Origin of the sequence: Halalkalibacter lacteus (assembly GCF_036663595.1) — a bacterium.
Classification (GTDB): Bacteria; Bacillota; Bacilli; order Bacillales; family Bacillaceae_D; genus Halalkalibacter; species Halalkalibacter lacteus.
In genome coordinates this window covers 1-115,343 of record NZ_JAWRVL010000013.1, presented here as the reverse complement: position 1 = coordinate 115,343, position 115,343 = coordinate 1, and the positions used below count along the sequence as shown (strand labels likewise).

At 38.2% G+C, this 115,343-nt stretch carries 103 protein-coding genes, 5 pseudogenes and 2 riboswitches (1 of these 110 running past the window's edge); of the genes and pseudogenes, 35 read left to right on the top strand and 73 right to left on the bottom strand.

Annotated elements, in window-relative coordinates; all coding sequences use genetic code 11:
• Positions 1 to 321: pseudogene (locus SAZ04_RS11635) on the top strand (transposase) (it extends 156 nt beyond the left edge of the window).
• A 727-nt stretch (positions 322 to 1,048) separates the two neighbouring features.
• A complete protein-coding gene (locus SAZ04_RS11630; protein WP_332695250.1) occupies positions 1,049 to 1,285 on the top strand; it encodes a YczF family membrane protein in 237 nt (78 codons plus the stop codon).
• On the opposite strand, the gene SAZ04_RS11625 is transcribed toward SAZ04_RS11630, so the two are convergent.
• From SAZ04_RS11625 to SAZ04_RS11615, 3 genes are read right to left on the bottom strand one after another with little or no spacing between them, the layout of a single operon-like run.
• Positions 1,278 to 2,381, bottom strand: coding sequence for a GerAB/ArcD/ProY family transporter (locus SAZ04_RS11625; RefSeq protein ID WP_332695248.1), 1,104 nt, complete (start codon positions 2,379 to 2,381; stop codon positions 1,278 to 1,280). The two genes, SAZ04_RS11630 and SAZ04_RS11625, sit on opposite strands and share 8 nt — an antisense overlap.
• Positions 2,382 to 2,411: 30 nt before the next feature.
• Positions 2,412 to 3,620: a Ger(x)C family spore germination protein gene (locus SAZ04_RS11620; protein ID WP_332695246.1), complete on the bottom strand. Its 1,209-nt coding sequence runs from the start codon at positions 3,618 to 3,620 to the stop codon at positions 2,412 to 2,414.
• A 32-nt stretch (positions 3,621 to 3,652) separates the two neighbouring features.
• Positions 3,653 to 5,257: a spore germination protein gene (locus SAZ04_RS11615; protein ID WP_332695244.1), complete on the bottom strand. Its 1,605-nt coding sequence runs from the start codon at positions 5,255 to 5,257 to the stop codon at positions 3,653 to 3,655.
• A gap of 475 nt (positions 5,258 to 5,732) precedes the next feature.
• Here SAZ04_RS11615 and SAZ04_RS11610 point away from each other — a divergent pair, with 475 nt between their 5' ends.
• Positions 5,733 to 6,854 carry a GerAB/ArcD/ProY family transporter gene (locus SAZ04_RS11610; protein WP_332695242.1) on the top strand — a complete coding sequence of 374 codons (1,122 nt, stop codon included), beginning with the start codon at positions 5,733 to 5,735 and terminating at the stop codon, positions 6,852 to 6,854.
• A gap of 152 nt (positions 6,855 to 7,006) precedes the next feature.
• Here the strand turns inward: SAZ04_RS11610 and SAZ04_RS11605 are convergent, their stop codons facing one another.
• The gene (locus SAZ04_RS11605; RefSeq protein ID WP_332695240.1) at positions 7,007 to 7,429 is read right to left on the bottom strand and encodes a VOC family protein; all 423 of its coding nucleotides are present in this window, start codon (positions 7,427 to 7,429) and stop codon (positions 7,007 to 7,009) included.
• 372 nt (positions 7,430 to 7,801) lie between these two features.
• A pseudogene (locus SAZ04_RS23460) lies at positions 7,802 to 8,025 on the bottom strand (IS3 family transposase); the annotation flags it as partial.
• Positions 8,026 to 8,145: 120 nt separating this feature from the next.
• Here SAZ04_RS23460 and SAZ04_RS11595 point away from each other — a divergent pair.
• From SAZ04_RS11595 to SAZ04_RS11585, 3 genes are read left to right on the top strand one after another with little or no spacing between them, the layout of a single operon-like run.
• Positions 8,146 to 9,720, top strand: coding sequence for a spore germination protein (locus SAZ04_RS11595; RefSeq protein ID WP_332695238.1), 1,575 nt, complete (start codon positions 8,146 to 8,148; stop codon positions 9,718 to 9,720).
• Positions 9,721 to 9,742: 22 nt separating this feature from the next.
• A complete protein-coding gene (locus tag SAZ04_RS11590) occupies positions 9,743 to 10,945 on the top strand; it encodes a Ger(x)C family spore germination protein (RefSeq protein WP_332695236.1) in 1,203 nt (400 codons plus the stop codon).
• A gap of 60 nt (positions 10,946 to 11,005) precedes the next feature.
• Complete coding sequence (locus tag SAZ04_RS11585; RefSeq protein ID WP_332695234.1) at positions 11,006 to 12,106, top strand: GerAB/ArcD/ProY family transporter; 1,101 nt, start codon at positions 11,006 to 11,008, stop codon at positions 12,104 to 12,106.
• Here SAZ04_RS11585 and SAZ04_RS23705 read toward each other — a convergent pair.
• Positions 12,103 to 12,321, bottom strand: coding sequence for a YczF family membrane protein (locus SAZ04_RS23705; RefSeq protein ID WP_488803340.1), 219 nt, complete (start codon positions 12,319 to 12,321; stop codon positions 12,103 to 12,105). The genes SAZ04_RS11585 and SAZ04_RS23705 overlap by 4 nt on opposite strands.
• 169 nt (positions 12,322 to 12,490) lie before the next feature.
• A complete protein-coding gene (locus tag SAZ04_RS11580; protein ID WP_332695232.1) occupies positions 12,491 to 14,527 on the bottom strand; it encodes a catalase in 2,037 nt (678 codons plus the stop codon).
• A gap of 267 nt (positions 14,528 to 14,794) precedes the next feature.
• On the opposite strand from SAZ04_RS11580, the pseudogene SAZ04_RS11575 reads away from it, so the two are divergent.
• Positions 14,795 to 15,933, top strand: a pseudogene (locus SAZ04_RS11575) (IS3 family transposase).
• A 324-nt stretch (positions 15,934 to 16,257) separates the two neighbouring features.
• On the opposite strand, the gene SAZ04_RS11570 reads toward SAZ04_RS11575, so the two are convergent.
• From SAZ04_RS11570 to SAZ04_RS11560, 3 genes are all read right to left on the bottom strand, one after another.
• Entirely contained in the window at positions 16,258 to 16,692 is a 435-nt protein-coding gene (locus tag SAZ04_RS11570; protein ID WP_332695230.1) for a VOC family protein, read from the bottom strand.
• Positions 16,693 to 16,934: 242 nt separating this feature from the next.
• Positions 16,935 to 17,165, bottom strand: a complete 231-nt coding sequence (locus SAZ04_RS11565; RefSeq protein WP_332695228.1) for a twin-arginine translocase TatA/TatE family subunit — start codon at positions 17,163 to 17,165, stop codon at positions 16,935 to 16,937.
• 60 nt (positions 17,166 to 17,225) lie between these two features.
• On the bottom strand, positions 17,226 to 18,677 hold the full coding sequence (locus SAZ04_RS11560) for an alkaline phosphatase PhoX (RefSeq protein WP_332695226.1): 1,452 nt from the start codon (positions 18,675 to 18,677) through the stop codon (positions 17,226 to 17,228).
• Between the two features lie 1,287 nt (positions 18,678 to 19,964).
• Between SAZ04_RS11560 and SAZ04_RS11555 the strand changes: the two genes are divergently transcribed.
• Positions 19,965 to 20,168 (top strand): hypothetical protein, encoded by a 204-nt coding sequence (locus tag SAZ04_RS11555; RefSeq protein ID WP_332695224.1) that lies wholly within the window; start codon positions 19,965 to 19,967, stop codon positions 20,166 to 20,168.
• A 298-nt stretch (positions 20,169 to 20,466) separates the two neighbouring features.
• On the opposite strand, the gene SAZ04_RS11550 is transcribed toward SAZ04_RS11555, so the two are convergent.
• The 6 genes from SAZ04_RS11550 to SAZ04_RS11525 form a co-directional block, all read right to left on the bottom strand.
• Positions 20,467 to 21,429, bottom strand: a complete 963-nt coding sequence (locus SAZ04_RS11550; RefSeq protein WP_332695222.1) for a polysaccharide deacetylase family protein — start codon at positions 21,427 to 21,429, stop codon at positions 20,467 to 20,469.
• Positions 21,430 to 21,525: 96 nt separating this feature from the next.
• A complete protein-coding gene (locus tag SAZ04_RS11545; RefSeq protein ID WP_332695220.1) occupies positions 21,526 to 21,681 on the bottom strand; it encodes a YwzD family small protein in 156 nt (51 codons plus the stop codon).
• 621 nt (positions 21,682 to 22,302) lie between these two features.
• The gene (rpiB, locus tag SAZ04_RS11540; RefSeq protein WP_332695218.1) at positions 22,303 to 22,752 is read right to left on the bottom strand and encodes a ribose 5-phosphate isomerase B; all 450 of its coding nucleotides are present in this window, start codon (positions 22,750 to 22,752) and stop codon (positions 22,303 to 22,305) included.
• A 17-nt stretch (positions 22,753 to 22,769) separates the two neighbouring features.
• Complete coding sequence (locus SAZ04_RS11535; RefSeq protein ID WP_332695216.1) at positions 22,770 to 24,047, bottom strand: TRAP transporter large permease; 1,278 nt, start codon at positions 24,045 to 24,047, stop codon at positions 22,770 to 22,772.
• A gap of 30 nt (positions 24,048 to 24,077) precedes the next feature.
• On the bottom strand, positions 24,078 to 24,575 hold the full coding sequence (locus SAZ04_RS11530; protein ID WP_332695214.1) for a TRAP transporter small permease: 498 nt from the start codon (positions 24,573 to 24,575) through the stop codon (positions 24,078 to 24,080).
• Positions 24,576 to 24,613: 38 nt separating this feature from the next.
• Positions 24,614 to 25,474, bottom strand: coding sequence for a TRAP transporter substrate-binding protein (locus tag SAZ04_RS11525; RefSeq protein ID WP_332695212.1), 861 nt, complete (start codon positions 25,472 to 25,474; stop codon positions 24,614 to 24,616).
• A 33-nt stretch (positions 25,475 to 25,507) separates the two neighbouring features.
• On the opposite strand from SAZ04_RS11525, the gene SAZ04_RS11520 reads away from it, so the two are divergent.
• Positions 25,508 to 25,684, top strand: coding sequence for a YvrJ family protein (locus SAZ04_RS11520; protein WP_332695210.1), 177 nt, complete (start codon positions 25,508 to 25,510; stop codon positions 25,682 to 25,684).
• A gap of 213 nt (positions 25,685 to 25,897) precedes the next feature.
• Positions 25,898 to 27,001 (top strand): Fic family protein, encoded by a 1,104-nt coding sequence (locus SAZ04_RS11515; RefSeq protein ID WP_332695208.1) that lies wholly within the window; start codon positions 25,898 to 25,900, stop codon positions 26,999 to 27,001.
• 391 nt (positions 27,002 to 27,392) lie between these two features.
• Here SAZ04_RS11515 and SAZ04_RS11510 read toward each other — a convergent pair whose 3' ends face one another.
• Complete coding sequence (locus SAZ04_RS11510; RefSeq protein WP_332695206.1) at positions 27,393 to 27,785, bottom strand: retropepsin-like aspartic protease; 393 nt, start codon at positions 27,783 to 27,785, stop codon at positions 27,393 to 27,395.
• 543 nt (positions 27,786 to 28,328) lie between these two features.
• Positions 28,329 to 28,436 (bottom strand): putative holin-like toxin, encoded by a 108-nt coding sequence (locus tag SAZ04_RS11505; protein ID WP_332695205.1) that lies wholly within the window; start codon positions 28,434 to 28,436, stop codon positions 28,329 to 28,331.
• Positions 28,437 to 28,729: 293 nt separating this feature from the next.
• A riboswitch (cyclic di-GMP riboswitch) is annotated at positions 28,730 to 28,825 on the top strand.
• Between the two features lie 241 nt (positions 28,826 to 29,066).
• On the opposite strand from SAZ04_RS11505, the gene SAZ04_RS11500 reads away from it, so the two are divergent.
• From SAZ04_RS11500 to SAZ04_RS11470, 7 genes are all read left to right on the top strand, one after another.
• On the top strand, positions 29,067 to 29,909 hold the full coding sequence (locus SAZ04_RS11500) for a hypothetical protein (protein WP_332695203.1): 843 nt from the start codon (positions 29,067 to 29,069) through the stop codon (positions 29,907 to 29,909).
• A 221-nt stretch (positions 29,910 to 30,130) separates the two neighbouring features.
• Positions 30,131 to 30,637, top strand: a complete 507-nt coding sequence (locus tag SAZ04_RS11495; RefSeq protein ID WP_332695201.1) for a sigma-70 family RNA polymerase sigma factor — start codon at positions 30,131 to 30,133, stop codon at positions 30,635 to 30,637.
• Between the two features lie 551 nt (positions 30,638 to 31,188).
• On the top strand, positions 31,189 to 31,680 hold the full coding sequence (locus tag SAZ04_RS11490; protein ID WP_332695199.1) for a competence protein ComK: 492 nt from the start codon (positions 31,189 to 31,191) through the stop codon (positions 31,678 to 31,680).
• 207 nt (positions 31,681 to 31,887) lie between these two features.
• Complete coding sequence (locus SAZ04_RS11485; RefSeq protein ID WP_332695197.1) at positions 31,888 to 32,091, top strand: DUF1659 domain-containing protein; 204 nt, start codon at positions 31,888 to 31,890, stop codon at positions 32,089 to 32,091.
• Positions 32,092 to 32,363: 272 nt separating this feature from the next.
• Positions 32,364 to 32,579: a DUF2922 domain-containing protein gene (locus tag SAZ04_RS11480; RefSeq protein ID WP_332695195.1), complete on the top strand. Its 216-nt coding sequence runs from the start codon at positions 32,364 to 32,366 to the stop codon at positions 32,577 to 32,579.
• Between the two features lie 55 nt (positions 32,580 to 32,634).
• Complete coding sequence (locus SAZ04_RS11475; RefSeq protein WP_332695193.1) at positions 32,635 to 32,811, top strand: YvrJ family protein; 177 nt, start codon at positions 32,635 to 32,637, stop codon at positions 32,809 to 32,811.
• A gap of 621 nt (positions 32,812 to 33,432) precedes the next feature.
• Positions 33,433 to 34,632, top strand: coding sequence for an L-lactate MFS transporter (locus tag SAZ04_RS11470; protein ID WP_332695191.1), 1,200 nt, complete (start codon positions 33,433 to 33,435; stop codon positions 34,630 to 34,632).
• Positions 34,633 to 34,673: 41 nt separating this feature from the next.
• On the opposite strand, the gene SAZ04_RS11465 is transcribed toward SAZ04_RS11470, so the two are convergent.
• The 4 genes from SAZ04_RS11465 to SAZ04_RS11450 form a co-directional block, all read right to left on the bottom strand.
• The gene (locus tag SAZ04_RS11465) at positions 34,674 to 35,090 is read right to left on the bottom strand and encodes a hypothetical protein (RefSeq protein ID WP_332695189.1); all 417 of its coding nucleotides are present in this window, start codon (positions 35,088 to 35,090) and stop codon (positions 34,674 to 34,676) included.
• A 90-nt stretch (positions 35,091 to 35,180) separates the two neighbouring features.
• Positions 35,181 to 35,318 carry a hypothetical protein gene (locus tag SAZ04_RS11460; protein ID WP_332695278.1) on the bottom strand — a complete coding sequence of 46 codons (138 nt, stop codon included), beginning with the start codon at positions 35,316 to 35,318 and terminating at the stop codon, positions 35,181 to 35,183.
• A 789-nt stretch (positions 35,319 to 36,107) separates the two neighbouring features.
• Complete coding sequence (locus SAZ04_RS11455; protein WP_332695187.1) at positions 36,108 to 36,242, bottom strand: hypothetical protein; 135 nt, start codon at positions 36,240 to 36,242, stop codon at positions 36,108 to 36,110.
• 186 nt (positions 36,243 to 36,428) lie between these two features.
• Positions 36,429 to 37,193, bottom strand: a complete 765-nt coding sequence (locus SAZ04_RS11450) for a carbon-nitrogen hydrolase family protein (protein WP_332695185.1) — start codon at positions 37,191 to 37,193, stop codon at positions 36,429 to 36,431.
• Positions 37,194 to 37,733: 540 nt separating this feature from the next.
• On the opposite strand from SAZ04_RS11450, the gene SAZ04_RS11445 reads away from it, so the two are divergent.
• A complete protein-coding gene (locus SAZ04_RS11445; protein WP_332695183.1) occupies positions 37,734 to 39,041 on the top strand; it encodes an ATP-binding protein in 1,308 nt (435 codons plus the stop codon).
• Positions 39,042 to 39,156: 115 nt separating this feature from the next.
• Here the strand turns inward: SAZ04_RS11445 and SAZ04_RS11440 are convergent, their stop codons facing one another.
• The 3 genes from SAZ04_RS11440 to SAZ04_RS11430 all read right to left on the bottom strand — a co-directional run bounded on the left by SAZ04_RS11440 (position 39,157) and on the right by SAZ04_RS11430 (position 42,725).
• Positions 39,157 to 40,266 (bottom strand): plasmid pRiA4b ORF-3 family protein, encoded by a 1,110-nt coding sequence (locus SAZ04_RS11440; RefSeq protein ID WP_332695181.1) that lies wholly within the window; start codon positions 40,264 to 40,266, stop codon positions 39,157 to 39,159.
• 631 nt (positions 40,267 to 40,897) lie between these two features.
• Positions 40,898 to 41,008 (bottom strand): putative holin-like toxin, encoded by a 111-nt coding sequence (locus SAZ04_RS11435; RefSeq protein WP_332695179.1) that lies wholly within the window; start codon positions 41,006 to 41,008, stop codon positions 40,898 to 40,900.
• Between the two features lie 184 nt (positions 41,009 to 41,192).
• Entirely contained in the window at positions 41,193 to 42,725 is a 1,533-nt protein-coding gene (locus tag SAZ04_RS11430) for a YifB family Mg chelatase-like AAA ATPase (RefSeq protein WP_332695177.1), read from the bottom strand.
• Between the two features lie 514 nt (positions 42,726 to 43,239).
• On the opposite strand from SAZ04_RS11430, the gene SAZ04_RS11425 reads away from it, so the two are divergent.
• Entirely contained in the window at positions 43,240 to 43,677 is a 438-nt protein-coding gene (locus tag SAZ04_RS11425; protein ID WP_332695175.1) for a GNAT family N-acetyltransferase, read from the top strand.
• A 588-nt stretch (positions 43,678 to 44,265) separates the two neighbouring features.
• Positions 44,266 to 44,360, top strand: a riboswitch (cyclic di-GMP riboswitch).
• Between the two features lie 400 nt (positions 44,361 to 44,760).
• Here SAZ04_RS11425 and glmM read toward each other — a convergent pair.
• Positions 44,761 to 46,119, bottom strand: a complete 1,359-nt coding sequence (gene glmM, locus SAZ04_RS11420) for a phosphoglucosamine mutase (RefSeq protein ID WP_332695173.1) — start codon at positions 46,117 to 46,119, stop codon at positions 44,761 to 44,763.
• A 398-nt stretch (positions 46,120 to 46,517) separates the two neighbouring features.
• Between glmM and SAZ04_RS11415 the strand changes: the two genes are divergently transcribed.
• Both SAZ04_RS11415 and SAZ04_RS23455 read left to right on the top strand, forming a co-directional pair.
• Complete coding sequence (locus SAZ04_RS11415) at positions 46,518 to 46,778, top strand: helix-turn-helix domain-containing protein (protein WP_332695171.1); 261 nt, start codon at positions 46,518 to 46,520, stop codon at positions 46,776 to 46,778.
• Between the two features lie 78 nt (positions 46,779 to 46,856).
• A pseudogene (locus SAZ04_RS23455) lies at positions 46,857 to 47,404 on the top strand (competence protein ComK).
• Positions 47,405 to 47,713: 309 nt separating this feature from the next.
• Here SAZ04_RS23455 and SAZ04_RS11410 read toward each other — a convergent pair.
• The 3 genes from SAZ04_RS11410 to SAZ04_RS11400 form a co-directional block, all read right to left on the bottom strand.
• Positions 47,714 to 48,775 (bottom strand): Fic family protein, encoded by a 1,062-nt coding sequence (locus SAZ04_RS11410; RefSeq protein ID WP_332695169.1) that lies wholly within the window; start codon positions 48,773 to 48,775, stop codon positions 47,714 to 47,716.
• 469 nt (positions 48,776 to 49,244) lie between these two features.
• Complete coding sequence (locus SAZ04_RS11405) at positions 49,245 to 50,777, bottom strand: YifB family Mg chelatase-like AAA ATPase (RefSeq protein WP_332695167.1); 1,533 nt, start codon at positions 50,775 to 50,777, stop codon at positions 49,245 to 49,247.
• The gene (locus SAZ04_RS11400; protein WP_332695165.1) at positions 50,758 to 51,342 is read right to left on the bottom strand and encodes a transposase; all 585 of its coding nucleotides are present in this window, start codon (positions 51,340 to 51,342) and stop codon (positions 50,758 to 50,760) included. The genes SAZ04_RS11405 and SAZ04_RS11400 overlap by 20 nt, the downstream gene beginning before the upstream one ends.
• A gap of 347 nt (positions 51,343 to 51,689) precedes the next feature.
• Here SAZ04_RS11400 and SAZ04_RS11395 point away from each other — a divergent pair, with 347 nt between their 5' ends.
• On the top strand, positions 51,690 to 52,214 hold the full coding sequence (locus SAZ04_RS11395) for a competence protein ComK (RefSeq protein WP_332695163.1): 525 nt from the start codon (positions 51,690 to 51,692) through the stop codon (positions 52,212 to 52,214).
• A 203-nt stretch (positions 52,215 to 52,417) separates the two neighbouring features.
• Here the strand turns inward: SAZ04_RS11395 and SAZ04_RS11390 are convergent, their stop codons facing one another.
• The 17 genes and pseudogenes from SAZ04_RS11390 to SAZ04_RS11310 form a co-directional block, all read right to left on the bottom strand.
• Complete coding sequence (locus tag SAZ04_RS11390; RefSeq protein WP_332695161.1) at positions 52,418 to 53,443, bottom strand: SDR family NAD(P)-dependent oxidoreductase; 1,026 nt, start codon at positions 53,441 to 53,443, stop codon at positions 52,418 to 52,420.
• On the bottom strand, positions 53,418 to 54,794 hold the full coding sequence (locus SAZ04_RS11385; protein ID WP_332695159.1) for a UDP-glucose dehydrogenase family protein: 1,377 nt from the start codon (positions 54,792 to 54,794) through the stop codon (positions 53,418 to 53,420). The genes SAZ04_RS11390 and SAZ04_RS11385 overlap by 26 nt, the downstream gene beginning before the upstream one ends.
• A gap of 254 nt (positions 54,795 to 55,048) precedes the next feature.
• Positions 55,049 to 55,210, bottom strand: a pseudogene (locus tag SAZ04_RS11380) (hypothetical protein); the annotation flags it as partial.
• 258 nt (positions 55,211 to 55,468) lie between these two features.
• The gene (locus SAZ04_RS11375) at positions 55,469 to 56,941 is read right to left on the bottom strand and encodes a lipopolysaccharide biosynthesis protein (protein WP_332695157.1); all 1,473 of its coding nucleotides are present in this window, start codon (positions 56,939 to 56,941) and stop codon (positions 55,469 to 55,471) included.
• Between the two features lie 99 nt (positions 56,942 to 57,040).
• The gene (locus tag SAZ04_RS11370) at positions 57,041 to 57,955 is read right to left on the bottom strand and encodes an ATP-grasp fold amidoligase family protein (RefSeq protein WP_332695155.1); all 915 of its coding nucleotides are present in this window, start codon (positions 57,953 to 57,955) and stop codon (positions 57,041 to 57,043) included.
• Between the two features lie 49 nt (positions 57,956 to 58,004).
• Complete coding sequence (locus SAZ04_RS11365) at positions 58,005 to 59,183, bottom strand: glycosyltransferase (RefSeq protein WP_332695153.1); 1,179 nt, start codon at positions 59,181 to 59,183, stop codon at positions 58,005 to 58,007.
• Positions 59,184 to 59,260: 77 nt separating this feature from the next.
• A complete protein-coding gene (gene wzy / locus SAZ04_RS11360; protein ID WP_332695151.1) occupies positions 59,261 to 60,745 on the bottom strand; it encodes an O-antigen polysaccharide polymerase Wzy in 1,485 nt (494 codons plus the stop codon).
• Positions 60,746 to 60,905: 160 nt separating this feature from the next.
• Positions 60,906 to 62,060, bottom strand: a complete 1,155-nt coding sequence (locus SAZ04_RS11355) for a glycosyltransferase family 4 protein (RefSeq protein WP_332695150.1) — start codon at positions 62,058 to 62,060, stop codon at positions 60,906 to 60,908.
• Between the two features lie 9 nt (positions 62,061 to 62,069).
• Entirely contained in the window at positions 62,070 to 63,170 is a 1,101-nt protein-coding gene (locus tag SAZ04_RS11350) for a glycosyltransferase family 4 protein (RefSeq protein ID WP_332695149.1), read from the bottom strand.
• A 1-nt stretch (position 63,171) separates the two neighbouring features.
• Entirely contained in the window at positions 63,172 to 64,020 is an 849-nt protein-coding gene (locus SAZ04_RS11345; RefSeq protein ID WP_332695147.1) for an NAD-dependent epimerase/dehydratase family protein, read from the bottom strand.
• A 2-nt stretch (positions 64,021 to 64,022) separates the two neighbouring features.
• Complete coding sequence (locus SAZ04_RS11340; RefSeq protein ID WP_332695144.1) at positions 64,023 to 64,652, bottom strand: sugar transferase; 630 nt, start codon at positions 64,650 to 64,652, stop codon at positions 64,023 to 64,025.
• A 237-nt stretch (positions 64,653 to 64,889) separates the two neighbouring features.
• A complete protein-coding gene (locus SAZ04_RS11335) occupies positions 64,890 to 66,710 on the bottom strand; it encodes a polysaccharide biosynthesis protein (protein ID WP_332695142.1) in 1,821 nt (606 codons plus the stop codon).
• A gap of 150 nt (positions 66,711 to 66,860) precedes the next feature.
• Complete coding sequence (gene galU / locus SAZ04_RS11330; RefSeq protein ID WP_332695276.1) at positions 66,861 to 67,745, bottom strand: UTP--glucose-1-phosphate uridylyltransferase GalU; 885 nt, start codon at positions 67,743 to 67,745, stop codon at positions 66,861 to 66,863.
• A gap of 248 nt (positions 67,746 to 67,993) precedes the next feature.
• Positions 67,994 to 68,137 carry a hypothetical protein gene (locus SAZ04_RS11325; protein WP_332695140.1) on the bottom strand — a complete coding sequence of 48 codons (144 nt, stop codon included), beginning with the start codon at positions 68,135 to 68,137 and terminating at the stop codon, positions 67,994 to 67,996.
• A 435-nt stretch (positions 68,138 to 68,572) separates the two neighbouring features.
• The gene (locus SAZ04_RS11320) at positions 68,573 to 69,340 is read right to left on the bottom strand and encodes a tyrosine-protein phosphatase (protein WP_332695138.1); all 768 of its coding nucleotides are present in this window, start codon (positions 69,338 to 69,340) and stop codon (positions 68,573 to 68,575) included.
• A 35-nt stretch (positions 69,341 to 69,375) separates the two neighbouring features.
• Positions 69,376 to 70,071 carry a CpsD/CapB family tyrosine-protein kinase gene (locus tag SAZ04_RS11315; RefSeq protein ID WP_332695136.1) on the bottom strand — a complete coding sequence of 232 codons (696 nt, stop codon included), beginning with the start codon at positions 70,069 to 70,071 and terminating at the stop codon, positions 69,376 to 69,378.
• A gap of 8 nt (positions 70,072 to 70,079) precedes the next feature.
• The gene (locus tag SAZ04_RS11310; protein WP_332695134.1) at positions 70,080 to 70,781 is read right to left on the bottom strand and encodes a YveK family protein; all 702 of its coding nucleotides are present in this window, start codon (positions 70,779 to 70,781) and stop codon (positions 70,080 to 70,082) included.
• A 176-nt stretch (positions 70,782 to 70,957) separates the two neighbouring features.
• On the opposite strand from SAZ04_RS11310, the gene SAZ04_RS11305 reads away from it, so the two are divergent.
• The gene (locus SAZ04_RS11305; RefSeq protein WP_332695132.1) at positions 70,958 to 71,866 is read left to right on the top strand and encodes an LCP family glycopolymer transferase; all 909 of its coding nucleotides are present in this window, start codon (positions 70,958 to 70,960) and stop codon (positions 71,864 to 71,866) included.
• Positions 71,867 to 72,097: 231 nt separating this feature from the next.
• On the opposite strand, the gene cmk is transcribed toward SAZ04_RS11305, so the two are convergent.
• Positions 72,098 to 72,772, bottom strand: a complete 675-nt coding sequence (cmk, locus tag SAZ04_RS11300; RefSeq protein ID WP_332695130.1) for a (d)CMP kinase — start codon at positions 72,770 to 72,772, stop codon at positions 72,098 to 72,100.
• Positions 72,773 to 73,034: 262 nt separating this feature from the next.
• Here cmk and SAZ04_RS11295 point away from each other — a divergent pair, with 262 nt between their 5' ends.
• From SAZ04_RS11295 to SAZ04_RS11285, 3 genes are all read left to right on the top strand, one after another.
• Positions 73,035 to 75,248 carry a tail fiber domain-containing protein gene (locus SAZ04_RS11295; RefSeq protein WP_332695128.1) on the top strand — a complete coding sequence of 738 codons (2,214 nt, stop codon included), beginning with the start codon at positions 73,035 to 73,037 and terminating at the stop codon, positions 75,246 to 75,248.
• Positions 75,249 to 75,573: 325 nt separating this feature from the next.
• Positions 75,574 to 77,220: an InlB B-repeat-containing protein gene (locus tag SAZ04_RS11290; protein WP_332695126.1), complete on the top strand. Its 1,647-nt coding sequence runs from the start codon at positions 75,574 to 75,576 to the stop codon at positions 77,218 to 77,220.
• A 274-nt stretch (positions 77,221 to 77,494) separates the two neighbouring features.
• Positions 77,495 to 78,280, top strand: a complete 786-nt coding sequence (locus SAZ04_RS11285) for a CatB-related O-acetyltransferase (protein ID WP_332695124.1) — start codon at positions 77,495 to 77,497, stop codon at positions 78,278 to 78,280.
• An 86-nt stretch (positions 78,281 to 78,366) separates the two neighbouring features.
• Here SAZ04_RS11285 and SAZ04_RS11280 read toward each other — a convergent pair whose 3' ends face one another.
• From SAZ04_RS11280 to SAZ04_RS11235, 10 genes are all read right to left on the bottom strand, one after another.
• Positions 78,367 to 79,449, bottom strand: coding sequence for a capsular polysaccharide export protein, LipB/KpsS family (locus tag SAZ04_RS11280; protein WP_332695122.1), 1,083 nt, complete (start codon positions 79,447 to 79,449; stop codon positions 78,367 to 78,369).
• 43 nt (positions 79,450 to 79,492) lie between these two features.
• Positions 79,493 to 85,183 (bottom strand): glycosyltransferase family 29 protein, encoded by a 5,691-nt coding sequence (locus tag SAZ04_RS11275; protein WP_332695120.1) that lies wholly within the window; start codon positions 85,181 to 85,183, stop codon positions 79,493 to 79,495.
• Positions 85,184 to 85,203: 20 nt separating this feature from the next.
• Positions 85,204 to 85,938 carry an ABC transporter ATP-binding protein gene (locus tag SAZ04_RS11270; protein ID WP_332695118.1) on the bottom strand — a complete coding sequence of 245 codons (735 nt, stop codon included), beginning with the start codon at positions 85,936 to 85,938 and terminating at the stop codon, positions 85,204 to 85,206.
• Positions 85,939 to 85,953: 15 nt separating this feature from the next.
• Entirely contained in the window at positions 85,954 to 86,733 is a 780-nt protein-coding gene (locus SAZ04_RS11265) for an ABC transporter permease (RefSeq protein WP_332695116.1), read from the bottom strand.
• 151 nt (positions 86,734 to 86,884) lie between these two features.
• Complete coding sequence (locus SAZ04_RS11260; protein ID WP_332695114.1) at positions 86,885 to 87,313, bottom strand: HIT family protein; 429 nt, start codon at positions 87,311 to 87,313, stop codon at positions 86,885 to 86,887.
• A 22-nt stretch (positions 87,314 to 87,335) separates the two neighbouring features.
• The gene (locus tag SAZ04_RS11255) at positions 87,336 to 87,860 is read right to left on the bottom strand and encodes a KdsC family phosphatase (RefSeq protein ID WP_332695112.1); all 525 of its coding nucleotides are present in this window, start codon (positions 87,858 to 87,860) and stop codon (positions 87,336 to 87,338) included.
• Between the two features lie 8 nt (positions 87,861 to 87,868).
• Positions 87,869 to 88,864 carry a KpsF/GutQ family sugar-phosphate isomerase gene (locus SAZ04_RS11250; protein ID WP_332695110.1) on the bottom strand — a complete coding sequence of 332 codons (996 nt, stop codon included), beginning with the start codon at positions 88,862 to 88,864 and terminating at the stop codon, positions 87,869 to 87,871.
• 19 nt (positions 88,865 to 88,883) lie between these two features.
• Entirely contained in the window at positions 88,884 to 89,711 is an 828-nt protein-coding gene (gene kdsA / locus SAZ04_RS11245; protein WP_332695108.1) for a 3-deoxy-8-phosphooctulonate synthase, read from the bottom strand.
• Positions 89,704 to 90,435, bottom strand: coding sequence for a 3-deoxy-manno-octulosonate cytidylyltransferase (gene kdsB / locus SAZ04_RS11240; RefSeq protein WP_332695106.1), 732 nt, complete (start codon positions 90,433 to 90,435; stop codon positions 89,704 to 89,706). The genes kdsA and kdsB overlap by 8 nt, the downstream gene beginning before the upstream one ends.
• Positions 90,436 to 90,532: 97 nt before the next feature.
• Positions 90,533 to 91,858, bottom strand: coding sequence for a capsular polysaccharide export protein, LipB/KpsS family (locus SAZ04_RS11235; RefSeq protein ID WP_332695104.1), 1,326 nt, complete (start codon positions 91,856 to 91,858; stop codon positions 90,533 to 90,535).
• Positions 91,859 to 92,179: 321 nt separating this feature from the next.
• Here SAZ04_RS11235 and SAZ04_RS11230 point away from each other — a divergent pair, with 321 nt between their 5' ends.
• Positions 92,180 to 93,097 (top strand): LCP family glycopolymer transferase, encoded by a 918-nt coding sequence (locus tag SAZ04_RS11230; protein ID WP_332695102.1) that lies wholly within the window; start codon positions 92,180 to 92,182, stop codon positions 93,095 to 93,097.
• A gap of 60 nt (positions 93,098 to 93,157) precedes the next feature.
• Here SAZ04_RS11230 and SAZ04_RS11225 read toward each other — a convergent pair whose 3' ends face one another.
• On the bottom strand, positions 93,158 to 93,424 hold the full coding sequence (locus SAZ04_RS11225) for a hypothetical protein (RefSeq protein WP_332695100.1): 267 nt from the start codon (positions 93,422 to 93,424) through the stop codon (positions 93,158 to 93,160).
• A 251-nt stretch (positions 93,425 to 93,675) separates the two neighbouring features.
• Between SAZ04_RS11225 and SAZ04_RS11220 the strand changes: the two genes are divergently transcribed.
• Positions 93,676 to 94,260, top strand: coding sequence for a hypothetical protein (locus SAZ04_RS11220; RefSeq protein WP_332695098.1), 585 nt, complete (start codon positions 93,676 to 93,678; stop codon positions 94,258 to 94,260).
• Between the two features lie 147 nt (positions 94,261 to 94,407).
• On the opposite strand, the gene galU (SAZ04_RS11215) is transcribed toward SAZ04_RS11220, so the two are convergent.
• Entirely contained in the window at positions 94,408 to 95,286 is an 879-nt protein-coding gene (gene galU, locus SAZ04_RS11215; RefSeq protein ID WP_332695096.1) for a UTP--glucose-1-phosphate uridylyltransferase GalU, read from the bottom strand.
• 63 nt (positions 95,287 to 95,349) lie between these two features.
• Positions 95,350 to 97,083: a SulP family inorganic anion transporter gene (locus SAZ04_RS11210; RefSeq protein ID WP_332695094.1), complete on the bottom strand. Its 1,734-nt coding sequence runs from the start codon at positions 97,081 to 97,083 to the stop codon at positions 95,350 to 95,352.
• A 305-nt stretch (positions 97,084 to 97,388) separates the two neighbouring features.
• Here SAZ04_RS11210 and SAZ04_RS11205 point away from each other — a divergent pair, with 305 nt between their 5' ends.
• From SAZ04_RS11205 to SAZ04_RS11195, 3 genes are all read left to right on the top strand, one after another.
• On the top strand, positions 97,389 to 97,523 hold the full coding sequence (locus tag SAZ04_RS11205; protein ID WP_332695092.1) for a hypothetical protein: 135 nt from the start codon (positions 97,389 to 97,391) through the stop codon (positions 97,521 to 97,523).
• A gap of 207 nt (positions 97,524 to 97,730) precedes the next feature.
• Positions 97,731 to 97,886, top strand: coding sequence for a hypothetical protein (locus SAZ04_RS11200; RefSeq protein WP_332695090.1), 156 nt, complete (start codon positions 97,731 to 97,733; stop codon positions 97,884 to 97,886).
• Positions 97,887 to 97,974: 88 nt separating this feature from the next.
• Positions 97,975 to 98,490, top strand: coding sequence for a DUF3231 family protein (locus tag SAZ04_RS11195; protein WP_332695088.1), 516 nt, complete (start codon positions 97,975 to 97,977; stop codon positions 98,488 to 98,490).
• Positions 98,491 to 98,565: 75 nt separating this feature from the next.
• Here SAZ04_RS11195 and SAZ04_RS11190 read toward each other — a convergent pair whose 3' ends face one another.
• Both SAZ04_RS11190 and SAZ04_RS11185 read right to left on the bottom strand, forming a co-directional pair.
• The gene (locus tag SAZ04_RS11190) at positions 98,566 to 98,820 is read right to left on the bottom strand and encodes an AEC family transporter (protein WP_332695086.1); all 255 of its coding nucleotides are present in this window, start codon (positions 98,818 to 98,820) and stop codon (positions 98,566 to 98,568) included.
• Between the two features lie 33 nt (positions 98,821 to 98,853).
• Positions 98,854 to 99,594, bottom strand: a complete 741-nt coding sequence (locus tag SAZ04_RS11185; protein ID WP_332695084.1) for a SurA N-terminal domain-containing protein — start codon at positions 99,592 to 99,594, stop codon at positions 98,854 to 98,856.
• Between the two features lie 505 nt (positions 99,595 to 100,099).
• On the opposite strand from SAZ04_RS11185, the gene SAZ04_RS11180 reads away from it, so the two are divergent.
• A complete protein-coding gene (locus SAZ04_RS11180) occupies positions 100,100 to 100,252 on the top strand; it encodes a hypothetical protein (RefSeq protein ID WP_332695082.1) in 153 nt (50 codons plus the stop codon).
• 138 nt (positions 100,253 to 100,390) lie between these two features.
• Here SAZ04_RS11180 and SAZ04_RS11175 read toward each other — a convergent pair whose 3' ends face one another.
• The 10 genes from SAZ04_RS11175 to SAZ04_RS11130 all read right to left on the bottom strand — a co-directional run bounded on the left by SAZ04_RS11175 (position 100,391) and on the right by SAZ04_RS11130 (position 111,496).
• Positions 100,391 to 100,831, bottom strand: coding sequence for a CBO0543 family protein (locus SAZ04_RS11175; protein ID WP_332695080.1), 441 nt, complete (start codon positions 100,829 to 100,831; stop codon positions 100,391 to 100,393).
• A gap of 216 nt (positions 100,832 to 101,047) precedes the next feature.
• The gene (locus SAZ04_RS11170) at positions 101,048 to 101,509 is read right to left on the bottom strand and encodes a hypothetical protein (RefSeq protein WP_332695078.1); all 462 of its coding nucleotides are present in this window, start codon (positions 101,507 to 101,509) and stop codon (positions 101,048 to 101,050) included.
• A gap of 11 nt (positions 101,510 to 101,520) precedes the next feature.
• Positions 101,521 to 102,300: a hypothetical protein gene (locus tag SAZ04_RS11165; protein ID WP_332695076.1), complete on the bottom strand. Its 780-nt coding sequence runs from the start codon at positions 102,298 to 102,300 to the stop codon at positions 101,521 to 101,523.
• A 459-nt stretch (positions 102,301 to 102,759) separates the two neighbouring features.
• Positions 102,760 to 104,511 (bottom strand): alpha-glycosidase, encoded by a 1,752-nt coding sequence (locus SAZ04_RS11160; protein WP_332695074.1) that lies wholly within the window; start codon positions 104,509 to 104,511, stop codon positions 102,760 to 102,762.
• Between the two features lie 149 nt (positions 104,512 to 104,660).
• Complete coding sequence (locus tag SAZ04_RS11155; protein ID WP_332695072.1) at positions 104,661 to 105,698, bottom strand: LacI family DNA-binding transcriptional regulator; 1,038 nt, start codon at positions 105,696 to 105,698, stop codon at positions 104,661 to 104,663.
• Positions 105,699 to 105,805: 107 nt separating this feature from the next.
• Positions 105,806 to 105,985 carry a hypothetical protein gene (locus SAZ04_RS11150; protein WP_431308998.1) on the bottom strand — a complete coding sequence of 60 codons (180 nt, stop codon included), beginning with the start codon at positions 105,983 to 105,985 and terminating at the stop codon, positions 105,806 to 105,808.
• Positions 105,986 to 106,011: 26 nt separating this feature from the next.
• Complete coding sequence (locus SAZ04_RS11145) at positions 106,012 to 106,851, bottom strand: sugar ABC transporter permease (protein WP_332695068.1); 840 nt, start codon at positions 106,849 to 106,851, stop codon at positions 106,012 to 106,014.
• Positions 106,848 to 108,188: a carbohydrate ABC transporter permease gene (locus SAZ04_RS11140; RefSeq protein ID WP_332695274.1), complete on the bottom strand. Its 1,341-nt coding sequence runs from the start codon at positions 108,186 to 108,188 to the stop codon at positions 106,848 to 106,850. Before SAZ04_RS11140 ends, SAZ04_RS11145 begins: the two co-directional genes overlap by 4 nt.
• Before the next feature lie 127 nt (positions 108,189 to 108,315).
• Positions 108,316 to 109,644, bottom strand: coding sequence for a sugar ABC transporter substrate-binding protein (locus tag SAZ04_RS11135; RefSeq protein ID WP_332695066.1), 1,329 nt, complete (start codon positions 109,642 to 109,644; stop codon positions 108,316 to 108,318).
• A 544-nt stretch (positions 109,645 to 110,188) separates the two neighbouring features.
• Positions 110,189 to 111,496 carry a C40 family peptidase gene (locus tag SAZ04_RS11130; RefSeq protein ID WP_332695063.1) on the bottom strand — a complete coding sequence of 436 codons (1,308 nt, stop codon included), beginning with the start codon at positions 111,494 to 111,496 and terminating at the stop codon, positions 110,189 to 110,191.
• Positions 111,497 to 111,821: 325 nt separating this feature from the next.
• On the opposite strand from SAZ04_RS11130, the gene SAZ04_RS11125 reads away from it, so the two are divergent.
• The 3 genes from SAZ04_RS11125 (at position 111,822) to SAZ04_RS11115 (ending at position 114,811) form a co-directional block, all read left to right on the top strand.
• Complete coding sequence (locus SAZ04_RS11125; RefSeq protein ID WP_332695061.1) at positions 111,822 to 112,013, top strand: aspartyl-phosphate phosphatase Spo0E family protein; 192 nt, start codon at positions 111,822 to 111,824, stop codon at positions 112,011 to 112,013.
• A 756-nt stretch (positions 112,014 to 112,769) separates the two neighbouring features.
• Entirely contained in the window at positions 112,770 to 113,927 is a 1,158-nt protein-coding gene (locus tag SAZ04_RS11120; RefSeq protein WP_332695060.1) for a YncE family protein, read from the top strand.
• A gap of 509 nt (positions 113,928 to 114,436) precedes the next feature.
• The gene (locus SAZ04_RS11115; protein ID WP_332695058.1) at positions 114,437 to 114,811 is read left to right on the top strand and encodes a hypothetical protein; all 375 of its coding nucleotides are present in this window, start codon (positions 114,437 to 114,439) and stop codon (positions 114,809 to 114,811) included.
• Between the two features lie 260 nt (positions 114,812 to 115,071).
• On the opposite strand, the gene SAZ04_RS11110 is transcribed toward SAZ04_RS11115, so the two are convergent.
• On the bottom strand, positions 115,072 to 115,343 hold a 272-nt coding region (locus tag SAZ04_RS11110; RefSeq protein ID WP_332695056.1), incomplete at its 5' end, for a hypothetical protein.

Below are 115,343 nucleotides of genomic sequence, written 5' to 3'. Positions count from 1 at the left end.
TCTGTGACTTTTGATAAATTTCATGTGATGAAACTCGTGAATGAAGCGGTTGATGAAACAAGAAGACAGGAACAACGTGATGTCCCAGCCTTAAAAAAGACCCGCTATCTTTGGTTGAAAAACGAAGTCAACTTAACAACGGATCAAAAGAAATAATTGCTTTCCCTCAAGGATCAAGATTTTCAAACAGCCAAAGCCTATCAGTTGAAAGTCGCTTTTCAACGTTTATTTGAGTTGCCGACTGACCAAGCAGAAGAGCACTTGACGGAATGGCTATCATGGGCACGTCGTTCGAAGATTGAGCTGATGATGACACATTGAGATAAAATTCATTTATTTCTTTTTCACTAACGGAGTGCGTTAACTAATATTTTCAATCTGTATTAAAACCCTATCATTTTCCCCTTCTTTTATATAACTTGAAAAATAGATATTATTTACTTCAATTAAATTCCATACCATCGGTTCTTCAACAATAATCTTAAATTCTTCTTTTGTTGATGTATCATTTGGGTTATTAACAATAATCCATGCCTCTGTATAATCTTCTGAATAGCCTTTTTCCTTAACTAATATATCAGATGTCGTCGAAGTTGAAGTTTCCCCAGTTGAACAACCTACTACATAGGCACCTCCAAATTTCTCTTCTGTATAATAATTTTCTTCAATAATCCTGTTCGATTGATCAATACCAATTATTTTAAAATATGTTATCTAATTCAATCATTTATTTCAATAAAATAGACGCTTTCCTTGTTCTTGAAAAGCCCCCGTTACTTGAAGAAGAAAAAGCGTTTCATATATTAGAAACAACATTAGCCAGACACTTAATTTATAATTTCTCCATCCTTACTTTCTACATAAATCTTATAAGAATCAGTCGAGATAAAATCTAACTCCTCTGAATCTAAAACCTCCTCAACACTCTTCTGAATATCCATTGCTATTTGCTTAGTGTTTGAGTCGCCACTATCCATATCGATTTTTTGTTAAAAGTTTGCTTTTTAACAAATACTATATTTACTTCATGATAAAAAAGGAGAAAAAAATGAAAGTGTTAGGAATATTTATTTTCATTCTGTTATTAACTTCTGCACTTAGTGTTTTAATGGACCTGCTTTTAGGTTTTGAACTCTCTTACGCATTGTTACAATTATTAAACCCGTTTTGGGTAATAGAAGCGGGAGAAATTGTGATGTTAGTATTTTTTTTATTGCTTACAATTGGTCACCAAATCGTCATCATCATAAAAAAGAAAGCTAATAAACAAGATGGGTCTAGTTAGCTTTCTTCTTGAAATGATTGCGAGTCATGGCGACGACGAGCATGAACAACGGAATGATAATATGGAAAGGAATGTGGATGAAATAAGATGTGATTTTTTGGCCTTCTTCAATATGTTCTGAAAAATCTGAGGCAATCATTATCGATAAGAAGATGAGAATCAGTCCAATTGGAAAAAGAATGTGTTGATGTTTTTTTACCTTGAACAAATCAGCCATTCCAATGACTGCAGCATAAAAATAAATCGCTATTTTAAAAAACATCGTAATTAGAAAGGTAAAAACAACAATAGCATCCAGTCGTTGGATAAACTCGAAAAGGTTGATTTTCCCGATGGTTGATAACAAAGGAAAAATAGATCTCTCAAGTTCTTCAACACCGAGAACGGCGATATTTAAACACGCTGTATAACTTAGGAAAAGACCGCTTACAATTAAGGCGGACAGCCACACTTTTTTTGCTAATTCCGGCCGATTTAAATAAGGAAGCAGCATGGTAAAGACAAACATTTCTGAAAAAGGAAAATAGGTAGTAAGTGGAAAGGCTGTCGTTATGATCGGTTTCCATCCGTTTTCCAAAAAAGGCTGCAAATTACGGAGGTCGACTTCACCTGATAAATAGACGGAAAGATTTGCTGTAACTCCCAAAAAAATCAAGATAACAATCATTACTTCGGCCGTTCTCCCTACTACTTCAATCCCTAGATAAAGCACATAACAAATGGTGAGCACGAACAAGATATGGATCGCAAGTAACGGTGTTTCTATCATAGTCGATGAAAGCAGCAAATCACCGAAGTCACGCAGATTCCGGGCTGCAGCGTACAAGAAATATACAGTGTATAACAAGCCAATCGACCATCCAAGGTATTTTCCGAATATTTTTCTAGCATATCCGGTAAACGGCAGATTCGGATATTGACGGAATAAAAAGTAGTAAATGAAAAATAAGGCGACTCCACCGCACATTCCGAAAAGAATCGCAAGCCAGGCATCTTTTTTAGCACCAATGCCAAGGCTTACGACAACTGCACTTCCAAGTTCAAATAAAAACATCATAGCAAATAGTTGAATGACACTAATTTTGGCTTTCTCCATCGTCTAAAATCCCCTACCGTAACTTTATGATTATTTTATATATGGCTTTGTTCGCAAGCCTGACCGCCGAATAAACGCCTGTACGTTGACGTTGACTTCTGTTTCGGGAAAGACTTCATCATTCCATTTTTTCTCTATCTCCTTCCATAATGTTGGGTCCTTGCGGTTTACATATTCGCCGAACCGGAAAATATCGCTTTTTTCTTCTTTGGCAGCATCTATTGCCATTATGATTTCCTCTTTTATTTCCTCCTCAATCTGTTTCTCAAGCTGTTTAATGATATCATGTTTACTAAGATCGATCGGACAATGGACTTCTACGATGTGAGATTCTGATCGAACTGAGACATAAAAAACGGGTTTATTGTTTTTTATTTCCGTGTTAATTTTCGTTTTCGAGCGTACCATGTCAACAGCAATCCCCTTTTTTTTCTGTTCACAATCAAGGTTTACAATGGTTTTGGTCAATTCATTATTAATCAACATGGCACCGCGTGCCGCATCTTCAACTAACCATCTTTGGAGTTTTCCCCTTTTAAAAATACCAAGTCCTAATAATTCTAGCTCTGCCGGTGGATCTATTACTTGAACGTTTGTCATACTGTTCCCTTTTTCCGGGGGACCAATAATTTGAACCCCAGTTAAAACTGCCACTTCCCCGCTTAATTGTTTAATGACTTTGTCTGCACGGGTAGATGAAAACACTCCCCACGTCTCTTGGGTGGCTTCTAAGGCACCAACAATTTTAGCAGAAGGAATGGGCTCAAGAGATGTCACAATTTGAAGAACGTTCATTGCTGTACTATTTTTGGCGACTAAAACCGGGAAAAGAGTACGAAATCGGGTATCACGTTCAATCCAGTCAAACAAATCTTCAATCCCTTTTTTTCTCGTCAGTTCTTCCCCAATCACCAATAATTGGACATGAGGATAAAAAAGTTCTTGAGGTAACTTGGGCGCAATTTTTCGGAGTGCCTCCTCAACGTTGCTACCTGTAGCCGAATAGATTGTAACAGGAGCTATGTTTCCGTTTACCCCTTGCCCTTGTACACCGGCTATTTGTCCTTCATTTATCACTTGTACTGTGACGTGATATCTGTTATCCAAATCATCGCTTCCTTCATCAATCCCGATCGCGCTTACGATGTCCAGGTCTTGTAATTCAGCACGATCCCAACAACCCGACAGCAATACAGTAGATAAAAGCATAAAAAGAATGATGAATGGTCTATGTTTCATTTGGAACCCCTCTTTGATTCGTCATCAGGTGTTTAATTTTCTCTCGGTTTCGGCCCGCGGTTCTTGCTATTTCCTGTCCTCGTTATGTTCGTTTGGTTTATTAATCGAGGGCGTGTTGACAAAAACGGTTTTGGCATGCGCATGAAGGCATCTTTCCAATCAGCAAAAATGAGTGGGGCAAAGGGTGCCAAATATGGAATCCCGAAAGAGCGTACACTGCAGGTATGTGCGACTAACACAATGAGTCCTAGTCCAACTCCGTAGAGCCCGAAAGAAGCTGCCAACACCATCATCAAAAATCGAAGCAAACGCACCGCATCCATCATCGGATGATGGGGGATGGTAAAACTGGCGATTGCCGTCCCTGCCACAACAATGACCATCGCGCTTGAAACAATTCCTGCTGCAACAGCTGCTTCTCCCAATACAAGTGCACCAACGATTGAAACCGCCTGACCAATCGGCCGCGGCATCCGAACACCCGCTTCCCGTAAAACCTCAAATGTAAGTTCCATTAATAGAGCCTCAAAAAATATCGGAAATGGAATTCCTTGTCGCTGTGCTGCTAGGCTAATTAATAAAGCTGTTGGAATCAATTCCGAATGAAAGGCAGTAAACGAAATAAATAGAGACGGTCCAAAGAGAGTCATTATGAATGCAACAATTCTTAAAAATCTCAAAAAACTAGCCATACTCCAACGTAAGTAATAATCTTCAGCAGTTTGAAAAAATGAAATCCATGTCGCTGGTAAAATGATAGGATTCGGTGTGCCATCAACAAAAATAGTGACACGTCCTTCTAGTAACTGTCCTGCCACCACATCCGGACGTTCTGTTACAAACATGGTCGGCCAAGGTGTCAATGTGTCATCCGTAATCCATTCTTCGATTGTATTGGAACCTCCAACCTCTTCTACTTCAATTTTACCGATCCTTTCTTTGACTTCGGTTAGAAGCTTGTCATCGACAATCCCTTTTACGTACATAATGGCTACATCTGTTTGTGTGATGTTCCCTAGTTTCATCGTTTCAATCCATAGATTAGGGCTTTTAATGCGATGACGAATCATGGCTGTATTGGTAATAAGCGACTCTACAAAACTTTCTTTAGGTCCCCGGACAGCTGGTTCTATTGTAGGTTCTGTAATCGATCGTAACTCCCCGCCTTCTGCTGCACAGCTAATGACTTGGTTCCAGCCATCTAACAGAAGAATGGTTTTTCCTGATAAGAGGCTCAGCAACATTTTGTCCCAGTCCGTTATGCCCTCAACGGTCCCAACTGCTACGATATTCTCTTTAATGTAGGTGAATAATTGGCTCGGAGACTGAGGATTTACACTTTCAGTATTGTGAACGTTACCCATTAGGCGTTCTATAACAAAATTACTAATGATGTTCTTATCGGCTAACCCATTTATATAAATAATCGCAACTTTATGAAGCGAAGGCTTTCCCATTTTAAATTCACGAATTTCTAAGTCACTGCTGTTTCCTAGAGCATCCTTAATATTTTTTAAGTTTTCGTCTAAATGTTCACTGACTTTTTGTATGTTTGATTTGATTTCTGTTTCCTTATACTGTGGTGCCTGCTTTCTTTTGTTGTGGATTTTTGTTAACCGTTTCCATGCACTATTCATTTTCTTATAACACTCCAAGCTTTAGGGTCATCGAATGAAGTTGTTCGATGTGTTCTATTGTTAATAACATCTCTATTTTCCAATTTTTTATACGTTTAAGAAGGATCTCTGATAACTTAACGATTCAGAGATTGCTGACTTTGTAAAACTTAAATTAAAAGAATCTCGTAAGACCTACCAAAAAACATTAAATAGTCTTGATGAAAGAGGCTATGCTGAATGATGCACATAGATAATAATATAAATAAGCATATATACTAAATCCACCCTTGAGTTGTAAGCTTGACACTCCGAACAGAAATCAAATGGGGAGTGTCCCGCCAAATGAGGTGACTAATTTCTTTTGGGCTAGAGCAGGACCCCTGTTACTGGTCCTATAAGTATAGAAAATAGGAAAGTAGGGGAAAATGAATAACTAGAAAAGATGTACAACGTGCGGATTAAATCAATGGGAAAAAGGGGAAGATCCTAGACAATGGAGAAGGCCAAAATTAGTGCTATTCAACTATTTGCCATGATGTTTATGTTTGAATTGGGGACTGCACTGGTCGTAAGTTATGGAATATCAGCCAAGAAAGACGCTTGGCTCGCGATTCTTTTAGGGATGTGTTGTGGAATTGTTTTATTTTTTATTTATTACTTTTTATTTCGCCAATATCCAAATTTACCACTTACCGGATATGCAAAAAAAATATTTGGTAAATACTTGGGGTGGATGATTGGTTTGTTATACATCTTATACTTTTTGTACATGGCTGCCCGACTTTTGCGCGACTTTGGGGATTTGCTGCTTTCATCAACTATGCCAGAAACACCTTTATTGGCAATCAATATCTTATTCGTTCTTGCCATTTGTTATGTGCTTTCTCTAGGGATTGAAGTATTGGGGAGAACAGCAGAAGTATTTATCGTCATCTTGATCTTTTTGGGATTAATAGGAAATTTCCTTATCCTTGTTTCAGGTGATATTGATCTCCATAATTTGCAGCCGTTTCTTGAACATGGATGGAAACCAATTGTAACGACAGCCTTTCCGTTAATTACTACTTTCCCTTTCGGAGAACTGCTTGTCTTTACCATGCTTCTCCCTTATCTAAATCGGCCGGAATTAGCAAAAAAAGTGTGGCTGTCCGCCTTAATTATAAGCGGTCTCATCTTAAGTTATACAGCATGTTTAAATATCGCCGTTCTCGGTGTTGAAGAAGTGGAGAGATCTACTTTTCCTTTGTTATCAACGATCGGAAAAATCAACCTTTTTGAGTTTATCCAACGACTGGATGCTATTGTTGTCTTTACCTTTATGATTACTGTATTTTTAAAAGTTTCTATTTTTTTCTATGGTGTATTAATCGGAATGGTCGATTTGTTTAAGTTAAAAAACCATCAACAAATTGTATTACCAACTGGAGTTATTATTATCTTTTTATCAATGGTGATGGCCGCGAATTTTTCAGAACATATTGAAGAAGGACTAAATATTACAGTCCATTACCTTCATATTCCTTTCCTGATCATCATTCCATTATTAATGCTGCTTGTTACCATGATTGGTAATCGTTTCAAGAAGAAAGATAGATCGGCATCAAATGAAACATAATAATTATTATGCTATATTCCAAAGCCATCGGGTTTAAACAAATTCCGAGGGCTTTTTGATTACCGATAACGCATGCTGTGCTAACTGAATTTATGAGTTTATATCCAGCTAATTGATCAAACTATCAAATGGTTAACAGCTACAAGGTAAATTTATTCCTTAAATTCCCACTGCGGATTCCAGACTACTTCCCACAGATGCCCATCCGGGTCTTGAAAGTGGCCAGAGTATCCTCCCCAAAATGTATCGTGTGCGGGGTCAGTTATAATAGCATCAGCTTTTTTCGCCTGTTCCATTACGTTATCAACTTCTTCTTTACTTCCTACGTTATGACCTATAGTAAATTCGGTAGGACTGGATGCTGTCAGAGGAACCTTTGCCTCATGAGCTATATCTTTGCGATTCCAAATTGCAAGCTTTAAACCTGCTTGTAAGTCGAAAAAAGCAACGGCACCATGCTCAAATTCTTTGCCAACTATACCTTCTGTAGGAAGCCCCAGTCCGTCTCGATAGAATTCTAACGATCTTCCTAAATCATCTACACCTAATGTAATTACAGTAATTCGTGGTTTCATAAATTGATAATGCCTCCTTATAAATTTAATCCTAATATTTGACGTATCCCAATCTTATCAGAACCAGGACACAAGCTTAAACTATTTAGCGATCTTCACAAAAAGGTGTTGCTTTTAAATAAAGTTTGAGCAAAAATACCTCGCAAACCCTTATTTCACAATAAATAAGAGGAATCAATTTTAAACTATAACGTGCTTCCTGCTTCCAGACAAATCCTATTGTTTTACCAAATAGATTTCAACTTCCAAATCTCCATTAACTTAATATTTACAGAACCATTTTTTGCTAACTCTTCTGGTATCGAAAGTTTCATTTCTTTACAAACTTTGATAACGTCTCTTCCAATTAAAAACATACTATATTTTCCGTTTCAAACTATACTTTGAAACGAGTCCCTGTTCTTCATGATTCGTCCAATACGACGTCTAGAAACCGTCCATCCTTTCTTTTTCAGTTCAATCTTGATCTTTCTTTGGCCGTAATTATCACGACTTTTCTTAAAGATATCGATGATCGCTGATGTTAATTCTTCGTCCTGGTCATCGCGAATTTTAGCTTCATAATAATACGTACTTCGGGCCATTTGTAGGACGTCGTCCAACTAAGTGTAACCTATCCAATCATCATATTTTAAGGAGAGGAGGGACAAACCTGTCCCCTGAATAGTTTTGCAAAATAAGAACAAAATAACAGGAAAGTTGGGAGGGGATATCGTTTGAGTATTTTCAGAAAAAAGTTTTATAAAAAGCTACTTAATGATAAACAAAACGATCATGTTCACACCCCAACTGATTCACATTTGAATAAGGACCCATTAAAAGAGAATTTACAAGAGAATTTGGATAGTATTATGCAGGAATTTGGTCACTCATCTGATTTTGTTAGTCGGAAGTTTATATTGGGTCATCCAAGGTCAATTTATGTAGTGGCCCTATATATAGATGGGTTAGCAAACGAAGATATGGTTAATGAACTCATTACTCATGCCCATTCTTTATCCTTAGAGTCAGCTGAACTATTGGAAATCGAAGAAAATGAGAAATCTTATATTGAAAATACCTTTAATCTCACAAGAGAAATGGTATCAACTGTTGGAAACGTAATTGTCGTTACAGATTATCGGACCGTTATTTCCTCTCTTTTGAATGGAAATACGATTTTGTTATTTCAAGGTATGAATCATGGTTTAATTGTTAGTACATTAGGCAGTAATTACAGAGCCATCACTGAACCTACTTCAGAAACAGTAGTGAAAGGCTCTAAAGAGGGATTTATCGAATCGGTTAGTGAGAACACGGCCATGATGCGTCGACGTCTGAAAACAGGCAAACTAAGAGTAGAAAGAAGAAAAATGGGTGATCTCTCAAATACGGATATAGCCATCATGTATATAGATGGCATTGTAAATGATAAGGTTCTAGATGAAGTAAAAGAACGCTTAAATAACATCAATGCTGAGGCTATTTTAGAATCCAACCATATTGAAGAGTTGATTGAGGAAAAAAGAATCACTTTATTTCCTACTGTGCTTAGCACAGAAAGGCCAGATCGGTTATCGAGAATATTAACGGAAGGAAAGATAGCCATTTTTGTGGAGGGAACACCATTTGCTCTCGTTGTTCCTAATGTATTTCCTGACTTCCTTAAATCAACTGAAGATTACACATCTCGCTATAGCATAAGTAGTTTAATAAGAATTTTGAGATACATCACTTTTCATTTTTCATTATTTAGTTCGCCTATATATATTGCATTAATTACATATCATCAAGAAATTATCCCGACTCATTTCTTGATTAGTCTTATGGCCCAACGTGAAGGGGTTCCTTATCCAGCTTTAATTGAGGCCATGTTATTAGAAATTACATTTGAAATTTTAAGAGAAGCAGGTGTTCGTATCCCTCGGGCTATTGGTCCGACAATATCAATCGCTGGAGCTCTCGTTATTGGTGATGCAGCTGTATCCGCAGGTTTGGTTTCTCCTGCTATGACAATTATCGTTGCTTTGACTGCCATTTCAAATTTTACAATACCTTCCTATACTTTGGCGAATACGACTCGAATTCTACGTTTTTCATTTATGATTGTGGCGTCTATTTCAGGTCTTTTCGGCGTGGCTTTAGGGTATTTTATCATGATGGCACACTTATGCAGCTTACGGTCATTTGGACTTCATTATTTATCACCATTTGCCCCATTTTATTTAGCTGGCAATAAAGATGCCATCCTTCGGTTTCCATTTTCTCTTTTAGAAAAAAAGAAAAAGGCTAATACTTTCAAAAACGAATGATTCATGTAAATGAGTTGATGATATGAAATCTAGTTGGTCAAAGGGAATGTCCATTATATGTATGGCAGTAATCATACTTTCAGGGTGCTGGGATCAAAAAGAATTAAATAACATTGCGTTAGTTACTAGCGTTGGAGTTGATACAGCCCCTGAAGAAGATATGCATCTTTTTACGTTTCAAATTCTCATCCCGGGTCAAGTGACTCCAACCATTGGAGGAGGAGGAGGAGACCAGGCTCCTATTACCATTATTACTCAAAAAGGAAAAACGATGTCTGAAGCAGTGCGCAAAGCCGCACAACAGACACCAGGTCAGCTGTATTTTCCTCATATGCAAATGGTTGTATTCAGTGACGAAGTAGCTAAGGAAGGGGTAAAAGTATTTTTAGACGTTTTTGAAAGAGATCACGAATTACGCCCTCTGACTACTGTATTCATTACCAATGGAATTGCAGCAAAGACTGTTTTAAGCACTCTGACTCCAATTGAAATGAAACCGTCTGAAAGCTTGCTTGAAAAAAGTGAAATGAGTGTAAAAAGAGGGGCTTTTACAGCTAGAGTTGATATTGATGAAATCATTAAGGCTGTTGGGACAGCAGGGAAAGATCCCTTTATCGGAGGAGTGAAAGTGATTGGACAACCCCCTGAGGATAGTACTACTAATATTCAACAAGTCGAGCCCAAAGCTGTTATTATTCCCGATACTATTGCCGTTTTTCAAGGCGATAAGCTGAAGGGTTGGCTACAGGAATATTCTGCAAGGGGGTTATTATGGGTGCTAGGCAAGGTGGAAAGTACGATTGTAAATGTTGAGTGTGAGAAGAAAGAAGAGAGTATTAATGTTGAAATCATACGGTCAAAGTCTCAGGTTATTCCTCTATTAAATAAGGATCAACCAGAATTTACTGTTAAGATATTGGCTGATGCAAACATAGGCGAAACGGAGTGTTTTATTAATTTGGCAGATTCGAATGAAATTGATTTGATTCAAGAAAAGGTTATAAAAGTAGTTAAGAAAGAGGCAGAAGTTGCTATCTCTGAAGTGCAGAAGCACCAAAGTGATGTTTTGGGTTTGGGAGCAGCTATATTTCAGGAGGATCCAGAACAGTGGGGATATTGGGAGAAGGATTGGGACAATCATTTTAGTAACGCAAAAGTCAATGTAGAAGCACAAATATTTATTCGTCAATCTGGTTTACGCAATAAACCACTTGAGATACAGTAATGAGTTTCATTAGACATTAGAGTATCGAACGTTACAGAACGGAAAGGGATGGTAATCCAAGTGAAAAAAGAAAGAATTAACGCATGGCAACTGTTTTGCTTAATTGTTTTATTTGCATTCGGTACAGCTCTTGTCGTTAGTTATGGGTCTGATTCGGGACGAGATGCTTGGCTTGCGATCCTCATAGGTGGCTCAGTGGGAGGAACCCTTATTTTTGTGATTTATGGCTCTCTCTATAAACTATTCCCTACTCTTTCGTTAATTTCATATTCCCAAAAAATAGTCGGGAGATGGATTGGGCGTTTATTCGGGCTCGTTTTCATCCTTTATTTTCTTCATGGGTCTGCAAGGGTTCTCAGGGATTATGGAGATTTAATAAATGCATCGATGTTTACGAGCACACCCTTATTTTTCATACATTTCTTAATGATACTAACAATGATGATAGTATTGAGACATGGCGTTGAAGTTCTAGGAAGAATGGCAGAGCTTTCTTTTTTTATTATTATTGTCTTAGGTTTTTTAGGGGTTATTTCCGTTTTAATGTCGGGTAAGGTAGAGACTGAGAATTTATTTCCCATCTTAGAAAATGGTCTTCGGGGGATGTTTTCCACTTCGTTTCCAAGTTTATTTGTAGTTCCTTGGGGAGAAATGTTGGCCATTACTTTACTTTTACCTTATTTAACTAAACCACGATCAGTAATGAAGGCAGGTTTATCAGCCATCCTTTTTAGTACGGTCGTTCTAAGCTTCACCATTATGTTAAATATACTAGTTCTTGGTGTTGATGTATTTACTCGTTCCAATTTTGCTTTGTTTGACACAATTGGAAGAGTGAGCCTGATGGAATTTATTGACCGCTTAGATCCGATTGTTCTTTTAACCCTTATTATTGGTGATTTATTTAAGATGGGGATTTTCTTTTTAGCAGCTGTTATCGGTACTGCGGATCTTTTTTATGTGAAAGATTACAAATCACTTGTTTTTCCTATTGGGATAGTCATCTTGTTAGCATCCTTAACGGTGGCTGGGAATTTTGCGGAGCATATTGAAATTGGAGGGGGAATGCTTCCTCTTTATGTTCATGTCCCAATTGCAGTTATTATTCCAGGTTTATTATTGTTCATCGCGTTGATTCGAAAGCATATGAAAAGAAGCTAAGCTTTTTTTGTGCGCATTTTTTTATAAACAGGATAAAGAATCGTTTTGAAAAGAAGAAACAATAAACTTATTAAAATTAGGTACTCTACGGTATCCATCATCTTATACTGATGTACAAAAGATTCGATGATAGGATAAGAATTTCGACCAATCAAAATTTGAAAAGAAAAGTCAACTAAATGAATTAGCAAAAGTAAAATTGAAAAAATCAGCACTATTTTCAAACTCAATCAACTCCTCTAGGTTGAATAGACAATGTTGTATAGTTACAGTTCTATTACTATGGTTACAGTTTCCCTATTTAAATATTCTTTAATTTGATTTTTATTTGGATGAGTAGGGACAGGAAGCAACAGGACGGTTCTTCCTCTCCCGTGCTTCCTCTTAAACTAGTTCGCGATCCCAGTGTCGATGGGCCGAGATTGCCTGGATAAACTTCTTAGTAAATTCCTTTTTCTCACCACCGCAAACAACCCCTGGACTGCTATCCATATTGTCTACAAGTAGCGACTTTCCTTCTTCGGTAGCACCTATTGGTTTGTAATGAGAAAATGCTTCTTCGATAAAGTAGGTAGCTTGCTTGTGAAACGTTTTGTTTTCCTTACTACCACCAACAATATAAACAGCATCAAACAACACAGAATCTGCTGTTAGAAACGTATGATCAACTTCCAATTCTGTTCCATCAGTGCTCTTTACCAATCCTAACTTCTCACTTAAAATCCCAGGCTGAATACCTACTGCTTTTAACTCATCTAACACTGGTTTGACTTCTGTTCCATTAAAATCACTGCCAATGATCACTGCGACCTTGCGAGTAGTAGGCTTCTTTTTTGTATGTTCCTGACTTAAAGCAGGAGACGATTTAGTAACCCCACTATCTTCGACTTGTGGATGATTCGCTCCAATCGCATCGGCAAAACTTGTAGCCAACTCTATGCTTACATTGCCGAACATATCAACCACTTGTTGCTTTACAGATGCACTCTTTACTTTCCCGAGTTCAAAACTGAATGCATTAATTATATGTGCTTTTTCTGCTTTACTCATACTGTTCCAGAATAAGGTTGCTTGAGAAAAGTGGTCTTTAAAACTTTCGCTTCTTGCGCGCACTTTATGTCCTTCCATTTTCTCTTGATAATGTTTAAATCCACCCTCTGCCTCACTCGTTGTTTCAGGTGTATTGTTGCCAAGAGAGTTATTATGATAGCTGATTGGACCTTTGTTAATTGTTTGACGGCCGTATCCATCACGCTGGTTATTATGGAATGGACAAACAGGACGATTGATCGGCAACTCGTGAAAATTAGGTCCTCCAAGACGAATTAATTGCGTATCTGTGTAAGAAAACAACCGGCCTTGCAGCAACGGGTCATTGGAAAAGTCGATGCCTGGCACTACATGGCCTGGATGAAAGGCAACCTGTTCCGTTTCTGCAAATACGTTATTAACATTTCGATTCAATGTCATTTTTCCGATAATTTGTACTGGTATATCTTCTTCCGGCCAAAGCTTTGTAGGATCAAGGATGTCAAAATCAAAAGTAAACTCCTCTTCTTCCGAAAGGATTTGTACGCCTAACTCATACTCAGGATAGTCTCCATTTTCAATGGCTTCCCATAGGTCTCGACGGTGGAAATCTGGGTCTTTCCCATTAATTTTTTGTGCCTCGTCCCACACAACCGAATGAGTTCCAAGTACAGGCTTCCAATGGAATTTAATAAAATGAGCCTTCCCTTCCTCATTAATAAAACGAAAGGTATGAACTCCAAATCCTTCCATCATCCGAAAGCTCCTCGGTATCGCCCGATCAGACATCGTCCACATGACCATATGGGCTGATTCCTGATTATTCGCGACAAAATCCCAAAACGTATCATGTGCAGATGCTGCTTGTGGCATTTCGTTATGTGGTTCGGGCTTTACTGCATGAATCAAGTCAGGGAATTTAATAGCATCTTGAATGAAAAATACCGGAATATTATTGCCGACTAGATCATAGTTACCCTCTTCTGTGTAAAATTTCGTAGAGAATCCACGAGCATCCCTTGCCAACTCTCCAGACCCGCGTGAACCAGCAACTGTCGAAAAACGAACAAAAACGGGCGTTTTTTTAGAAGGATCTTGTAGAAAACCTGCTTTTGTATACTTTTTCATGGACTCGTACACCTCAAATTCCCCATGAGCAGCAAAACCACGAGCATGCACAATCCGCTCAGGAATACGTTCATGATCAAAGTGGGTCATTTTTTCACGAAAATGAAAATCTTCCATTAACGTTGGTCCACGTTCACCAGCCTTTAATGAAAATTCATCCTCAGATACTTTTACACCTTGATTCGTAGTTAATTTTTTTCCTTGATCGTCGGTTGTGAACTTTTCCAATTGATCCTTTTTGCTGTTACTACCTTTGTTTTTCATTCACTCTCTTCCTCTCTTTTTGGAATAAATAATATGTAAAACTGATATTATTTTGGTAATTCCCGTCAGAATATGAGAGCAAACCTAATTCGTATAGTTTTTTTCAGCTCTTTTTTAGAAAATGATCATTAAAACCGTGTGTAGCAATTTCAATAGCCTCCTTTCTGTTATCACTTATTTAGTTCATACTGGATAGGCTACACTTAGTTGAACAATAAAAATAAGGGCTAGTAGAATAATACACAACGAGTGAGGAGCGAATCTACTATGTCCAAAAGAAGAACATTTACCACAGAATTTAAGAAGCAAGTGGTTGCTTTATATGAAAGTGGAAAAAGCCGTAAAGATATTGTCCGTGAATATGAATTAACGGCGTCTGCATTAGACAGATGGATTACTCAATTTCAACAGTCGGGTTCGTTCAAAGAGAAAGACAATCGAAGTCCTGAAGAACAAGAATTGATGGAGTTAAGAAAAAGAAATAAACAGCTAGAAATGGAAGTCGATATGTTAAAGCAAGCCGCGCTGATCATGGGACGAAAATCGAAGTGATTGAGAAAAATCGTCACCTCTATTCGGTATCAGCAATGTGCGAAGTCCTACAAATAGCTCGAAGTACCTTTTATTATGAAACAGAAATTGCAGCTCAAAAAGAAAAAGAAAAGGCTAAAAAAGAACAAGAATTAAAAGAAAAAATACGAAAGATCTTTAATGAAAACCGTAAAGTATATGGAACTCGCAAAATAAAAGGAGACCTTTTAAAAGCTGGTCACAAGGTTTCCAAACGTCGCATAGGTAGATTAATGGAGGAACTAGGAATTCAATCGAAGTATGCACAACCGTCCTACAAACCAATGAGCTCCCGACCAAATGAAGAATCTGTTGGAAACGTGTTAGATCGGGAATTTGAAGTAGATGAAGAGATGTCTGTATTGGTGAGTGACTTAACGTATGTCAAAGTAGGCCAGCACTGGAACTACGTCTGTTTTTAAATTGACCTATATAATAGAGAAATAGTTGGTTATAGTGTTGGAAAACGCAAAGACGCAGCTTTAGTTCAACGTGCCTTCGCAACGGTTAATCGGCCATTAGAGAATGTGAAACTATTCCATACAGATCGCGGATCTGAGTTTAAGAACGTTGGCATTGATGAATTATTAAGTGAATTTGAGATTGAACGCTCATTGAGTCATAAAGGAAACCCTTATGATAATGCAGTTGCAGAAGCGACATTTAAGATTCTAAAAACTGAATTAATCCATGGAGCTCATTTCCACACCCTTCCCCACCTGAATCTTGAACTTTTTGATTATGTCAATTGGTACAATAATATCCGTTCGCACAGTACCCTTGGCTATTTAAGTCCAGTAGGATATCGAAACTTAGCCCTTAAAAAGATTGTTTGATTTAGTGTTGACATACCATATTCGAATTCACGGATCATTAGATTACTTAACACCAACTGAATACAAGTTAATGAACCTTTAATTTTTTGTTCAGTTTAGTGTTGACATACCAGTTGATAATAGCCACTTCGTTTAATTGAATACGAAAGGCTTCCTCATCTACTTCTCAAATAAAAACGACTTTATATTTCCTCCTCATCAAAAAAAACCAAACACAAATTATGTTTAGTCTTTAAAGATCTTCTTCAACTGACGTCTCCATTAGTTAAAGAACCAATTTTTGGATACTATTTTTGCTATATAATTCTTATAATACACCCATTGTTAATTCTCCCTTTTTTCCTCCCAAAGCTGTATACGTTCTTCATGACTAACCTCTTTATGTACTTGATGCAGCATCCATATATAACCAAAGGGATCCATGAATATGGCGTTCGATACTCCGTAGTCAGAAATCTCAGTCACCGGTTGCACCTCTGTACAACCTAAATCCATCGCCTTTGCATAGGTCTCCTTAATGTCTAGGACAGTAACATTAACCCAACTAGTTTTAGGGTCGCCAGGATTTGGTGCGATCAAATGAAATTCTGGGTTTTCATCTAACATATGAAAGTGAACGTCGTATAGGATAAAAACTACCTCATTTTCCCCACGAGGAAAGTTTGAAACCTCCACACGCTCGATATCAAATATATTTTCGTATAATTCCAATGCTTTTAAGCTATCTTTCACAACCATATTAATTTCTACTCCAACCATAATGAACACACTCCGTTTACAAGTTAATAGATATTCTTTACCTCACCATTTTCCCCAGTTTATCAATAAAAGAAGTAACTACCCAACGGTTGCAGGCGACGGGCGGTTACTTCTTTTTATTGTAGTTTCTATAATAAGTCTATCAGAGCTAATCTCTTTAATCTAGGCAATTCATAAGATTAATAACGCCATTACTTTCGACAAATTCGGTCAAACTTCGGGGAGTGACAGGCACCGACTCCTTAGCTGCCTGTCTTACTTTCTGATCTTTCTACAGCGTGTAATGTACTGGTTTCGTCTTTCTTATCTTTTTCAGCGTTATCACTGTTTACAAGCTCATTCGTTGCTTTTTTAAACTCTTTTAATGTACTCCCAAACGCTTTCCCTATTTCTGGAAGTTTAGAAGGACCAAAGATAATTAATGCGATCACAAGAATAAGGATCAGACCTGGAATTCCTATGTTTGGTATCATGTGTGAAACCTCCCTTTACTAATGGTATTAATCAACTAGTATTGAACGCGAGTCTCGTAGTTAAATTGTCACTCCATGACGATCTAAAGCTGCAGCTGCTAATGCAGACATTCCATTTTTCTCTGCATAGTCAGTAACCTTATTCGAAATTTGTGGAGCAAAACCAGCAGGAGGAGCAGCATGACTCATGGCTACTTGACGAGCTGAGTTTCTGCGAGCGAATGGTCCCCAAATAGCAAATGTAAAATGGCTTTGAATATTTACAAACAGGGTTTTACCATCTGGAGAAAACGTAGGACCAGCAAACTCAGAACCGTTAAATACGTTTGCTGCAAACGGATACACATGACCTTCTGGAGTTAAACCAATGATACGATCGCCGCTTGGATTTCCATCTTCAGCAATCCAAAGATCTCCCCAAGGTGTAATGGTAACATTATCCGGAGCATGCAGATCATTGGATGCAGATGATTCATAGAATAGCTCTAATGTGTTTGTCGCAGGGAAATAACGATACACACGCCCAAATCTTCCTGGAGCAGTAGTTGTTTGTGCATTGGTATCATCAAACCAGAATGCTCCACCCGCAAACCAAGATCCTTCTAAACGCGTAAATTGTATACAACCTAGATCACGCGCGTCTTCTTTTGCGCGCTCAGGTTTTACTTCTTTCCAGACGATTCCTACTTTTTGTCCTGGTGTAAAGTTACTTGCTTGATTACTTGGAAGCTCGTCTAATGCAGCCGCTTCAAGAAGCCCGCCCTTTTGTAGAGATCCTAGTTTTTGACTACGATCATGAGGAGTAAAGCGATATAAGAAACTAGGTGCGTTATCTTCGGTTAAATACCAAATACCTGTTGCCGGATCTACATTACATGCTTCATGTGAGAAGTAACCCATATCACGAATAGGAGTTCTCGACATTTCATTTTCAGGGTCGAGTGGATTCACTTCAAATACAAAACCATGGCCCATATTACGAGTTTCTTCACATGTTAACCATGTACCCCAAGTCGAAGGACCGCCTGCGCAGTTACGAATATTTCCTGAGTTTGTAACAAATTCACTGACAATTTCGCGATTTGGACCAACAACTAATCCTGTTGTTCCACCTGCGGCACTTTTACTCCAAGGATTTTTACCATTTACAGGATATTGGTGATTTATACCACATTCATGATTTCGAACGAGTATCGTTGAGTTTTTTGGTCCTTGGAAAGCAGCCATACCGTCAGGAAGTCCTGGAACTAAGTCACCGTTTCCATTGGCCATTGGTTCACCAACAGTAGAAATGATTTTGTACTGAAATCCTTGCGGTAAATCTAATATTCCGTTAGGATCCTTTACTAATGGACCATATCCCCCAAAACCACTTGTTGGATTGGTTGCTTTTGAAGCGAATGCTTTCTGCCCACCTCCAAATGACAACACTCCAGCTGACCCTAGTGTTAATGCGACAGTTCCCATCGTACCAGCCTTTAAAAAATCGCGTCTGTTCATGTTACTAGTCATGAATGATCGTTCCTCCCGTAAATATATTTTGATTTGTTGAGTGGACCAGCTCTATGTTCTACTAAAACTATAACAAAGGAATATTAAGTAAATATTTATGCACTGTATATATATTGTTAATTAACGAATTCACTGGAAGCACCGGGACGGTTCTAACAGGGGACAATCGGAAGTTTTGCGCGAAAGAAGGCACAACTAGCGGATTTTTATCTGCTCGTTGTGCCTTCTTAACTATATATTTATACTCACACGCAAAATTTTTGATTGCCACAGAAGAATGAAGTTGCGATCTCCAGTATAGCTCCAATTTATTATTAAACTGACACGAAATCCCAGGCGATGACAGAGAGATGGACGAAGTGTATTATTATTTACCAGATGAAGAGAAAGTACAGGAACTTTCCAAAGTGTTGAAGGAGCATTTGGAGATAAATAATCAGAGCACCGACAAGTAATAATTGCTTCTAACTAGTTCATTAACTAGCAGATTAAAGCGATTGATATAGGCGACTATGTTAGGCGTTTGATGCCTTAACATAGTCGTTTTCTTCCCTATTAAAAATCCCACTTTCTCAGTGTCACACATGAAAATGTGAGATTTATTTACTCAACCACCCTTAAAGTACTTCATTTCTCTAATAGCCCTGTCCCCTTACTCTTTTTCTGCATAGCTTCGCTTTACCACACTACCCTACCGGGGGTTCAGGAATCATGATTATGAAGCGGTATAAAGGCTTGTATCGCATGTCGATACAAGCCTTTAAAAGAGTCAATCTTGGTAGAGTGTTATTTTTGTAGGTCTAACCTTCTATTTTTACGATCCTTATACTCTTTCTTTTTATTATTACAAAAGGTCTATAGCTGTATCGTTTTGGGCTTTGTGCGTATCGCGTGACGATATCCTTCTCACAAACGTGCCTAGTCCTTATTCACAATATCAGCCGATAGATTTGCTGTTCGTTCCTTGCAATTATTTCACGGGAAATACATGATACGACAAATTCCTTCCTTCTCTTTCTCTATTTGTCCACTACTTTGTTCCACTAATTTCGTGTGAATCCAGTGCACTGCAACAGGAAATATCCATCCGATCACGAATCGGACGGCCATTGGCAACAAGTAACAAAAAAGTAACAATCTCAGAAACTTTATGAGAGCTATCGCAAAAGTTGTAAAAAACCACAAGAAGAATGTAGAAGTCGCAGATTCTATATACTTCTTTCAATAATCGAGTACACTGTAGTGGCAATAGAAAAACTCACAAAATTATTTTTGGAGGTATGCTTTATGAAAAAGAAATTATTTTTAACGGCAGCTTCAGCTATCCTTACATTAGGTGTTCTTGCAGCTTGTGGAGATGAGGCGGAGGATCCAACGCTAAATGGAGGCACTGACACTGAAATGGAAATGGAAACAGATGACATGGATTCAGAGGACAATTCAGTTGAGTTAGAGTTAGATTCAGACGTATCTACTGAAGGTGGACTATAAGATTAACAATCGTCATGACTAGAATGACGATTCCATATACCACTTCTCTATGGGGTGTCCTTACTACTCTATAGAGAAGTGTATATATAGATTCATTAGTTTTTACATTCCTTATTGGTATAAGTTTGATTTTATTCAGCAACAACGAGCTTTCCTATTATCGAAGCACGGCAGACGCCTATACGATACACAAAAAGAAACAGGAGTTTCCACGCAAAAGGCGACTCCTGTTTCTTTTTGTATTATTCTTCTAAAGTACTTTAATTTTCATTTTAATCTTAATTTTCATCCCTTGTTTCTACTTACCTAACAGTGTTGGAACGGTAACAAACTCATAGCCCTGTGCGTGTAATTCGTCAATGATTTCAGGCAACGCCTCAACCGTTTCAAATTCTCCCTCTACATGGTAGTTATGTTGAAGTACGATAACCCCAGGTTGAGCCTCTTCCTTCACTCTTGTTACAATTTCTTCTGCAGACACTCCGCTCCAGTCCTTTGTATCGGCTGTCCACATGATCGAACGGTATCCTTGTTCAGTAAGCAGTTCTACCTGTCGCTCTTCAATTTCCCCAAATGGCGGTCGGAATAAGTCTGGTTTGACCCCTGTAATTTTCTCAATTTCTGCGGTAGTCGACTGTATCGTTTCGTTGAATTGTTGATCCGTGAGCTCAGGCAAATGCGGGTGATCCCAAGTATGGTTGCCTATCGCATGTCCCTCACTATACATTTGTTTTAGTCGTTCTGGATACTCCTTGGCCATCTTTCCTATCACAAAAAAGGTAGCCTTCACATCTTTTTCTTTTAAGATTTCTAAAATTTGCGGGGTATAGGTTTCTTCTGGCCCATCGTCAAACGTAAGGGCGATTCGTTTCTTGCTGGAATCCCCCATATAAATCATTTCATTTTTGATTGGAACATTGATTCTTTGTCCAGGATAAAGCCAATGAGGATTTTTTACAGTTGAGGTGCCTCCTATTAACTCAGGGATAGAGACTCCAAGTTTAATAAAAATCTTATAAAGCGAGTCCGCTTTACTAACTGTATACGTGTTAGGAATTTCTAAGTGTTGACCTGGTTCAAGTACAGTAGATAGCAATTTGTTCAGGTTCACAATCTTATCTTCTGATGTTCCATACTTTGTGGAAATTTTCGAAAGGGTATCCCCCGATTGAACGATGTAAGTCTCAGCCTTTACAGATTTAACAAACATAGGCAGAAAAACTAAGATAATCGCCATGAAAATGGTGGCTATTTTAAGCATAATTTCACCTTATCCTGTATAAGTTTTTGAAAATAATTGATACACATGAAATAAAGATCAATAGATAAGGAGAAAGCCAATATTCTTATTACTTTATTAAGACTTAACAAATGGTTTTAAGAATTGAGCAATTTCCTCGACTACTTGTTGTGAACTAAGATTAGGAGATTCCGTTCCTTTTTTATATGTATCCTTTAATATTTTCACTAGCTGTTGTCGTGTTAGCACTTCTACTTCTTTCACCGTATCCACTATTCCTCACCACCCGACAAAATCGTACCATTTCTTCTTTTACCCTTTCAATAAGGTAACTTAATTCTCGTAATTTTTACATTCTTATACATCATTATTTATATATAACTCTAACACCTGTTTGCACGAGTATCACTCGGAATTGTCGAATGGTACATGTTCCGCTTAAATCATTTTTATTATTTCCACTGTCTACTTGACAGGGGGCAGTTCAAAATCGGTAACCACCTGGTCCATAGACAATTAAATTCGTTTAAATAGATTCTACCTGTTTATGCCATTCCGTACAAAACATAAACAACAAATAAATGTATAAAAATAGAAATAAGAACTGCCAATAACAGGTGTAAGGGGGGACAGGTTCCTTGTCCCATTTCCCTTCTGTCGAACATGAATTAGATGTGGATATCTACATATTGATACGAATAATCTTATCGGCCAGCTGTGTATAACTCATAAAAGGTGGATAACCCTCTGTATAAACAGGAGGTTATCCACCTTTTTGTTTGTAACGCGGAAGCACTGGGACGGTTCGAGACCACTGAAAAAGTCGCCTTTTTTAGGCGACTTTCTGCTGTCTTTTCTTATGGGTACTCAATCCCTGGGACAAGGAACCTGTCCCTACTGTCCCTTATCCATTTCATGTAGCATCGCGACTCGTTTTCTAAACTCATCTGATGTGCTAAATGTTGCCGATAGAAATTTTTCTATTAATTCATTAGCTACTGTGTGACCAATAATTTGGGCACCGATTGCCATAACGTTGACATCATCATGCTCTACACATTGATGGGCTGTATAAATATCATGACAAACAGAAGCACGAATACCCGGAACTTTATTCGCTGCTATACTCGCACCAACACCGGTGCCACAAATCATAATACCTCTATCTGCTTTTTTATCTAGAACAGCTTGACATACTTGTTTTGTGATAACTGGAAAATCGACAGGATCAGTATTATGAGATCCAAAATCAATCACTTCATGCCCCTCCTTTTTTAAAAACTCTAAAACCGATCCTTTTAAAGGGAAGCCTGCATGATCAGAACCAATAGCTAGTTTCATCATAATTTCCACCTTTCATCCTATTTAGTTAATAATTCAGGTAACCACAGCGTTAAGCTTGGGAATAAAATAACAAGTAATAACACTAGTACATTGGAGATAAAAAATGGCAATACTTCTTTTATAACAGATCCTATTTTATCACCACTTATAGAGGTTACTATATACAAAACGACTCCAATAGGCGGGGTTAAGAGCCCCAATGTAAGATTAATAACGACAATCATGGTCATATGGATCGGATCAATTCCTAATGTTGATCCTAAAACTAATAACGTAGGTAAAACGATGACTAAGGAAGCGATCGTCTCCATTACCGATCCCACTACGAATAATACTAAGTTTACGAGTAAAATAGCCAATATAGGGACAACTGTTATCAGTAGGATTGACTCAGAAATGGTTTGCGGAATTCTCTCAGATGCAATTATCCATCCATAGGTAGCAGCAAATCCGACAATAATCAAGACAGTTCCTGTAAATTGAGCTGTTTCAACACATGATTTATACAAATCTTTAATACTTACATCTCTTCGGATAATAAATCCTAGTACAAGAGCAGCAAGCACTCCCATTGCTCCTGCCTCTGTTGGTGTAAACAAACCACCTAATACCCCGTAAAGAACAAAGACAATAAGACCAAGTTCCCATATACACCCTTTGAAACTCTTCCAGATCTCTGAAACATCAAAATCATTTGACTTAGGAAATTTTCTTCTAACAGCGATTATATAAGCTGTAATCATCATCGCAAGCCCCATCAATAATCCAGGAATAATGCCAGCTAAGAACAATTTATGTATCGATAACCCTGCTGTAACACCAGCAATAATAATATTTATGCTTGGAGGAATAATAGGACCTACAGTTGATGAGGCACCTGTAATTGCTGCTGCATAAGCAGAAGGATAGCCTTCTTTTTTCATTGCAGGAATTAATGTTTTTCCTAGTCCAGCTGTATCGGCAACGGCGGTTCCAGAAATACCAGAGAATAGCATACTAATTCCAACATTCGCAATTCCCAACCCACCTCTTATATAGCCCACTATTGAAACAACAAATCTGATAAGCCTTCTTGTAGCCGTTCCTGAGTTCAAAATGGCTGCTAATAATAAGTAAAAGGGAATAGCCAACAAAGAAAATGACGTCAGTTGAGTTGTAATTCTTTGACCGATTAATAATGGCGGAATATCACTCATTACAATATAGACAAACGATGATAAGCCTATGACGATAAAAATAGGAAATCTTAAAGCTAGCAATAGAAGGAACAATATAACCATGACTATTAATGCCATATCAACTTCTCCTTTCTCATAATAATATAATCAATTTTTCGTATTGAGATTTATATCTTTTCCTCTCAGGCTGCTAATTGATTTTATGAGAAGTTTGACATAGTAGTAGAACATAATAATCATGCCAACAGACATACTGATTTGAATCCAAAACATCGAAATATTAAGACGAGCAGTGGTAGCAGAACGTCCACTCCATGCCACTTGGAAGAGAATCCAGCCAATCGTAATTAGGAAAACACATATAATTGAGTAAACAACGACTTCGATTATCTTTCTCCATTTTTCTGGAAACTTATCAACAATATAATCCATACTAATATGTGTATTACGTCCAGCAGCGATAGCAGCTCCTATGTTGACAACCCAAATTAATAAAAGTGTAGCTACCTCTTCTCCGCTCCAAACAGGTATTTTGTCAAAAAACTGTCGAGCAAATACTTGAACAAACATGATAGATACGAGTGAGATTACCAATAGAAAAGCAGTGAACTCCAAGACGTTGATCAGTTTAAATCTTCTAAACATACTAATCCCACCTTAAGAGGGGAAATGCCCCTCTCTAATTATTTACTCGCGTGAACCTTCTCAATCCATGTTTGCATGAGGTCATCGTAGCTAGAATAGGCTTGTGCAGCAGCTTCGGCAAAATCAGTAGCATCGACCTCAACAATCTCAACTCCTGCCTCTTCCAGTCCTGCAAATGCAGCCTCTAATTCCTCGGTATGCAGATTATGTTCATATTCCTTTGTTTCTTGTGCTGCTTCTTCTAAGGCTTGTTTTTGGTCATCAGTTAAACTCGCAAAAATATCGTTGCTAACAAGAAGATATGCTGCTTGATATTGATGGTTTGAAAGTGTGATATAATCTTGTACTTCGTAAAATTTATCTGAGTAAATTTGCGTAATTGGATTCTCTTGCGCATCAATTACATTTTGTTGTAAAGCTGAATACACTTCAGAAATTGGAAGTGTTACAACTCTTGCTCCCATTGCTTCAAAAGCTGGAGGAGCTGTTGGTGATTCAGGTACACGAATGTTTAACCCACGTAAATCATCAACAGATTCTATCTTCTTATTACTTGAAATTTGTCGTGGTGCTCTCATGAAATACGTAAGAGGTTTGAACCCTTCGTCAATCATCAATTCATTTAATTCATCACCAGATTCATTTATTAAAAAGTTATTAAGATGCTCTTCATCTTCGAACAAGTACGGAACTCCAAAAATCCCAATCTCTTCTACCCAAGCAGATACAGGCTCTAAACTAACGGTTCCACCCATCGTTCCAATTTTCATACCTTCTAAAGCTTCTCGTTGCGTTCCAAGTGATGCAGAGTCATGAACGATCCGTGCTGCTTTTTTGGCAACAATTTCACCGCCGTTTGTAATAAACGCATTTTCTGTGACGATTGCATCCAGGGTCACCTCCTTCCTCTTTTTAAAAGGAGGCGAAACGAAATGGAAATGTGGCTGCCACTAATCAGTGAGTTTGGTTTTCCAGTCATGGTCACACTCTACCTTCTGCACCGGATAGAGAATAAACTAGATCTCGTCAACCAATCCATTGTCAAGCTGCCAGAGCACCTGTATCAGCAGCAGATTCGAAGTGTCGAGCAGAAGAAGAAGGTTGAGTAAAATGCAAAGTCACTTTCGAAAAATGACTTAAAAATCAGATCACTAATAAAGATGGAATCCATTTTTTCAAGGAAGCACGAGAACCGTCCCCGTGCTTCCCTTCTCTTTGCTTCCTCCTTACGATATTTTATTCAACTAAATTATCACAAAGTATCAAAATAGGGCATTTTAGGTTATAATAGTATATAAAATATTCACAAGGAGGTAATTGAGGTGAAAAAACCTTACAATTTGCCATTCCTTCCTATAACGTTTGATCCTGAAACCGAGCTTGCCTTTTATAAAAAGGTAGTGGAAGCGTCGTCGGAATTAGAAAAGTTAAAACAAAAACTTCAATATTCATTAGTTAATGAGTCTTTTATTCAACTTTTAACTTTACAAGAGTCGGTACAATCAACAAGAATTGAAGGAACTCAAATTACGTTTAGTGAAATGCTTGAAGATAAACTTGATCAGCAGGAGGATTGGGAGAAAGTTGAAGTTAGAAATTATCAACGCGCCTTACAAATGGGAGTAGAGACTATTCAAAATGGATACCCCTTATCAGAACGATTAATTCGGGAAATGCATATAGAACTAATGAGAAATGCACGAGGGTCTACTAGTTCTTCAGGTGAATACAGAAAAATTCAAAATTTCATCGGTCCAACCAAACAGATCAAAGACGCATCTTACATCCCACCTGAACCACAACGAATGGGAGAATACATGTCAAATCTTGAGCGCTATATAAATGGACACCCGTATCAAGAATCAGAAAACGATCCATTACACCCTCTTATTAAAACAGCGATTTTACATGCTCAGTTTGAATCAATCCATCCTTTTTTAGATGGCAATGGGCGCTTAGGAAGAATCCTTATTGTGCTATACTTGCTTCAATCTGATTTGATCAATTCGCCCTTCTTTTTCTTAAGCGAAGAATTGGAGAAGGAGAAATATAAATATTATGCTATGTTAAATGGAGTTCGCGCAATTGGAAGGCAAGATCCCGATTGGAAAAGCTGGATCCTCTTTTTTCTTAATGCTACGATTCGAATGGCAAACCATCACTACGACAAATTAGATCAAGCTGAAAGATTATACAATGACGGGTTATCTAAACTGCAGCAACCGGCTACACGTAAAGTCTGGGGATCATTATTTTCTAATCCAATAGCTACTGTACACCAAATTAAGGAGACAACGAATTTGGCTGCTCCTACGATTAGGAAAAGCTTAGGGCAACTCGTACAATTAAATATGATTTTTGGTGATGATCGAAAGAGAAATCGCCGCTTTTACCAATACGATTTAATTCGAATTATGTCGAATTAATGACTACCCCCGGAAGCAACGAGACGGTTTTTGCGTTTCATAGGGAAGCATGAGGACTGATATGCTTCCTTATTTCTATAAACCCCATTCGATTTAGCTATCACCATACTGTATGTAGTAACTCTAGGCTACTCTACTGCCATATGTAGAGTAAATCCGCTAGTCCGCCACCATTGACTTAACTTTTGTCCGTGTCGTGGATCTATCGCAAGTGTGGCATAAATAATGCCTAATAGGCACACCTGCTCAAACATGATAACACGGACAAATCGATTCTAAGCATCCGTAATGAATGGCTCAAGACTCCGCAATCGTGGCTCAATTCATTCGCAATAATCACCCATATTCCCTCCCCATCAATTTTTTCAAAATAAAAAGGATTAGAATTGATCTAATCCCTAGATGGAAATATCTCGAGTTTTTCCAAGTCAATTATAAAGTTGTGCGTTTTGAGTATATCCAATCCAAGTAAACCATTATGGTTATTTGGCAACATTCCTACATCTAATACGAAATCTTTTAGTGTAAATGTAGCAATTTTAATTTCATCCATTACTTTTGTATAAAATGGGACAGTTCCGCCAATACCATAGGCTTCATAAATTCCATCACCATTTTCATATATAACACCAATCTCTTCTAATACATCTGGACTAATTACAGTATGAGAAGAACCAGTATCTACTATTACATCCTGTACCTTTATTGATTTTCCACGAAATGTAACGGAAAGAGTAGATGTGATAAGTTGTCCATCATATGAAAGCTCCAGTGAACTACCCACCACTTAATTCTTGCAGAATTTGAAGTGGGGGCTTCTCGGATAATAGTTGCTTTTACTAGCCAACCAAATTCATCGAGCTAGCCCCGCTGAACCAGCGGTTTATGTAACGATATATTTTTTAGGATACTTTCGCTTCCGAGAATAGTCTTTTTCCAGAACGATTAAATACGGATCTGGGATGCACAGGGACGGTTCTTGTGCTTCATAGGGAAGCATGAGAACTGATATGCTTCCTTATTTCTATAAACCCCGTTCGATTTAGCTATCACCCTACTATATGTAGTAACTCTACTGTTCTTTAGAGGAAGCACGAGAACCGTCCCCTTGCTTCTCTTCTTTTTTCTCACATCGTCCCTTATAAGATAAATTTAAAAATAAATGCATAGTCTTTTAAAATCATGTATAATAAAATTAGAATTTTCTCAGAATAAAAAAGACCGAGCGGTGCGAACGCTCAGTCGATGTAACTACATGCCGCTTGAAGTGAGGCTGGCCAAATAAGATTTACTTTGAAATAGCTTACCTTACTTGCCGGCAGGGTAGCTATTTCTTTTTGTGTAGATAGACGACAATGGTTATGATTAGTGTTAGCATTGCAATTAGTACTAGACTAAATTGCGCAAGTAGACTAATTGCTTCATATGCCGTCATCTGCCTCACCCCCTTTCAAGGGAGTTCAGCCGCCACCATTCTTATGTAGTTACCATTTTATTATAACGAACATTAGTTCTTATTTCTACTTTTAATTTTCCCTTAATACAATTTACTAAAAAAGTACTCCTACGTATGATTATTAATGACACCGTTCTAATCAGACCCAAAAACAGATCCTTTTTTATACATATCCTCTAAAATTTCCACGATATGTTGCTGTGTTAACAACTCTACTTCTTTCATCTTACTCACTTGTCCTTTGTCACCACCTGTTATAATAGTACTATTTTTCTACGAAAAGGCAAAGCCGTTGAAAGACGGTGACGCAAAGCTATAGGGGCTTCTAAACAACACGAGTATTTGTTTAATGCCAGCCAGATACCGACTACTCCCATAGGAAATAATAAAGTTAAAAACAGGCACCTGATTCAGGTTGCCTGTTTTTGGTTTGAAAACGAAACAATCAAGCCCTCATTAAACAAAATGCAGGATGAATATGAAACTGTTTTTTGAGGCTAACTAAAGGTGCCAGGCACCTTCCGATTTTATTTTTTCACCCTCCCCACCTCCTTCCTTCACATCCCTATATATAAACAGTGAAGGAACGAAAAAAGGAGGGCTTCCCCTATGAAATCTGGACATATCAATCAATACACGCACTTAAGTGAATTCCAAACAGTTAAAGACTTCAACGAATCCAACAAACACGCACTCGAGCTATTTGGACACCATTTCACAAAAGGTGAACGGATTGCTCTATTAAAATTAATTCAATTCAGCGTCAAAATACCTGGTGTTTGCAATGCCCGCATCGGCAAATTGGTTCAATCCGCCCAAGACGATAAAGGTGGAATCTCGCGCTCGACATTTGAGAGAATGCTACGCAAGGCAAAGTCACTCGGCATTATTAGCATCCATCAAACGATCCGTGAAAAAGGTGGGTACTCCCATAACGTCTATGTTTTTCACCGCTTTGACGGGACCAACCACGAACAATTGACTGATCGATCTATTGCTGAAACACCAGACACACCAAGACCTCAGAATGAAAATACAGCATCAGAAGCTAGCTTATATAAAACTACTAAAAAGATAAAAGATAAAGAACTACGTACAACATCGCTTGAAACACTTGATGTATCATTTGTCCCACCTACGATTCCAAAGCCATTTGTCAAAGCAGTCAAACCATTCTTCTACTGTGCGACAGAAATTACGGAGATTTGGAATCGAGCTGTCATGGTCTACCGTTCACTCAGATTTAGTGACACGATTGAGTCGCTTCTCCCAATGATCATTCAAGCCTTTAAAGAATCGGTTTTCCGCTTTAAACAACGACGGATTAAAACAACGTTTATCCAATACTTCTATGGCACCGTCTCAGCGATGCTTAAAAAAGAAAAACGAAAGTATTTTGATACTCATATGCCTTTAATGAAGTGGATGAACGAGGAACTGGAGAATGAATAATCAGGAAGTGCCAGACACTTCCCGAAAATATATCTTTTTGTCAAAATCCACTGTATATAGTACCCGTTTTTTCAAAAATCCCCTAGAACAAAATGCAAAAACGGCCTTCCACGCTTACTAGAAAACGGCGTTTTACCGATGTGACGCATTCTCGATCCTTCGCTAAAGTAAACGTACCGGCGGAATACAGGAGAAAACGCGTTTTCTAAAAGGAAGTTTATGTGAATAGCAAAGAAAAGTCGTTTGATGAAGTTTTGACGATGTATCAATCGATCATCAGAAAGCAATTTGTCGCCTTACGTCTGTACAAAGATTATGATGAATTCTATCAAATTGGCTGCATCGCTCTTTGGAATGCGTATCAGAACTTCAATCCTGAAAAAGGGAACTTCTCTGCATACGCGATCTCCTATATCCGTGGACGAATGATGAGTGCCTTAAGCAAGGAAAGCAACTATAGCGAACGTCATTATTATGCAAGCGATGAGATGCTCGAAGCGGTACCAAGTCACCTTGACGAGGTGCCACTCGAGTCAGAGTTCCTCGAGGCCTATATGACAAACTTAAGCGTACGAGAAAAGACATGGGTATACGAAGCAATCCTGCTTCAGAAGAAATCAGCCGAGATCGCAAATCAGTATGGCGTCTCTCCCCATACCGTTCGCACATGGAGAAAAGGCGCCCTGACGAAACTACGTCAGAATGCCAAGCATATTGACGTACTTTAGAATCATCTAGCACCACCATGACACATTACAAAAGGTTTAGAATTATCTTATTCCCTGACAAAAATCGTGACAAAACGATCCTAAATCTTACTTTTTTTAAAAAAAATGTATTTCCATGTAAGAATATATACCTAAATTGTGGAAATGTCCCTGAAATAAATATATTCTCTTACTTAAGAGAGGAACGGAGTAGAACGATAATCAACTAGAAACGTGATAACTTATCACAGTCCCCACTTCTACGAGTCCCACTCTACCCAAATTATGTGAGAGGAGGAGTTATACATAATGCTCTTAGCTGCTATCGATGTGACATACCAATTTTTCTAGTATTTTATCTCATTATGAATCTAAGAATTCCATTGTAATAACCGCCGAAATCAAAAACATTCATTCACTACATAACTGCAACCATTTCGGAAAAGTTTAAATGTTTCATTCACAAAAGTAATACAAATGCATTCTCATAGCAAACGCACCCAAAGGAAAATGGCGATACGCTCCTAGGGTGGTATCAGGCACATAAACTAATTAAAGTGAGGGATATGCTTATGAAAATAAAAGTACTGCCTTTCTATGACATTAATAATGATACGAATGCGATATTGGCCGCAAACCATTTTGATTACAACACAATCGTTTGGGAACGAGGCCAATGTTACTATGTGAAAGAAAAAGCATTTAAAATGATAGAAAGAGCTTGCATAGAAGGCGGTGCTGGATACGATGGTAGACGCAAAAGTGTCGTTTACAAAACCAAAGCTAGAAATAAAGTACCAATCCCGATTAATCCAAAAGAGGACATCTACGCTTTCCCAACTTGTTCGCCTACCGCGCATGAATGTTCTTGGATCTTTTATCCACATGTGAAAGACATCGCACCAAATGGAAACAACGCAGCTAAAACAATCATCACATTCAAAAATCACAAACAGTTAGTACTAGACGTTTCCTATAACATTATTAAAAGACAAATGCATCTCACGTCCTATTGCGTTGTTCGATTTTCACCACTACCTATAGACCGACCACGATTGGGATAACACGAAACCAACTGCCTGTCACCGCAACCGTGACAGGCAGTTTTTCTGTGAATTCCATATCATTGTTCCTCATCTCCATAACAGTTTAATCCCCCTACTTTTTTATCCAATCCACCCTCTTAAATCATGAAACAGAAAAACTTTCATTTCCCCCCCCTACGTTTTCCCTCCCAGCTCTATATATAGTTAGTGAAGGAGGTGATACAAATGCTAGTTAACTCTCGCCTAATCTTAGTTTTCTCAAACGGCGTGGATGAGTTCGGGGACCCGATTCACAAAACGAAGAGCTTCAACAACATCAAGCCAACCGCAACAGATGAGCAGCTAACCGCTGTTGCCAGCAGCCTAGCTCCACTACAACAATGGTCCCTCATCCAAGTCGACCGCACAAATCTACACAGTTTAATTTAGAGGTTTTTTAAAAAAGGTCGTACTTTACCTTTTTTAAAAAATCTCGAAGCAATGAGCGCAGCCGCTGCTTTCTCTTAAGCCTTTTATGAGTGCCCTTCTCATAAAAGGCGCGCAGCGTGCGCAGCCATTGCCAGCTCTAACTCTATTCAAAGCAATGAACCCAACCGCTGCCTTCTTTTAAGCCTTTTATAAACGCCCTTCTCATAAAAGGCGCGCAGCGTGCGCAGCCATTGCCAGCTCTAACTCAATTAAAAAGAAAGGAGGACTCCCACATGAAACGTCTTGAACTAATTTTCGAAAATGAAATGGGGAAAAATGTGACACTGAGCTTAGATAACCCAGTTGAACCCGTTGATCCAATTGCAATCAGCGCAGCCATGGATGCGATTGTTACAGAAAATGCGTTTATTACAAACGGCGGTGAAATTGTTACGAAAAAAGCAGCACGCGTCGTTGACCGTACGGTAGAAGAAATTGAATTATCATAATTTCAATTAGGAAGGAGGACAACCTCCTTCCTTTTTCAAAAGGAGGCGAGAGATAATGGAAATGTGGCTGCCGCTACTAAGTGAGTTTGGTTTTCCAGTCATGGTCACTCTTTACCTTCTTCACCGCGTAGAGACGAAACTTGATCTCGTAAACCAGTCGATTTTAAAGCTGCCAGAACGCATGTACCAGCAGCAGTTTCGGAGTGTTGATCAGAAAAAGGTGGTTGAGTAGAACGAATGAGCGACAAGGTACCTAGTCCCTCTTAAAGACCTTTGCTATATAGAATATTACAATATTCAGTTTATTAATGTCAGAAAGTTAGCCCTCATACGGGTACAAGTAAGAGGATAATTATTCATTTTTGATAATGAGCGATTATCCTTTCTTGCCATGCTGGACAGAAACTATCCATACTAATCTCTGGGCAACTCTTTCACTTTACCGCGTTACACTTTAGCTGAGTGGGGGTCAGGAACGAGAATAGGAACGAGAATAATTAATAGCGTCCTTTTGCTATTAATGAAAATGATAAAGAATGGAAGTTTACTAGATTGACAGTGATAGAATTTTTCCTTTATAATGAATGAAGCATGAAAAGATTTTGCTGAAAATGATAAGGATAGCTTCTATCAATGTTTTAGTTTGAACAGGGGTATGTAGAAATCAATAATTTTTTTTAGCAAGTTGATAAAAAATGATAACTACTTAAATTAAATAAATGGTTGCTAAAGTAAACACCATGTGAGTACGGAAGAGACCAACGAGGATGATTCAATCACCGTTGGTCTCTTTTTTGTAGTTGTCAAACAATTCAAAAAAGTGTAGATTTGGGTTTAATTAGGAGGGTTTTTCATGAATAGATGGTTAGTTGTATTAGGTGCAGTTATTATCCAAATTAATTTAGGGGCAGTGTATGCCTGGAGTTTATTTAATCAACCTTTGATGAATAAGTTCGGATGGGCAAGGGAAGATGTTGTTGTGACATTTTCGATCACAATCGCAATCTTTGCGCTAGCGACAATTTTTGCAGGAAGATTGCAGGATAAAATCGGACCAAGGTGGGTTGCCACCATTGGTGGTGTACTGCTCGGACTTGGACTTGTCTTAGCTAGTCAAGCAACAACCTTATATCAATTATATTTCTTTTATGGAGTGATTGGCGGAATTGGAATTGGGATGACCTATGTTTGTCCTCTATCTGCATGTGTGAAATGGTTCCCTGATAAGAGGGGATTTATTAGTGGAGTAGCCGTTGCTGGTTTTGGATTAGGTGGTTTGATCTTTAAACCAATTATTGAACTGTTAATTGAGAGCATGGGCGTTTCGTCTACCTTCTTGTATCTTGGTGTTATCTACTTAATTCTAGTAGTTGCTGGGGCCCAGTTACTTAAAAATCCACCAGTTGAAGAGACTACTAGAAAAACATCAAAAGCAATACCGGAATTAAGCAATAATTTTTCTCCTAAACAAATGTTGGGAACTTATCAATTTTACTTATTATGGTTCATGTTCTTATTTGGAAGTATGTCTGGACTAATGGTGATCAGCTTTGCTGTTGATATTGGTGTCGATATCGTGAACTTAGATATGGGAAAAGCAGCAAATGCGGTAATGGTAATTGCATTGTTTAACGCAGCAGGACGAATTGTATTAGGTAGAGTATCTGATAGTTTTGGTCGCACAAACACATTAATGATGGTTTATGGCTTAACGGCACTTATCATGTTTTATATGAGTACAGGAGCTATGAACTATCCAACATTTTTACTCTCCGTCTCATTAATTGGTTTTTGCTTTGGAGGCTTCCTTGCCTTATTCCCTTCTGTAACAGCTGATTTTTATGGAACAAAAAATATCGGGAGTAATTACGGGCTCATGTATCAAGCCTATGGAATTTCAGCTTTTGTCGGGCCCCTTATTGCCAAAGCGATTCCTTTGACTCAAGCATTTTTGCTTTCAGGCTTATTCTGTGTACTGGCTCTTGTTATGGCTAAATTAGTAGAGGTACCGAAAAAGGCGGATGCAGGTGAATTAGTAAAGCAAGAAGCTTAGAAAAGTTCATAACGAAAAGGCAAGGGAATTGCCCTTGCCTTTCATTGGCTTTCTCCATTAATAATTATCACGAATTCATGATCTCCATTGCTTAATTCCAGCTGTAATTCTCCTTCTCCGGAAACTGACTCAAAAGTAAAGTCTTTACTTTCGTTTATTGCTTCGGAAAAAATCTCATCTCCATCCACACCTGTGACTTTTACAGTCATATCACTTGTATTGTCTTCCTTCTCCAGACTTACAACATTATTTTCTTCCAACAGTACCTTAAACTGAATTTTTTTATTTTGTAACAGGTTTCCTGAAACGCTCATGTCAGTTACCAACTCCGTTGATCCATCCACATAAGTATTATTAATTTGAAGCCCGTCCGATTCATATTCCCTATCCGAAAAAACATTTACACCAATAAAAACAATAATAACTATTAGTAAAGCACCAATTAATACCTTTTTCATATGAAATCCCTACTTCCTAGGCTTTAAAATCCCTTTTCAAGTTAACAAAGCTGTAAATAAAAAGCATAAATAAAATGATTAACAGGCTGATCAAAAGACTGCTTTAAAATGACTGATATAGTGATGTTCTTTATTGAACCAAACCGCGTATCTAGCATGGAGTTCTTTCATAATGTCTTTGATGTGGAATTTGGATGTTTCAATTTGGAGGTGGATATGATTGGTCATGAGGCAATAGGAGTGTAAATGGAAAAGATATTGCGATTTCACGTCTGCGAGAATGGCTAAATACGTTCAAACAAAGCCGTTCGCCTGTTTCCTCTGTGATAAATAGCACCAGGATACCAAACGCGATGTTTTCTTGACATGGCAGACATCCTTTCGTTTTGCTCTGTATTAGTAGCAATGCCTCCTTGTACAAATGGTAAATTTATTATACAGCACAGTAAAAGAAAAAGGATAATCGTTCATTTTTGGTAATGAGCGATTACCCTTTCTTACAGCGCCAGACAGGAACTATGCTTACAAACCTCTGGACAACTTCTTCACTTTACCGCGTTACACTTTAGTTGAGTGGGGGGTCAGGCACGCGGAACTTCCAGGTTATTACACTGCTTGCCCAGTGACATTTGATCGTACAAAACTTAAAAGACAAGTTTTTCTGCTGCCTGCCAGCGATCTGGCACCCGTAGTCCAGATAGAGTATCAAGTTTTTATAGTGCCTAACCACCATTACTTCAACTTCATTTTACATAGCATAACGATCGACAGGTAGAAGCACAGGGACCGTCCCCGTGCTTCACATTACACTTCAGCTGAGTGGGGATCGGGAATACAAAAATTCGGAAAGATAAAATAAATAATAATGAAAAATAATTCCTAGTAATGTATAATATAGTCATAAAACAGTTAACGAATAAAAAAGACCAAGTGCAGCTAACACTCGGTCAGAACAACTACATGCCGCATGAAGAGCAGCTGACCAATTTTAAGTTTATACTGGAAAGAAGTAACCACCTACTCTTGGTCGGAGTGACGGGCGGTTACTTCTTTTTGTTGGTGACTAACGCGATGATCGCTACAATTGCGATAAACATTGTAACGATCAATACCAAATTGAAATAGCGTATTCATTGCTTCATATGTCACCATATTTTAACACCCCCCTTCAAAGGGAGTGCCAACCGCTCATCATCATTTGTAGTTGCTAAGATAAGTGTTAATCACGTTACTAAAATCTATTAAAATTTGATTAATTAAACCTAGATTTCCTACTTTGGCTCTTCACTTTATCACACTAACACGCCGGGAGGCAGAAACGAAAACCCAAAAATAATATCAATCAATATAAATAATTTCAAAATTAGAAGAAATTAAATTCATATCGTCCAAATTCCAATCAAAAATTAAAATTGCAGATTGTGCAGATTTATGTGAAAGAAGTCGTTTACCATTCTTAATAACCAAGCTTTCTGCTTCCCAAAAAGAAACAGTTTTATCTTCCCCAGTACGATTACACACAAATATAGGCAATCCAGTATCGATGGACCTGTGCTCCCACTCACCATTCGGTCCGTGCAAACCTGGCCCCCAAGATGAAGGAGCAACTAGGATCTCTGCCCCTTTAGTCAACAGTATATCCGCAATATTTTTTGTATAGGAATCTGCACATATCAATACACCAACTTTTATATACCCCAAATCTATTGGTTCAATAACCTCACCTGATGCAGACCAATTATCTACCCGTGCAATCTTATTTTGTTTTCCTATTAATTCACCTTTCTGATTAATCACAAAAACTGAATTGTATAGTTTATTATCCTGTTTTGATTTATCTGCACAACCAATAAATACAGTTGTTTTTAGCGACCCAACAATGTTATAAAAATGAGTCATCCATTTATCGGGTTGTTGTTTAATCCAATCAGTTCCAATAATATGAGTAAACTGTAATCCGCTAGTAGCTAATTCTGGAGTTATAACCCAATCCACATTTTTTTCTGATGCTTGTTTAACTGCCTTTTCTATAAGACTTTGATTATATTTAATATCACCAGCAATAGGTAATAAGTGCAATAAAGCAATTCTTATTTTCCTCACCAAACTCCTCCTATTGGGCATCTGAAATTTCTCCCATTAAGATAATATTACTATATTTTTTTACCTTTGGTGTGATTTGCCATAGTTTAATTTTGAATGGGAAGCAACGGGACGGTTCTTGTGCTTCCCTAATAATAAAGAGAAGCACTGTTAACAACCTCTCATGTAATAACTACCGTAAGGGTGCTGAGGCTGTGTCAATGTTTTTAACTTTATGAAGACCACGTTTTAGCTGGCATCCTATTATATTAAGTAGCCTCTTGTTCTATAGGAAGCACGAGAACCGTCCGAAATCAGTGAAAAAGTCGAAAACTATAACTTCGACTACTGTATATGGAAATCGGAACTTCAAACAGATACTACTTGTTGTATTTGGATTCCCTCTTTTTAATAGAGATTGCACTTTTTCACCAGTCTCGAAACGTCCCCGTGCTTCCCCCGCATGCTTCTTATTTTCGTTCTTTTTGTTACGAACATTCCTATTTTTGGTTATACTAGAAAAAAAGCAGCCCTTTAGAATGAAAGCGAGGAAGCGAAGCGATGCCCGATTTGACGTATCTTATCCTGCAAATATTAGCCGTTATTTTACCGATCTTTGTCTATCATACTTTTTTTGGTGAACGAATCATATACAAGAATTCAAGGGTTGTATCGATCTATGATTTCAGCTTTTGGTTCGTGGCTCTTTTGCTTTGTATGCTGCTGCCGACCTTTCTAACGACGGAGTACCGGTTTGATCTTAGAACGATTCCGATTACACTCGGTTTTTTATACAGCGGGCCGGTTGTTGGCTTTGCCCTTGCTTTTGTGTCGCTTGTCGTTCGGTTTTTCATGGGTGGTCTTGGGGGATTGTATCATTACCTCCTCGTCTTGTTGTTTTACCTTCCTGTCGTGTTGGTTGTGTTTAAATCCTTTCGTCATGCGAGTCCCAAAATAAGAATGGGGGTCTTTATCGGGTTATCCCTTTTTCCTTTTGTTTGCTCTTCGCTTGCTTTGTTGATTTTAGCCGATGTTTCGTTTCTTATCAGCTCTTTCAATGCAGGCTTTTTCCTCTATGTAACCGTTTGTGTGATTGCAAGTTGGACGGCTGTATTGTTACTTGAAACGATCCGGGAAAACAGGCAGATGAGGCTGTCGTTGCAGCAGGCTGAAAGGCAGAAGCTCTTACGTGATTTGACGAGTGTTTTTGCACATGAAATTAGAAACCCGATGCAGGTTGCTCGTGGTTTTCTGCAGTTCCTAAATGCTCCTGACTTGTCAACGGACAAAAAGAAATACATCGACCTTTCAATCGAGGAGTTAGACCGGGCCAATGGCATTATTAGCGAGTTTCTAGCGTTTGCCAAACCGCAAAAAGAGGAGATCGAACCAATCGAGGTAAGAACACAACTGTTGCGTGTGATCGACATGCTGCAAGGCTACGCCCAATCACAAAATGTCACGATTGAAGCGGACTTGCCCGAGCATTACCCGGTACTGGCTCATCAGCAAAAGCTCGATCAATGCCTTTTAAATATTTTTAAAAATGCGATTGAATCGATGCCTGATGGCGGTGTCGTTTCCGTTGCTTGTTCGTCAGTGCAACCACACTGCGTCACCATTGATATTACCGATCGCGGGATCGGAATGACAAAGGAACAAATCAATCAGCTCGGCTCGCCGTTTTACTCGCTAAAGGAAAAAGGCACAGGGATCGGTTTAATGGTCAGCTACCAAATCATCGAGTCCTTTCACGGCAAAATCACAGTTACGAGTGAAAAAGGAATAGGCACGACCTTTTCGATCAGACTGCCTATTAGCCGTGACTTATCATTATCTGTGGCGAACCGGGCTACTGAGAGTATGTAGAGGTACTTAGAAGTTAGTGGCATCCGAATTAAGGGAGCTGCCGTTCGATGGCAGCTCTTTTTCTTTTTGATAAATTTTATTAATTAGGGTATAGGGAACCAGTCCCCACTATCCCCTACACATTCTTCAGCCTTCTATTCACCATCTCAATAGAAAATTCCTCGTACCCTTGTCTGATCCCCCAGCTTCTCATATGCTCATAATCTGGATTCATCCGATCAGCGATGGCTGCGAGAAACTCATCATAACCTGGCTCTCCACCGACATCTTCTGGCGGTGCATCTCCCTCTCCGGCAAGGCAAACAGGATAGTTCACGTCATAATCATCAATCATTTCTTCCACAACAATGTGATGCTTCCAATCATCTCCAAAGTCATAGGTATACGTCATTTCAGCAGGAAGATAGTCTGTCAGCTTTTCTTCCGTTTCCATCTTCATCGGTATTCCGTAGTCATAACCAAACGCCTCTTTAGAACAGACTAGATTTACGAGCGGCTTACGACGTTCCTCACGACTCAATTTCGCATGGTCAAATGGCTTACTTGCATAAATATGAAACTCATGTAGATGAGAATCTTGCCAGCCAAATGTCGTTTGCAACACCTCATGCAAATCGGGGAACGTAATATTTTTCGGAACGACGATTTTTCGCCAAACATGATGGTTCTCCAGTTCCAAAGTAACATGAAGAACAACAGCGTCTGAATTAAAAATAGACCCTTCTAACCATTCCTCTAAATCGCTATACAGACCTTCATTCGGCCTTATATAATCATTCTTTCCGTCACCAACGATTAATCGGCTAGCCCTCTTACTCACCGTCGTTTGATAAAGAGACTCTTGGGTTAGTTCTCTTTCGTAAAAATAGGTATGATCACATGCCTTATTCAGTCTGGCAACAGTTGACCTATCCTTTGTCGTTGTAAACGTAATTTCCTTAGACTGAGAAAGAAACGACTTTATCACATCTTCCTTTATATTCTCTGCCCTAAAAGCTTCACAAATCGCTCGAGAAATCAACTCATCTAGTTTCTTGAAGTCCTTTGCTTTTAATCCATGAAGGATAATCACATATCGATTGCTGTCATTCATAAGCACAAGCGTTTTTCTCCTAGCCACGGTTAACAAATTCGCATGCCAAGAGAACAACGTACGTTCCTCATTAGCAGGAGATGGCTTTATCTTTAATTCATTTAACAGTTTCTTCGTACACTGAATTAGCACGGATCAACGCTCCTAACTATTTAAAAAATGCACACGTTTCACTCTGGCTTATCATAGCACACAACGTAAGAAGCACGAAAACTGTTTATTGCAGAATAAAAATGGCTCTTACACAATTTTGGTGAAACCTATGAATTCTTCTTCGAATTAGCATCAATTCTTCTTCATCACATATCATATCGATATTCTTTCGTAAGTAATTCTTCAATATCACTTTCATTATAATTAAGTTCTGAAAATGTGGTAGCCCTATTTTGCCGCATTATCATTAAGTACATTTCACATATAATTTCCTACCAGAAAGGACAAGTTATTTAGATAATTTCACTATACTATAACCAAAAACACTTATACCTGTATATGTATTTATATTGGTGAATAAAAGAAAGAGGGCACGCTTTTGGAAGCGCGAGAACCGTCCCCGTGCTTCAAGAATTCTAAATAAATAATAATGAAAAATAAGTCCTAGTCATGTATAATGTAGTTATAAACAGCTAAAGAATAAAAAAGACCGAGTGCTGTAACACTCGGCCAGTGCAACTACATGCCGCATGAAGAGCGGCTGACCGTTTATTTTAGATAGTTTTTGATGAGAAGTAACCACCCAACTCTTGGTCGGAGCGACGGGCGGTTACTTCTTTTTGTTGGTGACTAGCGCGACAATCGCCACGAATGCGATAAACATTGTAACGATCAATGTACCGAATTGGAATAGCGTATTCATTGCTTCATATGTCACCATCTATAAACACCCCCTTTCACAGGGAGTGCCAACCGCCCATCAGCTTATATAGTTGCTACGATAAGTCTAGCAAATCATTTTACTAAAATCTATTAATATTTAATTAATTTAAACTGTAAAAGAGGCAGGCACGAGGAAGCGCGGGAACCGTCCCCGTGCTTCCCTTTCCTCCTCCTTCTTTCGTTCACCTTGAATGTACTGTGTGATTTCCGATTCCTTTCTGTCTCCTTTTTCGTAGAGTAAAAGCCTCCCAGATCGCTTCATCTGAAATGTCTCTTTCTCCTTTCAAATCAGTAATCGTCCTAGCTAACCGAATCACTTTAATATGGACACGGTTGCTGAATCCTTGTTTCATACACAAATGTTTGATCATCTGCTCCTGTTTTTCTCGCAGGGGACTTGCTTTCACTAATCTCTCAAACGGCACTTCGCTGTTTGTCACTTGTTCCCCGTACCGCTGAAACTGCCTCTGTCTTGCCTCTTGAACCCTCTTTCTTACTTCTTCAGAAGTTTCATTTCCTGTTAGGTCATTCTGGTTTAACGAAACGGGCTTTAATGACAATAATATATCCATTCGATCACGAATTGGCCCTGAAACCCGATTTTGATAGGCTTTCACTTGCTTTTTTGAACATGTACAATATTGACGGTCTGACCCTAAATAACCACATGGACAAGGATTCATCGCGCCGATGAATAGAAACTTTGCTGGGTACGTGACGGTGGAATGAGCACGGCTGATCGTCACTTTTCCATTCTCAAGTGGTTGACGAAGCATATCTAACGTTTTCTTTGTGAATTCAGCTAGTTCATCTAAAAACAAAACACCGCGGTGAGCGAGTGATACCTCTCCAGGCTTTGGATGGGAACCACCACCGATAATGGAGACAGCTGAAGATGAATGATGTGGAGAACGACAAGGAGGTAGAAACGGTGACTCATTAGAGGCATCTGCTAGTTGGTAGAGACTCACTTTCTCTAGCTGAGCTTCTTTTGATAGCGGTGGTAAAATCGATGTGAACGTTTCAGCAAGAAGACTTTTGCCACAACCCGGCGGCCCATCCATCATGACATGATGAAAACCAGCAGCAGCAACTTCAAGAGCCCGCTTCGCAAATTCATGGCCGATGATTTGCCGAAAATCACGTTCATAACGAATCTCATGGTCTTCTAGTATTCTAGATGGACGTTGAAAGGAAAAAGGCTGACTGCCAGACAAATAGTCAAGCACATCTTGAATCGAGCTAACATAAACAAGATTGAACCCTTCTAACTCAACTTCTGGTATATTCGGATCATAAGGAAGATAGAGTGTCTTAAGCTTTAATCTCTTCGCAGCAAGGATAGCCGGAAGCATCCCTTGAACAGGAACGATCGAACCATCTAAGGACAACGCTCCGATAAATGCCGTATCACTCGGAAGTTTCACAGAAACAAACCCGCCACTCTTTAAAACGCCTAACGCAATCGCCAGATCAAACAAAGGACCATTTTTCTTTTGCTCAGCAGGCGAGAGATTCACGATCACCTTTTTATCGGCAAGAGGATGCCCCATCGTATGCATGGCTGCTAACACGCGTTCCCGCGACTCTTTTAACGATGCATCCGGCAACCCCACTATCACGACAGACTCCACCCCTTCCATTACCTGGACTTCAACCTGAACGAGATACCCCTCCAAACCTTTCAAGCCAATGCTATTCACTTTAACAGACAAATGAGTCCCTCCTAAACCGAATTTGATCATCATATATTATATTAAGGATTGTAACTACATAAGGAATCTAAACCTGTGTGGTCTTATTAAAAATAGAAAGAAAGGGAGTTTTCTTTGAAATGCTTTAAGGAGTCATTGATAGAAAATCGAAGGCAAAGAAGATAATCTTGTTTCTAGTATCTTATCATTCTCAAACTCAAAAAGGTACTATTACTATTCGACAAATCTCAGGTGGTGACAGGCACGCGATCCTTAGATTTAGAAACTTATGAATTTCGTTGTATAACATTCTTTTTTCCACTCCTACTCCTCACTTTCAATATACTAATCTCAATTATATTGAAAGTAGGTCACTTTAAGGTAAACTGTTGAATCTTATTTGTGAATTTCTGTTTACTCTTAATTGTGGAAAACTGTTTATTCTAGTTTATCGTTTACAAAGCACGAGAACCGTCCCCCGTGCTTCGAAGAAGTTATGTTAAACTTAGTTAAAATTTCAAAAAGGGGAATAGTAATGGATACTTTAACAATTAAAGAACTACAATCAAAAAATGAAATTTTAGAAGCATTTCCAGTTATGAAACAATTACGAACTCACCTTGATGAAGAGACATATCTCGATTTAGTTTTAGAGGCAAAAGAGAAAGATAGCTATAAAATGTTTGCTTTAATTGATGGAGAAAAAATAGTTGCAGTATCTGGTTTTAAGCCTATGATAACACTATATTACGGTAGGTTTGTGTGGATATGTGATTTAGTGACCGATACAAATAAGCGTTCAAAAGGGTACGGTGAAAAGCTACTTACATTTGTTCATGAATGGGCAAAAGAAAACAATTATGAAAGTGTTGCTTTGTCTTCGGGATTACAACGTACTGATGCACACCGTTTTTATGAAAATAGAATGGATTATGACAAAGTAAGTTATGTGTTCAAGGCGTCTTTGAAATAAGTTGATATTAGGAAGCAATGGGCCGGTTCTTGTGCTTCCCCGTAGTAGCTCTCTTATTCTAGAGGAAGCATGAGAACCGTCCCCGTGCTTCCTCTAAGCTAACAACCTTCGACAAATTTCGAGGAGTACCTGTGTACCTCTTCTTATCTATTGATAAGGTAACATCCCTATCCACTTGAATAATAAAAAAGAGAAAAGGACACAAAAGCGACTCCTCCAAATCTCGAAGTACCTTATTCACTTTACCGCGTTACACTTTAGCCGAGTGGGGGTCAGGCACCGGTACTCTAAACCAATGACCAATAGACTTTAGTAGCTACTGCATTTAATGGTAACCAAAATAAACACCATCAAATTTTTTAAAAATAATAGATGCTAATCTTATTTTCAATATATCTAATCTTAAATATCCATTTCTTACCCAGTAACTCCTAGTCCCATTCTCACACCATTTATTCTTCCTTATCTATCTTTCGTACCAATCCCTCGACAATCCGTCAATTTTACAGCATTCTAGCTAGAAAGCCGTCGAACGAAACTACTCAATATGTGAGAAGTTCCATGATATAATAGGTAAAATCACTTCACTCATACTAAAGGCAAAGCCGTTGAAAGACGGTAACGCAAAGCTAGAGGGGCTTCTAAACAATTGATTCATTGTTTCATGCCAGCCAGTTCCCGACTACTCCCATAGTCGAATGAGTGTTATAAAGGGGGATTATATGATGAAGCTACTTTGGCACAATGTTTGGGTTAATGTTAGTATGTACTTGTATAATCGGTGTGATTGTCAATTGAAAAGAGGAAAGTTATTTGAAAGGGCTTACTTTCACCAGGAGCAAATAATAAAACTGAAGACCGGCACCTGATTATCGGGTGTCGGTCTTCAGCTTGAAAGCTAACAAAGCAATAGATCTATGCGATCAAGAACAGATCATAGTATTCGGTTCACGTACAGGTGCAATCTTGTCTGTCTAAGCCTAGAAAAAGCACAAGGTTAAGATTCCTTGGTGCCGATAAACAGAAAAGTTACTGGTAGATAAGACTTGTAGCACGAGAACCTTCCCCATCCTTCCACAATTCCTACTTCACTAACACCTTTGCCCCAATCTCTTCTTCCACGACATTGACAATTTGTTGAACATAGTGCTCAGCTTGTTCTTCAGTCGGAGCTTCAACCATGACGCGAATGAGTGGTTCTGTACCAGATGGACGAACGAGTACGCGGCCGTCTCCTGCCATTTGCGCTTCTACATTCTTGATTGCTTCGACGATTCGTTCGTTCGTATCCATTTTTGATTTATCAGTCACTCGTACATTCTTTAATACTTGTGGGAACGTCTGTAGTTCTTCTGCAAGCTCGGATAATGACTTCCCTGTTTCTTTGACAATGTTGGCAAGTTGTAAGCCAGCAAGCATGCCATCACCGGTTGTAATATGGTCTAGGAAAATAATATGGCCTGACTGTTCACCGCCAAGAGTATATCCAGACTTCCGCATTTCCTCCATGACATAGCGATCGCCAACACCCGTTGTAGCACTTTGGATTCCTTGTGCTTCTAATGCTTTATAAAAACCTAGATTACTCATTACCGTTGACACGACTGTGTTATGCTTTAGTCTCCCCTTTTCTTTCAGGAACTTGGCACAGATGTACATGATCTTGTCTCCATCAATGATCGTTCCTTTCTCATCTACCGCTATTAATCGATCTCCGTCCCCATCAAAGGAAAGACCGATATCAGCACCTTTTTCACGAACAAAGGCAGCTAACGCTTCTGGATGAGTCGACCCAACTCCTGCATTGATATTCAACCCATCTGGTGAATCGCCCATTGCAGAAACATCTGCACCTAAGTCAGCAAAAAGCTTAGATGCTAAGTCTGAAGTGGCACCATGAGCGCAGTCAAGAGCGATGTTTAATCCAGTCAAGTCTCCTTCAATCGTATCTTTGAGGTAATTCAAATATGTTTGTCCACCATCCGAATGATCTACCACTTTTCCTATGTCAACACCTGTAGGGCGTGGCAAGTCATCCCTTTTGTTATCTAGCAATATTTCGATTTCTTCCTCTTGTGCATCAAGTAGTTTATAGCCATCTCCACCAAAGAATTTGATCCCATTATCTTCTACTGGATTATGAGAAGCTGAAATCATGACTCCTGCTTGAGCGCCTAACACCTTCGTTACATATGCTACTCCTGGTGTTGAAATCACGCCAAGCTGGATCACTTCTACTCGAATGGACAACAGACCTGATACAAGAGATCCTTCTAACATCTGTCCGGATACACGTGTATCACGTCCTACTACCACTTTAGGTTTCTTCGTATCTTTCGTTAACACATACCCACCGTAGCGGCCTAATTTAAAAGCTAGTTCAGGTGTTAATTCACTATTAGCTACACCGCGCACACCATCAGTTCCAAAGTATTTCCCCATGATTAATGCTCCTTTTTATCAATTACTATTTATTTTTTATGATAGACTTCCTTGTTGTTTCTGGATTAAAGCGATATTTCTCTAAAAGCTCCCCTAGTATCCCACATTGATGATACAACTGCTTATGCAAACATACTAGTTAGTCATTTGTAATTATATACAAGTCTACATGGAATTAATAGAGTAACAGGGATTTCTAGTGTTGGTAATTAATTGAGCGGATAAAGCGACCTATTTCACTATAGGGGAAGAGGGACGCGCGGGACCGTCCCCATGATTCACGAAGAACTCCAGGTAAATTTTTTATAAAAATTACCAATAACAACCATTTATCACACTTCAATGTGTTCTAACTCCCTTTTGCTAAATGGATAATTTAGTAAAAAAGGAGCAAGAATTTGAGCTTTGAAGGACAACTAAACATACTATTCGGGAAAGCTGTAAAGATTAGAAGAATGAAAAAAGGATGGTCAATCGAAAAACTATCGGAAAAGTCAGACGTTAGTGTGAATACAATTAGTAAGATTGAACGTGGAAATGTAAACCCTAAGCTTACAACGATTTACAAACTAGCAAATGGCCTTAACCTTAAACATCCAGAGGAATTACTTACCGAAGCAACGCTGGAATTATACGATGACATGCCCAAAATAGATTAGGGCACCCCTTGCCCTTTTTTCCCTCTTTCCATTCTAAGAGGAAATAAACCGCTCAGAAAGCTCCCCTGAAAGAAGGTGATGTCTCTCCCAACCCGAAAGCAACCTTTCATTTACTTCCTTTTCTTATGTAATCCAAATAAACAACAAAGCGAGGTATATGCGATGGAAAAAATAATACTAGAAGACTACGAAATTAACAGAGACACAGTTGCCCTACAACCAACAACCCATACCGACTATTACACAATCGTCATTGAGCGCGACCAAATCCTTCACGTCAAAAAAACGCCTCTACAACTCATCAAACAGGCACAAAAAGCAAAGTCCCTATTCCAATCAGTCCAAGAGAGAACATCTATGCCTTCCCAACCCACTCGCCAGAAAACTTCGAATGTAGCTGGATCTTCTACCACCACGTGAAGTCAATTAAAAAAGACCCCAAAATACCGAACCAAACAATCATCACCTTCAAAAATAACAATACCTTAACCCTAAACGTGTCGTTCTCCTCCATCGAGAAACAAATGCAGCGGACATCCCAATGCATCGTCGGTTACTTACAAAAATTTGTAAGTATGCCTCTTCCTTCAGAACATGGTGGAATGTTTAACTTTGGGTGGTCATAGCATTATCATTCTATACACAACCGCACCTGCGGAATCCAATGTAAAGTCGATGCAGAGGACGGTTCTTGGGGAAGCATAAGAAGCGTCCCCGTGCTTCTCCTTCTAACTCTTTGATAGCTGTAGGCTTCGGCGGCCTTCCTCTACCCGCCATAACTTTCACCTCCTCAATTGACGTTTTTTTGAACACGAAAAAAGGAACCTTCATCAGAAAGCTCCTTTGGTCTTCTAAAATATAATCTCCAGATAGATCATCTTTTCTGCATAAAACAATCTTTAAAATATGCAGAAAAGGATAATATGGGGTAGTTTTTATTCTTCAGAATCGTGATTTCGAATGTAAGCTGTATTTCGTCCAGCACCAACCTTGATAATAAAACCTGCCTTCAATAAATCTGAGAGTGCTTTTTCAATCGTTGTCACACTAATGTCTGGGCAAAGCGTAGCAATTTCGGCTTTTGATACCTTTCCTACCTTAGTCGCGAAAATATGGCGGACACGTTCTGCTTTAGTAAGCCCTTGATTCCGTATCGTTTCAACCCTACTGCTAAACTCTTTATAGGCACTTAGAATAACTCCTAGATAATATTTCACAAAAGGTGCATAGTTGTTTTTGCCTTCATGCCAGCCTTTTGAACTTTCCTCTAGGACTTCATAATAACTTTCCTTTGTTTTCTCAATAATCATCTCGATACTGATGTACTTCCCGACAATATACTCTTCTTGATAAAGGAGTAAAAGTGTCAGCAATCGGCTCATTCTTCCGTTACCATCATTGAAAGGATGAATGCTAAGAAAATCAAAAATGAACTTTGAGATTAACAGTAGTGGATCAACTTTACTTTGATTTACAGCTTTTAAAAACGTGTTGCAAAGTCCTTCCATAGCCTCAGGTGTTTCATATGCTGATAAAGGTTGAAAACGTACTCGCCGATTGCCTTCGCTGTCCACTTCTTCAATGACGTTATCGATATTTTTAAAACGCCCACCCATTGCAGAAGGACTATACGTATATAAATCTCGGTGCAACTGTAATATGACATTTGGCCTTACCCTGATGTACTCATAGTTTTCATGAATGGAGTTAAGTACTTCACGGTACCCAGCTATTTCTTCTTCATCGCGATTTTTTGGTTCTGCATTTTCTGCGACAAGCTCACTTAACCGGGCTTCCGTTGTGAAAATCCCTTCAATTCGGTTGGATGCACCAGTACTTTGGATTTTAGCTACTCTAAGCATAGCTTCTAAAACATCTGGCTGCGCCTCCATAAAAAGCTCTTGTTTGCCTTTGTATTCATGAATCGCTGAAATAAGGTTTACAATGTCAGGTGTATAAAGTTCTTTATCTATCTCAAAATAATCAAATGATCTCATTATTATCTACCTACCTTATCCGTTACCTTTCTGCATAAACAATACCATTATTTTATGCAGAAAAGCAACATGATATGCAGTTCTTTATCCTTTTATGCCCTAAAATCAGAATTATCCATGGTGCTTCCATATTTCCATTTTGTATTCCCTGTTAAAAACCCGCCAACGTACTTCTCCATCTTCAAGTTTAAAAACCAGCATTCCAGGCAATAAATCCAATTGCCTTTGAGAATACCCTGCATCCAATAGATCTCGTTTTTGTTCGAGTAGCAGTTCCATACCTCGCAAAGCATCAACGTTACCTTGTAATATGTGAACCTTGGCCAGTGTTCCTGTCCCTTACCACATTGATGTGTTAAAGTAATGCGAAAAATAAATTGGAGCATATGTTAAGGTGCCCGTCCTTCTTTATTACCACTTTATCTACTTGGTTTCAAGTCATCTCTTATTAGTGCTCTTAATGCATAATCTAGTTCGTACGCAACGATCGACTCCCTACGCCTTTCTTTCTCGTCCTCCTCAGCGTAAAAGCCTCCCAAATCGCTTCATCCGATATATCCCTTTCGCCTTTCAAGTCGGCAATCGTCCTGGCTAACCTGATCACTTTAATATGGACACGATTGCTGAAGCCTTGTTTTCTACACATCTGTTTGATCATCTGTTCTTGTTTCTCCAGTAGCTGACTTGCTCGCAGCAACCGTTCAAACGGCACTTCCCCATTCGTCACTTGTTCCCTATACCTGTCATACTGCCTCTGTCTTGCAACGATAACCCGTTGTCTTATTGCCTCAGAAGTTTCATTGCCTTGTAAGTCGCTTTGGTTTAAGGAAACGGGTTTTAACGAAAGCAAAATATCCATCCGGTCACGAATCGGTCCAGACACTCGGTTTTGGTAAGCTCTCACTTGCTTTTCCGTACACGTGCAATACTGACGTTCTGAGCCTAGAAACCCACACGGACATGGATTCATGGCCCCGATGAACAGAAACGTTGCTGGGTAGGTGACAGTCGAATGAGCGCGACTGATCGTCACTTTGCCATTCTCAAGTGGTTGACGAAGCATGTCCAACGTTTTCTTTGAGAATTCAGCTAACTCATCTAAGAACAAAACTCCGCGATGAGCAAGAGACACTTCCCCTGGTTTGGGATTCGAGCCACCTCCGACAATCGAGACGGCAGATGATGAATGATGGGAAGACCTGTACGAAGGGATAAATGAACATTCTTGGGACGCGTCCGCTAACTGATAAAGACTCACTTTCTCTAGCTGTGCTTCTTTTGATAACGGTGGTAAAATGGAAGGAAACGTTTCAGCAAGAAGGCTTTTCCCACAGCCCGGGGGTCCGTCCATCATCACATGATGAAAACCGGATGCAGCAATCTCAAGAGCTCGTTTGGCAAACTCATGACCGATGATTTGCTTGAAGTCACGTTCGTAAGCAACTTCATGATTTTCTGCAATTGGAGATGTCCGCTGAAACAAAAAAGGCCGAGTGCCAGACAAATAATCAAGGACATCTTGAATGGAGGACACATACACTAGCTCAAGCCCGTCTAGCGTCGCCTCTGGAATCGTAGGATCAAATGGCAAATAGAGTGTCTTAAGCAATAATTTCTTTGCTGCCAGAATCGCCGGAAGCATTCCTTGTACCGGAACAATCGAGCCATCAAGCGACAACGCCCCGATGAAAGCTGCATCAGCCGGTACTTTCATCGAGGCTTTCCCGCTACTCTTTAATACGCCTAGCGCAATCGGAAGATCAAATAACGGTCCATTCTTTTTCTGTTCTGCAGGAGAAAGATTCACGACCACCTTTTTATCAACAAGGGGGTATCCCATTGTATGCATCGCTGCTGAAACACGCTCTCGCGACTCTTTTACGGACGCATCAGGCAAGCCGACGATGACGATCGATTCAATTCCGTCCATGACCTGAACCTCCACTTGGACAAGGTAGCCCTCTAACCCTTTTAAGCCAATGCTATTTACTTTTATTGACACGTTGCTTCAACTCCTTCAATATGGTTGATTTGTCTTTCGATAGAACAAATTGTTGATAATGATCGTTTTTAGGATTTGAAAAATAGGAAAGGGTTCGTTTCGTTGTAACAAGGGGATCTTGCCGAGATGATAGGTAAGCTCGGTAGCTGCTCCACCGGTAATCTTGTGGTCTTTTTACCATGTGCGCTTCTAGAGGGTTTAGATGAATATACCGACTTACTTCTAAAAAATAAGCATCTTCTTTAATTAACTTGTCACCATACCTGCCTTGAAATAAATGACCGATATAGTGATGTTCTTTATTGAACCAAACCGCGTATCTAGCATGGAGTTCTTTCATAATGTCTTTGATGTGGAATTTGGATGTTTCAATTTGGAGGTGGATATGATTGGTCATGAGGCAATAGGAGTGTAAATGGAAAAGATATTGGGATTTCACGTCTGCAAGAATGGCTAAATACGTAAGGTAATCATTTCGATTTTCAAACAAAGCCGTTCGCCTGTTTCCTCTTGCTGTAATGTGATAAATAGCACCAGGATACCAAACGCGATGTTTTCTTGACATGGCACACATCCTTTCGTTTTGCTCTGTATTAGTAGCAATGCCTCCTTGTACAAATGGTAAATTTATTATACAGCACAATAAAGACCTACGCCACACTAAATATTTGAATTTTCAGTCTTTAAATATTAGAACATTCCCCTACACACCTGGTATAAGAAAAGGGGGAAGGATAATCGCTCCTTTTTGTTAATTAGCGATAATCCTTTCTTACTCGCAGGCACAGGAACGACTCATTCAAATCTCGAGATGACTTTTTCACTTTACCGCGTTACACTTTAGCCGAGTGGGGGTCAGGCGCGGTACCACACGTATGTAATCCAAATAAACAACAAAGCGAGGTATATGCGATGGAAAAAATAATACTAGAAGACTACGAAATTAACAGAGACACAGTTGCCCTACAACCAACAACCCATACCGACTATTACACAATCGTCTTTGAGCGCGACCAAATCCTTCACGTCAAAAAAACGCCTTTACAACTCATCAAACCCGCATGCTTAGAAGGTGGAGCCTCCTACAATGGAAGGCGCGAAGCCGTCATCTATCAAACAGGCACAAAAAGCAAAGTCCCTATTCCAATCAGTCCAAGAGAGAACATCTATGCCTTCCCAACCCACTCGCCAGACAACTTCGAATGTAGCTGGATCTTCTACCACCACGTGAAATCAATTAAAAAAGACCCCAAAATACCGAACCAAACAATCATCACCTTCAAAAATAATAATACCCTAACCCTAAACCTGTCGTTCTCATCCATCGAGAAACAAATGCAGCGGACATCCCAATGCATCGTCGGTTACTTACAAAAATTTGTAAGTATGCCTCTTCCTTCAGAATATGGTGGAATGTTTAACTTTGGGTGGTCATAGCATTTTCATTCTATACACAACCGCACCTGCGGAATCCAATGTAAAGTCGATGCAGAGGACGGTTCTTGGGGAAGCATACGAACCGTCCCCGTGCTTCACGTCCCCTCGTCAATGAATTAACGCACTAAAGCGAATTATCCCAAAAACACACCCGCCAAGCCATTACAGCTCAACGGGCGTCTCTACTCTAAATAAATCTAATTTCATTTAACTCTATAATACTCCACATACCAATCCGCAAACTCCTGCAATCCTTCCTCAATCGAAGTCTCCGGCTTAAACCCAACTGCCTTCTGCAACAAATCAGTCGAAGCATACGTAGCTGGTACATCTCCCGGCTTAATTGGCTCGAAGTCCTTCTTAAAGACTACCTCTTTACCCATGGCTTTACTTAAAACTTTCTCAAGCGTTTCGATAAATACCATCAACTTCTCCGGATTGTTATTACCAATGTTATAAACAGTATGAGGAACAGTTTCAGTAGAAGGTTTACCGATAAGACGTTCAATTCCTACCACAATGTCATCGATATAAGTAAAGTCACGATAGAGGTCATTCTCAAAATCACCATTATTAAAGATCTTGATTGACTCACCAGCAAAATACTTATCAGTAAAGCCAAAGTACGCCATATCTGGTCGTCCCATTGGGCCATAAACTGTAAAGAAACGAAGTCCAGTAGCTGGAATCTTATATAGGTGGCTATACGTGTGTGCCATCAATTCATTTGATTTCTTCGTAGATGCATATAAAGATACCGGATTGTCTACAAAATCAGTTTCTTCAAATGGAACTTTCTTATTCGCTCCATAAACAGAACTCGATGATGCATAGACAAGATGATCAACTGGGTTGTATCTGCATGCCTCAAGGATGTTATAGAAACCAATAATATTGCTTTGAATATACACATCTGGATTCTCGATTGAATAACGAACCCCAGCTTGAGCAGCTAGATTTACGACAATATTCGGCTTGTACTGTTCAAAGATGTCTGTAATCAGAGATTTGTCCGAAATATCCCCTTTAATAAAGGTAAACTTCTCATTAGACTCCAATTGTTCCAAACGAGTATACTTAAGATTCACATCATAGTAATCATTAATATTATCTATACCTACCACTGTACAGCCCTGTTCTAGTAGTTTCTTAGATAGAAAATACCCAATGAAGCCTGCTGCTCCAGTAATAAGGTAGACTTTACTAGGATCTAACGCTTTGTAATTCAATGTTCTTCGACTCCTTTATACTTTCTCTACTTGCAGGTTGCCGTCCAATAGAGTGATACTCCACTCCTGCTTCTTTCATTTCAGCAACACTATAAATATTTCTTCCATCATAAACTAAAGGAGTTCTCATCATCTTTTTATACGCTTCAGGAGTCACCGCCTTTACTTCTCCCCACTCAGTAAAGATAAAGCAAACATTTGCACCTTCTAACGCACCCTCTATGTTATCAACATAGGTGATGCTACCTTTGCCATTCTTACCTTCTGGGTGCACTCTAGCAAAGTTCTCCGCACCAACAGGGTCGTAAGCATAAATATCCGCTCCTTGTTCTAATAATAAAGGAACATTCTCAAGCGATGCTGCTTCTCTTAAATCGTCCGTTCCTGGCTTAAACGTCAATCCTAGCACAGCTACCTTAAGACCGCTAAAGGTAATAAGTCTCTTTCTAGCTTTTTTGTATAACATCGTCTTTTGTTCTTGGTTGACATCTATCGCTGCCTTAACTGTTTTAAGCTCATAACCATTCTGTCTTGCTATATTCTCTAATGCCTTTGTATCCTTAGGGAAGCAAGAACCACCATATCCAATTCCTGCATTTAAAAACTTGCTTCCGATACGCTCATCATAGCTCATTCCTTTGGCTACATCTTGAATATCTGCACCAACTAGTTCACAAAGGTTCGCAATATCATTCATATAAGAAATTTTAAGAGCCAGGAAGTCATTCGATGCATATTTGATCATTTCTGCTGATCTTCTATTAACGGAAACAACAGGCAAATTGAATGGCTCATATAGCCCCATAAGGATGTCTTCAGCCCATTTACTCTCAGTTCCGATAATAACTCTTTCCGCATGTAGCGTATCGTGTACAGCTGAACCTTGTGCCAAGAATTCCGGGTTTGAAGCTACTTCTACTCTTACATCATTTACTAAGAAGTCTTGAATAAACTGCTCAACTTTGTCATTCGTTCCAACGGGGACTGTTGATTTTACAACAACGAGGCAGTCCTTTTCTACTGATTCAGCAATTTGTCTTGCGACGGTTGCAATATAAGAAAGGTTTGCTGAACCATCTGGTTGTTCCGGGGTACCTACACCGATAAAAATTGCGTCTGCATCCTTGTAGGCTGATTTATAATCTGTTGTATAGTCAATTCTACCTGTAGCATAATTTTTCTGCATTAATTCCTGCAAATTTGCTTCATAGATTGGTGAGACCCCAGATTTCATTAGATTCACTTTTTCTTCATCAATGTCAACACAGGTTACTTGATGACCGACTTCAGCAAAACATACACCTGCTACCAAGCCGACATATCCTGTTCCTGCTACTGCTATTTTGTACATGTTTATCCCTCGCTTTTTTTCTTAATTAGAATGAATCTTTATTAAAAAGCATAAAAACGTCCAAAGAATTAGGACGCTATTGAAGACTTCAAACACTGAATCTGTTTTTTTAAATGGTTAAAATGTAGTTTTATTATTTTACATCACGAAATTCAAATCGGGAAGCAAGAGAACCGTCCCCGTGCTTCCGGCTTCCCGTAATCAATTCTCCCAGCTGCATAATTTTTCTGCATAAATTCTTGCAAATCTGCTTAATAGATTGGTGAAACTCCAGACTTCATTAGATTCACTTTTTCTTCATCAATATCAACACAAATTACTTGATGACCGACTTCAGCAAAACATACACCTGCTACTAAGCCGACATAACCTGTTCCTGCTACTGCTATTTTGTATTTAGTTACTCCTACCTTTATTCTTTTATTTGTATAAATCGGACTTGGGGCGCCTTTTATTGTAATAGTCAAAATTCCAATTCACTAATAAGACACTACCGCATCGGGGGTCAAGCACACTAACTATTAAGTGCCGTCACTACAGCTTTTATACTTCGGAATGTGATAGGCACGGTTCTTAAGAGAGAATTCCGATAAATATAAATCTATAATATTATATTTTATATCCCCGTTAACCCACAAATCAGTCTGATTTGTGGACGAATAATTACTTGATTTCTAAGCACTTTTCAAAAATCGTTGTGGGATTATTCTTTTGCTTGAGTCAATTAATTCTACTCTTGTTTTTGGAAATAAAAATAGGATAACAAAATAAAATAAGGCACATAAAATTATCGAGAACATACTCCATAACACATTTTGACTAAATGATTGCAAAATGTACCCGAACAACCCCATCGCACTCACAGCTAGCATAGATGGAGAGACATTTCTAATCGTTTTTATAACTGACATTTTCATAACAACTTTCATGATTGTTAAATGAACTATTACAAACTGCATTCTTATTAACGATCTAGCAAATATTAAAGGCCAAAAACCGTATTTTCCCGCAATAATACAAGTCGGTATTAATACTATAAGATGCAACACTTGTGCTAAAAATGATAATTTAGGTCTCCCTTTTGCTCGATATACTTCACTACAAAAATGACCAAATACAATCATTATGGCACTAGTTAAAGCCCAAATACCTATGACATTACTCGCTTCCCCCCATTGATTACCTAGCAATAACTGTGTTGCTAAATCACTATATAAAAAAACGCCCACACCTAATGGAAACACTAGTATGGCTATAAGTCTTTGAAACTTGAAAAACATACTATTAAATTTACTGTCATTATTTTGCAATCTTGATAATGCTGAAAATAAGATTGGAACTGTTGCAGCTGTTATCAATGCTAATAATGAATTAACCATCATCGTAGATGTTTTATATATTCCTAAGTAATATTCATTCAAGAAATAAGCTATAATAAAAGTATCAATCCATACAGTTAGCCATATTGAAATTGCTTCTATTAATGTCCAAATACTGAAAGACAACATTTCTTTTAAGGTTTTGAAATTATAATAAAGCTTAGGCTTCCATTTTGATTTTAGTGTAAGAAGTACTGCATTAAAGAGTTGCATACAAATCATACCAATAACTAACGACCAATAACTGAATCCCATTATAGCTAATGGGATGGTTACTATAAAGGGAATCATAATTGCAATAACTCGTACTGTGAAAAGGGTTTTAAAATCAAAATCTCTTCTGAATAATGCCATTTGAATACTTGAAAAAGACGTTAATGGTAACTGAATACAAGCTACAATAATCACTATTCCAAGTCCAGGATTCCCTACCATTGTAGCAATTTGTTCATTGAATAACGCGATGATCCCCCATAATAAAAAAGAAAGAACTAAATTTGTCCAAAATGCCACATTTGCATTGATATACCTTTCTTTTACACTTTTAAATTCACGTTGCACCAAGTATTTTTGAAATCCTGCATCTGTGAACATATCTACAAAACTAATAATCATTGTAATTGTTGCAATCACACCAAATGCTTCTGGTGCAAGAATTCTTGCCAATATCATGTTCGTTAATGGTACTATTATCTTCGCAATTATCTCAGTAATAGTTGACCATTTAGCTCCAGTAGCAATTTTTTTCCCTAACTGCTTATCTTCCACTTTTAATTTCTCCTTTTATTACTTCATTAATAATTCTCGATAAGCTTAGCTTAATATGAAATAACGCAAAAGAATATTTTTGTGTGGCCATCTTTTAGATTAATTTATCCCATCAAGATTTAACCAATTACCCATTTCTTTCTCAAACTCGATAGATTTTATTTTCCCCATGCCACTTTGATGAAAAAACGTAATCTCACCAAATATAATCTTTTCGTTAATAAAATAAAAATCAACTCTTGTATGCGGAAAACCCGTAGATATTTTTCTACTTAAATTAATCATTTCATCTAATTTAGTTGGTTTATCTACTTTAATAGATAATTCTTTAGGATACGATATTTCCCCTTCCATGAAGTTCCAGTCCAAGTCATATAAGTTTCTTCTGGTTTTTTGTTTATTGGTTATACTAAAATCAACTGAAATAAACTTAGGTTCACCATTAAAACAAAAAAAGCGATAATCTCGTAGTTCAGCCCCCCCCTCTTGCTCAATAAATTTTTCACTTATAATTCTAGGCTTTATTTCTTTATAAACCCATTCACGATTCTGCCAATAATAATTATTCTTAAACCATCTTTTCATTTTTATTAATTCTTCATTCCAATTAATCTGTGTTTTATCTTTACAAATAAGGTTAAAGCCTGACCCGTGAGTTCCCTTTAACACAAAAGACTTCGGTAACTTATCAATGTTAATCTCATCTACGGAATCATATACTGCATAAAGTTCGTTTAAATACTCGTCTCCAATACGCTCTTTTATAATGTCCCTTACTTCATATTTGTCAGCACATTTAGTCGCCAGAGGATCTCGCCAATTTATTTTTAACCATTGCAATTTATCATTAAAATATACTGGTTTTTCTAAATCTACCTCCCTACCTACCCTTTCCTTGAACCTTTTTCTAATTAGCCTTTCATCTGATATTAAATTCTTATAATAGAACTCTTTCAAAAAATCATAGAGAGGTACAATTTGTTCATTTTTCTTTAAAGCACTTAATATCGACATTTTATTTTACACCGCCTTATTATTAACAACACCTTGCCTAATTCAAGATTTAATTACTCTCAATTATATCTAGCCACTCCACAATAACGTTATCGGTATCAAAATCTTTGACTCTCTCAAAGGATCGTTTAGAAAAGTGGTTATAGATTTCTTCTTTCATTAACACACTAACAATCGAGTTAGCTAAGAATTTTTCAACTAATTCTGATTCCTTAGCTGACGGGTCTGGAACAAGAATACCGAATCTGTCATGTTGAATACCATAATTAATTGAGCCCTTATATTCGTTCGGTGCTAAAATTTCTCGTGGCCCAGATTGACAATCCGTAGATATTACAGGTGTTCCACAAGCCATAGCCTCAGCTAATGCGTTAGGGAAACCTTCATAATATGATGTCATTATAAACACTTTTGAGCTATAGATATACTTGAATGGGTTCTCTTGGAACCCCATATAATGAATACTACCTAAAAGGTCTAACTCATCAGCAATTTTTATTAATGTAGACTTTAATTCACCCTCTCCAAGGATGACTAATTGAGCATTTGGAACTAACTGCTTAACTTTTTTGAAGGACCTTAATAAGTGATGTTGTCCTTTCTGCTTACTTAACCTACCCACTGTTATAATCGTTGGATCTTTGAATATATCTTTCTCGTTGTTTTCAAGTCTTTTCTTTGCTAATTCTTGAATCTTATCGATAGAATAAAAATTATAAATCACCGTTATCTTTTCTCTTGTAAGATCATAGTTTTCTATTAAATCTTCTTTCATTTCCTTCGACACAACGATAATTTTTTGAGCTCTTTTATATAAGAGTTTAATGCTTAAATTCCAAAAAAAAGCCTTCATGCCTTTTTGATGTTTCGTTGACATGAAGTTCCTTACAGAAACTATAGAGTTTTTAGTATTAAAAGTCATCATGTTAAGTAAGTTGGGATATTCTAAAAAACTAATTACCGAAACACCGGCATTTTCTTTTTTTATTTTATTCAACTTTTTAATTCTATTTATAAAAGTTACAACCTTACTAATTAAACCTTTTGGTCGATCTCGATCTAAATAAGTGATTTTACCTACGTATTCATAATCGACTTTAGCTTCTTTACCAAACAAAACAATTTCTTTTTCTATTTGATCTGGAAAATTTAATGATAAGTTAGATACTACTCTTTCTGCACCTCCACCTGAAAGAGTCCCGATAAGTAATATTACTTTTTTTCTCAAATTTTTATCATCCTATCGTTTTACAATATTTGTGATTATTTTAACTTTTATTTTTTGTCTTCTTCAATTTAATTATCTCATAACACAGGTCTTTTCTTTTTATTGATATATTCTCTCATAATTAGAATTAATATAATCAAAATGACTACACCATAAAACCATGTTTTTACAAGCCAATGAAAGTGATTACGCACAACATGTATAAATATCGACATTGTCGATATTGCAAAAAATATTCTTAGTGACTGTCTTTTTAAATTAATATTCTTATCTAAATATGTCAATGAAACTAATAAATATCCAAGTAATATCATAAAAATTGGAGCACCCATTGGTCCATAGTTTAAGAGTGCTTCAGCTACAATATTGAACCCAGCTCCGTATGAAATATCTAAATATCCCTGTGAAAACCAATCACTAATAGGTTCAAACGGTCTTCCTAAAATAGGGAAAATTCTACTGGTAATAAAACCTAACAATGCATTAATATATGTGTTCCCATACGGCCAAATATCCGTCCCATACTTAACTAATACAATAGTCGGTCTCATGGATGCACCCATTTCAAATATACCAGAGATAATTGATGAATTTTTTAACGAAATTGAATTGACAATATTCTCTAAGCTTATGCCGGTATTTCTGATCGACACAATAGCGTCTAATAAGTATAATCCTATAATTGACGTAACACTATATGTGGTTATTGTTTTAAAGTTTATAGTCTTATAAAATGTATGACTCATCCACATCAAAATTATTAGTTTGTATAACCAACTACCTCTATCACCAGAAAGTACACTAATCAATAAATACACTGCAAAAATAAAGTATACAGATATTTTTACATTTTTCCGATACATACTACCTATTAATAATCCTACTAAACATGGAAAAAACATATGTTCAATTAAATTGAAAACAACAACTTTACCGACTACGTCTTCGCCATAATAGTATGCACTGTATCCATATAATTGGGATATTATTAGCTTGTAAACAGCATTGTAAAAAGTAATTGGGATTACAATATAACTAGCAATTAAACACGTATAATATATGGACTCTAAAGTATTATTATTAAGAGTTCCAATATTGGATTCGGAATTTTTCTTTACTTTTTTCCTGGGTTTATGACAAAATACTGCTCCAAAATGAAACATTAATATACTTACTAAAGTAAGCGCTTGAGCATTAACAATTTCCGCTGAGGTTGGAACACCCATAGTATATAAGGTTGTTTCGCCTATTTCATGAGTTTGATGAATTCCAAAAGCCCACATCAAAGGTTGCCCATAATTAAACAGAAAAAAAAACACCATGAAAATAATATATAAAGAAAAAACATTCCCTGTCAATTTATACCATGTAATAACAATATAAACTCCAAGAGCAACTCCCAGCCAAGAAAGCCCAAAAATCAGGTTGCTATAATCTACGTTATTGTTGATTGTTGTTGTAATTAAAAGATATGAGATATAGCCAATGATTGTTGTATATATAACTATTATACGAAGTCCTAATTTAGCAAAACTCTTTTTGTTATTCATTATTGCATCCATATCTCCTTACATTAACTCGAAGTTTCAATTAAACTTTTATCAAAAACATCTTTTTTGTGCTGCTTTGACAATCGAACACAACTCTTCAAGTTCAAAAGCTTTACGGTAAGATTAAATTGCAGTTTGTAATCAAATCTAGGCTTAATCAAACTTACATAGTTTATATGAGATTAAAAAAATTATTTATTTTCTCTTGAAAATCCTTTTTAGAAAATTTCTCAGTAACGTTGCTCTTAGCGTTTATACCAATTCTCTTTCTCATATCTGAAGAATTTATTAAAGTTGTTAACCCTGAAATTAATTCATCAATCGAATCTTTTTTGATTAATAATCCTAAGTTACCAGATTCAATTATTTCACTAGCTCCCCCGACTTCTGTAGCAATTACCGGCAGTTGATGACCCATTGCTTCTATTACAACTCTAGGTAATCCTTCAGATCTGGATGGAAGTACAAAGATATCCATCGCACTATAAGCTCTACTTACTTCTTTGCAAAATGGTATGTTCTTAAATGAAACATTCGCTTTCTCAATTTTACCGAGTTGCATATCCCAATAACTTTCGTGTCCAGGGCTTACATCACCGACAACGAGAAGTTCAATATTACTAGGGTTATTATTTAGTTCAATAAAAGAATCTACTAAGATATCAAGTCCTTTTCTTTCATTAATTGATCCTAAATAACCAATAACAAATTTGTTTTCTAAGATACCGAGTCTTATTTTCGACTCGTTTTTATCAAAAATTTTATATTGATCAAAATCGAAACCTGTATAGATATTTGTTATTTTATGATTATACTTTTCAATTTTCTCTTGAGGTAAATATCTCAATACTCCTTGAGCAATCGTAATTATGTTATCTGAAAACTTCAAGCCAACTTCAGTCAGTTTAGAGTTTGGAACATCCGACCTTATATACCATACATTTTTCTTCTTCAGTATTTTTGTCGCTAATACAGAGTATAGTAGAGCTCTTAAATCGTTCACATAAACGATATCAACATTGTTTTTTTCAATATAACGAATCATTTTAAGGTTATAAAACAAAATTTGAAAGGCTACAAACATTTTCCCAATGATTGAATATTCTAAGGCTTTTCCACCAAAGACATTAGCCCTTTTTCCCAGTTTCACAATATCAACTTGTATATTATTTTCTTCTAAACCACTCTTCAACTTGCCATGCTCTGTTGTAACAACCTTATAATCAAAGTTATTTTTATCAAGACTTTGAATAAGTTTTAGCATGCTTTTTTGGGCACCATAAAAGGAGTCATAGCGAGACTCCAAAAACATAATTTTTTTCTTCATCTCAAAACCCTAACCTTCTTTAATTAATACTTTCATCTGTTCTATATATGCATTAACAACAATCTGCCGATCAAACTCTTTCTCTATCTTACCCCGACCAGCTAAGCCCATCTCTTTCTTCTCTTCATAGCTAAGATCCAAAAACTTTTCTATTTTATCTATAAGGTCCGTACTATTCTCTTGTTCAACTACATATCCATTGATACCATTATCTACAATTTCTCTACACCCACTCCTATTTGTCGTAATAATCGGCCGTCCACTAGCTGCACTTTCTAGTAACACGTTAGACATTCCTTCAGGGTAATAGGTTGGGTGGATCGTACAGTGAGTTTCTTTAAGTATTTCTCTTATGTCATTTACCATACCATGATATTTGATAACTCCCCGTTGTTCGAGTTCCTGAAGCTTCTCTTCATAATTTTCTTCACAAAAGCCACAGATATGGAATTTAGAATCTGGATATTTTTTCCTTATATACTCCGCGGCTTCTAGATACTGGTCAATCCCTTTTTCCTTCATAATTCTTGAAATGAAAACGAATTCAGTCTTTTTTTCGATAGGATAGTCTATGAGTGAAAAATGCTCTGTATTTACCCCTGAACCTGGAATAAGTTTTGGTCTCCCAGTCCCTATTTTTTCTTTATTAAACAACTGCTTATTTTCTTCGTTTTGAAACATTATACAGCTACTTTTCTTTAAAGATACTCTATGCATTATTAACATTACTTTCTGCATAAGGCTTTTCTTCTCAACAGCTGTACCTAATCCTGTGATGTTCGGGATATGAGGAATTTTTAATAACCTACAAACGAATCCCCCGTACAAATTAGGTTTTACAGTATAAGACATTACCAAATCAGGACGGATTTTTCGTATGACTTTAAAATATTTTCTGATTAGCCTAGCATCTGTTATAGGGTTCGTACCTCTACGATCGAGCGGAAGGTCTATACACTCACACCCCATCTCTTTTAACTTTTCAACCTTTTCTCCGTAAGGTTGAATGACATAAACATAAAAATCTTCATCTATTAATCTTTGAATAATTTCTCTTCTAAAGTTATAAGTGTATGCATGATGATTTGAAAGTATAACTACTTTTTTCACTCTATTCCTCCGTCAATCTTATTGATTCTTTAAAATCTACTAGATTATAGCTTTTATGTCTATAATTAACGTCAATTTCTTTACTATACACTAGATCACCAAATATTTTTCTCGTTAAATCGGTTTTAATATTTTTCAAAAACGAATTAAATACTTTAGTCATCCAAATACGTTTATCAATTGACTTCGCAATTTCCTTTACCATTTCTGAAGTACATACATACTCTCTATCTTGAGGAAAGAAAAGTCCATTTATCGGATTATCAACTAAAGATTTAATGTATTCGTTTAAATTATCAATATAAATCATACTTCTTTCATTTTTTATATCAGGAAATACCAGGGTTATTCTGGTAAGTGAAGATAATTTCGCATAATTCCCATTGCATCCTCGTCCGTAAATCATTGGTGGGCGAATAACTGAAACTTTATATTGAGGATCTTCTAATTCACGAATAAGCCTCTCTGCTTCAAGCTTTGATTTCCCATAATGCGACTTTGGTTTAGTGACCGTATCTTTATCAATTATCCCTGTATCTTTACCATAGACACTCATTGAACTAAAAAAGATAAAGTGTTCAACACCTTCAGTTTTTGCTTTATTTGCAATTTCATATGCTAAGTCTCGATTAACTTTGTAATACAAATTTTTATCAACCTTACGTTCATTTAGGTGAGCAATACCTGCAACGTGAAGAACAGTGTCGTAGGAGGAAAAGTCAATTTCCTTCCATGAATCACCCCTTACGCTGATCTTTTCCACTTTATAACAATGAGTATCCTTTGCTAACCACATTTCAAAGCTATTGCCAATGTAACTATTTTCACCTGTGATTAAAATTTTTTTCATCGTTACAAGGACTCCTTTGTGCTCTTGTTATCACCAGGTTGTTTCGATCCAGTTCTACCTTCAACAACTCCATCACTCTTTACAACACTCACGATAGTTCCAAAGAAGCATTTAATGTCCATCCACAAGCCAATTTTTTCGACAAACTCGCCATCTAGCTTGGCCTTCATCTCAATAGGAAGCTCATCTCTACCATTAATCTGCGCCCACCCTGTTAATCCAGGAGGTACATCATTAGCACCGTATTTATCACGCTCAGCAATAAGATCGTACTGATTCCACAACGCTGGTCTAGGCCCGATAATACTCATCTGGCCAATAAATATATTCCAAATCTGAGGTAACTCATCTAATGAAGTTTTCCTAAGAAACTTACCTATCTTGGTAATATATTGACCCGGGTTATCCAAAAGATGTGTTGGTGTATCTTTAGGAGTGTCAATTCTCATAGTTCGGAACTTTAAAATATTAAAATGTGTTTTGTTGATTCCAATACGCTTTTGTTTAAACAGCACTGGACCTTTAGATTCCAACTTAATAGCTAAGATTAAAATCAAGAAAATTGGTGATAACACTATAAATCCTATTAATGAAAGCACTATGTCTAATAATCTTTTTATTTTCATATACATTTCTCTTAAAACTCCTTAACCTTAGTTAGTTTGTTAGTACTTAATTGGAATCTCACCTCTTCCAACCAACCACTAAACAGTAATTCCAACTAATCCATTTACCCATGTGTTGTATTCAATTCAAAGTTATCCTGTCACATTGCTCGGACAAAGTAAAAAGAAAGAAACACACTTATTTCCTTCTTTTTCATTAACATTTAATAACCATTCGGGCCTGTACTATACTTATATATCGTTCTATTCCACCACACTCAAAACCCTCAACTCACCAACCCTAAAGTTAGCAATATCCAACAACTCTTGCCTTAACCCCTCACGACTCTGCCCTTCAAACCGTCCAACCAAATCATAAGTCACATTAATATTAACCTCAGGCGTCTTCCCACGGTAAATTTTCGGATAAACCTGCTCGCTATGCACTTCATCCTCACCAAGCAATTCCTCAAACATCTTCTCCCCAGGTCTCATGCCAGAAAAGACAATCGGAATCTCCTCTTCCGTATAACCAGATAACTTGATCACGTTACGAGCCAAATCTACTATCTTAACCGGCTCTCCCATATCAAGCACAAACACTTCTCCACCTTCAGCAAGCGCCCCAGCTTGGAGTACCAACCTTGATGCTTCTGGAATGGTCATAAAATAGCGAACCATATCTGGATGCGTAACCGTCAACGGTCCACCATTTTGAATTTGTTGCTTAAAGAGCGGTATTACACTTCCACGACTTCCAAGAACATTCCCAAACCGCACCGCAACAAATCTCGTATCACTAATCATATCCATATGCTGCACAACCATCTCAGCAATACGTTTTGTCGCTCCCATCACACTCGTAGGATTAACCGCCTTATCGGTCGATACCATCACAAACGTATTAACTTTCGCTGCACTTGCAGCCTCGGCTACATTCTTCGTTCCAATCACGTTATTCTTAACCGCTTCTTCAGGATTACGCTCCATTAATGGAACGTGTTTATGAGCGGCTGCATGGTAGACTACGTGTGGCTGTCTAGTAGCCATAATTGAGAACATCTTATCTCGATCTTGAACATCGGCAATTTCCGTTGAGATGTTTAACTCTGGTACCGTTCTTCTTAACTCCATTTCAATCGAGTAAATACTATTCTCACCGTGCCCAAGTAAAACTAGCTCTTTTGGGGAAAACTTTGAGATCTGACGACAAATCTCTGAACCAATTGACCCGCCCGCTCCTGTAACTAGGACTGTTTTTCCTTTTACATACTCCTCAATACCGGCAACATCGAGTTCAACAGGCTCACGTCCTAGTAAGTCTTCTACTTCTACATCGCGGAATTGATTTACGGATACTTTCCCTGACATAATGTCCTCGATCCGCGGAAGGATTTGTGTCTTTGCTTTTGTTTTGGAACATTCTTGGAAAATTGTGTTTAATTCTTTTTGATCTAACGAAGGGATCGCAATGATGATATGTTCGATTTTTAATTGATTAACGGTTTCTTCGATCTTTTCTACCCCGCCAACAACTGGTAGATTTAATACTTCAAGGTTTTGCTTTGTTACGTCATCATCAATAAACGCTACTGAGTTCATATCTGATTCTTGGCTTTGTTGCAGCTGTCTGACAACCATGGTTCCAGCTGCACCAGCACCAATGATTAAGGTATTTTTTTTGTTTTTTGCTGGCTGAATATACTGGTCTCGAACGAGTCTCCATGAAAAGCGAGATCCTCCGATAAAAAGGATGTGCATCATCCACGTAATCGCTAGCGTTCGCAGGAAGACTTCTTGGAAAAAGACTAGTTGAATAACACCCGTTACGATAATCGAGAACGTGACAGCTTTAAAAATGCCTGTCAGTTCAGAAATACTAGCATATTGCCATACTTTTTTATAAAGATGATAGACATGCGCAAATAGATGATGACTAACTAACAACGTGAAAGAACTGACAAATAAGATCGCCGTAAAAGGATTCGCTAACGGTATTAATAAGAAATAACTAATAAAAATGGCTGTTAGTACAATAAGCGAGTCAACGGTCATCAATGCAGCTATTCGTTTACGATAGGACATGAATTTTCCCCTTTCTTTTTTACCCGTTTCGTTTCATATAATAAAACCTTAAGCTATAATTCCGATTTTCACTTTAGAAGAATCATAGGTTAAGGCTTTATCAAAGCTTTAACCTTTTATAAAAGGAGAGGTTGCCCCCCTCCTTCTTATCTAATGACTCAAAGTCTTATGCTTTTTAAGTAGTTCTTCCATTTCTCTTAATAATGGCTGGCTCAACTCTTCATTCTGCAGGGCAAACTTCAAAGTAGTTAAGACAAACCCTAACTTCTCCCCTACATCAAACCGTTCTCCTTCAAAGTCATAAGCGTAGACAGATTGTAATTCATTTAATTTTTGAATTGCATCAGTAAGCTGAATCTCACCACCAGCACCCGTTTCTTGCTTCTCTAGATATTCAAAGATTTCTGGCGTTAATAAATAACGTCCCATAATCGCTAAATTAGAAGGCGCTGTGCCCTTTGCTGGCTTTTCAACGAAATTGCTCACTTGATACGCTCTTCCCTCTTGAGAGATCGGATCGACAATTCCGTAACGATGTGTTTGATCCTCAGGTATGGTTTGAACACCGATGACAGACGAACCTGTTTTTTCATACACATCGATCAGTTGTTTTGTACACGGTATTTGAGCTTGAACAATGTCATCTCCAAGAAGTACCGCAAACGGCTCATCTCCAATAAACTTCCGAGCACACCATACAGCATGTCCTAATCCTTTCGGTTCCTTTTGTCGAATGTAATGGATATCCACTTTTGATGCTTTTTGAACTTTATCTAGTAAGTCAAACTTTTCTTTTTCAATCAAATTTTGTTCTAATTCAAATGCGTGATCAAAATGATCCTCAATTGCACGCTTTCCTTTTCCGGTCACGATAATAATATCCTCAATTCCAGCTTCTATCGCCTCTTCAATGATGTATTGAATTGTTGGTTTATCGACGATTGGTAACATTTCCTTTGGCATAGCTTTCGTTGCTGGCAGGAACCTCGTTCCAAGACCCGCAGCTGGTATGATAGCTTTTCGTACTTTTTTAATCAATGTAGTAACCCCCATTTATCTTTTAATCACATACAATTAAAGCCTTAAGCTATTAACCTTCTCTTTAAGATCAATAGCTTAAGGCTCTATCTACTTTTATAAATTTAAATATAATAAGAGGCATCTAACCCCTCCTCACATCACACCACCGACGACAACAGCGTCTAAGGTTTTCACCCACAGCATGATCGAGTGCCCCCATCGATAACGGCAAGGAGACATTGCCAATAAACTCTTCTTTTGTATTAGCGAGTTTCTTGCTGCTTTCTCATCTCGATGGCTTGCTTTAAAAGTTCCTGGATCGCATCGAGCTTTCCCTTCGGTGCATCCTGCTTTATATACCTAATTGCTTTTACAATCGATTTGGGCATTTGATCTATTTGTTTCATTTTTTTACATCGCCTCACAAAAAAAGACCCCAAGATTATGTTCTCGTGCTCTCTCATCGTTGTTTTTTCATCTAAGTAATTGTATTTTGCTCACAAACCAACAGTGACTTAAGGCCTATATCTCAATAACACTAATCGACATCTTTCGATAATGAGACTAAAGCATTGTATCTTGATAAAATTTTATATATATACGCATAATTATGGTTTTTAAGTAATTCCTTAGCCTAATAAATTCTCATAGATTTACATAATTTTTTAACACCTTACTAGTGTAATAGCTTATCTTACATTATTCAACATTTAATATATACAAACTTTCGACATATTCTGCACATGCAAAAATGTAAGCGTTGCGAAAAAAGTCACAAGAAAAAACCAATAATTAACTCCCACAGCTACTATTGGCTCTAATAGTTATATAGACATAACATCTTAAAAGAAATAGAGTCTTTTCCGTTTCTTGACAGGCTCTGGTGGCAATACTTGTACGTAATGAGTATCTAACAGCAACTCAGCATTTTCTTTATACTGGTAAACTGCATCGAATCCAAATCCATCCTCCAGTACCGAGTATGCCTCGCGTAGACGAAATGGTCGTTCATTTAGATTATGTGCATCCGAGGCAATGAAGTGCGTTAAATTTGCGTCAATTAGTTGCTCGGTGAATTTCTTCACTTTTTTTCCGAGGTGACCTGTTAAACTTGATGCCGTCACTTGTGTTAACACGCCAGTCTTCACCATGTCATAAAGCAGATCAGGCTTTTCTACAAATACTTTATTCCGTTCCGGATGAGCAATGATTGGCGTGTACCCTTTCATCTGCAAATCATAAAACAGTCTTGTTGTGTAATGAGGAATACCATTCGACGGAAATTCAACTAAAAGATAGGAACTTTGTGGTGTCAAAGGCAAGACATCACCTAATTCCATATTTTGAATGACTTCCCCATGTATTCGAATTTCCTGTGACGGGATCACAGTTAGGTTGATGTTTGCTTGTTCAAAGGCTTCGTTTAACTCTTCTACTTTTCTTAAAATAGACGGACCACTATTTTCAAACATTGGGTGCTGGTGATGAGGTGTCGCAATGATTTTCGTGATCCCTTCTGATTCTGCTAGTCTAGCTAATTCTAAACTTTCTGCAAGCGTACTAGGACCATCATCGACACCTGGTAGTATGTGACAATGAATATCGATCATTTTGACAACCTCCTCTTAGTCTAGTTTTCTTACGATTACTTCGTGCTGTAATAATAATAACTACCGGAATCAATTTTCTTATTATTTAAAATTGCTCCAAGTATGTTTGCTTTTGCATTTACTAGTTGGACTTTTGCTTTCTTCACTTCTTCACGCTCTGTTTTCCCACTTGAAACAACCAAAATGGTGCCGTCACATTTGCTTGCTAGGATCTGTGCATCGGCTACTGCCATAACCGGTGGTGTATCAAGAATAATTGTGTCGAACATTTCTTTCGCACGCTCTAGTACTAGTCCCATCATTCGTGAGTTTAATAGTTCAGCAGGGTTTGGGGGAATTGGACCCGATGGTAGGACTGATAGATTTTCAATCTTTGTTTCTTGAACCAATTCTTCTAAGCTACCTTGCTTCGTTAACACATTCGTTAGTCCACTCATATTCGCAACACCAAATGTGTAATGGATCGTTGGTTTGCGTAAATCCGTATCTAATAACAAGACTGAATTTCCATTTTGCGCCATGACGACTGCTAAATTGGCAGCTGTTGTTGACTTCCCTTCTGCTGGTCCAGCGGAAGTTACAAGAATCGTCTTAATTTCACGGTCGACCGCAGAAAATTCAATATTCGTTCGAATTGTACGGTATTGCTCAGAAATCGGTGAGCTCTTGCTTTCTTGCGTAACTAGACTTCGTTGTAACTGTACTTGAGACTTCTTATCTTTTCGAGACACTGCTCACTTCACCCCTTCTTTACTTTCTTTCCGCTTTTTTCATCCAACGTTGCGACAACTCCTAAAATAGGGAGTTCTAGCACATCTTCAATGTCTTTTTCCGTTTTCATTGTCGTATCTAAATATTCAAGTAAGAAAGCTAGTCCTACAGCAGCCATTAACCCTACAACAAGGGCAATTGCAATATTTAATGTTGGATTCGGTTTAATTGGCGATGGTGAATCACTTACTTGAGCTTGGGACAAAATACTAACATTGTCGACACTCATAATCGAAACAATTTCACGCTGAAAGACAGTCGCAATCGTGTTCGCGATATGCGCTGCAGTTGAAGGCTGTTCATGTTCAACGGTAATGTTGACAACTTGTGAATTGTCTTGACTTCCAACGCTTACTTTGCTATTTAATGCCCCAACGGACTCAGAAAGGTTTGCTTCTTCTATGACCTTTTCTAAAATAATAGGGCTTTTAATAATCACGTTGTACGTATTAATAAGCTCGAGATTCGTTCGGATATCATTTTGACTAAAGGCTTGATCATTCTGTGTTTGATTGACGAGAATTTGCGTAGAGCTTTGGTAAATGGGTGTTAAGAGGTAGTAGCTAACAAGAGCACTGACTAATGCGGCAATAATTGGGATAATGATAATAAGCTTCATACGCCTCTTTAACGTAAGAAAAATGTCCTTTAAGCTAATTGTTTCTTCCATTCTGCTTGAAAACCTCCTAAATTTAGTAACTACAATAAAATGGATTATATCATAGATTGTCAAAAGCTGTTGAAATTTTTTGTTGCTCCTCTATTACAATTTACCTATAATGACTAAAGGAATCTATATTCTTTTTTGGGGAATTTTATAAAAATCAATAAGGAGATCGTACAAATATGAAGAAGAAACTGCTAATTAGTCTAGGTCTTTTGTTTAGTGTTGTGCTTATAGCTGTTGTTGCTTACGGTTTTTATTTATATAAATCTGTTACCGATACGGTTCAGGAAATTCATGAGCCAATTGATCGGGTGACTGAGAAGCGTGAGGAAAAGGTCGATGTCGACAGTGCTCAGCCGATTTCGTTTCTGATTGCTGGGGTGGACTCTCGCGGGGATCATCATTCTGGACGATCGGATACGATTATTGTTATGACCGTGAATCCTAAGGAACGTTCGGTGAAAATGCTGAGTATTCCTCGTGATACGCGCACGGAAATTGTTGGAAGAGGTACGATCGATAAAATTAATCATGCCTACGCTTTTGGTGGCGTGGAGATGACGATGGATACGGTTGAGAACTTTCTTGATATCCCGATCGACCATTATGTGAGTATTAACATGGAAGGCTTTAAAGGATTAGTTGATGCGCTTGGCGGAGTGGCTGTTACCAATTCGTTTCAGTTTAAACAAAGTGGTTATACTTTTCCGGAAGGTGAACTTTTCTTAAACGGTGAAAAAGCTCTTGCTTATTCAAGAATGCGTTATGAAGATCCGCGTGGTGATTTCGGTCGGAATGATCGGCAGCGTCAGATTGTCGAAGCGGTCATTCAAGAAGGAGCTCAGATTAGTTCGGTTACGAGAGTGGGAAGTATTTTAAATGAAGTTGGGAAGTCGGTTCGTACGGACTTGGATTTAGATGGAATGTGGAAGGTTCAATCGAAGTATAGAGGTGCTCGTCACTCGGTTGAGCAGTTGGAGATTAAAGGGAACGGAACAAAGATTGACGGGATCTATTATTTAGAAATTCCCAATGACGAAGTCGAGCGTGTACAAGCTGAATTGCGTGGACATTTGGAGTTGGAATAGCGAAGGAACTATGACAAACACTCTCTTACTTTTAAGAGGGTGTTTTTGAAGAAGATCGTTATTACCGTTGGAGCATGAACAGTCGGAATAGCCATTGCTGTATTAGCTTCTATGCTGGGTAGTTTGTAAGTGAAAAAAGGGAGAATGATTGTCCATCATGGCCACCATTCTCCCTTCCCAAAAACAGGGTCTGACCCTCAAAGCATGGCCAAAGGGCCAAACCAAACCCTTCTACAAAACCGGTCTCTTCACAAGATCAATAATCGCGTCGACAACATCCGCAATCGAAAGCGACGTCGTATCTAGCTCAACCGCATCACTTGCCTTACGTAGTGGTGCAACCGCTCGTGTCGAGTCTAGCTCATCACGCTTCGCAATTTCCTTTTTCAACTCTTCTACGTTCGATGGCATGCCTTTTTTTATCTGTTCTTCGTGACGGCGTTCCGCGCGTACATCGACAGAAGCGGTTAGAAATACTTTTAATTTAGCATCAGGCAAGACATGTGTGCCTATATCTCTACCATCAAGAATTGAATTTCCTTCCATTGCTAGCTTTCTTTGACGTTCGACCATTTCGAGTCGTACGGCTTCGTGACTTGCCACTTGTGGGACATATTGATTCACTTCTGCTGTACGGATGTCTGTTGTTACATCTTGATCGTTTACGAATACCTTTGTTCCTTCTTCTTCATTTATTAGTTGAATCGTGATCGTATCGAGAAGTGCCTTTAACGCTGATCCGTCTTGGACATCTACTTTATGTTGAATGGCTGCGTAAGCCAATGTGCGGTACATCGCACCTGTATCAATATATAAATAAGAAAGATGTTCTGCTACTAATTTTGCTACCGTGCTTTTTCCTGCGCCAGCTGGGCCATCAATCGCTATGTTAATGATAGTTGTCATTTTTACACCTCATCTGTTTATTCGACACTCTCACTCTATAAATATCAAGTCATATCTTACCATATCATCAGACAATATTTAAAGAGCAATTATTCTTTCTATATATTTTTACATTTTTCATTTGGAATCATGATTTAGCTTTTCCTTTCCTCTATTACTTGCTAGAATACCAAGATAACAACGTAACTTTACATGAAATTTTACGTAAATACAGTTTATTTTCTTAGTTGATTCACGTTATAGTTTTGGAGGAGGGGATATTGTGAATCGAAGAAATTTTTTAGCTAATTTCCTATTATGGTTTTTAGCTGTCTTTTTTGGCTATAAAGCTGGAAGTATGCAAATGAATACAACTGATCCTAGCGAGATTATCGATACGGACGGAGTATCCGTTTCTGACAATTTGAAGCATTTAAATGAAAAGGTAACGGAAACGAGACATATCATCGGAGATAGAGGAATCAATATAAAATACCCCCCTGCGCCTTTAGTCGGTGCGAAGGTGGATGGTGTCACCGACGATACAGAAGCGATTCGAGCTGCTTTTGCTCTTGCTGAAAAACATCAAACAAAAATCATCATTCCAGGCGTATCTGTTATTACTGGGGAAATCGAAGTCAAGTCTCCTGTTGTTATAGAAGGTGTTGGATCTGGTGCTGGATACGGGAAGGATTCGTTACTTGATTATCGGCAAATTAGTGGGTTTTTAGTGCAAGGTTCAGGCAAGAAAAGAGTCCGCACACGTCGAAAACACCGCGCAAACGTTAGTGATCCACAAGACGATCCCCTATCAGTGGCATTAAATATTCAAGCTGATAACGTCGTATTAAAAGACTTTACTGTTTTTCTAGATTTTGATAAGAAAAACAATTCTCCTACTCATTACGGAGCGAATTGGGATGTTGGTATTTTTGTAGGTACACGGACAAACTTTATAACCGATAATGTCCATGTACTAGGTTACTTTAGGGAAGCAAGTGTTTATTATGATGTTACACATGCGACAAATTTACCTAGATTTAATGATTTAAATGGGAATCCTTATGACAACACAAATAACACGAGTGGCGGAGACGGTTGTACGATGTACAAGCCCTTCATTAAAGGTGGTAAGTGGGGGATCTTTGTTGCAGGTGCAATAAGAAGCGGCTCAAATTCGAACTATAGTGATGGAATGCTCGGTAAGACGGTGCCTGATTGGCGGGGTTCGTTCGGATTTTCAGACTTCACTATTTTTGGAGGACAAGTATACGGAACAGACCATCACAGTGACTATAGACGGAATGGTGCAAGTGGAAATTACATAACTGACTCAGCTGGTGGTTGTCTGTTTATTGATGGATTTGCCAATAACTCAAACCAAACAGTACAGGGCATGCGCTTTTTTGGTACTCGCTTTTCCTCATTCGAACCTTACCGAGTTCGTTTAGACCGAGCAAATCGAGTTATGTTCTATGGGTGTCATATTGAAATAAGGCAAAGTGATCACAGAAAGAATCCAAATGGTTCAACGATTACGTTCGATAACACCGATTTGTATGGACCGATTAGTTGTACGGAACGAACAGATAATCTATTTACTGAGGGATTACCGATGCAACTTAATCTCCAGTTTATTCCTTCTTCTGTCGCTTTTGATAATTATGCTCCCCTAGGAGATTCAGAAGGAGCTAGAACGACACGAAGAATGAACGCTAATGGGTTCGGTGCAACATCAGGTACATTAGATTTACGCTCTGGTGATCCATCGTCGGCTGTGCGGTTTCGTCATGGTAACAATGCTGCAGCGTTGTTAGACAGTACGGGGTTTAAATTTCTGTCAACCATCTCGAATCCTTCTATCGTTTCAACAGCTGGCGAGCTGGACCTACGCTCTGCACCGGACTCGCTCATTCGTTTTCGAATAGGGGCTAATTCTCTTGCTTTTTTTGACAATACATCTTTCCGTCCCTCTATTGATAACAACACAAGCATAGGAAGTTCATCCCTACGCTTTAAGCAAGTATACGCAGGAACTGGTACCATTAACACGTCTGACAAAAACGCAAAAAAGGATATGAAACCTATTAATGATAAAGTCCTTGACGCTTGGTCAGACGTAGCGTATTCGCAATTTCGTTTTAAAGATGCTGTGAAAGAAAAAGGAAAAGCGGCAAGGACTCACTTTGGTATCATTGCACAGGAAATAGAAATAGCCTTTAAACGTCATGGTTTAAATGCGTTTGACTACGGCATTCTTTGTTATGATGAGTGGGATGATATGTACGAAGAAATGGAAGAAGAGAAAACAGTTGTAGATGAAGAAACTGGCGAGGAAACGATTATGAGTGTTAAGACCGGAAAGATGAAAAAGGTGAAATCTGCCGGGCGTCTTTATAGCATCCGTCCTGATGAATGCTTAATGCTAGAGTCAGCTTTGATGCGAAGAACGAACAAGCGCTTAGAGGAAAGATTGTCAGCATTAGAAAAAGCGTAAGTTTCTTTTATGAGACCGTCTTTTTAGAGTATGAATTGAATTACAAGAAGCAGAATGATTAAGGGCACTGAAAAAGGTTGCTTTTTACCTTTTTCAGTGCCCTTTAATGAGTGATTGATTTGATCCTTATTCTGCTTTTTTTACTCAAACTATATCTAAATGAGTTCGTTATGGAATGGTTATCGTTACAAGGTCATTCATACTATTCACTACTAAAATATTGGACAAGAAACGACATAATCTACGAATCTACTTTCCTTAAATAGGAATTTTCTTTATAATAATTTTAGGATCAAATAAGGAATTAGAGGTGTTTATAAACGTAATGGACAAAAAGTTTATCTTACTTATATTCTCTGGCATTATCATCATTTCATTAATGGGCATTTTTACTGTACATGCGATTCAATCAGATAATTTAACGAAGCAAATTCAATTAGCAAAAAAACACTTTGATAAAGAAGAGTATGAAAAGAGTATTGAAGCATATCTTAGCGTGTTAGAATTAGATCCTTTACATGTGAAGGCACGCCTTGGTCTAGCAGAAGGCTACTTAACCCTCTCCTATTTTGATGAGGCAGAAACAACCTTACTAGACGGAATTGAACTACTTCCAACTGAGGGAACGTTCTACTCTTACTTATCTACGCTTTATGTGAGTCAAGTAAATATAGGGAGCGCCTTACAAATTTTAAGTGAGGGTATTTCTCAGACTAGTTCTTCCTCTTTAGCAGATGCATACAAATCACTAGAACAATCTATTAAAATCGACTCGAGGCCATTCGTTCAGCAAGGTCACAGCCGTACGTTATCACTAGTATGGGAGAAAGAATCTGGTGAAGTGCTTCCACTTTCAGCTGACTGGAGCACAGCGGATGAAACGATTGGGACACTTGAAGAAGATGAAACAAAAGATACGGTCGAATTCTTCGGACATGAATTAGGTGAGACGGTCGTTACGGCAAAATTAGGAAACTTCTCCATCGAAAAAGAACTAGAAGTACATGAGCAAGTATTAGAAGAAATCGTTGTTACCCACGAGGAATTTGAAACATTGGCTGTCGGGCAAACTCTTTCACTAGTTGCCGAAGGATTCGATGCAGCTGGTGAACCAATGGATTTTCCCCCTAAGTGGACGATGGATGAAAAAATTGGCGAATTTAGTTCAACTGAAGAGCTCGAAACTACATTTACAGCTCTTCGTGAAGGCAAAACGACAGCAACGATCGGTTTTGAGGATTTCCAAAAGAAAGTTGATATTGTGATCGCAGGCGAAAACAAAACCGTTTCGATTGAAAAAGAAGGACAAGGGGATGTAAGCATATCACCTGAGCAAAGTTCCTACCCACTTGACAGTACCATTACGATTGAAGCTCACCCTCATCCTGGTTGGACGTTTAAAGGCTGGGGTGGTGATATTTACGGAGTAGATAACCCTGCCACTGTCACGGTTACAGGTAATTTAACAATACGGGCCATTTTTGAAGAAGAGCCATTACATTCTTTGTCTGTTTCCATTACCGGAGAAGGACAAATCATTAGAAGCTCTTTGGATTCTACATTCAACGACAATGAAACAGTCAATTTAACTGCTCGCCCACGTGACGGCTGGTCCTTTAAAGGCTGGGAAGGCTCACTAACATCATCAGATGAACGAATTACTGTTACGATGGATAACAGTAAATCACTTAGAGCTGTCTTTATCAAAAATGAACCGAAGCCCGAACCGAAGCCTGAGCCAAAACCGGAACCAAAACCTGAGCCAAAGCCCGAGCCAAAGCCTGAGCCAAAACCTGAGCCAAAACCTGAGCCAAAGCCCGAGCCAAAGCCTGAGCCAAAACCTGAGCCAAAACCTGAGCCAAAGCCTGAACCAAAGCCTGAAGATGAGACTCCTCCTGAGAATGATGATGAGGAGATAGCTGATGAAGAAGAGGAAGAAAAGTCTGAACCGGAAACAAATGAAGGTGATTAAATCTTTTGTTTAATTAAGTCAAACACCTTCCACCTAATGATAGCCAAAGGGCCTTAAGAATTTTTCTTGAGGTCCTTTTTCTTACCTAGTACCCTGCCTTTTTGTCAATTAAGCTCGTAATCGCCTCCACCAAACGATTGTTTTATGATTGGACCCAATAGGTAAAACTGTGAAAAAACGTATAGAATTGACGAAAGGTTGTGGTTATAGTGTAGCCATTCCTTTCTGTTTGTTATCATGAGTTAATGAATAAAGAAAAGGGAGCGTAATTATTATGGTTGCCGTAACGAAAAAACAATTATCGAACAAAGGGATCTATATAGATACTGTTGATCATTTAATGAAAACATCTAAAGTCGTTTTTGAACCGCCGATTCGATTAACAAATACCATTATTCACTCGACAGGTGTCATTGGTTGTTACACGAATTTAAGGGGTGGTGTCATCCGTAATGTAAAATCTATAGGAAGATTTTGCAACTTTGCCCCAGGCTTTACGATAGGGATGGGGGAACACCCGCTAGATTATTTAAGTACGCATGATTTTCAGTATAGCGAAACATTCGGTTTCGGTTCTTGGGAAGAGGCTAAAAATTTCAATACAACCGTACCGAAAATAGAAAGTAAGCCTAACCCTATGATTGGGAATGACGTATGGCTTGGCGCGAATGTGACGATTTTAAAAGGTGTGACGATAGGAGATGGTGCTGTTATAGCAGCCGGTGCTGTCGTGAATAAAGATGTCGAGCCTTATGCAATTGTCGGAGGTCTTCCTGCCAAACTAATTAGATATCGCTTTGATAAGGAAATTAGAGAGAAGCTTCTTGAATTAAAATGGTGGAATTACACGTTAGAATCGTTAGAAGGCATCCAATTTAATGATATTGAAACAGCGATCGCGCAATTAGAAGAAAGAAAAGAAAAAGGCTTGCTAATTGAAAGAAAGAAGCCACGGATTAAACTAATAAATAGAGAAATTGTCAAAAGACAAATAAATACGGATGACTTGTCAACCGATTCGGAACCAGCTGAAAAAGAACGAGTAGAAAATAATAGCTAGTATGTGAAAAGAACCAGTGCAGTTGCACTGGTTCTTTTCATGATTGTACTGTTTGAATAGATATATTTCCTAAATCTAAATTTCTATTAATTCGCTATACGCTCAATGACTTCCTCTAATGTTACGTTCTCTCCATTATGTGGATCGACATATCTAGGATACAGAAGATAAGCTCCCGCAAATACTTCCTCAATCGTAAGCTTTCTCTTTCGTCGAGTGACCATTTGTCGATCATCCGTTAATCCCCATCCCGAGTAAAAAGGGGCACCAATGGTTGTCACGTTTATGCCTCGCATTAGCGCTTCAAATCCAGAAAGAGAGGTGATCGTATAAACATGGTCAATCGTTTTTAATGAATCAACAAGACTAAGTGGCTCTGTAATGACCTTTGCCAGATGCTTTACTTCATCTGGATCGGAGTGTTTTAATCGTCTCCCCGTCAATACATCTGGATGTGGCTTGTAAATAATTTCTGCATCCGGATTCTCTTTGCTAGCAAGGCGAACTAAGTCATTATTTAAAAAGTTCTTTGCACAGCCCATTTTTATCGATGCGTCATCCTCTACTTGTCCAATAACTAGTATTCGTTTTTTTGTTTTCTCACCGTAAATCTCAGAAACATCCTGCTTATTCACGTGATTATACTTGCTTACGCCCAGTTCGTTTAATTTATTTATACAGTCTCTCGCACGCGAAAGCTCTTCTTCACTAAATGGATGTGTGTTTAAAAGCTCTTCCAAATCACTTGGCTGAGTCGAGTCGAAATACATTCCCTGCTTATCCAAACTAATCGAATAAGGGGGAGTGTGTAACGCTCCTAATCCTTTTGAACGCACAAACCCGTCCTCCATGCGATAAACAGGTATCTTATGTTTTTCTGCATATTGTATAATCTCAGTGCTATGATTATATCCCCAAATGATAAACACTTTATTTGGATATTTAGAAAGTTCATATCTTAGAAATTTAATTTGATGATCAAATGGAACAAAGCGGATGTCGTACTCCTTTAGAAAGAATGGAAGAAAAGAACGTTTCCATTTTGAAACATGGAATAAAAATGCAACCGGTTTCTTTGTGTGCTTTATTGGTCGAATCGCCCAAAAACAAATGGTGAAAATCGTTAAGACAAGCTTAACGATTTTCACTAATTTTCTTCTTACATACATAGATTTTACCATCCATTTTATTTATATCGATTGATCGATACTTTTAATTTTCTTTCGCTGCAGCAACCTCTAAATTGAGTTTAGGCGTTTCTGCAATGATACTAGTAAATAGTTGTCTTTCTTTTTCATACTCGTTCATAAATGAATAGCTCGTTTGATCCGTAAAGGAGAAACCATATAGCTGTTCTGCGTTAATTGGTCCTTGAATTTTATAAATCCAGTATAGGACTAATAATTCAGAACTTGGTACGGCACCTAACTGTTTCACCAACTCTGTGTACACGTGGTGTGGAACAAACTCGACAGGTTTCGCTTGATCGATAAACTCACTGAACAAATCAAACCCATGTTCACTTTTATGAATCGCATTCGCTTCATTTAGTACGACCATTTTTAGATCATTTACGTTTCGGCGACGGCAGTTAGAATACATTCCTTCCTTCACCCATATATCCGTTTTCGTACCAAAGTCTTGTGAATACGGATAATCAGTCGAGTAATCATTAAATCTGATCACAAGATCATACTCATCAATCCTTGATCCATTTCCAGATTGATTCGCACTCTCCGTGTTCCCAACGATACAGAAGTTCCCTTCTGCATTTCTGATAAGTGTTTCGAAATGACCTTCAAAAGCAGCTAGCTGTTTCACATAGTGTAACTCTTTTCTAGTCCCACCGACTAGATCGCGTCTATTTTGAGTGATTAAAGCAGTTAGTGCCGCATATTTCTTATTATGACTGATCGTCTCATCCAAACGAATGGCCTTTTCATAAAGATTGATTGCCTCATTATAGTAGCCAGCATCATTTACTATTGCAGCAAACTGAAGAACCTTTTCACTTGGTACATTCGTGTCTTTCAAGGCATCTCTTACTAGTTCGATACACTCTTGCGTAACACCTTCATGTTCCCAAATATAATCGATCAATAAATAAAGGGCATCTGCATTTTTCGTTAATTGTAATGCCATATACAGGTTCGATTTAATATGATCAGAGACACCAAATTCATTTCTTTCGTTTAAGGCAAGCTTATAACGTAAATGACTTATCAAATGATTGTCATCTTTCACCATAGAGATCGCTTTTTTATAATTGCTTATCGCCTGATCGTAATTCTTTTGTTGCTCATAAATGTCGGCTAACTCAATATAGCTTTCAGCCTTCACATACCCCATCTCAACTGAATGAGTTAAATAATATTCGGCAGAGAAAAGCTCGTTTGTCTTTTTATACTCGATTGCTTTTTCAAATAACTCTTCTGCCTGTTGTAAGCTTTGTTGCTTTTTCATCGAGAGTAAATGACGTATGGTGCTTTCACAATCCGTCAGTTCATTTGTTTCCATATTTATATATCTAGGGTAGATCAAATAAGCTCCAGCAAATAACTCTTCGATTGTTAATGTGCGATTTCGTCTATCGCATTCCTGACGGTCATTTGTTAATCCCCATCCGGCATAAAACGGCATTCCAAAGCAAGTTACTTCAATTCCTCTAAGGAGTGCTTCAAACCCAGATAACGAGGTGATCGTATAAACATGGTCAATCGTTTTTAGAGAATCAACCAAGCTTAATGGTTCGATCACTACTTTCGCAATATCTGATACAGCCATTGGGTCTGAAATCATATCTCGATGCCCTGTTAATACATCTGGATGTGGCTTGTAAATAATCTCTGCATTAGGATTTTCTAGATGAGCAGCGCGAACCAAATCATTATTCGTCATCTTTCTACTGCAACCGTACTTTATTGATGCATCGCTTTCGACTTGACCAATAACTAAAATACGCTTCTTCGTTTTCACCCCATAGATTGCTTCCACATTTGTTGAACCTAGATGATTGTACTTACTAATTCCTGTATGAACAAGTGTATCCATACAAGCTCTTGCTTGCTTTAGTAAGTCAGGTTCAGCTTGAAAATCATACGTTTGATAGATTCCTTCTAAATTGGAAGGCTCTTGTGAGTTAAAATACAATGTTTGATCATCTGCCACTATCGACATTGGCAAGCTATGTCCTGCTCCTAAACCGATCGAACGAACAAACCCATCTTCAACACGTATTAATTTGATGTTATGGTCTTTGGCATAAGAAAGAATCTCTTCCGTTTCTTTAAATCCCCACACAATAAAGACCATTTCTTCAGAATCCATAAAATAAGGTTCAAGTCTGTCAATTCCCGCACTTCCGAATACATAAGCCGTTCTATATTCAGGGAAGAAGTGACTCATATGCTCTCGTTTCCAAGGGTTAAATCCAAACATATAAGCAATTGGCTTCGTTTGATCCGCCCATGCTTCTCCTACTTCCACAAGCGGTTTATCGGATTGTTCCTTTCTTTCTAACAACTCTTTCCGAGCTTCCGCTTCTTGCATTAATGCGTTCTGTTTCAACTTTTCATTTAATACTTTGATTGTTGCTTCACAATCCGTCAGTTCGTTCGTTTCTAGGTCTATATACTTAGGGTACAATAAATATGCACCCGCAAATAGTTCCTCAAGCGTCAATGTACGCGTTCGTCTCGCACATTTCTGACGGTCATTTGTTAGTCCCCAGCCGGCATAAAATGGCATACCGAAACAAGTTACTTCAATTCCTCTAAGGAGTGCTTCAAAACCTGATAAAGAGGTAATCGTATAAACATGATCAATTGTTTTTAAAGAATCGACCAAGCTTAATGGTTCTGTCACTACTTTGGCAATATGTGATACTTCCATTGGATCAGAAACCTTTTCTCTATGCCCTGTAAGTACATCTGGATGAGGCTTATAAATGATTTCTGCGTCTGGGTTTTCCATATAAGCAGCCCATACTAAGTCATTATTCGTCAGTTCTTTCTCGCAGCCATACTTTATCGAAGCGTCGGTCTCGACTTGACCAATGACTAAAATACGTTTCTTTTCCTTCACCCCATAGATTGCTTCAACGTTTGTTGATCCTAGGTGATTGTACTTACTAATGCCTGTCTGAAGAAGTGTATCGATACACGTTCTTGCTTTCTTTAGTAAGTCAGGTTCAGCTTGAAAATCATACGTTTGATAAATCCCCTCTAAATTAGAAGGCTCTTGTGAGTTGAAATACAACGTTTGATCATCTGCTACAATCGACATTGGCAAGCTATGTCCTGCACCTAAAGCAATCGAACGAACAAACCCATCTTCAACACGTATTAATTTAATGTTATGGTTTTGGGCATAAGAAAGAATCTCTTCTGATTCTTTAAAGCCCCACACAATAAAGACGATTTCTTTAGAATCGATAAAATAAGGTTCAAGTCTGTCAATTCCCGCACTTCCGAATACATAAGCCGTTCTATATTCAGGGAAGAAGTGACTCATATGCTCTCTTTTCCAAGGATTGAAGCCAAACATATAAGCAATCGGCTTCGTTTGATCCGCCCATGCTTCTCCTACTTCCACAATCGGCTTATCCGATTTCGCCTTTCTCTCTAACAACTCTTTCCGAGCTTCCGCTTCTTGCATTAATGCGTTCTGTTTCAGCTTTTCATTTAATACTTTAATTGTTGCTTCACAATCCGTCAGTTCGTTTGTTTCTAGGTTTATATACTTAGGGTACAATAAATACGCACCGGCAAATAGCTCTTCAAGCGTCAATGTACGCGTTCGTCTCGCACATTTTTGACGGTCATTTGTTAATCCCCAGCCTGCATAAAATGGCATTCCAAAGCATGTTACTTCAATTCCTCGAAGGAGCGCTTCAAATCCTGCTAAAGAGGTAATCGTATAAACATGATCAATTGTTTTTAGAGAATCGACCAAGCTTAATGGTTCTGTCACTACTTTCGCAATATGAGATACTTCCATTGGGTCAGAAACCTTTTCTCTATGCCCTGTAAGCACATCTGGATGAGGCTTATAGATGATTTCTGCGTCTGGGTTTTCTAAATAAGCAGCCCATACTAGGTCATTATTCGTCATTTCTTTCTCGCAACCATACTTTATCGAAGCATCCGTCTCCACTTGACCAATGACTAAAATACGCTTCTTTTCCTTCACTCCATAAATTTCTTCCACATTTGTTGAACCTAGATGATTATACTTACTGATTCCTGTATGAAGAAGTGTATCGATACACGTTCTTGCTTTCTTTAGTAAGTCAGGTTCAGCTTGAAAATCATACGTTTGATAAATCCCTTCTAAATTGGAAGGCTCTTGTGAGTTAAAATACAATGTTTGATCATCTGCCACAATTGACATTGGCAAGCTATGTCCCGCTCCTAAAGCAATTGAACGAACAAACCCATCTTCAACACGTATTAATTTAATGTTATGCTCTTTCGCGTAGGTAAGGATTTCTTTATCCTCCTTAAATCCCCACACAATAAAGACCATTTCTTCAGAATCCATAAAATAAGGTTCAAGTCTGTCAATTCCCGCACTTCCGAATACATAGGCCGTTCTATATTCAGGGAAGAAGTGACTCATATGCTCTCTTTTCCAAGGATTGAAGCCAAACATATAAGCAATCGGCTTCGTTTGATCCGACCATGCTTCTCCTACTTCTACAATCGGCTTATCTGTTTTCGCCTTTCTCTCTAACATCTCTTTACGAGCTTCTGCTTCTTTCATTAATGCGCTCTGTTTGAACTGTACATGTAATGTTCGAATCGTATCCTCACAATCAGTAAGCTGATTCGTCTCCAGATTTAAATACTTAGGGTACAATAAATACGCACCGGCAAATAGCTCCTCAAGCGTCAATGTACGAGTTCGTCTCTCGCATTTTTGGCGATCGTTTGTCAGTCCCCACCCTGCATAAAATGGCATACCGAAACAAGTTACTTCAATTCCTCTAAGCAGTGCTTCAAATCCTGCTAAAGAGGTAATCGTATAAACATGATCAATTGTTTTTAAAGAATCATCCATACTTAATGGGTCCGTTACTACTTTCGCAATATGCGCTACTTCCTTTGGATCCGAAACCTTTTCTCTATGCCCTGTAAGCACATCTGGATGGGGCTTATAAATAATTTCTGCGTCTGGGTTATCGATATACGCAGCCCAAACTAAGTCATTATTCGTCATCTCTTTCTCGCAGCCATATTTAATGGAAGCATCGCTCTCGACTTGACCAACGACCAAGATACGTTTTTTCTTCTTTTCACCGTAAATTTCTTCAACATCTACAGGAGCAACATGGTTGTACTTGCTAATTCCTGTATGGATTAGTTGTTCCATGCACACTCTTGCTTTCTCCAATAACTGAGGGTCATTGTGAAAATCATACGTTTCGAATATTTCTTCTAACCTCGATGGCTCGCGCGAGTTAAAGTATAATGTCTTATCATCAGTGACAATCGACATTGGTAAACTATGCCCTGCTCCCAAATTCATCGATCTGACAAATCCATCTTCTACACGAATTAATTTAATATTATTTTCTTTCGCGTAAGTAAGGATTTCTTCATCCTCCTTAAAGCCCCAAACAATAAATACCATATCTTCAGAGTTCTTAAAATACGGTTTTAGTCTATTTACCCCAGCACTTCCAAATACATACGCTGTTCTATATTCAGGAAAGAAATGACTTATGTGGTCTCTTTTCCAAGGGTTAAAGCCAAACATGTACGCGATAGGCTTACTATGATCGGCCCAGTTATCACCGATTTCGATGTAAGGTACTTTTTCCGATTCCACTTTTTTCGAATTAAGTTTCTTCAGTACTTTTTTTCCATATTTGTTCACACGTCTATTTACCCAATTAATCAAGATTTCCCCACCTCGTATCATTACTTAATCTCTACAACATCATTTTCATAATACTCTATAGCTGATTCTGTATCGCCTATATAAGCGATTCTTCCTTTTTCTAGTACAACTGCCTTCTCACATAGCTGTCTTACTTGATGTGTACTATGTGATACAAAAATAATGGTTTTGTCTTTTAAATAACTTTTAATTGCAGTCAATGCCTTTTTTCGAAACCTCTTATCTCCTACAGCCAACACTTCGTCAAGTAAGATAATATCTGCGTCAACATGTATGGCAATTGAGAAGCCCAACCTTACTTTCATACCAGAAGAGTATTGCTTAATTGGTTTATCAATATGATCTTCTAATTCAGCAAACTCGATAATCTTATCAATCAGTTGATCGATCTCTTTTTCCTTTAATCCTAAAACAACACCATTCATATAAATGTTTTCTCTGCCAGTAAGCTCTTTGTGAAATCCAGCACCAAGTTCAATTAAACCACCTATTTTGCCCTCTACAAAGATTGACCCCGTTGTGGGAGCAGTGACACCAAGGATGATTTTTAATAAGGTACTCTTGCCTGATCCATTGTCACCGAGGATTGCTACAGAGTCCCCTTTACATATATCAAACGAAACATCTTTTAGTGACCAATGCCCCTCTAACTTTTCATCATTTTTTAATAACCGATCTTTCATGGATAAAACCTTACTAGCATGCTTAGGATATAATTTTCCAACATTTTCAATTCTAATAACACATTCGCTCACGAAAATCACTCTTTCTTAAACGACATCAGCAAAGTTCTTTTCCAACTTCATGAATGTAACCCAACCAATAACGAGGACAATGACACTAAATACAAAAGAATACAATAAAAGCATCATGTCTGGTGGTTGATTGTGTAAAATCGCTTTACGATATCCGTCAAATATGCCCGTTAAAGGGTTTAATGCAACGTATGGTTGGTACTGAATCGGTATCGCACTAAACGAGTACATGATTGGCGATAAATAACGTAACATGCGAAGAACTAATGGTGCAATCACCCCAAAGTCCCTAACATAAGCATTCGTAGCAGATAGAAAAAACATAAATCCTAACATCATCAACATTTGAATTGCTACTATTGGGAGAGCATACAACGCATTTATTCCAGGCACTATTTTAAATACTGCTAACACAATAACTAGTCCTATTAAGGAAAAACCAAAGTTCACTGTTTCAGATAAGAACTTAATTAAAACAAGTGTCGGTCTAAAGAACTTCCTTTGCCTTATTAAGCCAGCGTAACTATTTATAATACCTGAAGAAGAACTAATGGCATGACTGAAATATATATACGGTAATAATGCCACAAATAAAAATGGAGCGTAAGGTATACCTTCACTTGGTACCCGTACAAATAATGAGAATACAATGGTTAAGACGACCATCAGCCCCAATGGCTGAAGGATAATCCATAGCTTACCTAAAAATGACTGTTTATATTTTGAAACTATCTCTCGCCTTGCCAGGGCAATGATAAAGTCTTTATTTTCGTGGATCTTTGCTAAAGTTTTCAATATCAGCAGCACCTTGTGTTTATTTTTACATGTTTATTTTATAACGATTAACTCGCTATATCTACTTTATGGTTTAGTATTACAACATCTTACATAACAATAAAGCACTAGAATCGAGAGTTACAAACTCAACTAGTGCTTTAAACTTATTTTATGTTAACTGTTTCTTTAGATTCCAGACAAAAGAACTAAATTCTTTATCACTAATTAGTTCATCTGTTTTCACCTTTTGTTGAGTTGCTTGTTCAATTAATGGCAATCCCTTTACTTCATAAGATGCTTCTCTTGGAATCAAGTGAAAATGAATATGTCGTACAGCTTCACTAATTGTGACACTGTATAACCGGTCAATTGAGATTAGTTCTTTTAAAGCTGACTCTACCTTTTTAATCAACGGGCCAATTTCAACAAGCTCGGAATCAGTAAACTCGGTCCAGTTCTCTACATGGCGTTTCGGTTCAATATACACATAACCTAAAACTTGAGAAGCAAGTGGCCCGTGAGAAATTATCCAATTTTGATTTTCAAAAAGCACATCTTTCAAATTCTCATGTTTCTCACAAATTGGACAATGACTCACATCAACCACTCCCGCGTTCTATTTATTGTGTAATCGTAACTAATCCACTAAGATAATCATTCAACAATTGATTGTAATCATACTGTTCCGCTAACAGGCGATCAAGAATTTCACGAACAGCCCCTTCGCCACCATTCGCTTTGGCTACATATTGTACATCTGCTTTCACAGGACCCACTGCATTTGCAGGGGCTGCTGGATAGCCGACAACTTGTAAAATAGGTAAGTCATTAATATCATCACCTATATAACAAACTTCATCCAAGGTAATTCCCAAATCTGACATGATGTCATGTAAAACGCTCAGCTTATCATGAATTCCTTGATATACATAGTCAATTTTCAACTCATTTGCACGCTTTTCCACTGCAGGAGATTTCCGCCCCGTAATGATAGCGATTTTCATCCCGGTATAGCGTGCTAAACTAATTCCCATACCATCTTGAGTATGGAACGCTTTGTATTCTTCGCCGTCAGATCCGATGAACAATTTTCCATCTGTTAAAACACCATCAACATCTAAGACTAATAGTTTAATATTCTTCAAATAATCACCTACAATCCTAGATTCATAAGATCATGAAGATTGATCATTGCAATTGGTTTCATCATTTCATCAATCACAGGAAGCACGTTGACTTTCTTATCTTCCATTAGTTCAAGTGCTTGAGCAGCTAGTGCTCCTCCTTCAATCACTACAGGTGACAAATTGCAAAATGTTTCGACCTTTGTTTCTAAGACATTATCCCCTAATGCAAAGGCACGACGAATGTCGCCATCTGTCAAAACCCCAACCATAAAGCCTTGCGCATCAACGACAGTCGCTGCACCCATACCTTGTGCTGTCATTTGGAATAGCGCATCTTTTATCGTATCATCAGCAAAGACGATCGGATTCTTACGTGTTGTCTTCACTACATTATCTACTGTTAATAGGAGCTTACGACCTAAAGAACCTGCCGGGTGATACAACGCAAAGTCTTCAGGTTGGAATTGTCTCGCTTCAAGCAAAGCAACAGCTAGCGCATCTCCTAGTGCTAGTGTTACCGTTGTACTTGTTGTTGGAGCCAACCCAAGTGGGCATGCTTCTTTCGCATTGCCGATGTTTAACACAATATTAGAATTCGTTGCTAACGTAGATTGAGAGTTTTTCACGATCGCAATCATGTTAGCACCAATTTTTTTAATCGATGGAATGAGATTAATAACTTCATCTGATTCGCCGCTATTTGAGATGGCAATGACAACATCTTGTCCTGTTACCATCCCTAAATCCCCATGCAATCCTTCAGACGGATGGAGAAATAGAGACGGCGTTCCAGTACTAGCCATTGTCGCATTGATTTTGCGACCAATGATCCCAGATTTACCAATGCCAGTTATTACAACTCTACCTTTACATTGTAGAATTAACTCAATCGCTTCTTCCATTGATGTGCCTAGAGAATTGCTAAGTTCAAGGATCGCTTGAGCTTCTTTTTCAAGAACTTCTTTCATGCATTTCAAATAATCAGTCGTTACCTGTTGAGTAGCTGTAATAGTATTTGGCATTAATAGACCTCCTAGAGTTTTAATACTTTTTGATTACGCGATCGATTTCTTGAATTTGCTTTAATACGTCTTCAATCTCATCTAATTTCACCATGTTTGGTCCATCAGATTGTGCTTCGTCTGGATTTGGATGAGTTTCCATGAAGATTGAGCTTACACCAACTGCTGCTGCTGCTTTTGATAAGTAAGGAACAAATTCTCTCTTCCCACCAGTTGTTGTTCCGTTTCCTCCAGGAATTTGAACACTATGTGTCGCATCAAATACAACAGGTGCTCCAAGATCCGCCATCGTTAGTAACGAACGCATGTCTACAACTAAGTTGTTATAACCGAATGTAGATCCACGCTCAGTTAAAAGAATTTTATCCGTTTCTGATTCTTTTAATTTATTTACGACATTTACCATATCCCAAGGCGCAAGGAATTGACCTTTTTTCACGTTTACGATACGGCCTGTTTTTGCCGCAGCGACTAAAAGGTCTGTTTGACGACATAAGAATGCTGGAATTTGAAGAATGTCTAACACTTCAGCAGCCTTTTCAACTTGTGCACTTTCATGAATGTCTGATGTAACAGGTACATTAAATTTTTCTTTTACTTCTTGTAAAATAGCTAGTCCTTCTTCTAAACCAGGACCTCTAAAAGAGTGGATTGATGAACGATTTGCTTTATCAAAAGAAGCTTTGAATACGAATGGAATGTTAAGCTTTGTTGTAATTTCTTTTAGCTGTTCAGCCGTTTCCATAATAAGTTCTTTGCTCTCAATGACACAAGGACCTGCGATTAATACGAATGGGTTATTCCCACCAAATACGATATTATCATTTAACTTTACAATGTTAGACATTAACTGTTCCTCCTAGGATCATTTCTACTTTTGCTATATCTTCAGGTGTATCAACACCGACTGCATCATATTGCGTTTCGACTACTTTAATCGAAAACCCATTTTCAATCAGGCGAAGCTGTTCAAGCACTTCTATCTTTTCGAAATCAGATGGCGGCAACTCGACAAATTTATTTAATACATCTTTTGGATAACCATAAAGCCCAAGATGTTTGAAATACGTATGCTCAAGACCTGAGCGGTTATAAGGAGTCGCTGAACGTGAGAAATAAAGAGCGAAACCATTTTTGTCGGTTACAACCTTCACGACATTTGGATTACTCACATCTTCTAGATGTTTAATCGCTGTTTTCGCTGTTACAACTGCTTCTGGTGATTCTTTGGCAGCTTGTACAAGTGCATCAATTAATTCAGGACGAATTAATGGCTCATCACCTTGAACGTTGACATAGAAATCACCTTCAACTTTTTGAGTCACTTCTGAGATACGGTCAGAACCAGTCTCATGGTCTGTTCGAGTCATAATCGCTGTACCACCGAACGCTTCGACAACTTTTTTTATGTCTTCATGATCGGTTGCGACCACCACTGTTTCTAGTTCTGTGCTTTTCTTCACTTGTTCGTACACTCTTTGGATCATTGGTTTTCCATTAATTAAAGCGAGTGGCTTTCCTGGAAAACGTGTTGATCCGTAACGCGCTGGAATCACACCTACAACTTTCACACTATCACTCTCCTTACAAAAGATATTTGTATGGTAACACTGTTTTACTTGTGAAGAAAATGGTTAATATAACCCATTTAAGTAAATTTCATGTTAGCTAATCTTCCAACAACATTCTATCAACAACATTTTTAGCTGTCGCTTTATTGGGAAAATTAATGGTTCCCTCAACCTGATATTTAAAACGTAAATAATACAAAAACTTATCAATTCGACTCGTATTGACTGGCTTTTGTAAAGATTGTAAAAGTACCTCATCCAATTGATCTAGCTGATCACATTTTGATGTAATGCCTTCAATGTTATAAAGAGAATTACCTAATGTGATGACGCGCTTATGATGTGCGAGCGCTTCAATTCCAACTGTTGAGTTAATCGTTATAACAGCGGTGGCATGCTTGATAAGTTTGTGCACATTAAACTTTTTGACAAATAGGACGGTTTCATCCTGTTTATACGCTTGTTTCAAGTCATGGTAGCTATTTCTCGACATATCTTCAGGGTGTTCTTTAATAATCACTTTAATATTTCGGTTTTCTTTTTCATTTACACTTTTAACTGCTTGTACCGTCACCTTTAGTAACATTTCCATTGTTTTCACATTAGGTGAATTGTAAAAAATTTGTGAATCTCTTGCTACTTGAAATGGAACAAATACATATTCTGCAGGCCAATCAATTATGTCTTCTTCTCTTCTGCTAAACAGTTTCTTTGTAACAAAATATTTGGAGGCTTCCCAAAAGTTAATATGGTCATATAGTCTTGGGTTTAACCTGAAGACAGCTCCCAACATGCTAACAAGTTTTATTAATGCAACTTTGATTAGGGACTCTTTCGTTCTATGAGTCAACTCAGCATTTTCAGGATGGAATAAATACTTTCGGTACCTTTCCTCGTTCACTTCAATCCTGTCATAGAAATCCGGGTCTTTTGGAACAGAGGCTTTGGCATTAATTCCGTTTGAATCATACGTAATCGTATACGGACGAAATAGTCCATCTTCAAAATACCGAATTTGCAACCCATACTTTGTTGCGATGTATTTTGTGACTTGATCAATCCAATGATAACCATTAAACAAACAAATAACATCTATATGATTGTTCTTAATGTATTGATCGATCACATACATGTAACGTTTGTACATTTCTAATTCTGACTTAGATGTGCGTTTCTTTAAGATTGTTCTTTTGAATGTTATGTTATATATTGGGAGAGTCAATAATTCGTCATCAGAGATTGGATATTGCTTTTTTGACACAGCAGAAGGCGCATACAACGTCTTAATCCCACTTTTAAACAACAACTCTCCTAGTTCAAATTTCATTTGAAAACAATGATGACCTCTTTGTATTAATTCACTTGCTATATCAATAAAAAAGCGTTTATTCCTATTCCCTCTTAGAAACAAGTAATTAGCCATTATGTCTTCAAACTCCTTACATCAGACCATTATGTCAACTCTCCAATTACCGTTTGTTGTTGAAACTCGACACAATTTTCATTTCATTTGTCATAATTTGTTCAGCATTCATATATGTTACCTATTTTTTTATACTAAGTAAACACAATTACGTCCTTTTACAACAATTAACTTATTTTATTACAGGAGACCCAAAAAACTGTCTAAATTTGTATTACTCCTATGACTTACTTTATAATTACTAAAAATATCATATTTCTTATTCATTTTCTTGGAAACCATATGAATTTCATAATAATAGAAGAAAGAGGCGTTCTATATATGAAAAAGAAGATTCTAATAACAATTGGAATTCTATTCGGAGTTCTTTTGTTATCGGTCGCTGCTTACGGATTTTATCTATATAAGTCAGTTACCGATATGGCAGCTGAAATTCACGAGCCTTTAGAACGAGAACAAACTAATAAGCGTGAGGTCAAAGCTGATGTTGAGCAAAAAGAACCACTTTCTTTCCTCATTACTGGTGTTGATGCACGAGGTAATAACCTTTCAGGACGTACTGATACAATCATTGTGATGACTGTAAATCCTGAAGACCAATCAATTAAAATGTTAAGTCTTCCTCGTGACACTCGAACTGAGATTGTCGGTCGTGGCACACAAGATAAAATTAACCATGCCCATGCATTTGGAGGCATGGACATGACGATTGATACAGTTGAACAATTTCTTGATATTCCAATTGATCACTATGTGAGCATTAATATGGAAGGATTTAAAGGACTTGTTGATGCCATGGGTGGCGTAACGGTAGTGAATGATTTTGCCTTTACTCAAAGTGGACATTCCTTTGCTGAAGGGGAACTTTTCTTAAACGGTGATGAGGCACTTGCTTATGCTCGTATGAGAAAAAAGGATCCTCGAGGTGACTTCGGGCGTAATGATCGCCAGCGTCAAATTATCGACGCTGTGATTCAAGAAGGAGCGCAGCTTAGTTCCGTTACAAGAGTTGGAGATATTCTTGGCGCAGTTGGCCAATCTGTTCGAACGGATTTATCGTTAGATGATATGTGGAAAGTACAATCGAAGTATCGTGACGCTCGTCATAATATTGAGCAAATGGAAGTCAAGGGTAATAGTACAACGATAAATGGAATTTATTATTTGCAAGTGCCAGACGCGGAAGTTGCTCGAGTTAGAACAGAACTTCGTAATCATTTAGGGCTTGAAACGTTATAAAGAAGAAGGGGACTCTATCGCTTTAATGATACAGTCCTTTTTGCTATATAAGTAGCAGCATTAATTTGTATATAATTTTCCAATCATCTCAGATGCATTGTTATAGATCGCTTGAACCTCATGAATATCCTTGTATAATCGTTGAGCAGTCGTTTCTAACGGTGTATCTCCTTCTATATTATAGATGGTTCCAAATGTAGAAAGATTTTCGTTTTCGAAGTACCTTGTTAATTTATATACAAACTGTTCGGGATTTGGCAACAAATTAATAGCGTTCATTTCCTCTAGGTCTTTAATCATTGTGTCTATACTATTTGTTGTTCTCATGATATAACCCCCATAATTGTTTTATGTAAGCCCTTTCATTACTATAATATTACCTTTTTTTCTTGTTAAAAGCAATGCTTTTTATCACATTCTTGATGCTATTTCTTACTATTTTTTACCCAGTGAACATATCTTACAAACATAGACGATATGTCCTATTATATGCTATTTTACGACAAAAATGTTGCTAGATTTCGATATTTATTTCATACTAACTAATAGATATATTTTCCAAAAAAGGTGGTTCGAAAATGTTTATTCAAGCAAATGATCAACATCATAAAGAAGAATTCATGAAAGTATGGAGTACAATAGCTACTGAGCGCAAATATCCTATCATGGATTTAGCAGACAACTCCGAAGCCTTTCTTCTTCAAACCAAAGAAGGCAGCAATGTCGGAACCATTGAGTTTGTGCCTTGTAAGCTTGAGGCTGTTGATGAAACTGCTGATTACATTGATATTTCCCGGGAACCACGTGTAACTGACAACCTCAGCCAAGCTTATCAAGTGCGGAAAATGGGTGTTATCAAAGAATTTGGTTCAAAGAAAGTATTGATAGATTTGTTGAAGCTTGCTGCAACTCACGCAAAGAATAACCAAGTGCGCTATTATGTCAGCTATTTAGAGAAGAGACACTTTGAAATTTTAACCGATAAGTACAAGTTTCGGATTGAGCGAATGGGTGAGATTGTGAAGTTTCATAAGAGGCCATGCGTTCCCGTTTTAATCGATGTCGAGGATGCAATCAATAACACGCAAGGGTACCCAATACATATTAAATCGATTGCTTATGTAGTGAGAGGAACGAAGAAGGTTAAGTCGCTATTTGTGTGATGAATAATATGGATCTCCGCACGTTGCGCGCCTGCTATGAGAACACTCATAGCAGGCTTTTAAAACCATGCAACAGCTACGCTCATTGCAGGTGCATAAGTAAATGCATCCCGTAAGTCCCAACTACAGCCACTTTTTCGTGTTCTATCACTTTTCTCTTTCTAAGACTCTCTTCAAATAATCCATTACATTTTCTCTTAGATCATCACGTCCGAGAGCAATATCAATTGTTGCTTGAATAAAACCTAATTTATCTCCGATATCATGACGAATACCTTCAAATTGATAAGCAAGGATCGCCTGTTGAGCATTTAATTCTACAAGCGCATCTGTTAGCTGAATTTCATTACCAGCACCAGGCTTGATTTTACCTAGAATATCAAATATTTCTGGACGAAGGATATAACGCCCCATGATAGCGTAGTTAGAAGGAGCATCTTGAATTGCTGGTTTCTCGACAAGTGTTTCGACATGGATAATGCCTGACTCAACTTCAGGACCTTTTGGAGCGACAATTCCATACTTTGATACAGCTTCATCAGGAACAGGTTGGACGCCAACAACCGAGCATTCATATCGATCAAACACATCAATAAGCTGCTTTAAGCATGGTGTTTCTGACTGCACAATATCATCGCCGAGCATGACGGCAAATGGTTCATTGCCGATAAAAGAACTCGCACAGGAAATGGCATGACCAAGTCCGAGCGGCTCCTTTTGACGGATATAGTGAATATTCGCTAAACGAGAGATAGCTTGTACTTCTGCAAGCACCTCATGCTTTTCTTTCATCGCAAGTGTCTCTTCTAGTTCATACGATTTATCGAAATGGTCTTCAATCGCACGCTTTCCTCGGCCACTTATAATAATGATGTCTTCAATTCCAGATGCGACAGCCTCTTCGACAATGTATTGGATCGTTGGCTTATCAACAATTGGTAGCATTTCTTTTGGCTGTGCTTTTGTTGCAGGGAGGAAACGAGTACCGAGACCTGCAGCTGGAATAATCGCTTTGCGGATTTTCATAGGGAATCCACCTTTCTAGATAATATATTTTGGGTTAGACCCCACTTCATGCCTGCACATTTGCTAAATCATAAAATCATGAACCCAGTCCTTCGTTTCGCCAATCGTTTGGTTTGATAGGTCAAAATACGTACGGATTCCTTTTTCATTTAGAAGCTGTTCAAGCGTTAGGTGATTTTGTTGCTCTTTGTATTTGCTGTCCCAACCTACTTTGTTGACCGTTTCACGAATCATGCCTCTCATATTCGCAAATAAGATCTTGATGTTTCGTTCCTCTTCGTAGTAGTCGATGATCTCTTCTAGCTTTTCAATTGAGACCGTGTCGATATCATTCACGCCACTCATATCGATAATGATCCAGCTTGTATCTGGATGGAGTTGAATTAGTTTGCTTAGTTTTTCTTCTAAAAAGGAGCTATTCGCAAAATGAAGGGTCGAATCGATTCGAAGAACTAATACTTTGTCCGACGTAACCGCATCTGGGTACCTTCTAATATCTCGAAACGTGTGCTCTTCTTCTACATATCCTAACTGGACAATATTCGGTTTCGCGCTTCGTTTAATCAATAAAAGCAGCGTGAAGATGGCACCAATGATAATCCCCCACTGAATCCCAACGAATAACGTAACGAAAAACGTCGTCACCCAAATCCAACCTTCAAGCGGCTTCACACTAAAAAGGCGCCTCATTTCTTTTAGATCAATTAATCTATAAACGGCCACCATGATAATCGCAGCCAAGACAGCATTCGGTAAATAATAAAAGACCGAAGTGAAAAACAAGAGCGTAATCATCACAAAAATGGCTGACACAATCGATGTAATTTGTGTGACTCCACCCGTTTGGTGATTCACGGCCGTCCGCGAGAAACTGCCATTTACCGGGAACGAGTGAAAACAGGCTCCGATCATATTTGTTAGTCCTAATGCTCGTAACTCTTGATTCGGATCAATTTTATACTGTTCCTTCGCTGCTACCGCCTTGCCGATTGCGAGTGACTCCATGAAGCCTAGAAGCGCAATTGTTAGTGCCATCGGGAATAGCATTTGGATTGTTTGAATCGACAAATTAGGTAGGACAAATGACGGAAACCCTTGAGGGACATCACCGATAATCCGTACCCCTCCCTTATCCAATTGAAACAGGATGACCATGGCTGTTGATGCGAGAACAATGAGCAACGCACTCGGTAATTTTGAATTCAGTTTTTTTATGACGAGGAGAGCGATCATGCTAAAGATACCGACTCCGACTGTCGCAAAGTGAATGTCTTCGATTTTGCTGATGACTTCTACTAGTAACAGATGGACCTGCAAATAATTGCCGATCTCGATTCCGAGTAGATGGGTTAATTGACTCATACCAATGACAATCGCCGCCGCCGATATATAGCCATTCATCACAGATTGCGGAATAAATTTTACAATAAACCCAGCTTTAAACAAGCCTAATAAAAGTTGGATCGCCCCAACCATAATCGTAAGTGTTAATACGGTAGTAATGTAATCGGTCGTTCCTGGTTCCGTATAAGCAGACACACCCGAAAAAACAAGCAACGACGTAATCGCAACAGGCCCGACGGACAAGTGCCTAGATGAAGCAAAGAACGCGTAGATGAGTAAAGGAATCGTTGATGCATATAACCCCATCACTGGAGGAAGACCCGCAAGCATCGCATACGCCATACTTTGTGGGACAAGCATGACAAACAGTGTCAGACCAGCGATGACATCAGACCTGAAGTGTTGTTGATTGTAATGAGGAACCAATTGAATCGGTATGTATTTTTTGTTCATGTATATCTTATCCTTTTCGACTAATTAGATTGAGTATTAGTGGAATGGTCGTGCGTTAGGTTTAGTATAGCATAGGTAAGAGCGAGAGTGCAGGCTATGGGCGGGGCCACAATTACATTCCTTTCATGTTGTAAGAACTTCACCGTTAGAAAAAAATAAGCGCATAGCCAAATTAGCTAGTATCCGTTCTTCAAATGAAACTTCTAAGGTAAAAACCCTCTACTCTTATTCTGTCTCTTCTCATGAATAAGCATCCATCTATTAACTCATCTTAACAAGGAAGCTAGTTGAAGGGAGGGATAAAAATGAGTCAGAAACGCGATAAAGGTTATAGCCAAAAAGGCAAACCAAATAGCAATACGGTCGATCCTGTGATCGCAGCAGAAGAAATGGAAAAAGCAATTCATCCTACTAATAAGCCTCCGCGCAATGCAAAATAGTCAGATTGATCATCCCTTAACTAGACTAAAGATATTTGCAAACAAGCCAAAAGCAACCATAATCGAAAACAACTGTATATAAAGCAATTAACCTCTGTCCTGAACATTTATTGCGATATTTATGGTATCAACTGGTTATCTTTTGGAGGTCAAAAAGAGAATGAAAAAAAATCAGAGGGGAAACTTATTTCTTGGAGGTGAGAAAAAATGAAAAAGAACAACAGCAACCGTAATACGAACAAAAATAAGAACCGTAAGAACAACGAGCTTAATGTTGACAATGCAAATGTAGAATTTGCAAATGAAAATGACGCACAAAACGTAAACAACCGCAGAAACAACAACCGCAATAACAATTGCTAACGCTTGAGGAAAACATAGATTTCCTAGCTTTGGAGAACAATCGATTGGTGGTTACAACATGAACTTTACTTCGATTAGGAGGATGACTATGGGAATATTAAGCGGAAACCCGAAAGATGAACCGATGCACTATGGTGAGGTTCATGGAACATGGACATTTTTGCTTGCGGCAAAATCTTCACTCGTTTCTCAACAAACGTTAGTAAATCATACTGGTGATGAGGATCTAAGAAAATTCTTATCGAGTTTGATGGATAATACGAAACAAGAAATCCAGCAAATCGAGCAGTTGCTCAAGGAAAATGAAATCGCTTTGCCTCCAAGCCCTCCGGAACGTCCGAATGCAAACCTTGAGGATATTCCAGTAGGAGCAAGATTTAATGATCCTGAAATTGCCACGATGGTAGGAGCAGGTATTGCTGCAGGTCTCGTCGATTGTAGCACAAACATGGGGCAAGGCATTCGTGAGGACATCATCATGATGTTTGGGCAATTTCATCAACAAAAGGCAACGTTAGGTGGAAAGCTGTTGAAAATGCAGAAAGAAAAAGGATGGCTCGTGCCTCCTCCCCTTCATTTAAATAAGGTAGCAGTAGGAGTGTAAGAATGCTTGGGGTCAGACCTCACTTTATTTGTTTAACACATTGAAGCGTGAGGGTGGGGTCTGACCCCACTATTTTCACAAAAAAAGGCGAAGAGCCAGATAAATAATAAAGGTAATGGATACACTTCCAAGCAGCGTTGAAAATAACACGGCTTGGGCTGCAAATTCTGGATGGTTATCATAATCTAACGCGAGTAACGCACTGTTTCTCGATGTCGCAAGCGCACTAGTGATAAACAAAGCAGCGAGTACACCTTCGATATTCAATAATGTGATAATCGCAAACGCAATGAAGGGCGATACAACTAATCGTATACATACGCTTGCCACTAAAGGAACAAAGTACCCTTATGCCTTCATTAATTAAATGTTAATCGTTACGTCACTATTTTCTTTTAATGTTGAAATAACTGCGTCCATCTGCAATTGAAACTCAATGTCAGAACTTATTTCTTCTAAAGACGGTAGTTCAGATTCATCTTCTGAAGCAGCAGCTATCTCTTCGTCATAAAAGGCTTGAATTTCTTCGTCAGAAATTTCAATCTCTGCTACCTTTTGATCCATGTACTTACTACTCTTTACGTTGTTTGCAACATCATCTCGAAGCTCATCCATTTGTGCTCCTTGAGCTTCTAATAGTTCTTGAAGCTGTTCCTCCGATTCAATACCATATTGAGCCATAAGCTCAGTAATGCCATTATCAATTTCTTCTTCAGTTACTTCAAGTCCTTCGTTGCTTGCAGCGTCGTCAATCAGCATCGAATTAATGAATTGGTCGAGCACTTGATCTTTAAGCTCTTCTACATACTCTTTCCCTTCTTCACTTTCTAAATCAAGACCTTGCATAGCAGCTTGCATTGCTTGCTGTTCAACAGTCGTTACATACATTCCTTTTTCTATATCTTCTCCGTTTACGGTCGCAACAACATCAGGAATGTCCTCCGTATCAATCATTGATCCCATTTCTTGTTCAGGATGATCTACGCCTTCTGTCTCTTCAGACGCAACTGGCTCTTCTTGAGTTGGAGTCTCTTCTCCTCCGCAAGCAGCTAGTCCAAATGCTAGTGCGCAAACCCCAAACCCCATTGCTAATTTCTTTTTCAAAGTAATCATACCCCTTTCTCTGTTCAAAAAACCTGTCGTTATTGTAACATCAAAATAATCAGAAAGCAGTGGAAACATACTCTCTAACGTACTGCATTAGGACAAGAAGACTTAATTATGAAAAAGAATGAGCGTGCACACATAGACTTACTCTTGATTTAACAAGGTTGGGCACTCTTGTCATGCTGTTATTTGAAAAATTATGTAAAAAGATATTTATAATTAATCGAAGAGGGTATTTGACCCCGTTACGCCCCCTACTTGTAGAAACATGATTGAGGCTGGTTGGGACTATGATCTCGTAACAAGCGAAGCTATGATACTGCAAGGAGGATTGGGGTACCGGCTTCAATAGCTTCCTAAGAAAAGTTGTTTCGAAATGTTCACCATCTTCAAACACATATTTCCTCTTTCGCCAGGTTACTCTATAAATGTAACTCAAATTCAGTGTAGTCCCTTTTATTATTGGTGGGCATCACAACTCTGGAAACTAGGAGGCATTTGAATGAATGAAAAAATTATGATTTATACGACTACAAGAGCCAAACAGGAGAAATATCATGTGAAAGATCTCTTTGGAAATCCAATTTTACATCGTCAAATTCATGGGGATGAAATTTACATACCTTTGAATAAAGAACGATTTTGGGGCTCTTAATCATACAGCAGGAAAGGCAACGTGACTCCTCCCCTTCATTTAAATAAGGTAGCAGTACGAGTGTAAGAAAAATCCCCATTGGATGTTATCGTCCAATGGGGATTCTTCTCTTTTTACCGACCACTACTATCTAAAAGTTCATATGCTCTTATGTTCCAGCTGTGTTCCTTCACGTTCCTTCTTTTGCTTTCTTCTCTGCCTTAAATACCTTACTAGTCCAATGACTGACCTAGTTATTGAAGACTTAATCGTAATCGTGATTAATGTGTGATACCATTTCCATCCTTTGTTCCATTTAATTAAATCTGTTTTTTTCTCTGCCCAAAGTTCAAGCAATAGCATCGGAATCGTGAAATACAACAATTTATAGAATATAAGTAAAGGTTTATTTTTATAAGTTATTTGGTTATACATAACGGTGATAGTTGGATAGACAAAAAAGTCAAATAAAATATGTATGTTAAAGAGTTTTGGTAACAATCGAACTGGATATTGAACGATGTTGCGTTTAACAATCATTTTATCAATGATTCCATTTGTTACAGCATTGTAAACATAAACCAATATCCAATCTTTCAATGGCGGTTTTCTTAGCAAAGTGGCTAAACAGCTTAAAGTGAGTACTAATAGGATTCTCAATAAATTTTTTTGACATTTATTATTCTTCATTAAAGCACACACCCTCCTTACATTAGAATGCTCAATTGATAAAAACATTATGATCCATTTTCACTATGATCACTTCTATAAAAACATCACTACACTTGTTTTTGAATTTGGACCTTTTCATTGAATTTAATCCTCGACTTTCGCCACTCCAAGAGCAAGGTTTCCCCATAGAATCTTTTCCACTTTTTCTACTTCCTCTTTGCTACAATTTATAACTAAGACGACTTCTGAATTCTTCCCTCTAATTAATCTGTTTCGCTTATGAACGACTTTAAAGATGAAATAGTCAATGATAAACCCAAGAATAAACCCACTGGCAGCACCAATTAACCCCCAGTAAATCGGACCCCATTCTAATACAAAACCAACACTACCTCCGATGACAGAAAATGCAGTTCCTATCGCTGCTCCTTTATCAAATAAGCTAACCCCATCCGCTCGATGTAATGTATCTAACAACCTTCTTTCTTCGACTCGATTCTCAAGAGGCACAGCTAGAATCCGTTCTTTTTCAATTCCTATTTTTTCTAATGCTGAAATGGCTAATTCTAGATAAGAGGAGTGTTCATAAGTCGAAAATATTTGCAAATTCTCTCACCTCACGTCTTACTCGGGATTTTCACTCGGTACTGTTGATAGTGTTTGCTCAAAAATTTTCTTTGTTCACTTTCAAATAATTTGTTGTCTTCTACTGTATTAATATATGAGTCATATATAGAAAATCCATAAAGCGATGGGATGAACAGCAGCCACTGCGGGTCTACTACTTCTGTTGCTTGAGCGATTTCTCCTAAAAAAAGCAAATGAACAGCAATAAGCAGTTTCGAAAAGTAAACAAAAACAATAATCCATATTAAGGAAAAGGCTCCGGTCACAATTCTGTGAATATAGAGTTGTCCCATCCCGGGCATGAAAAGAGACCATATGACAGCCATCGCGGGTCGCCTTTTATCCAAATAGTTTACTTCCAACGCCCCTATACTGTATGTGTTAAAGTCAGCATTTTCTCGTTCAGCGAGTATATATACTTTATTCATATCAACAGCTGTCCGGTAACTGTCCCATATTGCAAATAGATAGACGGGTATGTACAAAAGGAACCACCTAGGGTCAAGGACTTCTTTTGCCATTTCGATATTCCCAGTAAAGGAATACACCATCGAAAGATTTAAATTTGACATGACATTTATGATAATTTCCCAGAGAAATAACGTATACCCTCTGAGATATTTAGATAAAAGAAGATGTCCAAAACCAGGAAAGGCCGCAGACCACCAAGCAATGATATATGGATTTCGTAAATGTAATTGTGTTGTTCCCAAAAGACTAACATGGGCTTTAAAGCGTCGTTCCTTATTTGTTGGTTTAAAGTTGTTCATGCTGTTTTCCCTCATCTGTTAGTCAAATACTCTTTTTGATTAGCATTTACAATTATTAGGGCTTAATCCATGGAAAATATTTGTTTCGTTCTATTGCGATCGATACAGTAGCGCTGCTTCCTATTGTTCTTTATTGCGAATTTCCCAATTTAACAGCGAATTTCAATTTTTATAGAACGAAAAGTAAAAAATATCAGCGGAATCGCCAAAATAACAGCGAACGGGCTTTATTAGCGATTTTTCAAGTCGTATTAGCCAGTTTTCAAGCATGATTCGCGTTTGTCTTTCGCGCTGCAGCCAAGGTGCCTTCGCTGCACGCTAAAAAGACTTGCTTTCTGTCATCGTAGACAGAGAACAAGTCTTTTTGGGGCTTACATAATGAAATGGCTTTGCTCGTAATCGTAACGCCTGTCGAGGGCACTGAAAAAGGTAAAAAGCAACCTTTTTCAGTGCCCTCGCCTATTTCACTTCAATAATTGAGAAACCATATGGATCCAATTCAATATTTGAACTCTCTTTCATAGGTTCTTTGTTCCATAAGTCCACTGGTTTTCTACCAGTAAAGTCATACGGAATATTCACCTGAATGCTTTCATTTGAATTATTGATGGCAATAATTATCGTTTCATTATTTACTTGCTTGGAATAGACAATATGGTTCGTGTTACGGTTTGTTTCTAACATGTTGAATTCGCCATGATTTCCAAATGCAGGATACTCTTTTCGTAATGCAACGACTTTTTTGACAAAGGTAAACAATTCTAGATCTTGATCTTCCTTTTCCCAAGGCATACACTTTCGACAACCAGGATCATTTTCACCAGTTAACCCAATTTCATCGCCATAATAAATACAAGGTGTTCCGATGAAAGATAACTGGAATAAGAATAATAGCTTTAGTTTCTCCTTACTGTCCTTGCTTATCGTTAGGATCCGTGGAGTATCATGGCTTCCTAATAAATTAAACGCTGCCTCATTTACATTTTTCGGATAGGAAGTGAGGACGTTTGTTAATTGTTGGGCAAATTGCTCTGCATCGATTTCATCTTTCGCAATAAAGTCTAAGGTCGCTTCCGTGAAAGGATAATTCATGACGGCATCGAATTGATCTCCTTGTAGCCACGGCATCGAATCGTGCCAGATTTCGCCAAGAATGTAGACGTCAGGGTTCACTGACTTCACTGCTGTTCGAAATTCTCTCCAAAATTGGTGGTCAACTTCATTTGCGACATCAAGTCTCCAGCCATCAATGTTGAATTCCTCGATCCAATAACGACCAACATTTAGCAAGTATTCCTTTACTTCAGGGTTCTCAGTGTTTAACTTTGGCATCATATGTGTAAAGGCAAACGTATCATAATTCGGTTCCGGTAGAATTTTCACTGGAAATTCTCTTAAATGAAACCAATCTACGTACTTGGATTGTTCTTGTTTTTCTAAGACATCTTGAAAGGCATCGAAATAAAACCCACTATGATTAAAGACCGCATCAAGCATGACACGGATGCCTTTTTGATGACACGTTTCAACTAGTTTCTTAAATGTTTGTTTGTCGCCAAATTGAGGGTCAATTTCTAAGTAATCGATCGTGTCATATTTATGGTTTGTTGTAGCCTTAAAGATTGGCGTGAAGTAAATCCCGGTAATCCCCAACTCAACCAAATGGTCAATATTATTAATAACCCCTTCAAAATCACCGCCAAAAAAGCTGTCAGGCTTCGGATCCTCACTTCCCCATGGGAGTGTTCCTTTAGGGTCTAAGTCTGCATTCCCATTTGCAAATCGTTCAGGGAAGATTTGATACCACACTGTATCCTTGACCCACTCTGGTGCCCCGAAGACATCAATTTCATTTAAAAATGGGAAACAGAAATAAAAGTTCGTTTCTTTCGGGTCGCGGTCTTTGAATCCTCTTTCTCCATAAACAATCGATTCATTTTCAGAATAGAGTTCAAACCCGTAACGCATGCGGCGATACTCAGGTTTGACTTCAACAAACCAATAGTCAAAGAGCTCATCGCTTCCTTCTAATGACATGGGCTTCGTCGCATTCGTCCAGCCTGCCTCCGTCCATTGATATGGATCTCCAAAGATCAAATAGGCTTTTGTTACATCTCCTTTTTTCGCACGAAGGCGGATGTGGAGTGTTTCCTTGTCGTATGAATAAGCAAAATTGTTTGCTGGTTTGTGATAAATCGCTTCTTTTAACAAAATGGAATGACCCCTTTCAGATTAGGAAAATTAGGTGCTAGACCTTTGATTCGACAGGTACCAGGCACCTCGTTGATTAAACGTTTTATCAATTGCGAGAAGGAGCAGCAAAAAGCATACTCCTAATTTCCTACCATTTTCGAATGATCTTACGGCTTCCTTACTGCTGCGGTACTTTGCCTTACTTTTAAACTCACTGGACAAATAATTTGTTTATCCTCAAGGTCATTTTTATTCTCAATTTGGTCAATTAATAATTTTACAGCAGCTTGACCTCTTCCATAAATATCCTGCCTTACTGTTGTTAAACCTGGGGTTAGGTATTCTGAGAAGTAGAGATCATCAAATCCCATGACAGAAAAATCATCTGGTACAGAAATATTTAAATCATAAAACCCTTTGATCAGGCCCATTGCAGCTATGTCAGAAAAGGCAAAACAAGCAGTTGCTTGATCTCTTAACTGTAATACTTGTTGTGCTGCATGATACCCATCCTCTACAGAAAAAGCACCCTCTATCACTAAATCTTGATTAAATGGAATTCCCGCTTCCTCTAGTGCCTTACGGTAACCTAATAAACGACAATGATTAACACTACCGGTATGTTCGGCGTCACCAAGCCACCCATAAGAAATAACAACAATCGATCTATGGCCCAAACTGATTAAATATTTCGTTCCTAAATATACACCCATTTCATCATTCAATCCGACTTGGTATAGATCTGGATCTGAAAGATAACTGTCCATGTACACAGTAGGTAATTGTAACTTTTGGATATCATCTAAAAACTCCGTATTTTCATTTGCCCCGAACACAATTAGGCCATTGATGTTTTTTTCTAATAAATAGGATAGATCAGGCTCATCTTTTTCACCAGTAAAAATGACGTGAAACTTCCTGTCTCTTGCCCCACTTTCAACCCCGGATACAAGCTGTGAGAAAAAAGGATTATCCAAGACCTTTCCCCTTGGAGCATAAGGGACGACCATCGCAATCAGAGGATTAATTTTATCTCTTAAACTCCGTGCTGCTACATTAGGCATGTAGTTGGACTGCTTAATGATTTTTTCAATTTTTTTTCTTGTCTCTTCAGAGAATCGCCCTTTGCCATTAATGACATTTGATACGGTCCCGATTGAAACATTGGCCAATTTCGCAATGTCCTTTATTGTCGGTCTATCCATGTAAGTATTTCCTCTCATTACCTATATTACCTATCATTATACTATAGGAAAGGACATTTTTCATTTCACCGAGACCGTATCATTTGTCCATCATTCTACCGATAAAATTAAGTAGAATAAGGCGGGAGATCAATCGTGGCACCTAGTTTCGGCTTGTCAAATGTAGAATAATAGACCTGATTAAACGTTTCATCTTCTTCGTCTACTGTCACAGCAGCTGATTCTTTTGATACATTATGAAAGACAAGTACCACTTCATCACTAGTTAGTCTTTTAAATGAAACGATGCCCTTCTTTCATCTGTTCACATCTACTATCCTTTATTTGCTCCTGCTTTCAGACCATCTACCAATTGAGACTGAAACATGAAAAATAAGATCGTGATCGGAACGGCTACGAGTACAGCCCCAGCCGCAAAAGTCGTAAATTCACTATTTCCACGCCCTGTGACCATTTCAAACAACCCAACGGCCAATGTTTTCTTTTCCCCAGAGCGAAGAACAAGTCTTGCAAAAATAAAGTCCATCCACGGCCCGATAAAATTCGTAACTGCAATAAAAATCAAAATGGGCTTTGAGAGCGGCATCATAATTTTTACGAATATCGTCACATCACTTGCCCCATCAATTTTTGCCGCTTCTTCTAAACTTCTCGGCAGCCCGTCAAAATATCCCTTCACAAGCCATGCACCAAATGGAATCGACCCACCAGCATAAACTAAAATTAATCCCCAATGATTATCTAGTAAATTCAATTGCAATAGTAGAATATAGATCGCAATCATTCCCATGAAACCAGGGAACATTTGCAAAACAAGCATCGCCATTAAACCCTGTCTTCTACCAGGAAAGCGAAATCGTGAAAAGGCATATGCTGCTGTCACAACTAGAAACGTAGAAAATATCATGTTCCAAAACGCAATTTTGAACGTATTTTTGTACCAAAGAAGATAATTCGTTTCTGTGAATAAGTACGTATAATGGCGAAACGATAAAGACTCTGGAATTAGCCTTGTCGAAAACAGTGAATCTCCAGGATTCATGGAACCGGTGATGACCCACACAACTGGGTATAGAACAAAGATCGCCGTCATAATTAAAATTGTATAAATCAACGCGTTCATCAGTTTATTTCGCAAAGATACACCGATCATGACATCATATCCTCCTCTTTAAAGGCTCTTGTTTTTCTAAAGTTATAGATGGAGAACGTTGCAATAACTATGAAAATTAAAATCGAGACAACCGAAGCCACCGCAAATTGACTATTGTCGAGTGTCAATTTGTAAATCCAGCTAATTAAAATATCGGTAGAGCCTGCATATGCATAATCCGAATTGACTGGTCCACCTTCTGTCATAAGATAGATAAGATTAAAGTTGTTGAAATTTCCGGCAAACGACATAATCGCAAGCGGTGCCGTTGCAAACATGATTAACGGCAATGTAATTTTGCGGAACTTTTGAAATGGTGATGCTCCGTCCACATCCGCTGCTTCGTACAATTCTTTATCGATACTTGTCATAACCCCGCTCATCAATACCATCCAGAACGGAAAACCAAACCACATGTTGACAACAACAAGTGTAAATTTCGCCAACAATGGATCAGATAACCAAGGAATCGCGGTTGCAATTAAGCCTAAATCCATTAAGTACTGATTAATCGGTCCAAATTGTCCGTTAAAGATATTCCTGAAAATTAAAATCGAGACAAACTGCGGAATCGCCCACGGCAAAATAAAGATGCTGCGCCAAAACTTCTTGTATTTGATTCCTTTTTGACTTATTAATACAGCAAAAATGAGTCCTAAAAAGAATGTTGTGATTGTAGCAAGTATGGCCCACACGATTGTCCACGTAAAAACGCCATAAAAAGTGGTACTCCACGTTTTCATTTGAAATAACTGAACAAATGTATCAAATCCAACCCAATCGACTAAGTGCTTTGGCGGCAAATGGTTCGGGGCTGAATAGTTTGTAAAAGCAATTAAAATACCAAATAACAATGGTAGAATCGTTAAGAAAGAAGTAAATATAACAGACGGTGTTAATAAAATGTAAGGGAATCCATTTTCCCAAATGTTTGTAAACATTTCACCTACATTGTTCGGTTTAATTCCTTTTTCCTTCTTTGCAGCAACTTTATAAGCATCACGGATATTCAAATAGAAAAACCAGAGGAAAAGCAAGAATGAAATTAAAAACAAAATCCCTTCGATCATTAAAAAGATGGAATGATCTCCTTGACTAATGTCAAATCCACTCCGCGTTTGCGCCGTTTCGCCAAGGGTGGTCAAACCCCACATTGCCCATTGAAAAGGAACGGTCCAGAAAATAAGAAGATACAATTGCAAAGCGAGAAGAGAGAGACCTTTCACAATTTGTTTATTATAGATTTGCCCAAGCCCCATAAATAAAAAGGACAAAGTAGCAGCAATTTTCGGTTTTGTCAGAAATGGTTTCTGAGGAGGCGGTTGCACTTTTTTCATTCCGTTTGTTTGCAAATCAATATTATGTTCTTGCTTCAACGCATTCATCATTCACCCTCCTTATTGAGGGAGTCAGACCCCGCTTTCCCACTTTAAAGTACAGCTTTGGGTCTGACCCCTTTTTTAGTTATTTTGTTTGTGAATCCACTGCGTCTTTAATTTGCCCGACTGCTTTATCAAGTTCAGCTTGCGCATCCTTGTCATCGTTCCAAATAGAAGTAAATGCGACTTCCATTGCCCCCCATACATTTTGCATTTCAGGGATATTAGGCATAGAAACTGAATATTGCGCTTGATCTAAGAATACTAAATTATATAAATCTTCTTTCAGTGTATCACTATCAAGAAATGCAAACGTAGGTGGCAATTGCCCTGTTATTTCATAGCGTTTTTCAAGCATTTCATCACTTGTAGCAAAGTGTGCTAACAACGTTGCAGCTCTTGGATAGTCACTATACGCGTTCACAAACAATGCCTTAATTCCTGAGAAAGTAGTAGGGACTTCGCCATTTTCTACTGTCGGCATCGTTGTAACACCAAAATTCACACCCGCTTCACTGTGGCCTCTTAGAGCCCATGGACCTGACATATAGTATAAAAGTTTGCCTTCATTAAAGTGCGAGCTGACAACATCGCCTGTAATATCTTCTTTTTTAAGTGGCAGGATTTCATCACGAATTTGTGTCATCAATTCAGCAGCTGCAAGTCCACCTTCGTTATTCAATCCAATATCAGTTGGGTCTGTGTTGTTGTCTCCGAACACATACCCACCATTTGCTCCAAGGAACCCATGCAGCAAGTAGAAATTACCCGGCTCGATCATAAAACCATAGGAACCTGGATTTTGTTCCATAAATTCTTTCGATTGTTCAATCATCTCATCCATCGTTTTTGCAGGCTCAAAGCCCATTTCGTCTAATAGATCTTCGTTATAAAAAAGGCCAACTGTTTCAATTGCTAGAGGATAACCGAATGTTTTATACTCTCCATCTGAATTGGCAGAAACCCCTGTGATCGCACTTTCCATGAAACGTTCCTTGTATTCTTCCGTGTAATAATTTTCATAGATTAACCCAGCCGCATCCATATTCCCGACATGATCATGCGCTCCTGTAAATACATCTCCACCAAGCCCTGCAGGCCCATCTGTTTGTAACTTCCCTGGTGCATCCGTATGCCCTACATCTTCAATGGTTACTGGAATCCCATATTTTTCAGAAAACTCATCTGCAACATATTGTGTCCACTCAGCTTCTAGATCCCCGTTACCCCATATTACAAGCTCGGCACCTTCTTCTGGTTCAAGTTCAGCTACCTCAGCTGATGTATCTTCCGCCGTATCTTCAGAAGCTTCCGGTTCTGGTGCACTTGATTGTTCTGAAGCACCCGGTTTTCCGCATGCAGTTAGTACTAAAATTAACAGTGTAATAAAGAGTAGACTAAAAACCTTTTTCATTGAATCCCCCACCTTTTTCTTTTTTATTTATTATTTCAATGCCATTTTGATAAATTTCACCAAACTAGCATGCAATAATCAAATTTTGATAAAACGTTTAATCATAATATATAACTTAAAATCAGTTGTTTATAAGCGTTTTATATTTCAGGTGAAACAACTTATGGTATAACGTTTCATCACTTTGTAAAAAAATATTCACTACATGAAGAGTGCTCGTTTTATTACTTGATCATGCAAGCGTTTTCACTTATAAATTTGATTATAGATTTACAGATTTAGTTTGTCAATACTTAATAATGCTACGTACAATCTAATTTACGAGCTTAGTGAGGTCTGGTTCTTTATTACCAATTTCTCGATTTATGAGCGAATTTGATTTTCATCTAGTGAAAAGCGAAAAATAACAGTGAACAGGCTTTGTTAGCGAGTTTCCAGGCAAGATATTCGATGCCTTCGGTGCAGCAGCCGAGAGCACCTTGCTGCACGTCAAAAAGACTTGCTTTCTGTCATCATAGACAGAGAACAAGTCTTTTAGGCGTTTTTAATAGAGGCGTTTCGCTCCTAAGTAACGCTCTTTCCAGTAAGGATTATTCATGCTCGTAATCGTAACACCTGTTGAGGAGCCGCTGTGCACGAATTGGTTGTTTCCAATATAGATGCCGTTATGAGATGGGCCTTTCGTATAAGTTTCAAAGAAGACTAGATCTCCAACGGACGGTTGCGAAACAGATTTTCCTGCATTCCATTGCTGTGCTACAGTGCGCGAGATTGAGATCCCTTGTTGGCGGAAGACGTACTGAACAAACCCACTGCAATCAAATCCAGCAGTGGATTGTCCGCCCCAAAGGTATGGAACACCAATGTGATTGGCTGCTTCTGCAACAAGGTTCGTCACGAGTGCTGCCGGACTGCTACTAGCACGTGATGGTTCCTTTGATGGTGCAGGGGAGCTTGAGCTTGATGACTTATTTGTTGCGACTTCCTTTAACTTACTAATTGTTTTAGAACCAGCAATTCCATCAACGGGTAAGTTATGTACTTTTTGAAAGTTTCTCACAGCCTTCGCTGTAATTTCACCATAATAACCTGTTGGCGCTTGATTGAATACGCCTACTGAGCGTAGCTGTGCTTGTAAATTTTTTACGGCTTGTCCACTGCTGCCAACGCGAAGAGTTGATGTTGAATGTGCAGGCGGGGCTGGATTTTTGACGACTTCACTTGCAATTTTCTTATCATTTTTTTTGTAACTCGTTTCGGATGGGTTTGGTTCGTTTAGCAAGTGAGATAGTGTCTGTGGTCCGACGATTCCATCGACTTTGATGTTGCTTGCTTTTTGGAAATCACGGACGGCCTGTTCTGTAATGCGAGCAAATTGACCAGTAATAGAAAAAGAATAATACCCTTTTTCTTTTAACTTTTGTTGAAGTTGCTCAACTTGCTTTCCGCTAGAGCCAAAGCGTAGCATTGTCGTGTTCGTAAGTGAGCCAGATCCTGATGTAGATGTTGAAGGTTTAGAAGGGGCTGCAGGAGCTTGCCCACCCATTTCTGATAATAACTTCGATAGCGTTTGCGGTCCAGCTATTCCATCGACTTGCAACTTGTGTTTTCGTTGAAAATCACGAACGGCATCGGCTGTAATCGGACCATAATAACCAGTTGAGCGCTCGAAAGTGAAATGCCCTTTTTTCTTTAGGACATCTTGTAATTCCTTAACATCTGAATGATCCATCCCTACACGTAGGGGTTGATCACCAAGTGCCGCATCTGCCATTTGCGGGATTGCAAGAAAAATCCCTGTCGCAAAAGTAGAAGATATGACGACTTTTCGCATTGTTGATGCTTGATTCATCTACACGAAACCTCCTATTTAGCCAAAAATATCTATTATTTAACTAATTTTACCTCTATTTATCTAGCGTGACTAGCTACTATTTTCGCTATTATTATAGATTCGTGTCGAAAGACCTATTTAATGGAAAAAATTTCATACGATTGGCTATTCTGACCGCGCTGTTACTTTTAAGCCACTGAGCTTTATGGAGCTTTCTGTCGATCTTGCTTTCTTCTATAAATAAAAATGTCTATGATTTAGAACTTTTGTCGAAATGCTTTAAATCCGGGATTTTAACCCTATAATAAACATATAAAATAATTTTAATATTGGGGTATGCGACATGGACAAATATAAAATTGAGGTATTGTTGCTAAATCGTATAGAAAAACTAAAGAACCAAATGGTTACGATTGCTATTTATTCAGGCATGGATAGCGTCGATACATTGCGGTGCAGTCAAGAGTTGGATAAATTAATCATTCTTTATATGAAACATTTCTCCTATGGAAAAGATACATACACTAGTGCATAAGAAGGATGTATGAAGATTTCATGTAAGAAATCATCGCTAGAAGTGGGAAGGAAGAGAAACAAAGTTTAAGAAGCTGTCGAGCATAACTCAGCGAATTAGAATCGACTGTAACGGATACGCTCATTGCTTAAAGGGCACTGAAAAAGGTAAAAAGCAACCTTTTTCAGTAGCACCGGCGTTGGCGGTTACCCTTTTTCCAGATTGACTTAAATGAATCGAGTAGTTCAAATGTGTTGCTTACAGTTAAATGGGCGCTTACACCCCCATTTAACTCCGGAATGTGTTGATACGAAGCATACATGGAATTCCCTCATTTTAAACGACCTCTTCATATCCTAATTCGCCATTTGAAATCTTCTCATTAATCGCGGACAACCTCCGTTCACGAATAAACTAGCGATCTCGGTGGGCAAGAATGATTCCATTCTGATCAATTGCGGAAGTATGGACACTTTCTCCAAGTTCATTTCTGTTTACTAGCGCGAGCTGAGCTAGTTGGGTCTGACTCCAACTCCCATATCACTACTAAATAACCACTACCTTCCTCTTATCAAAAAAACTAACATTCGGATAATATTAGCTTTCTTCTTGTAATGACGTGCATTACATCCATTATGACCATATTGAACTTTTGAACTATTCAACTATTTTCCGTAACACCATTGTAACATTTTGGGTCTTTTGTTATAATTTTAAACTGTAAAACATATTATTCTTATATGTTTAATATTTTAATATTTTTAGGGGGATTTTATTTTGAAGATTAGTAAATTGCTTTTAGGTATCGTGCTTGCTTCACTGCTTTTATTCGTTACTGCATGTGGATCTGACTCTACATCAACAGAAGAGACACCAGCTGACGAGGAAGTTGATGCAGAAGAAGGCACAGAAGAACTAAGTGCTACAGACTATGAAGTTTGGGTAGCCGATCAAGGAACAAACGAAATACATATCATTGATGGAGCGACTCATGAGATTGTCGAAACAATTGACTTCAATGATGTTGGCGAAAAGCCACATATGTTAGTATTCGATGAAGAAGGCGATTATGCTTATGTAGCAAATATGGGTTCAGGTACTGTATCTGTTATTCGTGCCGAAGATCGTACTGTTCTAACAACACTTGAAACTGGAGAAGGCGCACATGCGGCAATTCCAAGTCCTGACGGAGAACGCGTTCTAGTAGCTAATGTTCCTGCGCGATCTCTTTCAGACATTTCAGTTGATAAAGAAAATGAAGAATTCGTCGTTGAAAGAGAATTAGACTTAAGTGCTGTTGAAGCCTTGCAAGATGAAGAAGAGTTTCCTAATCAAAACCCCATTTGCCTTGCCTTCACTGCTGATAGCAGCAAAGCATATGTAACACTTGGCGGCGGTGGATTAGTCGTTGTTGATGTTGAAACTTTTGAAGTTATCCAATCATTCGGAAAGTCACAAGTTGGCGCTCATGGTTGCGGAACAATTCTTTCTCCTGATGGAAAGCATATGTTTGCAAACTCTGGTTCAACTGAATTAGCAGAATACTATGTATTTGATACAGAAACAGATGAGTTAATCTACACTGGAGAAACTGGTGGTACGGATGCTCATGGCGTGAGAATTACAAAAGATGGCAAGCACCTATGGATGGTTAACCGCGTCACAGATGATGCTGCGATTATTGATGTTGAAACTTTTGAAGTCGTTGATACGGTTGATTTTGTTGGGGATGCTCCTGATTTAGTTACATTCTCTCCAGATGGATCATTGTTTTACGTGACACTTCGCGGACCTGAGCCAGCAACTGGAACACATGATATGGCTGGTGAAACTCCTGGTGTCTCAATCATTGATGTAGAATCAAAAGAAAAAATTGATCTTATTGAACTGACTGGAGACCCGCACGGTATCGATTTACGTATCGTACAAGAGTAATAACTAGTTAACGTATGGACCCTTTGTTTTTTCCACATCGTGGATGACAAAGGGTCCTCTTTTTCAGTGGCTCCTTATGATGGGTCAGGTTCTAAGCCCACATACTATTCATTTTTTCGTTTTTTATCCCTTTTTTATTTACAATCAAAACCGAAGGAATGTATCAACTTTTTGACTATCTTGTATGTCCGCCTCGAATGACCTCTTTCCGTTCTATTTTCATACAAAATATTCTAGCAAATCGACTTGGATAGACTGCATTTTTGTCGATAAGTTTTTTTCTCTTCCTTTTTTTCAAATCAAACTCAGGAGGGCATTCTGCAATTCCTTCTATTATTAGATTTGTTTATACAAATTTCAATGTGCCATTCGACAGAACTCACAGTTCACTAAAACCGAAGTTACAATTTCCTACAAAAGTAGAAATTGACAGCGTTTATACTTGCGATTTACGATGAGGGTGTCTTATACGGACTACTATTTTTGATGCGAGAAAGGGAGTTGTTGTAATGGAACATTTGAAGCGATTGGTTGATATGTGTTTCTGCTTTTCTTTAGCATTAGGCGGTGCGGTGATAAACGGAGTAGCAGCTCTTACATCCAAGGTTGAATTCAGGCTGTGTAGCATGAATTGGAGTGAGAAGCTACAAATCGCCTTTGGCTTCAACAAACTTAGTTCAATCTTAAGATGGGACAAGACTATTAGAACCCAAATTCTTAATATAACGCTTTATCAAAGCAGCAAAATTGCGGTGAGTAGCGTCCTTACGAAAGCGAACGATTGGGGAACGCGGAGAAATACGGTTTATGAGTGGAAAATGAAAACAAACGAATGGAGTAAACGTGAAATGAGCACCGGGAGAGGTCCTCCTAATAAAGGATGAGAGGATCTGATAACCGAGACGGGTGATTTACAGTATTGACGATGATTGATACTCTTTCAAACGATGGAGCATATGGCTTCCATGATCTATACCTCATGTTTTATGAAGATTATTTTAAATTTAGCGATGAGGTCGTTGTGCCTGCTAATAGATAAAATTCTGCTGCCCTACCAGAAATCCTTAGCAATCTCTTAAGTAGAGCGGGGGCTGCCCCCCACTCCTAAACACTATTAGTTGGTATTGCTGTTTCTACTGGACGTCTATTGATTTCCAGAAGAAGTTCTTCCTCCCTTTTTACCTATCTCCTCAAAGTGCTTTCGATCGTATTTTCTAGCAGTTTCTTCTCCGCCTTTTCTACCTGCTTCCTCACGAGTCATCGTTCCGCTAGAGTTGTTGTTGTTGTTATCGCTACTGGAAGTATTTTGATTTCCAGAAGAAATTCTTCCACCTTTTTGACCTATCTCCTCAAAGTGCTTTCGATCGTATTTTCTAGCAGTTTCTTCTCCGCCTTTTCTACCTGCTTCCTCACGAG

Bases quoted from the DNA above. Each gene is read 5' to 3' on its own strand.
- SAZ04_RS11285 (WP_332695124.1), top strand. From the start codon at position 77,495: ATGGTTGCCGTAACGAAAAAACAATTATCGAACAAAGGGATCTATATA.
- SAZ04_RS11620 (WP_332695246.1), bottom strand. From the start codon at position 3,620: ATGAAACATAGACCATTCATCATTCTTTTTATGCTTTTATCTACTGTA.
- SAZ04_RS11530 (WP_332695214.1), bottom strand. From the start codon at position 24,575: ATGTTTAGAAGATTTAAACTGATCAACGTCTTGGAGTTCACTGCTTTT.
- SAZ04_RS11610 (WP_332695242.1), top strand. From the start codon at position 5,733: ATGGAGAAGGCCAAAATTAGTGCTATTCAACTATTTGCCATGATGTTT.
- kdsA (WP_332695108.1), bottom strand. From the start codon at position 89,711: ATGTCTAACATTGTAAAGTTAAATGATAATATCGTATTTGGTGGGAAT.
- SAZ04_RS11505 (WP_332695205.1), bottom strand. From the start codon at position 28,436: ATGACGGCATATGAAGCAATTAGTCTACTTGCGCAATTTAGTCTAGTA.
- SAZ04_RS11570 (WP_332695230.1), bottom strand. From the start codon at position 16,692: ATGGTTGGAGTAGAAATTAATATGGTTGTGAAAGATAGCTTAAAAGCA.
- SAZ04_RS11425 (WP_332695175.1), top strand. From the start codon at position 43,240: ATGGATACTTTAACAATTAAAGAACTACAATCAAAAAATGAAATTTTA.
- SAZ04_RS11200 (WP_332695090.1), top strand. From the start codon at position 97,731: ATGAAAAAGAACAACAGCAACCGTAATACGAACAAAAATAAGAACCGT.
- glmM (WP_332695173.1), bottom strand. From the start codon at position 46,119: ATGGGGAAATACTTTGGAACTGATGGTGTGCGCGGTGTAGCTAATAGT.
- SAZ04_RS11445 (WP_332695183.1), top strand. From the start codon at position 37,734: ATGCCCGATTTGACGTATCTTATCCTGCAAATATTAGCCGTTATTTTA.
- SAZ04_RS11460 (WP_332695278.1), bottom strand. From the start codon at position 35,318: ATGACCAATCATATCCACCTCCAAATTGAAACATCCAAATTCCACATC.
- SAZ04_RS11115 (WP_332695058.1), top strand. From the start codon at position 114,437: ATGGAACATTTGAAGCGATTGGTTGATATGTGTTTCTGCTTTTCTTTA.
- SAZ04_RS11435 (WP_332695179.1), bottom strand. From the start codon at position 41,008: ATGGTGACATATGAAGCAATGAATACGCTATTCCAATTCGGTACATTG.
- SAZ04_RS11580 (WP_332695232.1), bottom strand. From the start codon at position 14,527: ATGAAAAACAAAGGTAGTAACAGCAAAAAGGATCAATTGGAAAAGTTC.
- SAZ04_RS11125 (WP_332695061.1), top strand. From the start codon at position 111,822: ATGGACAAATATAAAATTGAGGTATTGTTGCTAAATCGTATAGAAAAA.
- SAZ04_RS11625 (WP_332695248.1), bottom strand. From the start codon at position 2,381: ATGGAGAAAGCCAAAATTAGTGTCATTCAACTATTTGCTATGATGTTT.
- SAZ04_RS11355 (WP_332695150.1), bottom strand. From the start codon at position 62,060: ATGAAGAAAAAAATTATGTTTTTGGAGTCTCGCTATGACTCCTTTTAT.
- SAZ04_RS11220 (WP_332695098.1), top strand. From the start codon at position 93,676: ATGTTTATTCAAGCAAATGATCAACATCATAAAGAAGAATTCATGAAA.
- SAZ04_RS11560 (WP_332695226.1), bottom strand. From the start codon at position 18,677: ATGACTAGTAACATGAACAGACGCGATTTTTTAAAGGCTGGTACGATG.
- SAZ04_RS11630 (WP_332695250.1), top strand. From the start codon at position 1,049: ATGAAAGTGTTAGGAATATTTATTTTCATTCTGTTATTAACTTCTGCA.
- SAZ04_RS11340 (WP_332695144.1), bottom strand. From the start codon at position 64,652: ATGTATATGAAAATAAAAAGATTATTAGACATAGTGCTTTCATTAATA.
- rpiB (WP_332695218.1), bottom strand. From the start codon at position 22,752: ATGATGAAACTAGCTATTGGTTCTGATCATGCAGGCTTCCCTTTAAAA.
- SAZ04_RS11195 (WP_332695088.1), top strand. From the start codon at position 97,975: ATGGGAATATTAAGCGGAAACCCGAAAGATGAACCGATGCACTATGGT.
- SAZ04_RS11225 (WP_332695100.1), bottom strand. From the start codon at position 93,424: ATGAGAACAACAAATAGTATAGACACAATGATTAAAGACCTAGAGGAA.
- SAZ04_RS11370 (WP_332695155.1), bottom strand. From the start codon at position 57,955: ATGTCGATATTAAGTGCTTTAAAGAAAAATGAACAAATTGTACCTCTC.
- SAZ04_RS11310 (WP_332695134.1), bottom strand. From the start codon at position 70,781: ATGGAAGAAACAATTAGCTTAAAGGACATTTTTCTTACGTTAAAGAGG.
- SAZ04_RS11205 (WP_332695092.1), top strand. From the start codon at position 97,389: ATGAGTCAGAAACGCGATAAAGGTTATAGCCAAAAAGGCAAACCAAAT.
- SAZ04_RS11290 (WP_332695126.1), top strand. From the start codon at position 75,574: ATGGACAAAAAGTTTATCTTACTTATATTCTCTGGCATTATCATCATT.
- SAZ04_RS11565 (WP_332695228.1), bottom strand. From the start codon at position 17,165: ATGATACCAAACATAGGAATTCCAGGTCTGATCCTTATTCTTGTGATC.
- SAZ04_RS11395 (WP_332695163.1), top strand. From the start codon at position 51,690: ATGGAAAAAATAATACTAGAAGACTACGAAATTAACAGAGACACAGTT.
- SAZ04_RS11280 (WP_332695122.1), bottom strand. From the start codon at position 79,449: ATGTATGTAAGAAGAAAATTAGTGAAAATCGTTAAGCTTGTCTTAACG.
- SAZ04_RS11250 (WP_332695110.1), bottom strand. From the start codon at position 88,864: ATGCCAAATACTATTACAGCTACTCAACAGGTAACGACTGATTATTTG.
- SAZ04_RS11165 (WP_332695076.1), bottom strand. From the start codon at position 102,300: ATGAACAACTTTAAACCAACAAATAAGGAACGACGCTTTAAAGCCCAT.
- SAZ04_RS11475 (WP_332695193.1), top strand. From the start codon at position 32,635: ATGGAAATGTGGCTGCCGCTACTAAGTGAGTTTGGTTTTCCAGTCATG.
- SAZ04_RS11400 (WP_332695165.1), bottom strand. From the start codon at position 51,342: ATGTCAAGAAAACATCGCGTTTGGTATCCTGGTGCTATTTATCACATT.
- cmk (WP_332695130.1), bottom strand. From the start codon at position 72,772: ATGACAACTATCATTAACATAGCGATTGATGGCCCAGCTGGCGCAGGA.
- SAZ04_RS11480 (WP_332695195.1), top strand. From the start codon at position 32,364: ATGAAACGTCTTGAACTAATTTTCGAAAATGAAATGGGGAAAAATGTG.
- SAZ04_RS11550 (WP_332695222.1), bottom strand. From the start codon at position 21,429: ATGCTTAAAATAGCCACCATTTTCATGGCGATTATCTTAGTTTTTCTG.
- SAZ04_RS11490 (WP_332695199.1), top strand. From the start codon at position 31,189: ATGAAAATAAAAGTACTGCCTTTCTATGACATTAATAATGATACGAAT.
- wzy (WP_332695151.1), bottom strand. From the start codon at position 60,745: ATGGATGCAATAATGAATAACAAAAAGAGTTTTGCTAAATTAGGACTT.
- SAZ04_RS11230 (WP_332695102.1), top strand. From the start codon at position 92,180: ATGAAAAAGAAGATTCTAATAACAATTGGAATTCTATTCGGAGTTCTT.
- SAZ04_RS11485 (WP_332695197.1), top strand. From the start codon at position 31,888: ATGCTAGTTAACTCTCGCCTAATCTTAGTTTTCTCAAACGGCGTGGAT.
- SAZ04_RS11615 (WP_332695244.1), bottom strand. From the start codon at position 5,257: ATGAATAGTGCATGGAAACGGTTAACAAAAATCCACAACAAAAGAAAG.
- SAZ04_RS11305 (WP_332695132.1), top strand. From the start codon at position 70,958: ATGAAGAAGAAACTGCTAATTAGTCTAGGTCTTTTGTTTAGTGTTGTG.
- SAZ04_RS11520 (WP_332695210.1), top strand. From the start codon at position 25,508: ATGGAAATGTGGCTGCCACTAATCAGTGAGTTTGGTTTTCCAGTCATG.
- galU (WP_332695096.1), bottom strand. From the start codon at position 95,286: ATGAAAATCCGCAAAGCGATTATTCCAGCTGCAGGTCTCGGTACTCGT.
- SAZ04_RS11465 (WP_332695189.1), bottom strand. From the start codon at position 35,090: ATGAAAAAGGTATTAATTGGTGCTTTACTAATAGTTATTATTGTTTTT.
- SAZ04_RS11555 (WP_332695224.1), top strand. From the start codon at position 19,965: ATGAAAAAGAAATTATTTTTAACGGCAGCTTCAGCTATCCTTACATTA.
- SAZ04_RS11130 (WP_332695063.1), bottom strand. From the start codon at position 111,496: ATGAATCAAGCATCAACAATGCGAAAAGTCGTCATATCTTCTACTTTT.
- SAZ04_RS11455 (WP_332695187.1), bottom strand. From the start codon at position 36,242: ATGGTGACATATGAAGCAATGAATACGCTATTTCAATTTGGTATTGAT.
- SAZ04_RS11320 (WP_332695138.1), bottom strand. From the start codon at position 69,340: ATGATCGATATTCATTGTCACATACTACCAGGTGTCGATGATGGTCCT.
- SAZ04_RS11180 (WP_332695082.1), top strand. From the start codon at position 100,100: ATGAATGAAAAAATTATGATTTATACGACTACAAGAGCCAAACAGGAG.
- SAZ04_RS11470 (WP_332695191.1), top strand. From the start codon at position 33,433: ATGAATAGATGGTTAGTTGTATTAGGTGCAGTTATTATCCAAATTAAT.
- SAZ04_RS11605 (WP_332695240.1), bottom strand. From the start codon at position 7,429: ATGAAACCACGAATTACTGTAATTACATTAGGTGTAGATGATTTAGGA.
- SAZ04_RS11500 (WP_332695203.1), top strand. From the start codon at position 29,067: ATGAAATCTGGACATATCAATCAATACACGCACTTAAGTGAATTCCAA.
- SAZ04_RS11590 (WP_332695236.1), top strand. From the start codon at position 9,743: ATGAAATCTAGTTGGTCAAAGGGAATGTCCATTATATGTATGGCAGTA.
- SAZ04_RS11135 (WP_332695066.1), bottom strand. From the start codon at position 109,644: ATGAAAAAGGTTTTTAGTCTACTCTTTATTACACTGTTAATTTTAGTA.
- SAZ04_RS11210 (WP_332695094.1), bottom strand. From the start codon at position 97,083: ATGAACAAAAAATACATACCGATTCAATTGGTTCCTCATTACAATCAA.
- SAZ04_RS11140 (WP_332695274.1), bottom strand. From the start codon at position 108,188: ATGAAAAAAGTGCAACCGCCTCCTCAGAAACCATTTCTGACAAAACCG.
- SAZ04_RS11235 (WP_332695104.1), bottom strand. From the start codon at position 91,858: ATGGCTAATTACTTGTTTCTAAGAGGGAATAGGAATAAACGCTTTTTT.
- SAZ04_RS11535 (WP_332695216.1), bottom strand. From the start codon at position 24,047: ATGGCATTAATAGTCATGGTTATATTGTTCCTTCTATTGCTAGCTTTA.
- SAZ04_RS11145 (WP_332695068.1), bottom strand. From the start codon at position 106,851: ATGATCGGTGTATCTTTGCGAAATAAACTGATGAACGCGTTGATTTAT.
- SAZ04_RS11385 (WP_332695159.1), bottom strand. From the start codon at position 54,794: ATGTACAAAATAGCAGTAGCAGGAACAGGATATGTCGGCTTGGTAGCA.
- SAZ04_RS11345 (WP_332695147.1), bottom strand. From the start codon at position 64,020: ATGAAAAAAATTTTAATCACAGGTGAAAATAGTTACATTGGCAATAGC.
- SAZ04_RS11410 (WP_332695169.1), bottom strand. From the start codon at position 48,775: ATGAGATCATTTGATTATTTTGAGATAGATAAAGAACTTTATACACCT.
- SAZ04_RS11325 (WP_332695140.1), bottom strand. From the start codon at position 68,137: ATGAAACAAATAGATCAAATGCCCAAATCGATTGTAAAAGCAATTAGG.
- SAZ04_RS11335 (WP_332695142.1), bottom strand. From the start codon at position 66,710: ATGTCCTATCGTAAACGAATAGCTGCATTGATGACCGTTGACTCGCTT.
- SAZ04_RS11155 (WP_332695072.1), bottom strand. From the start codon at position 105,698: ATGGATAGACCGACAATAAAGGACATTGCGAAATTGGCCAATGTTTCA.